This window comes from Arsenicicoccus cauae (genome assembly GCF_043162025.1).
Lineage (GTDB): Bacteria > Actinomycetota > Actinomycetes > Actinomycetales > Dermatophilaceae > Arsenicicoccus > Arsenicicoccus cauae.
In genome coordinates, this window is record NZ_CP171001.1 from 2,475,312 (window position 1) to 2,590,017 (window position 114,706).

General features: G+C 72.1%; 99 protein-coding genes, 1 tRNA gene, 3 pseudogenes and 1 riboswitch (1 of these 104 running past the window's edge). Of the genes and pseudogenes, 66 read left to right on the forward strand and 37 right to left on the reverse strand.

All coding sequences use genetic code 11. From position 1 onward, the window contains the following. From sufB to ACF3NS_RS11575, 8 genes are all read left to right on the forward strand, one after another. Positions 1–354, forward strand: the 3' portion of a protein-coding gene (sufB, locus tag ACF3NS_RS11540; RefSeq protein WP_154594183.1) for a Fe-S cluster assembly protein SufB. The gene continues 1,068 nt to the left of window position 1, outside the view; only the last 354 of its 1,422 coding nucleotides appear in the window; its start codon lies beyond the left edge, outside the window; it ends in the stop codon at positions 352–354. After that, positions 354–1,580, forward strand: a complete 1,227-nt coding sequence (gene sufD / locus ACF3NS_RS11545) for a Fe-S cluster assembly protein SufD (RefSeq protein ID WP_392466178.1) — start codon at positions 354–356, stop codon at positions 1,578–1,580. The genes sufB and sufD overlap by 1 nt, the downstream gene beginning before the upstream one ends. Further along, complete coding sequence (locus tag ACF3NS_RS11550; protein WP_288797441.1) at positions 1,577–1,936, forward strand: non-heme iron oxygenase ferredoxin subunit; 360 nt, start codon at positions 1,577–1,579, stop codon at positions 1,934–1,936. The genes sufD and ACF3NS_RS11550 overlap by 4 nt, the downstream gene beginning before the upstream one ends. A gap of 4 nt (positions 1,937–1,940) precedes the next feature. Next, positions 1,941–2,732, forward strand: a complete 792-nt coding sequence (gene sufC / locus ACF3NS_RS11555; RefSeq protein WP_154594185.1) for a Fe-S cluster assembly ATPase SufC — start codon at positions 1,941–1,943, stop codon at positions 2,730–2,732. Continuing rightward, a complete protein-coding gene (locus ACF3NS_RS11560; RefSeq protein WP_392466179.1) occupies positions 2,732–4,057 on the forward strand; it encodes a cysteine desulfurase in 1,326 nt (441 codons plus the stop codon). The genes sufC and ACF3NS_RS11560 overlap by 1 nt, the downstream gene beginning before the upstream one ends. Beyond that, entirely contained in the window at positions 4,057–4,539 is a 483-nt protein-coding gene (sufU, locus tag ACF3NS_RS11565; RefSeq protein ID WP_154594187.1) for a Fe-S cluster assembly sulfur transfer protein SufU, read from the forward strand. Before ACF3NS_RS11560 ends, sufU begins: the two co-directional genes overlap by 1 nt. A 2-nt stretch (positions 4,540–4,541) precedes the next feature. After that, positions 4,542–4,874, forward strand: coding sequence for a metal-sulfur cluster assembly factor (locus tag ACF3NS_RS11570; protein WP_154594188.1), 333 nt, complete (start codon positions 4,542–4,544; stop codon positions 4,872–4,874). Between the two features lie 171 nt (positions 4,875–5,045). Further along, positions 5,046–6,320: an acVLRF1 family peptidyl-tRNA hydrolase gene (locus tag ACF3NS_RS11575; protein ID WP_311966692.1), complete on the forward strand. Its 1,275-nt coding sequence runs from the start codon at positions 5,046–5,048 to the stop codon at positions 6,318–6,320. Between the two features lie 192 nt (positions 6,321–6,512). On the opposite strand, the gene ribH is transcribed toward ACF3NS_RS11575, so the two are convergent. From ribH to ACF3NS_RS11595, 4 genes and pseudogenes are all read right to left on the reverse strand, one after another. Further along, positions 6,513–7,004, reverse strand: a complete 492-nt coding sequence (gene ribH, locus ACF3NS_RS11580; protein ID WP_154594189.1) for a 6,7-dimethyl-8-ribityllumazine synthase — start codon at positions 7,002–7,004, stop codon at positions 6,513–6,515. A gap of 40 nt (positions 7,005–7,044) precedes the next feature. Then, a pseudogene (gene ribB, locus ACF3NS_RS11585) lies at positions 7,045–7,650 on the reverse strand (3,4-dihydroxy-2-butanone-4-phosphate synthase); the annotation flags it as partial. Further along, positions 7,650–8,783: a bifunctional diaminohydroxyphosphoribosylaminopyrimidine deaminase/5-amino-6-(5-phosphoribosylamino)uracil reductase RibD gene (gene ribD, locus ACF3NS_RS11590; protein WP_392466183.1), complete on the reverse strand. Its 1,134-nt coding sequence runs from the start codon at positions 8,781–8,783 to the stop codon at positions 7,650–7,652. The pseudogene ribB and the gene ribD, both read right to left, overlap by 1 nt. A gap of 126 nt (positions 8,784–8,909) precedes the next feature. Then, positions 8,910–9,044: riboswitch (FMN riboswitch) on the reverse strand. A gap of 269 nt (positions 9,045–9,313) precedes the next feature. Then, positions 9,314–9,931, reverse strand: a complete 618-nt coding sequence (locus ACF3NS_RS11595) for an HAD family hydrolase (RefSeq protein ID WP_289032358.1) — start codon at positions 9,929–9,931, stop codon at positions 9,314–9,316. 35 nt (positions 9,932–9,966) lie between these two features. On the opposite strand from ACF3NS_RS11595, the gene ACF3NS_RS11600 reads away from it, so the two are divergent. Then, a complete protein-coding gene (locus ACF3NS_RS11600; protein ID WP_392466185.1) occupies positions 9,967–11,664 on the forward strand; it encodes an alpha-glucosidase in 1,698 nt (565 codons plus the stop codon). 81 nt (positions 11,665–11,745) lie between these two features. On the opposite strand, the gene ACF3NS_RS11605 is transcribed toward ACF3NS_RS11600, so the two are convergent. After that, positions 11,746–12,672 (reverse strand): neutral zinc metallopeptidase, encoded by a 927-nt coding sequence (locus ACF3NS_RS11605; protein WP_392466187.1) that lies wholly within the window; start codon positions 12,670–12,672, stop codon positions 11,746–11,748. Between the two features lie 175 nt (positions 12,673–12,847). On the opposite strand from ACF3NS_RS11605, the gene ACF3NS_RS11610 reads away from it, so the two are divergent. The 4 genes from ACF3NS_RS11610 (at position 12,848) to ACF3NS_RS11625 (ending at position 18,273) form a co-directional block, all read left to right on the forward strand. Continuing rightward, complete coding sequence (locus ACF3NS_RS11610) at positions 12,848–14,446, forward strand: ABC-F family ATP-binding cassette domain-containing protein (protein WP_311966693.1); 1,599 nt, start codon at positions 12,848–12,850, stop codon at positions 14,444–14,446. Positions 14,447–14,521: 75 nt separating this feature from the next. After that, a complete protein-coding gene (locus ACF3NS_RS11615; protein WP_154594194.1) occupies positions 14,522–15,580 on the forward strand; it encodes an NYN domain-containing protein in 1,059 nt (352 codons plus the stop codon). A 26-nt stretch (positions 15,581–15,606) separates the two neighbouring features. Then, positions 15,607–16,386 (forward strand): enoyl-CoA hydratase/isomerase family protein, encoded by a 780-nt coding sequence (locus ACF3NS_RS11620; protein ID WP_154594195.1) that lies wholly within the window; start codon positions 15,607–15,609, stop codon positions 16,384–16,386. 18 nt (positions 16,387–16,404) lie between these two features. After that, positions 16,405–18,273 carry an ABC transporter ATP-binding protein gene (locus ACF3NS_RS11625; protein WP_392466191.1) on the forward strand — a complete coding sequence of 623 codons (1,869 nt, stop codon included), beginning with the start codon at positions 16,405–16,407 and terminating at the stop codon, positions 18,271–18,273. On the opposite strand, the gene ACF3NS_RS11630 is transcribed toward ACF3NS_RS11625, so the two are convergent. Both ACF3NS_RS11630 and ACF3NS_RS11635 read right to left on the reverse strand, forming a co-directional pair. Beyond that, entirely contained in the window at positions 18,249–18,395 is a 147-nt protein-coding gene (locus ACF3NS_RS11630) for a hypothetical protein (RefSeq protein ID WP_154594196.1), read from the reverse strand. The genes ACF3NS_RS11625 and ACF3NS_RS11630 overlap by 25 nt on opposite strands. After that, positions 18,392–19,264, reverse strand: coding sequence for an SURF1 family protein (locus ACF3NS_RS11635; protein WP_392466193.1), 873 nt, complete (start codon positions 19,262–19,264; stop codon positions 18,392–18,394). The genes ACF3NS_RS11630 and ACF3NS_RS11635 overlap by 4 nt, the downstream gene beginning before the upstream one ends. 56 nt (positions 19,265–19,320) lie before the next feature. Between ACF3NS_RS11635 and moaA the strand changes: the two genes are divergently transcribed. Continuing rightward, complete coding sequence (gene moaA / locus ACF3NS_RS11640) at positions 19,321–20,358, forward strand: GTP 3',8-cyclase MoaA (RefSeq protein WP_288798289.1); 1,038 nt, start codon at positions 19,321–19,323, stop codon at positions 20,356–20,358. Positions 20,359–20,376: 18 nt separating this feature from the next. Here moaA and ACF3NS_RS11645 read toward each other — a convergent pair whose 3' ends face one another. Together ACF3NS_RS11645 and ACF3NS_RS11650 are read right to left on the reverse strand one after the other, a co-directional pair. Further along, positions 20,377–20,568, reverse strand: coding sequence for an acetone carboxylase (locus ACF3NS_RS11645; RefSeq protein WP_154594199.1), 192 nt, complete (start codon positions 20,566–20,568; stop codon positions 20,377–20,379). Next, positions 20,565–20,951: a DUF3099 domain-containing protein gene (locus ACF3NS_RS11650; protein WP_288798288.1), complete on the reverse strand. Its 387-nt coding sequence runs from the start codon at positions 20,949–20,951 to the stop codon at positions 20,565–20,567. The genes ACF3NS_RS11645 and ACF3NS_RS11650 overlap by 4 nt, the downstream gene beginning before the upstream one ends. Positions 20,952–21,118: 167 nt before the next feature. On the opposite strand from ACF3NS_RS11650, the gene fabG reads away from it, so the two are divergent. The 3 genes from fabG to ACF3NS_RS11665 all read left to right on the forward strand — a co-directional run bounded on the left by fabG (position 21,119) and on the right by ACF3NS_RS11665 (position 25,041). Next, positions 21,119–21,844, forward strand: a complete 726-nt coding sequence (fabG, locus tag ACF3NS_RS11655) for a 3-oxoacyl-ACP reductase FabG (protein ID WP_288798287.1) — start codon at positions 21,119–21,121, stop codon at positions 21,842–21,844. Between the two features lie 66 nt (positions 21,845–21,910). After that, positions 21,911–22,672, forward strand: coding sequence for an enoyl-ACP reductase FabI (gene fabI, locus ACF3NS_RS11660; RefSeq protein ID WP_154594201.1), 762 nt, complete (start codon positions 21,911–21,913; stop codon positions 22,670–22,672). 137 nt (positions 22,673–22,809) lie between these two features. Next, complete coding sequence (locus ACF3NS_RS11665; protein WP_392466197.1) at positions 22,810–25,041, forward strand: tetratricopeptide repeat protein; 2,232 nt, start codon at positions 22,810–22,812, stop codon at positions 25,039–25,041. A 129-nt stretch (positions 25,042–25,170) separates the two neighbouring features. On the opposite strand, the gene cphA is transcribed toward ACF3NS_RS11665, so the two are convergent. The 4 genes from cphA to glgC all read right to left on the reverse strand — a co-directional run bounded on the left by cphA (position 25,171) and on the right by glgC (position 31,230). Then, on the reverse strand, positions 25,171–27,981 hold the full coding sequence (cphA, locus tag ACF3NS_RS11670; protein ID WP_154594202.1) for a cyanophycin synthetase: 2,811 nt from the start codon (positions 27,979–27,981) through the stop codon (positions 25,171–25,173). Positions 27,982–28,116: 135 nt separating this feature from the next. Continuing rightward, entirely contained in the window at positions 28,117–29,013 is an 897-nt protein-coding gene (locus ACF3NS_RS11675) for a cyanophycinase (RefSeq protein ID WP_392466201.1), read from the reverse strand. A 168-nt stretch (positions 29,014–29,181) separates the two neighbouring features. Continuing rightward, the gene (gene serB / locus ACF3NS_RS11680) at positions 29,182–29,901 is read right to left on the reverse strand and encodes a phosphoserine phosphatase SerB (protein WP_288800110.1); all 720 of its coding nucleotides are present in this window, start codon (positions 29,899–29,901) and stop codon (positions 29,182–29,184) included. Positions 29,902–29,976: 75 nt separating this feature from the next. Then, positions 29,977–31,230 carry a glucose-1-phosphate adenylyltransferase gene (gene glgC, locus ACF3NS_RS11685; protein ID WP_288800108.1) on the reverse strand — a complete coding sequence of 418 codons (1,254 nt, stop codon included), beginning with the start codon at positions 31,228–31,230 and terminating at the stop codon, positions 29,977–29,979. A 148-nt stretch (positions 31,231–31,378) separates the two neighbouring features. Here glgC and glgA point away from each other — a divergent pair, with 148 nt between their 5' ends. Continuing rightward, the gene (gene glgA / locus ACF3NS_RS11690) at positions 31,379–32,572 is read left to right on the forward strand and encodes a glycogen synthase (protein WP_288800107.1); all 1,194 of its coding nucleotides are present in this window, start codon (positions 31,379–31,381) and stop codon (positions 32,570–32,572) included. A gap of 133 nt (positions 32,573–32,705) precedes the next feature. Here glgA and ACF3NS_RS11695 read toward each other — a convergent pair whose 3' ends face one another. Then, positions 32,706–33,467 (reverse strand): hypothetical protein, encoded by a 762-nt coding sequence (locus tag ACF3NS_RS11695; protein WP_392466204.1) that lies wholly within the window; start codon positions 33,465–33,467, stop codon positions 32,706–32,708. A 41-nt stretch (positions 33,468–33,508) separates the two neighbouring features. Between ACF3NS_RS11695 and ACF3NS_RS11700 the strand changes: the two genes are divergently transcribed. The 6 genes from ACF3NS_RS11700 to ACF3NS_RS11725 all read left to right on the forward strand — a co-directional run bounded on the left by ACF3NS_RS11700 (position 33,509) and on the right by ACF3NS_RS11725 (position 39,309). Beyond that, positions 33,509–34,303, forward strand: a complete 795-nt coding sequence (locus tag ACF3NS_RS11700) for an ABC transporter ATP-binding protein (protein ID WP_154594207.1) — start codon at positions 33,509–33,511, stop codon at positions 34,301–34,303. A 107-nt stretch (positions 34,304–34,410) separates the two neighbouring features. Next, positions 34,411–34,875, forward strand: coding sequence for an NfeD family protein (locus tag ACF3NS_RS11705; RefSeq protein ID WP_288798403.1), 465 nt, complete (start codon positions 34,411–34,413; stop codon positions 34,873–34,875). A gap of 3 nt (positions 34,876–34,878) precedes the next feature. Further along, complete coding sequence (locus tag ACF3NS_RS11710) at positions 34,879–36,066, forward strand: SPFH domain-containing protein (protein WP_288798405.1); 1,188 nt, start codon at positions 34,879–34,881, stop codon at positions 36,064–36,066. 79 nt (positions 36,067–36,145) lie between these two features. Further along, positions 36,146–36,913, forward strand: coding sequence for a sulfite exporter TauE/SafE family protein (locus tag ACF3NS_RS11715; RefSeq protein WP_392466207.1), 768 nt, complete (start codon positions 36,146–36,148; stop codon positions 36,911–36,913). 13 nt (positions 36,914–36,926) lie between these two features. Further along, on the forward strand, positions 36,927–37,763 hold the full coding sequence (locus ACF3NS_RS11720; protein WP_392466209.1) for a TrmH family RNA methyltransferase: 837 nt from the start codon (positions 36,927–36,929) through the stop codon (positions 37,761–37,763). 136 nt (positions 37,764–37,899) lie between these two features. Then, complete coding sequence (locus tag ACF3NS_RS11725; protein ID WP_154594210.1) at positions 37,900–39,309, forward strand: sugar porter family MFS transporter; 1,410 nt, start codon at positions 37,900–37,902, stop codon at positions 39,307–39,309. Positions 39,310–39,355: 46 nt separating this feature from the next. Here the strand turns inward: ACF3NS_RS11725 and ACF3NS_RS11730 are convergent, their stop codons facing one another. Then, positions 39,356–40,795 (reverse strand): GuaB1 family IMP dehydrogenase-related protein, encoded by a 1,440-nt coding sequence (locus tag ACF3NS_RS11730; protein ID WP_288798410.1) that lies wholly within the window; start codon positions 40,793–40,795, stop codon positions 39,356–39,358. 10 nt (positions 40,796–40,805) lie between these two features. Further along, positions 40,806–41,363 (reverse strand): YbhB/YbcL family Raf kinase inhibitor-like protein, encoded by a 558-nt coding sequence (locus ACF3NS_RS11735; RefSeq protein WP_392466213.1) that lies wholly within the window; start codon positions 41,361–41,363, stop codon positions 40,806–40,808. Between ACF3NS_RS11735 and ACF3NS_RS11740 the strand changes: the two genes are divergently transcribed. After that, on the forward strand, positions 41,362–45,006 hold the full coding sequence (locus ACF3NS_RS11740; RefSeq protein ID WP_154594212.1) for an ABC transporter ATP-binding protein: 3,645 nt from the start codon (positions 41,362–41,364) through the stop codon (positions 45,004–45,006). The two genes, ACF3NS_RS11735 and ACF3NS_RS11740, sit on opposite strands and share 2 nt — an antisense overlap. A gap of 744 nt (positions 45,007–45,750) precedes the next feature. On the opposite strand, the gene ACF3NS_RS11745 is transcribed toward ACF3NS_RS11740, so the two are convergent. Beyond that, the gene (locus ACF3NS_RS11745; RefSeq protein ID WP_392466216.1) at positions 45,751–47,205 is read right to left on the reverse strand and encodes an IS1380 family transposase; all 1,455 of its coding nucleotides are present in this window, start codon (positions 47,203–47,205) and stop codon (positions 45,751–45,753) included. Between the two features lie 958 nt (positions 47,206–48,163). On the opposite strand from ACF3NS_RS11745, the gene ACF3NS_RS11750 reads away from it, so the two are divergent. The 5 genes and pseudogenes from ACF3NS_RS11750 to ACF3NS_RS11770 form a co-directional block, all read left to right on the forward strand. Further along, positions 48,164–48,370: an antitoxin MazE-like protein gene (locus ACF3NS_RS11750; protein WP_154594213.1), complete on the forward strand. Its 207-nt coding sequence runs from the start codon at positions 48,164–48,166 to the stop codon at positions 48,368–48,370. Further along, complete coding sequence (locus ACF3NS_RS11755) at positions 48,367–48,693, forward strand: type II toxin-antitoxin system PemK/MazF family toxin (protein ID WP_288798416.1); 327 nt, start codon at positions 48,367–48,369, stop codon at positions 48,691–48,693. Before ACF3NS_RS11750 ends, ACF3NS_RS11755 begins: the two co-directional genes overlap by 4 nt. Before the next feature lie 249 nt (positions 48,694–48,942). Further along, positions 48,943–49,524, forward strand: coding sequence for a nucleotidyltransferase family protein (locus ACF3NS_RS11760; protein ID WP_311966700.1), 582 nt, complete (start codon positions 48,943–48,945; stop codon positions 49,522–49,524). A gap of 205 nt (positions 49,525–49,729) precedes the next feature. Continuing rightward, entirely contained in the window at positions 49,730–50,290 is a 561-nt protein-coding gene (locus tag ACF3NS_RS11765; protein ID WP_392466220.1) for a hypothetical protein, read from the forward strand. Then, a pseudogene (locus tag ACF3NS_RS11770) lies at positions 50,259–50,426 on the forward strand (type II toxin-antitoxin system ParD family antitoxin); the annotation flags it as partial. The gene ACF3NS_RS11765 and the pseudogene ACF3NS_RS11770, both read left to right, overlap by 32 nt. A gap of 88 nt (positions 50,427–50,514) precedes the next feature. Here the strand turns inward: ACF3NS_RS11770 and ACF3NS_RS11775 are convergent. The 5 genes from ACF3NS_RS11775 to ACF3NS_RS11795 are packed head-to-tail and all read right to left on the reverse strand — an operon-like array spanning position 50,515 to position 55,612. Further along, a complete protein-coding gene (locus tag ACF3NS_RS11775; protein WP_230082960.1) occupies positions 50,515–50,943 on the reverse strand; it encodes a DUF3037 domain-containing protein in 429 nt (142 codons plus the stop codon). Further along, positions 50,940–51,815 carry a HipA family kinase gene (locus ACF3NS_RS11780; protein WP_230082961.1) on the reverse strand — a complete coding sequence of 292 codons (876 nt, stop codon included), beginning with the start codon at positions 51,813–51,815 and terminating at the stop codon, positions 50,940–50,942. Before ACF3NS_RS11780 ends, ACF3NS_RS11775 begins: the two co-directional genes overlap by 4 nt. A gap of 13 nt (positions 51,816–51,828) precedes the next feature. Continuing rightward, positions 51,829–53,031 carry an acetate/propionate family kinase gene (locus ACF3NS_RS11785; RefSeq protein WP_392466223.1) on the reverse strand — a complete coding sequence of 401 codons (1,203 nt, stop codon included), beginning with the start codon at positions 53,029–53,031 and terminating at the stop codon, positions 51,829–51,831. A gap of 23 nt (positions 53,032–53,054) precedes the next feature. Beyond that, on the reverse strand, positions 53,055–55,160 hold the full coding sequence (gene pta / locus ACF3NS_RS11790) for a phosphate acetyltransferase (protein ID WP_392466226.1): 2,106 nt from the start codon (positions 55,158–55,160) through the stop codon (positions 53,055–53,057). Positions 55,161–55,204: 44 nt separating this feature from the next. Then, positions 55,205–55,612 carry a pyridoxamine 5'-phosphate oxidase family protein gene (locus ACF3NS_RS11795; RefSeq protein ID WP_154594218.1) on the reverse strand — a complete coding sequence of 136 codons (408 nt, stop codon included), beginning with the start codon at positions 55,610–55,612 and terminating at the stop codon, positions 55,205–55,207. A 125-nt stretch (positions 55,613–55,737) separates the two neighbouring features. Here ACF3NS_RS11795 and ACF3NS_RS11800 point away from each other — a divergent pair, with 125 nt between their 5' ends. The 5 genes from ACF3NS_RS11800 (at position 55,738) to ACF3NS_RS11820 (ending at position 59,518) form a co-directional block, all read left to right on the forward strand. Then, positions 55,738–56,118: a hypothetical protein gene (locus ACF3NS_RS11800; RefSeq protein ID WP_288799711.1), complete on the forward strand. Its 381-nt coding sequence runs from the start codon at positions 55,738–55,740 to the stop codon at positions 56,116–56,118. Between the two features lie 209 nt (positions 56,119–56,327). Beyond that, positions 56,328–57,821 carry a DEAD/DEAH box helicase gene (locus ACF3NS_RS11805; protein WP_392466229.1) on the forward strand — a complete coding sequence of 498 codons (1,494 nt, stop codon included), beginning with the start codon at positions 56,328–56,330 and terminating at the stop codon, positions 57,819–57,821. 92 nt (positions 57,822–57,913) lie between these two features. Beyond that, positions 57,914–58,001 (forward strand) — tRNA-Leu (locus tag ACF3NS_RS11810). 518 nt (positions 58,002–58,519) lie between these two features. Continuing rightward, entirely contained in the window at positions 58,520–59,104 is a 585-nt protein-coding gene (locus ACF3NS_RS11815) for a hypothetical protein (protein ID WP_392466232.1), read from the forward strand. Between the two features lie 9 nt (positions 59,105–59,113). Further along, entirely contained in the window at positions 59,114–59,518 is a 405-nt protein-coding gene (locus ACF3NS_RS11820; RefSeq protein WP_392466234.1) for a hypothetical protein, read from the forward strand. Between the two features lie 347 nt (positions 59,519–59,865). Here the strand turns inward: ACF3NS_RS11820 and ACF3NS_RS11825 are convergent, their stop codons facing one another. Both ACF3NS_RS11825 and ACF3NS_RS11830 read right to left on the reverse strand, forming a co-directional pair. Next, positions 59,866–61,407 (reverse strand): restriction endonuclease, encoded by a 1,542-nt coding sequence (locus ACF3NS_RS11825; RefSeq protein WP_392466235.1) that lies wholly within the window; start codon positions 61,405–61,407, stop codon positions 59,866–59,868. 183 nt (positions 61,408–61,590) lie between these two features. Next, the gene (locus ACF3NS_RS11830) at positions 61,591–63,345 is read right to left on the reverse strand and encodes a DNA/RNA helicase domain-containing protein (protein ID WP_392466236.1); all 1,755 of its coding nucleotides are present in this window, start codon (positions 63,343–63,345) and stop codon (positions 61,591–61,593) included. A gap of 92 nt (positions 63,346–63,437) precedes the next feature. Between ACF3NS_RS11830 and ACF3NS_RS11835 the strand changes: the two genes are divergently transcribed. After that, entirely contained in the window at positions 63,438–63,776 is a 339-nt protein-coding gene (locus tag ACF3NS_RS11835; protein ID WP_392466239.1) for a nucleotide pyrophosphohydrolase, read from the forward strand. 364 nt (positions 63,777–64,140) lie between these two features. Next, positions 64,141–65,484: a M20/M25/M40 family metallo-hydrolase gene (locus ACF3NS_RS11840; protein ID WP_392466241.1), complete on the forward strand. Its 1,344-nt coding sequence runs from the start codon at positions 64,141–64,143 to the stop codon at positions 65,482–65,484. A gap of 13 nt (positions 65,485–65,497) precedes the next feature. Here ACF3NS_RS11840 and ACF3NS_RS11845 read toward each other — a convergent pair whose 3' ends face one another. Further along, positions 65,498–65,683 carry a DUF5703 family protein gene (locus ACF3NS_RS11845; RefSeq protein ID WP_392466242.1) on the reverse strand — a complete coding sequence of 62 codons (186 nt, stop codon included), beginning with the start codon at positions 65,681–65,683 and terminating at the stop codon, positions 65,498–65,500. A gap of 142 nt (positions 65,684–65,825) precedes the next feature. On the opposite strand from ACF3NS_RS11845, the gene ACF3NS_RS11850 reads away from it, so the two are divergent. Beyond that, complete coding sequence (locus ACF3NS_RS11850; protein ID WP_392466244.1) at positions 65,826–66,161, forward strand: primosomal protein; 336 nt, start codon at positions 65,826–65,828, stop codon at positions 66,159–66,161. A 180-nt stretch (positions 66,162–66,341) separates the two neighbouring features. Continuing rightward, positions 66,342–67,199, forward strand: a complete 858-nt coding sequence (locus ACF3NS_RS11855; protein ID WP_392466246.1) for an undecaprenyl-diphosphate phosphatase — start codon at positions 66,342–66,344, stop codon at positions 67,197–67,199. 316 nt (positions 67,200–67,515) lie between these two features. On the opposite strand, the gene corA is transcribed toward ACF3NS_RS11855, so the two are convergent. After that, complete coding sequence (corA, locus tag ACF3NS_RS11860) at positions 67,516–68,520, reverse strand: magnesium/cobalt transporter CorA (RefSeq protein ID WP_392466249.1); 1,005 nt, start codon at positions 68,518–68,520, stop codon at positions 67,516–67,518. Between the two features lie 83 nt (positions 68,521–68,603). On the opposite strand from corA, the gene ACF3NS_RS11865 reads away from it, so the two are divergent. The 5 genes from ACF3NS_RS11865 to ACF3NS_RS11885 all read left to right on the forward strand — a co-directional run bounded on the left by ACF3NS_RS11865 (position 68,604) and on the right by ACF3NS_RS11885 (position 72,990). Then, entirely contained in the window at positions 68,604–69,332 is a 729-nt protein-coding gene (locus ACF3NS_RS11865) for an MSMEG_4193 family putative phosphomutase (protein ID WP_392466251.1), read from the forward strand. 9 nt (positions 69,333–69,341) lie between these two features. Then, positions 69,342–69,899: a DUF3090 domain-containing protein gene (locus tag ACF3NS_RS11870; protein WP_392466253.1), complete on the forward strand. Its 558-nt coding sequence runs from the start codon at positions 69,342–69,344 to the stop codon at positions 69,897–69,899. A gap of 1 nt (position 69,900) precedes the next feature. Beyond that, on the forward strand, positions 69,901–70,830 hold the full coding sequence (locus tag ACF3NS_RS11875; RefSeq protein ID WP_392466256.1) for an SCO1664 family protein: 930 nt from the start codon (positions 69,901–69,903) through the stop codon (positions 70,828–70,830). 213 nt (positions 70,831–71,043) lie between these two features. Further along, complete coding sequence (gene mshC / locus ACF3NS_RS11880) at positions 71,044–72,303, forward strand: cysteine--1-D-myo-inosityl 2-amino-2-deoxy-alpha-D-glucopyranoside ligase (RefSeq protein WP_392466258.1); 1,260 nt, start codon at positions 71,044–71,046, stop codon at positions 72,301–72,303. Between the two features lie 207 nt (positions 72,304–72,510). After that, complete coding sequence (locus tag ACF3NS_RS11885; RefSeq protein ID WP_154592801.1) at positions 72,511–72,990, forward strand: DUF2087 domain-containing protein; 480 nt, start codon at positions 72,511–72,513, stop codon at positions 72,988–72,990. A 430-nt stretch (positions 72,991–73,420) separates the two neighbouring features. Here ACF3NS_RS11885 and ACF3NS_RS11890 read toward each other — a convergent pair whose 3' ends face one another. Continuing rightward, a complete protein-coding gene (locus ACF3NS_RS11890; protein WP_289033810.1) occupies positions 73,421–74,290 on the reverse strand; it encodes a PAC2 family protein in 870 nt (289 codons plus the stop codon). 90 nt (positions 74,291–74,380) lie between these two features. Between ACF3NS_RS11890 and metH the strand changes: the two genes are divergently transcribed. Continuing rightward, positions 74,381–78,001, forward strand: a complete 3,621-nt coding sequence (gene metH, locus ACF3NS_RS11895; RefSeq protein WP_392466262.1) for a methionine synthase — start codon at positions 74,381–74,383, stop codon at positions 77,999–78,001. Then, entirely contained in the window at positions 77,998–78,693 is a 696-nt protein-coding gene (locus ACF3NS_RS11900; protein ID WP_288799419.1) for an HAD family phosphatase, read from the forward strand. Before metH ends, ACF3NS_RS11900 begins: the two co-directional genes overlap by 4 nt. A gap of 137 nt (positions 78,694–78,830) precedes the next feature. Here the strand turns inward: ACF3NS_RS11900 and ACF3NS_RS11905 are convergent, their stop codons facing one another. Continuing rightward, positions 78,831–79,634 (reverse strand): hypothetical protein, encoded by an 804-nt coding sequence (locus ACF3NS_RS11905; RefSeq protein WP_288799418.1) that lies wholly within the window; start codon positions 79,632–79,634, stop codon positions 78,831–78,833. Positions 79,635–79,665: 31 nt separating this feature from the next. Next, complete coding sequence (locus tag ACF3NS_RS11910; RefSeq protein WP_288799417.1) at positions 79,666–80,538, reverse strand: PD-(D/E)XK nuclease family protein; 873 nt, start codon at positions 80,536–80,538, stop codon at positions 79,666–79,668. Between the two features lie 57 nt (positions 80,539–80,595). Between ACF3NS_RS11910 and ACF3NS_RS11915 the strand changes: the two genes are divergently transcribed. From ACF3NS_RS11915 to arc, 3 genes are all read left to right on the forward strand, one after another. Further along, complete coding sequence (locus ACF3NS_RS11915) at positions 80,596–81,780, forward strand: M50 family metallopeptidase (RefSeq protein WP_392466264.1); 1,185 nt, start codon at positions 80,596–80,598, stop codon at positions 81,778–81,780. Positions 81,781–81,848: 68 nt separating this feature from the next. Further along, complete coding sequence (locus tag ACF3NS_RS11920; protein ID WP_392466265.1) at positions 81,849–83,057, forward strand: tRNA (adenine-N1)-methyltransferase; 1,209 nt, start codon at positions 81,849–81,851, stop codon at positions 83,055–83,057. Beyond that, positions 83,054–84,688 (forward strand): proteasome ATPase, encoded by a 1,635-nt coding sequence (gene arc, locus ACF3NS_RS11925; RefSeq protein ID WP_392466266.1) that lies wholly within the window; start codon positions 83,054–83,056, stop codon positions 84,686–84,688. Before ACF3NS_RS11920 ends, arc begins: the two co-directional genes overlap by 4 nt. 160 nt (positions 84,689–84,848) lie before the next feature. On the opposite strand, the gene ACF3NS_RS11930 is transcribed toward arc, so the two are convergent. The 3 genes from ACF3NS_RS11930 to ACF3NS_RS11940 form a co-directional block, all read right to left on the reverse strand. Then, positions 84,849–85,223, reverse strand: coding sequence for a DUF3054 domain-containing protein (locus ACF3NS_RS11930; protein WP_288799792.1), 375 nt, complete (start codon positions 85,221–85,223; stop codon positions 84,849–84,851). A 65-nt stretch (positions 85,224–85,288) separates the two neighbouring features. Beyond that, positions 85,289–85,498, reverse strand: coding sequence for a hypothetical protein (locus tag ACF3NS_RS11935; RefSeq protein WP_288799790.1), 210 nt, complete (start codon positions 85,496–85,498; stop codon positions 85,289–85,291). Between the two features lie 96 nt (positions 85,499–85,594). Next, positions 85,595–86,947, reverse strand: a complete 1,353-nt coding sequence (locus ACF3NS_RS11940) for a M20/M25/M40 family metallo-hydrolase (RefSeq protein WP_288799789.1) — start codon at positions 86,945–86,947, stop codon at positions 85,595–85,597. 140 nt (positions 86,948–87,087) lie between these two features. Here ACF3NS_RS11940 and ACF3NS_RS11945 point away from each other — a divergent pair, with 140 nt between their 5' ends. The 4 genes from ACF3NS_RS11945 to ACF3NS_RS11960 all read left to right on the forward strand — a co-directional run bounded on the left by ACF3NS_RS11945 (position 87,088) and on the right by ACF3NS_RS11960 (position 91,486). Then, a complete protein-coding gene (locus ACF3NS_RS11945; RefSeq protein ID WP_392466270.1) occupies positions 87,088–89,154 on the forward strand; it encodes an MFS transporter in 2,067 nt (688 codons plus the stop codon). Then, the gene (locus tag ACF3NS_RS11950) at positions 89,151–89,705 is read left to right on the forward strand and encodes a TetR/AcrR family transcriptional regulator (RefSeq protein WP_154592811.1); all 555 of its coding nucleotides are present in this window, start codon (positions 89,151–89,153) and stop codon (positions 89,703–89,705) included. Before ACF3NS_RS11945 ends, ACF3NS_RS11950 begins: the two co-directional genes overlap by 4 nt. Before the next feature lie 10 nt (positions 89,706–89,715). Continuing rightward, the gene (dop, locus tag ACF3NS_RS11955) at positions 89,716–91,224 is read left to right on the forward strand and encodes a depupylase/deamidase Dop (protein WP_288799146.1); all 1,509 of its coding nucleotides are present in this window, start codon (positions 89,716–89,718) and stop codon (positions 91,222–91,224) included. Between the two features lie 67 nt (positions 91,225–91,291). Next, positions 91,292–91,486, forward strand: a complete 195-nt coding sequence (locus ACF3NS_RS11960; RefSeq protein ID WP_392466272.1) for a ubiquitin-like protein Pup — start codon at positions 91,292–91,294, stop codon at positions 91,484–91,486. Between the two features lie 11 nt (positions 91,487–91,497). On the opposite strand, the gene ACF3NS_RS11965 is transcribed toward ACF3NS_RS11960, so the two are convergent. Continuing rightward, entirely contained in the window at positions 91,498–92,550 is a 1,053-nt protein-coding gene (locus ACF3NS_RS11965; RefSeq protein ID WP_392466274.1) for an asparaginase, read from the reverse strand. Positions 92,551–92,716: 166 nt separating this feature from the next. On the opposite strand from ACF3NS_RS11965, the gene ACF3NS_RS11970 reads away from it, so the two are divergent. The 6 genes from ACF3NS_RS11970 to ACF3NS_RS11995 all read left to right on the forward strand — a co-directional run bounded on the left by ACF3NS_RS11970 (position 92,717) and on the right by ACF3NS_RS11995 (position 98,214). Then, positions 92,717–94,504, forward strand: coding sequence for a diadenylate cyclase (locus ACF3NS_RS11970; protein ID WP_154592815.1), 1,788 nt, complete (start codon positions 92,717–92,719; stop codon positions 94,502–94,504). Between the two features lie 87 nt (positions 94,505–94,591). After that, positions 94,592–94,786 carry a hypothetical protein gene (locus ACF3NS_RS11975; RefSeq protein ID WP_392466276.1) on the forward strand — a complete coding sequence of 65 codons (195 nt, stop codon included), beginning with the start codon at positions 94,592–94,594 and terminating at the stop codon, positions 94,784–94,786. Further along, positions 94,783–95,019 carry a hypothetical protein gene (locus ACF3NS_RS11980; RefSeq protein ID WP_392466279.1) on the forward strand — a complete coding sequence of 79 codons (237 nt, stop codon included), beginning with the start codon at positions 94,783–94,785 and terminating at the stop codon, positions 95,017–95,019. The genes ACF3NS_RS11975 and ACF3NS_RS11980 overlap by 4 nt, the downstream gene beginning before the upstream one ends. 209 nt (positions 95,020–95,228) lie before the next feature. Further along, positions 95,229–96,620, forward strand: a complete 1,392-nt coding sequence (pafA, locus tag ACF3NS_RS11985) for a Pup--protein ligase (RefSeq protein WP_392466282.1) — start codon at positions 95,229–95,231, stop codon at positions 96,618–96,620. A 125-nt stretch (positions 96,621–96,745) separates the two neighbouring features. Then, the gene (locus ACF3NS_RS11990; RefSeq protein ID WP_392466284.1) at positions 96,746–97,756 is read left to right on the forward strand and encodes an FKBP-type peptidyl-prolyl cis-trans isomerase; all 1,011 of its coding nucleotides are present in this window, start codon (positions 96,746–96,748) and stop codon (positions 97,754–97,756) included. A gap of 71 nt (positions 97,757–97,827) precedes the next feature. Next, complete coding sequence (locus ACF3NS_RS11995; RefSeq protein WP_289032322.1) at positions 97,828–98,214, forward strand: FKBP-type peptidyl-prolyl cis-trans isomerase; 387 nt, start codon at positions 97,828–97,830, stop codon at positions 98,212–98,214. Positions 98,215–98,326: 112 nt separating this feature from the next. Here the strand turns inward: ACF3NS_RS11995 and ACF3NS_RS12000 are convergent, their stop codons facing one another. Continuing rightward, positions 98,327–103,942 carry a carboxyl transferase domain-containing protein gene (locus ACF3NS_RS12000; protein ID WP_392466287.1) on the reverse strand — a complete coding sequence of 1,872 codons (5,616 nt, stop codon included), beginning with the start codon at positions 103,940–103,942 and terminating at the stop codon, positions 98,327–98,329. Between the two features lie 73 nt (positions 103,943–104,015). Next, entirely contained in the window at positions 104,016–105,134 is a 1,119-nt protein-coding gene (locus ACF3NS_RS12005) for a DUF3866 family protein (RefSeq protein WP_392466290.1), read from the reverse strand. Between the two features lie 55 nt (positions 105,135–105,189). Here ACF3NS_RS12005 and ACF3NS_RS12010 point away from each other — a divergent pair, with 55 nt between their 5' ends. The 6 genes from ACF3NS_RS12010 to ACF3NS_RS12035 all read left to right on the forward strand — a co-directional run bounded on the left by ACF3NS_RS12010 (position 105,190) and on the right by ACF3NS_RS12035 (position 112,576). Next, positions 105,190–106,179, forward strand: a complete 990-nt coding sequence (locus tag ACF3NS_RS12010; protein WP_392466292.1) for a helix-turn-helix transcriptional regulator — start codon at positions 105,190–105,192, stop codon at positions 106,177–106,179. Next, on the forward strand, positions 106,176–107,231 hold the full coding sequence (locus ACF3NS_RS12015; protein WP_392466294.1) for a helix-turn-helix transcriptional regulator: 1,056 nt from the start codon (positions 106,176–106,178) through the stop codon (positions 107,229–107,231). The genes ACF3NS_RS12010 and ACF3NS_RS12015 overlap by 4 nt, the downstream gene beginning before the upstream one ends. A gap of 136 nt (positions 107,232–107,367) precedes the next feature. Further along, positions 107,368–107,721 (forward strand): Sec-independent protein translocase subunit TatA, encoded by a 354-nt coding sequence (gene tatA / locus ACF3NS_RS12020; protein WP_392466295.1) that lies wholly within the window; start codon positions 107,368–107,370, stop codon positions 107,719–107,721. Between the two features lie 20 nt (positions 107,722–107,741). Continuing rightward, a complete protein-coding gene (tatC, locus tag ACF3NS_RS12025; RefSeq protein ID WP_230082732.1) occupies positions 107,742–108,572 on the forward strand; it encodes a twin-arginine translocase subunit TatC in 831 nt (276 codons plus the stop codon). 55 nt (positions 108,573–108,627) lie between these two features. Further along, positions 108,628–111,516 carry a DEAD/DEAH box helicase gene (locus ACF3NS_RS12030; protein WP_392466297.1) on the forward strand — a complete coding sequence of 963 codons (2,889 nt, stop codon included), beginning with the start codon at positions 108,628–108,630 and terminating at the stop codon, positions 111,514–111,516. A 184-nt stretch (positions 111,517–111,700) separates the two neighbouring features. Beyond that, the gene (locus ACF3NS_RS12035; protein ID WP_154592823.1) at positions 111,701–112,576 is read left to right on the forward strand and encodes a DUF3152 domain-containing protein; all 876 of its coding nucleotides are present in this window, start codon (positions 111,701–111,703) and stop codon (positions 112,574–112,576) included. Between the two features lie 12 nt (positions 112,577–112,588). On the opposite strand, the gene ACF3NS_RS12040 is transcribed toward ACF3NS_RS12035, so the two are convergent. Then, positions 112,589–113,545 carry a 5'-3' exonuclease gene (locus ACF3NS_RS12040; protein ID WP_230082733.1) on the reverse strand — a complete coding sequence of 319 codons (957 nt, stop codon included), beginning with the start codon at positions 113,543–113,545 and terminating at the stop codon, positions 112,589–112,591. A gap of 80 nt (positions 113,546–113,625) precedes the next feature. Here ACF3NS_RS12040 and ACF3NS_RS12045 point away from each other — a divergent pair. Next, positions 113,626–114,051 (forward strand): annotated as a pseudogene (locus ACF3NS_RS12045) (Lrp/AsnC family transcriptional regulator); the annotation flags it as partial. A gap of 97 nt (positions 114,052–114,148) precedes the next feature. Here ACF3NS_RS12045 and ybaK read toward each other — a convergent pair. Continuing rightward, a complete protein-coding gene (gene ybaK / locus ACF3NS_RS12050; protein ID WP_154592825.1) occupies positions 114,149–114,637 on the reverse strand; it encodes a Cys-tRNA(Pro) deacylase in 489 nt (162 codons plus the stop codon). Between the last annotated feature and the right edge of the window lie 69 nt (positions 114,638–114,706).

Genomic DNA, 114,706 nt, shown 5'->3' on the forward strand with positions numbered 1-114,706 from the left:
CGTGGCGGCGGGCGGACGTCATACCGCGGTCTGGTCCAGGTCGCGGAGGGTGCGCACGGCTCCCGGAGCAACGTGCGCTGCGACGCCCTCCTCGTCGACGACATCTCCCGCTCGGACACCTACCCGTACGTCGACGTCCGCGAGGACGACGTGCAGATGGGCCACGAGGCGACGGTGTCCAAGGTGAGCGACGACCAGCTGTTCTACCTCATGTCCCGCGGGATGTCCGAGGAGGAGGCCATGGCCATGATCGTGCGCGGGTTCGTCGAGCCCATCGCGCGCGAGCTGCCCATGGAGTACGCCCTCGAGCTGAACCGCCTGATCGAGCTGCAGATGGAAGGAGCCGTCGGCTGATGCCGGTCGAGCTGAAGTCACCCCCCACCGCCCCGACCGTGGCCGGCGTGCCCGAGGCCTATGTCCCGGACCAGTCCCGCGGTGAGCGACGCACGTCCTTCGACCTGGCGGACTTCCCGGTCCCCCACGGCCGCGAGGAGGAGTGGCGCTTCACCCCCGTCGACCGCCTGCAGGAGCTGTTCGAGCAGGCGCCGTCCGACGTCGCCGGGATCAAGACCGACATCCAGGTGCCGGCGGGCATCAAGGTGTCCGAGGTCCCGGCCGGCGACCCCCGGCTCGGCACGGTCCTCACGCCTGCCGACCGCGCCTCGGCCGCCGCCTGGACCTCCTTCGCGGACGGCCACGTGGTGCAGATCCCCCAGGGTCGTGAGTTCGGCGAGGCCGCCCGCCTCACCGTCCGCGGGTCCGACCAGGCGCGCATCAACGGTCACCTGGTCATCGACGCCGGAGCGCACTCCAGCGCCACCGTGTTGCTGTCGCACCAGGGCTCGGCGCGGTGCACCGCCAACGTCGAGATCCGCGTCGGCGACGGCGCGCACCTCACGGTCGTCACGGTGCAGGAGTGGGACGACGACGCGATCCACCTGGCTCAGCACGACGTGCTCGTCGGTCGGGACGCGACCCTCAAGCACATCGCGGTCACTCTCGGCGGCGAGATCGTGCGGGTGTCCACCAACGTGCGGTATGCCGGCCCCGGCGGCAGCGCCGAGTGCCTCGGCGTCTACTTCACCGACGAGGCGCAGCACCAGGAGCACCGGCTGTTCGTCGACCACGAGGCGCCGCACTGCACCTCGAACGTCGAGTACCGCGGTGCCCTGCGCGGCGACACCGCCCACTCCGTGTGGGTCGGCGACGTCCTCATCCGCGCGGCGGCCGAGGGCACCGACACCTACGAGCTCAACCGCAACCTCGTGCTGTCCGAAGGCGCCCGCGCGGACTCGGTCCCCAACCTCGAGATCGAGACCGGCAACATCGTCGGCGCCGGTCACGCGGCCGCGACGGGCCGGTTCGACGACGAGCAGCTGTTCTACCTCCAGGCGCGCGGCATCCCCGAGCGCGAGGCGCGCCGCCTGGTGGTGCACGGCTTCTTCGCCGACATCATCAACCGGATCGGCGTGACCGACACCCAGGCCCGCCTGATGGAGGTCATCGACCGCGAGCTCGCGGACTCCGTGGACGCGGCCTTCGAGAGCGCCCCGCGCGCGGCCGAGGGGGTCGGCGCGTGAGCTACGAGGTCGTCTGCCAGGTCGAGGACATCCAGGTGGGCCGCGTGGCGGCCGCCGTGGTGGACGGCGTGACCATCGCGCTCGCCCGCACGGGCGACCGTGAGTTCCACGCCGTCAACGACACCTGCACGCACGCCAACGTGTCGCTCTCGGAGGGCGAGCTCGACGGCTGCCAGCTGGAGTGCTGGCTGCACGGCAGCTCATTCGACCTGCGTACCGGCGAGCCCAACACCCTGCCCGCGACCGTGCCGGTCGCGGTTTACCCCGTCACGCTCGACGGCGACGACGTCCTCGTGGACGTCCACGGATCCGTCGAGCAGCGCGTCAGCGCCCAGCCCGCCAGCAAGGAGAACTGAACCCATGGCCACTCTGCAGATCACCGACCTGCACGTCTCGGTCGACACCGAGCAGGGCTCCAAGGAGATCCTCAAGGGCGTCGACCTCACGGTCCGCTCGGGGGAGACGCACGCGATCATGGGACCCAACGGGTCCGGCAAGTCCACCCTCGCCTACGCGATCGCCGGCCACCCCAAGTACACCGTCACGAGCGGCTCGGTCACCCTGGACGGCGAGGACGTCCTCGCGATGAGCGTCGACGAGCGGGCCCGCGCCGGCCTCTTCCTCGCGATGCAGTACCCCGTCGAGGTGCCCGGCGTCACGGTCTCCAACTTCCTGCGCACCGCCAAGACCGCGGTCGCCGGCGAGGCCCCCAAGCTGCGCACCTGGATCAAGGACGTCAAGAACGCCATGGCCGACCTCAAGATGGACCCGGCGTTCGCCGAGCGCAACGTCAACGAGGGCTTCTCCGGCGGAGAGAAGAAGCGCCACGAGATCCTCCAGATGGAGCTGCTCAAGCCGTCCTTCGCGGTCCTCGACGAGACCGACTCCGGCCTCGACGTCGACGCGCTCAAGATCGTCTCGGAGGGCGTCAACCGGGTGCGCTCCGGCGGTGACATGGGCGTCCTGCTCATCACGCACTACACGCGCATCCTGCGCTACATCCAGCCCGACTTCGTCCACGTCTTCGTCGACGGCAAGGTCGTCGAGGAGGGTGGCCCCGAGCTCGCCGACCGGCTCGAGGACGAGGGCTACGACCGTTTCGTCAACGCCCCGGCACCGGCGGTCGCGCCCGCCGGGGCCGCGCAGGTCTGATGAGCACGCCCTTCACCCCGCAGGAGTCGGCCCGCATCCGGGCCGACTTCCCGATCCTCGCGCGCACCGTGCGCGGCGGCAACCCGCTCGTCTACCTCGACAGCGGAGCCACCTCGCACAAGCCGTCGCCGGTGATCGAGGCGGAGCGGCGCTACTACGAGACGGTCAACGCCGGCGCCCACCGCGGCGCGCACCTGCTCTCGGAGGAGGCGACCGACGCCTACGAGGGCGCCCGCGCCACGGTCGCGCGATTCGTCGGGGCGCCGACGCCGGACGAGATCGTCTTCACCAAGAACGCCACCGAGTCGCTCAACCTGGTGGCCTACGCCTTCAGCAACGCCGGCTTCGACGGCGCCATGGACGGCGTGGATCCCGCTGTGGCGCAGCGGTTCTCGATAGGTCCCGGTGACGAGATCTGCATCACCGAGATGGAGCACCACGCCAACCTGGTGCCCTGGCAGGAGCTCGCCCGCCGCACCGGAGCCACCCTGCGCTGGCTCGGCGTGACCGACGACGGGCGGCTGGACCTCGGCGACCTCGACGAGGTCGTCAACGAGCGCACCAAGGTCCTGGCGTTCACCCACGTGTCCAACGTGCTCGGCACCATCAACCCGGTGCAGACCCTCGTCGCCCGCGCCCGGGAGGTCGGCGCCCTCACCGTCCTGGACGCGTGCCAGAGCGTCCCGCACCTCGGGGTCGACGTCCAGGAGCTCGGGGTCGACTTCGCGGCCTTCAGCGGACACAAGATGCTCGGCCCCACCGGGGTCGGGGTTCTGTGGGGGCGCAGGGAGCTGCTCGCCGCGATGCCGCCGTTCATCACCGGAGGCTCGATGATCGCCGTGGTGCGCATGGAGCAGACCACGTACGCCGCTCCGCCGCTGCGGTTCGAGGCCGGCTCGATGAACGTCGCGCAGGCGGTCGGTCTCGCCGCGGCGTGCGACTACCTCGACCAGCTCGGCCTGGACCGCGTCCACGCCCACGAGTCGATGCTGGCCGAGCGGCTCCTCGCCGGTCTGGCGCGGCGTCCGTGGGTGCGGGTCGTCGGCCCGACCACCATGGAGGACCGCGGCTCGTCGGTGGCCTTCGTCGTCGAGGGGGCGCACGCCCACGACGTCGGGCAGGTCCTGGACGACCAGGGCGTCGAGGTGCGCGTCGGGCACCACTGCGCGTGGCCGCTGCACCGGCGGATGCGCGTGGCGGCGACCACGCGGGCGAGCTTCGCGCCGTACAACACCCCGGAGGAGGTCGACGCCCTGCTCGCGGCGCTCGACAAGGTCCCCGCGATCTTCGGGCTGGACGTCGCGCAGGAGCAGGAGGCGAGCTGATGGACCTCTATCAGGAGCTCATCCTCGACCACTCCAAGCGACCCCGGCACCCCGGGCTGCGCGAGCCCTACGAGGCCGAGGTGCACCACGTCAACCCGACGTGCGGCGACGAGGTGACGCTGCGCGTCCACGTCGACCACGCCGACGGCGCGCCGGCCCAGATCACCCTCCAGGACGTGTCCTACGACGCGCTCGGGTGCTCGATCTCGATGGCCAGCACCTCGGTGCTCGCCGAGGAGTGCATCGGTCGCCCGCTGTCGGAGGTGTTCGAGACCTACGGCGCCATGCGGCACATGCTGACCAGCAAGGGCGCCGACCCGGGCGACGAGGAGGTCCTCGGCGACGGGGTGGCCTTCGCCGGCGTCGCGCAGTACCCCGCCCGCGTGAAGTGCGCCCTCCTCGGATGGACCGCCATGGTCGACGCCCTCGCCCAGGCCGGCGTCGACATCTCCAGCACCAGCCAGACCAGCAAGGAGTCCTAAACATGAGCGACCAGACCAGCACCATGCCCCCCAACGTCGCGGACGTCGAGGAGGCCATGCGCGACGTCGTCGACCCCGAGCTCGGCATCAACGTCGTCGACCTCGGCCTCGTCTACGGCATCACCGTCGACCAGCAGGCGGGCGCGATCATCGACATGACGCTGACCTCCGCGGCATGCCCGCTGACCGACGTCATCGAGGACCAGACGGCCCAGGCCCTCGAGGGCCTGGTCGCCGACCACCGCATCAACTGGGTGTGGATGCCGCCGTGGGGCCCCGACAAGATCACCCCGGACGGTCGCGAGCAGCTGCGCGCGCTCGGCTTCAACGTCTGAGACCACCCGCGAGGCCCCCTCGCCCCACGCCGAGCGTGGGGCGAGGGGGCCTCGTGCGCTTCAATGGGCCCTATGACGACGCCCCCCGCCGACCGCGAGGTCCTCACCGACGCCTGGATCGACTTCCCCTGGTCGGTCGAGCCCTCCGTCACCAGGGCCTGAGCCGGGCTCGTGGCCCCCGGCTGCGCCCCCGGGCGTGTCCTCGACGTCGACCCCGACCGACTGACGGCCTGGGTCGGGGGCTTCCTCGACCGCCACGGCCCGGCGCGGTGGAGCCACGACGGCGCGACGGTCATCGTGCGGGCCGGCGACGGGGCGGTGGCCCGCCTGGACGCCCTCGACCCGGCGGGCAGCGAGCGCGTCTCGTCCCTGCGCACCCTGGTCGGGTGGCCGGGTCCGCCACCGCGGCTCGCCCTGGTCCTCGTGCGCCGGGGCCGGTATGCCGTGGGGCTCGCCGACGGCGAGGGCCTGCTGGCGCACACGGCGGGGAGCCGCTACGTGCAGTCCCGCACGGCGGCGGGCGGGTGGTCGCAGCAGCGCTACCAGCGGCGGCGCGGCAACCAGGCGGACGCGCTGGTGCGCCACGTGGCGGACGAGATCGTGCGCCTCGCGGAGCCCCTCGGACCCGGCTGGGCCCGCGCGGTCGTCCTCGGCGGAGACCGCGGGCTGGCCGAGCAGGTGCTGCACGACCCGCGCCTCGCCACCTGGCGGGGACTGCCGAGGCAGGGGGCGTTCGGCATACCGGACCCGACGCACGCGATCCTGCGCGCGGAGCTGAGGCGGGCGCGCGGGGTGCGCGTCACCGTCGTGGAGCCGAGCGGCAGGGCCCCGTCCGGCGGTGGCATGGTGGAGGGCATGACCGGAGAGACGATGTCCCATGCCCGTGAGCTGATCCCCGCCGCCGCGGCCGCGGTGACCGACCTCGTGGAGCGGATTCCCGCCGACGCGTGGGACCGCCAGAGCCCCTGCGAGGACTGGACCGTCCGCGACGTCCTGGGCCACCTGACCAGCGAGCACCTGTGGGCGCCACGGCTGCTCGGGGGCGAGACGGTGGAGCAGGTCGGCGACGCCTACGACGGCGACCTGCTCGGCGACGACCCTGCGGAGGCCTGGCGGACGGCGCAGACGCGCTCGGTGCTGGCCTTCGGCGCGGTCGAGGACGACGACCAGGAGGTGTCGGTGAGCTCGGGCTCGATCCCCGTGCAGGAGTATGCCTCCCAGATGCTCGTCGACCTCACGGTGCACGCCTGGGACCTCGCCCGCGGCGCCGGGGTCGACGTCACGCTGGTGCCCGCGGCCGTGGACGAGTGCCTCGCCTACGCCAACCGCACGACCTCGGGCGGGGGCGTCGAGGGGACCTTCGACGCGCCGGTGTCCACGAGCTCGCGCGACCGCACCGACCAGCTCGTGGCGCTGCTCGGGCGCGACCCCGGCTGGCGCGGCTGAGGACGGCGGCGTCCTGGCCGAGATCGTCTGGGTGACCGCGTTCGTCGACGTGCCGGCGAGCCGGATGACCATGGCGGCCGACTCCTGGTGCGCCGTGACGGGCACGAGTCGTGGCACGTGATGCGGGACCCCGCGGGCCTGACCTGCTGCCTCACCCGCCGGGACCCCGTCACGGGCCGGGGCCAGGGGCGGCTAGGTGAGCGGGCGGCGACCCCGCGGAGAGAGCTCGCGCAGCGTGGAGGCGGTCGCGACGGCCGCGGTCGCCGCCTCGTGGCCCTTGTCCTCGCGCGACCCGGGCAGCCCCGCGCGGTCGATCGCCTGGGCGTCGTCGTCGCAGGTCAGCAGCCCGAACCCGATGGGGATGCCGCTCGTCACGGCGACCCGCGTGAGGCCATCGGTCGCCGCGCTGCACACGTAGTCGAAGTGTGGCGTGCCCCCGCGGACCACGACGCCGAGGGCGACCAGGGCGTCATACGAGGGTGCCAGGCGCGCGCAGGCCACCGGCAGCTCGAAGGAGCCCGGGACCCGGACGAGATCCACGTCGGTGACGCCGGCCTCCTCCAGGGCTCGGCGGGCGCCGTCGAGCAGACCGTCCATGACCGTGTCGTGCCAGGACGACGCGACGATCGCGACGCGCAGCCCGGCGCCGTCGACGGTGAGCGAGGGGGAGCCGTGGCCGGCCATGTCATGCCTCCTGGGCGAGCTGGTGGGTGGGGGAGGTCGCTCGGCGCAGGTGCCGGACCAGCGCGGCGATGGTGACGACCGGCAGGTCGTGCGCGGCACCGAGGGCGACGACGTCGGGGGTCCGCATCATCTCGCCGGTGTCGTGGACGAGCTCGGCGATGGCACCGACGGGGGACAGACCGGCGAGCCGGCACAGGTCGACGGCGGCCTCGGTGTGCCCCGGTCGCGCGAGGACGCCACCGTCACGCGCGCGCAGCGGCACGACGTGGCCGGGCCGGATCAGGTCGGTGGGCAGCGAGCCGGGGTCGGCCAGCGTGCGCACGGTGGCGGCGCGGTCGGCGGCGCTGATGCCGGTGGTGACCCCCGCCGCGGCGTCGACCGTCACGGTGTAGGCCGTCCGCAGGCTGTCCTCGTTGCGCTCCACCATGAGCGGCAGCTCGAGCCGGTCGGCCCAGTCGTCGGGCATCGGCGCGCAGACGTAGCCGGACGTGTGCCGGATCGTCCACGCCAGCCACTCGATGGTCAGGGTCTGCGCGGCGAGGACGACGTCGCCCTCGTTCTCCCGGTCGACGTCGTCGAGGACCAGGACCGGACGTCCCCCGCGCAGCGCCCGCAGGGCGTCCTGGATGGGTGACTCGACGAACATCACTGTCCTCCTGGGTGATCGAGGTGATCGAGGTGATCGAGGTGATCACGGTGGTCGAGGTGATCGACGGGCTCGAGGGTGATGCGGACGTCTCCGTCGAGGACGGCCACGTCGGTGGTCGCGAGCCGGTGGGCGTCCGCGATGGTGGCGACCCCGAGGTCACCCACGGCGGCCGCGCCCGAGCCGAGCAGCGCGGGTGCGACATACGCCACCACGCGGTCGACCACACCGGCGCGCAGCCAGGCCGCCGCCGTGGTGGGTCCGCCCTCGAGCCACACGTGACGCACGTCGAGCTCGTGCAGGGTCGCGAGGACCAGGTGCGGGTCGCGCTCGCGGACGAGCAGGCTCGAGGCGCCGTCGTCGAGCACGCGGGCGGTGGGCGGTATGTCGCGCCGGCCCACCACCACGCGCAGGGGCTGACGCTCGTGGTGGGACCCGTCGGCGTCGCGCACCGTCAGGCGCGGGTCGTCGGCGAGGACGGTGCCGGTGCCGACCACGATCGCCCCGGCGGTGGCGCGCAGCCGGTGCACGTCGGCGCGGGCCGCGGGGCCGGTGATCCACTGGCTGCTGCCGTCGCGCGCCGCCGAACGGCCGTCGATGGTGGCGGCGAGCTTCCAGGTCACGAAGGGCCGCCCGTGGGTCATCGCGTGCGCGAACGCCTCGACCAGCGCGTCCGCCCCCTCGACCGGCACCAGGTCGCACCGGATGCCGGCCGACCGCAGCGTCTGCGCGCCCCCGACGGCCACGGGGTTGGGGTCCGGCAGGGCGTAGGCGACGCGCCGGATCCCCGCCCCGACCAGGGCCTCGGCGCACGGACCGGTCCTGCCGGTGTGGTTGCACGGCTCCAGCGACACGTAGGCCGTGCCCCCGCGCGTGTCGTGCCCCGCCGCACGCGCCTCGGCGAGAGCGACGAGCTCGGCGTGCGGGGTGCCGGCGCCGCGGTGCCAGCCCTCGCCGATCACCTCGCCGTCACCGCCCAGCAGGACGCAGCCCACCCGCGGGTTGGGGTCGGCTGCGGGGCCGTTGGCGGCCAGCGCCACGGCTCGGCGCATCAGCACGAGGTCCCGCTCGGCGTCGTCGTGGTGACGCCTATGCGCATCGCCCCGGTCGTCGGCGGCGGTCTGGCCGCTCATCTCGTCCCTCTCGCTCGCTGCTGGTGCGCGCGCTCCGGGGGATGACGCTGACGGGCGACCACGGCGGCCCGCCGGCATACGGCCTGCCGCAGGATGCCCTGCGTCGAGGCACCCTCGCGGGGCACCTCTCGTGCTGCCTCCCATCCGGACTTTCACCGTCGGTCCTGGAGTTCCACCAGGTCAACCGCCCACCTCTGGGAGGTGGTCGGGTCGCGGACTGTCACCGCCGGCTCGGAATTGCACCGACCCCGGAGCACGTGCCCCAAGTCTGCCACAGGCACCCATGAGGACCTGGGTCACCGCAGGTGCGAGGGTGTCGGTGCCGGTGCCGCGGAGGTCCTCGGTGCGCCCGGCGGGCAGCACCTCATGGCGGGCTGGCACCGCGCTGACCTGTCGCCGGTCTCGTCCGGCGGCGTCGCCGCGGGAGTTCCTGGGGGCCGAGCTGAGCGCGCTGACCAGTCGGTCGAGTCGGTCCAGACGGTCGGACTGACCGGGCAGACCGGTCAGAGCGGTCAGACCGTCCAGACCGGTCAGTCCAGCAGCCGCCCGATCGTGGTCGGCAGGTCGGCGAGCGAGGCGATCACTGCGCCGGCCCCGGCCTCTCGCAGCGCCCGCGTGTCGTGCGCTCCCGACACGACGGCGATGCCGGTCGCGCCGGCGAGGGACGCGGCGTGCATGTCAGCCACGTGGTCACCGACGTAGAACGCCGCGTCCTCCTCGCGCAGCGGGATCGCCTTCTGCTCACCGAAGTGGTCTCCGTAGTACGCGTCCACGAGGTCACCCAGGCCGGCGTCGACCAGGGCCACGTCGACGACGGGGTGGTGCTTCGCGGACACGACGACGACCCGGAAGGCGTTGTCGCGCAGCCACTCCAGCGCCTCGCGTGCGCCGGGCATGGGCCCCGCCTCGCCCGGCCGCTCCTCGTCGTACGCGCGCCGGTAGAACGGCACGAACTCGGCGGGGTCGGTCCCGGGTGCCACGCGCTGCAGGATCTCCTCCAGCGGGTAGCCGAACCACGGCGTGAACGCAGCGGCCTGGACGTCGGGGATCCGCATGGCGCGGAAGGCCGATCGGAAGGACTCCACGATGCGTTCGGTGGAGTCCACAAGGGTCTGGTCGAGGTCGAAGCCGACGGTGCGGGTCGTCATACGCTGATCCTCTCTCACCGGCCGACGGAGGACGCATGCTGCAGACCGACCTGCCCCGTGACTGGTGGAAGTCCGTCGTCGTCTACCAGATCTATCCGCGGTCCTTCCAGGACAGCGACGGCGACGGCGTCGGTGACCTGCGCGGGATCATCGGTCGCCTGGACCATCTGCAGCACCTCGGCGTCGACGTGCTCTGGCTCAGCCCCGTCTACCGATCGCCGATGGACGACAACGGCTATGACATCAGCGACTACCAGGACGTCGACCCGGTGTTCGGGACGCTCGCGGACCTGGACGAGCTCATCGCGGCGGCGCACGAGCGCGGCATACGGCTGGTGATGGACCTGGTGGTCAACCACACGAGCGACGAGCACGCGTGGTTCGTCGAGAGTCGCGCATCCCTCGACAGCGACAAGCGCGACTGGTACCTCTGGCGCGACGAGCCCAACAACTGGGAGTCCTTCTTCTCCGGGTCGGCCTGGGAGCTGGACGAGGCGACGGGGCAGTACTACCTGCACCTGTTCAGCCGCAAGCAGCCCGACCTCAACTGGGAGAACCCGCAGGTCCGCCAGGCGGTGCACGCGATGATGCGCTGGTGGCTGGACCGCGGGGTCGACGGCTTCCGGATGGACGTGATCAACCTCATCAGCAAGACCCCCGGCCTCCCCGACGGCGAGCAGGCACCTGGCGCGGCCTTCGGCAACGGCTTCCCCCTCGTCGCGTGCGGCCCTCGCCTGGAGGAGTTCCTGCAGGAGATGCACCGTGAGGTGTTCGCCGACCATCCCCACGCCTATCTGACCGTGGGGGAGATGCCGGGCGTGACGGTGGAGCAGGCCCGGCGCTACACCGACCCCGCCAACGGGGAGGTCGACATGGTCTTCCAGTTCGAGCACGTGGACCTCGACGGCGGGCCGGGCGGCAAGTTCGACGTGCAGCCCCTCGACATGCCGCGCCTGCGGGAGTCGCTCATGCGCTGGCAGGTCGGCCTCGCGGAGACCGGCTGGAACTCGCTCTACTGGGACAACCACGATCAGCCGCGCGCCGTGTCCCGCTTCGGGGACGACGACCCCGTCTGGCGGGAGCGGTCCGCCAAGACGCTGGCCACCGTCCTGCACCTGCTGCGGGGCACCCCCTACGTCTACCAGGGCGAGGAGCTCGGCATGACCAACAGCCACTTCGCCACGATCGCGGACTTCCGCGACATCGAGTCGCTCAACTACTTCGAGGCGCGCCAGCACGGCCACGCGGACCCCGAGGCGCTGCTCGAGGGGCTTCGCGACAAGGGGCGCCACAACGCCCGCACCCCCATGCAGTGGGACGACTCGCCGCGCGCCGGCTTCACGACCGGCACGCCGTGGATCGAGGCCAACCCCGACCACACCGAGATCAACGCGGCGGCCCAGGTCGAGGACCCCACCTCGGTCTTCACGCACTACCAGCGCCTGATCGCCCTGCGCCACGCCGACCCGGTGGTCGCGCACGGGTCGATCCAGCCGCTGACCATGGACCACCCCGACCTGTGGGCCTACTCGCGGTCGTACGACGGCGCGCAGCTGCTCGTCCTGGCCTCCTTCACGCGCGCGCCGCTCCCGGTGCCGGACGAGCTGCTCGAGGGCTGGGGCGACGCCGAGGCCGTCCTGACGACCAGCGACCAGGCCCTCGTCCGAAGTCCCGACGGAGCCGCCACCCTGGCCGGGTGGGAGTCCGTGGTCCTGCGCCGCGTGGTGCGCTGAGGACGCCCCGAAGGCCCCTACCCCCGGGAGGGGGCGGGGCCTTCGGCATACGGCGTGGCGACCCTGGGAGGGTCGGCCGGGTCACTCCACCCGGTCGACCGCGAAGGTGTTGCAGGCCTGCAGGCTGCCCTTGGTGTAGCCGGTCATGAACCAGCGCTGACGGGCCTCGGAGGACCCGTGGGTCCAGGACTCGGGGTTGACCTGGCCGGAGCCCATCTTGGACTGGATGTTGTCGTCACCGACGGACTTGGCCGCGGACAGAGCCGAGTCGATGTCCTGCTGGGTCAGCGGCTCGAGGAAGGGCTGGCCGGACTTGTCGGGGACGGTCGAGGCGTCCTTGGCCCACATGCCGGCGAGGCAGTCGGCCATGAGCTCGACCCGGACGCCGCCGGACTGCGGGCCCTGCGGGTCCTGCTGGGCGCGCTGGAGCAGGCCGAGCTGGTTCTGGATGTGGTGGCCGTACTCGTGGGCCACGACGTACTCCTGCGCCAGGGCGCCGCTGTCGGCGCCGAAGTCGCGGGTGAGGGTGTTGAAGAACGAGGCATCGATGTAGACCTTGCGGTCCGACGGGCAGTAGAAGGGCCCGACCTGGTTGGAGGCCGTGCCGCAGGCGGACTGGGTGCGACCGGTGTAGAGACTCATGTGGGCGGTCGTGTAGTTGTGGCCGGCCTGCTCGGGGAGGGTCTTCTTCCAGTACGCCTCGACGGAGTTCTTGGTGCCGATCACGCGGCACTGCACGTCGTTGTTGGCGTCGGCGCCGGTCTTGCACTTGGCGAAGGCGTCCTCGCTGCCCGACCGCTGGGTCTGCTGCGGGCCGGGCTGCATACCCATCGAGCCGGGGTCGATGTTGCCGCCACCGCACATGTTGAGCAGCAGCACGACGACCAGGCCGAGCAGGCCGAGGCCTCCGCCACCGCCGATGATCATGCCACCCGGGCTCATGCCCCCGCCGCCGCTGCCCGAGTCGACGCCGGAGGTGTCGAGCTGGGATCCCTCGTTGAAGCTCATCCTTGCTCCTGACTCGTGATCGTCCGCCGCCCTGACGTGGGGGATCGCGTGGGGGGCGGGCCGAAACCTGCCCGTAGACTAACCCGGTTGCCCCGCCGAGACGGGGCGATCCGGGGCGGCCCACCGCCGACCGGATACCCGCCGCCGCACCATCTATCCCGAGGGGCCCTGCCACGTGATCGCCGCGACCGACATCGAGCTGCGGGCCGGGGCTCGCATCCTCATCGAGAGCGCCTCGTTCCGCGTGGGTGCCGGCGACCGGATCGGTCTGGTCGGGCGCAACGGCGCCGGCAAGACCACGCTCACCAAGGTGCTGGCGGGGGAGGGGCAGCCCGCCGGTGGCTCGGTGACCCGGTCCGGCACGGTCGGCTACCTGCCGCAGGACCCCCGCACCGGCGACCTCACCGTGCTGGCCCGCGACCGCATCCTGTCCGCGCGCGGTCTCGACGTGATCGTGCGCAAGCTGCGCGAGACCGAGGGGGCGATGGCCAGCGCAGACGTCGAGACCCACGAGGCGGCGATGGAGCGCTACCCCAAGCTGCAGGCCCGCTTCGAGGCTGCCGGGGGGTATGCCGCGGAGTCCGAGGCCGCCACCATCGCCTCGGCCCTGGGTCTGGACCAGCGCATCCTCGGCCAGCCCCTGTCGACCCTGTCCGGTGGTCAGCGACGCCGCGTGGAGCTGTCGCGGATCCTGTTCTCCGGCAACGAGACCCTGCTCCTCGACGAGCCGACCAACCACCTCGACGCCGACTCCATCGTCTGGCTGCGCGACTACCTCAAGGCCTACAAGGGCGGGCTGATCGTCATCAGCCACGACGTCGACCTGCTCGACCAGGTGGTCAACAAGGTCTTTCACCTCGACGCCAACCGCGCGGCCATCGACCAGTACTCCCTGGGCTGGAAGGCTTATCTCGCCCAGCGCGAGACCGACGAGAAGCGTCGCAAGCGCGAGCGCGCCAACGCGGAGAAGAAGGCCTCCACCCTGCTCGCCCAGGCGGCCAAGATGGGCGCCAAGGCCACCAAGGCCACCGCCGCGCACAACATGGCCCGCCGCGCCGAGCGGATGCTGAGCGGCCTGGAGGGGGAGCGGCAGCAGGACAAGGTGGCGCACCTGCGCTTCCCGGACCCGGCGCCGTGCGGCAAGACCCCTCTCATGGCCCGCGGCCTGTCGCGCAGCTATGGCTCGCTCGAGGTCTTCACCGACGTGGATCTGGCCGTCGACCGCGGCTCCAAGGTCGTCGTCCTCGGTCTCAACGGCGCCGGCAAGACAACCCTGCTGCGCATGCTCGCGGGCGTCGACGAGCCCGACACCGGCGAGGTCCTTCCCGGTCACGGGCTCAAGATCGGCTACTACGCCCAGGAGCACGAGAACCTCGACACCGCCCGCACCGTGCTGGACAACATGAAGTCCGCCGCCCCCGACCTCGGCGAGACGGACGTCCGCAAGGTCCTCGGGTCCTTCCTGTTCAGCGGCGAGGACGTGGACAAGCCCGCGGGCGTCCTCTCCGGTGGGGAGAAGACGCGCTTGTCGCTAGCGCTGCTCGTCGTGTCCAGCGCCAACGTGCTGCTGCTCGACGAGCCCACCAACAACCTCGACCCCGCCTCGCGCGAGGAGATCCTCGGTGCGCTGCGGACCTTCACGGGCGCGGTCGTCCTGGTCTCCCACGACGAGGGTGCCGTCGAGGCCCTCGAGCCGGAGCGGGTCCTCGTCCTGCCCGACGGGGTCGAGGACCTGTGGGGCCCGGAGTACCTCGAGCTCATCTCCCTGGCCTGACCTTAAGGCGGGCGGCGGCTCGCGCGGCCGGGCCGGGTCCGTGCGCTAGACAGCCCTGGCTGGGACCATCGACGTATGCGTTCCTACTGCGCCCTGTACGTCGACGTCGGCTATCTCCTGTGCTCCAGCGCCACGCGCGTCACCGGCACCTCGCTGCGGGGAGGCGTCCGGGTCGACCACCAGGCGCTCATCCAGCGGCTCCTCGCGCAGGTCGAGGCGGACAGCGGGCTGCCGCTGCTCCGCGTGAACTGGTACGACTCCGGCGGCAACGTCAACGGGGCGCCCAACACCTCGCAGCTGGCCATCGGGATGCTGCCGCGGGTCAAGCTGCGGCTCGGCCGCCTGTCCCCGGCCGGCGAGCAGAAGGGCGTCGACCTGCGGCTCGGACTGGACCTGGTGAGGCACGCCCGCAACCGCATCGTCGACGTCCTGTACCTCCTGTGCGGGGACGACGACCTGACCGAGGCCGTCGAGGAGGCCCAAGGACACGGCGCGCAGGTCATCCTCGTCGGCGTCCCGGACGCCGAGGGGCGCCCCCACGCGGTGGCCCGGCACCTGCAGCGGGAGGCCGACGGGCTGATCCTGGTCGACGCCGCAGCGATCGACGAGACCGTCCACCGGGCGCCCATGTCCGAGCCCCGCACCGCCTCCGCGACCGTCCCAGCTGCCGGACCGGCCACCGGACCTGCCTCCGGACCTGCCACCGGCCCGGTCCCCTCGCCCGCGGACCTCGCCTCGCGCCCCCGACCCGCCATACCGGCCGGCCACCCAGCGCCCGCCGCTCCCACCGCCCGTGTCCCACCCGCCGCCTTCGATCGGCCCTCGCTGGTCTACTCCTCGACCACGGGGCGCCCCTCGGAGCTGCATGGCCCCGCGCCCCTGGTCGCGACGCCGGAGCAGATCGACGAGGTGTGCCGCAGCGTCATCAGCACCTGGAGCGCGTCCGCCGACGAGGCCCAGCAGCAGGCGTTGTTCGCGGGGCGACCCACGATCCCCTCCGAGGTCGACCGTGCGCTGCTCATGGACCTGTCCGCCCGGCTGGGCGTCTACGAGATCAGCGAGTCCGACCGGCTCACGCTGCGTCACCGCTTCTGGGACGTGGCCGAGGAGCTGGTCGGCAGGCCGACGTCGTGACACCGACCCAGCGCTAGGGTCTGGGCATGACCGATCACCCCCACCTGCGCGTCACCGTCGACGACGAGCGGCAGGTCCTCACCGTCACCCTCGCCAACCCCGAGGAGCGCAACGCCCAGACGCCGTCGCTGTGGTACGCCCTGGCGGCGGTGGGGGAGGCCGTGGGCGACGACATACGGGTCGTCGTGCTGCGGGCCGAGGGGGCGAGCTTCTCCGCGGGGCTGCACCGCGGGATGCTCTCGCCGGGCGGTATGCCGGGCGAGCCGCACCTCGTGGCCCAGGCCACGAGCGCTGCCGCCGACACGGCGGAGCTGATCGCCGGGTTCCAGCGGGCGTTCCGGGTGTGGCAGGAGATGCCTCAGGTCGTCGTCGCCGCCGTGCAGGGACACGCCATCGGGGCGGGCTTCCAGCTCGCGCTGGCCGCCGACCTGCGCGTGTGCGCCGACGACGTGCAGCTCGCCATGCGCGAGACCAGCCTCGGCCTGGTGCCGGACCTCGCGGGCACGCGACCGCTGGTGGCCTGCGTCGGCTACGCTCGGGCGCTGGAGATCTGCGCCACCGGGCGGTTCGTGGGGGCGGCGGAGGCGACCGCGATCGGCCTGGCCACCGTGGCCGTGCCGCGCGCCGAGCTCGACGCCACGACCGACGACCTCGTCCAGGCCCTGCTCGACGCACCGGCCGGGGCGCTGCGCGAGCTCAAACCGCTGCTGCGCTCGGCGACCGACACCTCGGCGGACGAGCAGCTGCGGCGCGAGCGCGAGGCGCAGGTCCGGCGGCTGGCGGCGCTGGCCCGAGGCGATGGCTGACGCGACGAGGAGCATCACATGAGCGGACCCGGCATGGGCAACTGGCAGATGATGCGGTCCCTCACCAAGGACTCCTCGGTCAAGGACCGTCGCCTGGCGCCCGGCACGGCCCGCCGCGTCCTCGGCTACGCCGACCGCTACCGCGGCCAGATCGCCGTCTTCCTCGTCCTCATCCTGGTCGACGCCGCGCTGGTGGTCGCGACCCCGCTGCTGCTGGGCAAGGTCGTCGACGACGGCGTCATCCCGGGCAACCGGTCGGTCGTCGTCACGATCGCGGTGGTCCTGGCCGGTCTCGCCCTGGTCGACGCCGCGCTCGCGCTGGTGCAGCGGTGGTATTCCGCCCGCATCGGCGAGGGCCTGATCTACGACCTGCGCACCCAGGTCTTCTCGCACGTCCTGGACCAGCCGATCGCGTTCTTCACCCGGGCCCAGACCGGCGCCCTCGTGACCCGTCTCAACTCCGACGTCATCGGCGCCCAGTCGGCGTTCACCTCGATCCTGTCGACCACCGTGAGCAACCTCGTGTCGGTCGTCTTCATCGTCGCCGCCATGGCCTCGAAGTCCTGGGTCCTCACCCTCGCCTCCCTCGCTCTGCTGCCGGTCTTCATGCTGCCCGCCCGGGTGATGGGGCGTCGGCTGGCGGGGCTGCAGCACGAGTCGATGGGGCTCAACGCCGAGCTCGGGACCCGCATGACCGAGCGGTTCAACGTCGCGGGGGCCTTGCTGGTCAAGCTGTTCGGTCGCCCACGGGACGAGTCGCAGCAGTATGCCGACCGCGCCGCCAAGGTCCGCGACATCGGCATCCGAATCGCCCTCAACCGGACGTTCTTCTTCACCGGGCTGACCTTCGTGGCGGCGCTCGCTACGGCCGTGGTCTATGGCGTCGGCGGGCTGATGGCCATCGACGGGTCGCTGTCCGTCGGCGCCCTGCTCGCACTGGCGGCGCTGCTGAGCCGGCTCTACGGGCCGCTCACCGCCCTGTCCAACGTGCGGGTCGACGTGATGACGGCGCTGGTCAGCTTCGAGCGCGTCTTCGAGGTGCTGGACCTGCGGCCGCTGGTGCGCGAGGTCGAGCACCCGCGTGCGATCCCGGCCGAGGCCGTCTCGGTGGAGCTCGAGGACGTCGTCTTCGCCTACCCCTCCGCCGACGAGATCTCGCTGGAGTCCCTCGAGCAGGGCAGCGCGACGGGGGACCGCGCGGGCGGTGGTCCGGTGCTGCGAGGCGTCTCGTTCCGGGTCGAGCCGGGCCAGCTCGTCGCCCTCGTCGGGCCGAGCGGCGCAGGCAAGACCACCATCACCTCCCTGGTGGCCCGCCTCTACGACCCCACCTCGGGGAGGGTGCGCGTCGGCGGCGTCGACCTGCGGGAGGCGTCCTTCGACTCCCTGCACGAGGTCGTCGGCATGGTCACCCAGGAGGCGCACCTCTTCCACGACACCATCCGCGCCAACCTCGACTACGCCCGCCCCGGCGTCACCGACGAGGCCGTATGGCAGGCCCTGCGTGCCGCCCAGGTCGCCTCGCTCGTGGAGTCCCTGCCGGAGGGTCTGGACACCGTGGTCGGCGACCGGGGCCACCGTCTCTCCGGCGGCGAGAAGCAGCGCCTCGCCATCGCCCGGCTGCTGCTCAAGGGCCCCGGCCTGGTGATCCTCGACGAGGCGACGGCACACCTGGACAGCGAGTCCGAGGCCGCCGTCCAGAGGGCCCTCGACTCGGCCCTGCACGGCCGGACGGCGATGGTGATCGCCCACCGCCTGTCTACGGTGCGCGGCGCTGACCTGATCCTCGTCGTCGACGGGGGTCGGGTCGTGCAGCAGGGCACCCACGCCGAGCTCCTCGAGCGGGGCGGCCTCTACGCCGAGCTCTACCGCACGCAGTTCACCGACTGACGCCCGCCCTCGCGGAAGGTCGCGCCGAGCCGCCCCCGCACCGCGCCGACGTAGTCCCGTCCGACGTGGTCACGTTCGGCACCGCCCTCGGCGCCGCGCCGCTCGATGGCCTCGTCGCTCACTCGTCCTCCTCGTCCCAGATCCGGACCTTCTTGGGCCTCGGTGGTCTGGTCGCCGTGGCGCGACCGCGCCGAGCGGACGCGCCGGGCGTCCCTCCCGCCGCGACCCCCGGGCCCGCTGCCGCCGAGCCGGTCTCCTCCAGGTGCTCGCGGCGGGCGGCATACAGCACCATCGCGATCGCCACGAGGCCGAAGAGCCACCACTGCCCGAAGTAGGACACGTTGTTCCAGCCCTCGTCGCGGTCCGGGCCGCCCGGCGCGGCGAGCCCGGTGGACGGGTCGCCGGCCTTGACCGAGCCCTCGGAGCCGAGCACCAGGTAGGCGTGGTTGACCGTCCCGCCGATCTCCCGCTGCGCGACGGTGTAGTTGATGGAGGCGAGCTGCCCCTTGGCCGGTGGCCGGTCGAGGTCCTGCTCGCCCCAGCGCAGCCACCCGGTCACCGTCACCTCGCCCTTGGGCGCCGGGGGGACCGTGGGCAGGTCGGCCGCCGCGCCGCTGCCGGCCGAGATCCAGCCACGGTCCACGAGCAGCGTCGAGCCGTCCGGCAGGCGCAGCGGCCAGACGACCTCGTAGCCGCGGTCCCCGTCGCGGGGGCGGTTCCGCACGAGGAGGGGGGACGCGCCGTCATACGTGCCGGTCGTCGTCACCGACCGCCACAGGGTGGCCTCGGTGACACCGCTCGTGGGGGTCGGCAGGATGGTCCGCAGCGGCACCGGCTCCGCGGCGTAGTTGCGGTCGATCGCCCGCACCGTCGCCTGCTTGTGCTCGTAGCGACCGAGCTGCCACTGCCCGAGCCAGACGCAGGCGAGCATGAACGCGAAGGCTCCGGCCAGGGCCCTGAGCCAGCGCGGCTTGCGCAGGGTCTGGATCACTGAATACTTCCCGTGGAAATTCCGTGGCGGCACGTCGGACGCATAGTGTTGAGCCTATGACGACTCTCCCGGATCCCCGCGTGCGCCCGGCGCTCGTCGACGGATTCGGCCGGGTGGCACGGGATCTGCGCGTCTCGGTCACCGACCGGTGCAACCTGCGCTGCACCTACTGCATGCCCGCCGAGGGGCTGCCGTGGATGCCGAGGCCCGAGATGCTCACCGACGACGAGCTGGTCCGGCTGGTGCGGGTGTTCGTGGAGCTGGGGGTCACCAAGGTCCGGCTGACCGGGGGCGAGCCGCTGCTGCGCCGCTCGATCGTGGACGTGGTGCGCCGCATCGCCACCCTCGAGCCGCGCCCGCAGATCGCCATGACCACCAACGGGGTCGGCCTCGCGCGCGTCGCCAAGGACCTCGCCGAGGCCGGCCTGGACCGGGTCAACGTCAGCCTCGACACGATCGACGAGCAGGTCTTTCGCGACCTCACCCGGCGCGACCGGCTGGCCGACGTCGAGGCCGGTATGACGGCCGCTGCCGCGGCGGGCCTCACGCCCGTCAAGGTCAACGCCGTCGCCATGCGGGGCATCAACGACGAGGGCGTCGCGGACGTGCTGGGCTGGTGCCTGGACCGGGGCTACGCGCTGCGGTTCATCGAGCAGATGCCGCTGGACGCCCAGCACGGCTGGGAGCGGGCGCAGATGGTGACGGCCGACGAGTTGCTGGCCCGGCTGTCCGAGCGGTTCGAGCTGCGGGCCCGACCCGAGTCGGCGCGGGGGAGCGCGCCCGCCGAGCTCTACGACGTCGTCGGCCACCAGGACCTCGAGGGCCGGCAGGCCACCGTCGGGATCATCGCCAGCGTCACGCGGCCGTTCTGCGGCGACTGCGACCGCACCCGGCTCACCGCCGACGGCCAGGTCCGCAACTGCCTCTTCTCCCGCACCGAGACCGACCTGCGGACACCGCTGCGCGACGGTGCCACCGACGACGAGCTCACGGCCCTGATCACGGGGGAGATGCGGGTCAAGCGGCGCGGCCACGGCATCGGCGACCCCGACTTCGAGCAGCCCGACCGCCCGATGTCCGCGATCGGCGGCTGACCCACCTGCGCCGACTGGTCACTTCCCGTGCGGCTCGACCTCGCGCAGGAACCCCCGCATCGACAGGAACTGCGACAACGACGCCTTGTGCTCCTCGCAGGCCAGCCACACCTTGCGGCGGTCAGGGGTGTGCAGGGACGGGTTGTTCCAGCGCAGCTGCCAGGTCCCGTCGGCGCGGCAGCCCTTCGCCGAGCACCGGTCTCCCGTCACCCGGCACCGTCCTGCGACCGGTCCTCAGACCGGTCCTCAGACCGCACCTGCGGCCGGTCCTCGACCGAGCCCTCGATGGCGTCCTGCGACCAGGTGCCGGGCGGCAGGGCGCGCTGCTGGTGGTCCACGGCCTGGATCTGGCCCTCACCGCTGCGGTCGACGGCGTTGGCCAGGACCACCGCGACATACGGCAGGAAGACCGCGCCCACGACGAACGCCCACCGCAAGGGGTGGTCGACCACGACGAACAGCACGAAGCACACGGTGCGGATCGACATCGAGATGAGGTAGCGGCGGGTGCGCTCGGCCCGGTCCTGCGCGGGGGACTTCCGCGCCGAGGTGACGGTGTGCACCGTCGAGTGGGAGGGGGAGGAGCTGGCCACCGATCAAGCCTACGCTCGTTCGCCGGACAGGCCGTCCGTGCGCCTCGACGAGCATCCCGACCGACCGCACCGACCGCCCCGACCCAGCCCCCCTTTCGATGAGCGCTACCGCGCGGTAGTCCGCTAGCGTCGGCGGGAACCCGCAGGCCCCACTGGTGAGGAGCACCATGACCACCGACCGTCCCGAGCCACGCACCGTCCTGGTCACCGGAGGCAACCGCGGCATCGGCCTCGCGATCGCGCGGGCCTTCGTGGCGCAGGGCGACAAGGTGGTCGTCACGAGCCGGTCCGGCGAGGCCCCCGACGGGCTGCAGGCCGTGCAGGGCGACGTCACCCGCACCGAGTCGGTCGACGCAGCGTTCACGGCGGCCGAGGAGCTGCTGGGCGGACCGATCGAGGTCGTCGTCGCCAACGCCGGCGTCACCAAGGACACGCTGCTCATGCGCATGAGCGACGAGGACTTCGACCAGGTCGTCGACACCAACCTCGCCGGCGCCTTCCGGTGCGCCCGTCGCGCCTCCAAGGGCATGATCAGGCTCCGCCGAGGTCGCCTGATCTTCGTCTCCAGCGTGGTCGGGCTCTACGGCAGCCCGGGGCAGGCCAACTACGCCGCCTCCAAGTCCGGGCTCGTCGGCCTCGCGCGGTCCATCACGCGCGAGCTCGGCGGCCGAGGCATCACCGCCAACGTCGTCGCCCCCGGCTTCGTCGAGACCGACATGACGGCCGTGCTCCCCGAGGACACGGTCGCGGGCTACAAGAAGGCCATCCCCGCCGGCCGCCTCGGCTCCGCCGACGAGATCGCCTCCGCCGTCACCTTCCTCGCCTCGCCGGGCGCGTCCTACATCTCCGGCGCCGTGATCCCGGTCGACGGTGGCCTCGGCATGGGCCACTGAGCACCCCCGCGAGACCCGACCCCGCGAGACCCGACCCCGCATCCGTCATACGAAAGGACCTGTCCCATGGGCATGCTCGACGGCAAGAAGTTTCTCGTCACCGGCGTCCTGATGGACTCCTCCATCGCCTTCCACGTGGCGCGCATCGCGCAGCAGGAGGGCGCGGAGGTCATCCTCACCAGCTTCGGCCGCACGATGAAGATCACCCAGACGATCGCCAAGCGCCTCCCGCAGACCCCGCCGGTCATCGAGCTCGACGTGGCCGACCAGGAGCATCTCGACACGCTCGCGGAGCGGTTGGGCGAGCACACCGACCGGCTCGATGGCGTGCTGCACTCCATCGGCTTCGCGCCCCAGGGTGCCTTCAGCTTCCTCGACGCGACGTGGGAGGACGTGTCGACGGCGCTGCAGATCTCGGCCTACTCCCTCAAGTCCCTGGCCGTCGCGTGCGAGCCGCTCATGACCGACGGCGGCTCGATCGTCGGGCTCACCTTCGACGCGAAGTTCGCCTGGCCGGTCTACGACTGGATGGGCGTCGCCAAGGCTGCCTTCGAGTCGACCAACCGCTACCTCGCGCGTGACCTGGGCCCCAAGGGGATCCGCTGCAACCTGGTGGCCGCCGGCCCGATCCGCACGACCGCGGCCAAGTCGATCCCGGGCTTCGAGCAGTTCGAGCGCGTGTGGGACGACCGCGCGCCCCTCGGCTGGGACGTGAAGGACCCCGAGCCTGCGGCCAAGGCCTGCGCCGTGCTGCTGTCCGACTGGTTCCCCGCGACGACGGGCGAGATCGTCCACGTCGACGGCGGCGTCCACGCGATGGGTCAGTGACTCAGGCCGTATGACGCAGCGCCTGCCGCCTCGCGGGGAGCCCCCTCGATACGGGCGGGTGACCGTGCGTTCTACCGGTCTGCGGGCGGTCCCGGACCGTGCGGCGAGGGCCCTGGTCAGCCCCTAGGATCGGGCGCATGACTGACGCGGACGTGGCGCCCATCACGGTGACCGAGGTGCGAGTGCTGGAGGGACCCAACCTCTACTTCACGCGTCCGGCCATGAAGGTCGTGCTCGAGGTGCCCGGGATCCTCGAGCTGCGTCGCCCCCAGGCGCGCCGCCTCGCGGCACGTCTCGGCCTGCGGCAGGCCGACCCCGGCGGCGCCCACACCCTGGAGCGCCAGGCCATGGCGCTGCGCCTCGCGCGTCGCCTGGTCCGGCGGCTCGCGGCGGGCGCCGGCATACGAGGCCTGTCGACCAAGACACGGGCAGGCAACCGTCCCGAGGAGATCGTCGTCGCGTTCCCGTGGAGCCGGCGTGGCCGCGGGGTCGCGATGGCCGAGGCGCTGGGGCCGGTGCTGTCGGCCCTGCTCACCGGCGACGACGACGAGGCCCGGCAGGCCATGGACGACGCGACCCGGCAGATCGCCACCGCCCCCGCCGGCGCCCGCCCGACCACGATCACCCCCAAGATCCCCGTCGCCTCCATCACCGGCACCAACGGCAAGACCACCACCACCCGCCTCGTCGCCCACATCGCCATGACGGCGGGGCTGCAGACCGCGTGGTCGAGCACGTCGGGCGTCTACGCCCAGGGCGAGGAGGTCGAGGAGGGGGACTACTCGGGTCCCGCGGGCGCGGCCGCCGTGCTGCACCACCCCGGCGTGCAGGTCGGCATCCTCGAGACCGCGCGCGGAGGCATGCTGCTCAAGGGCATGGGCGTGACCCACAACGACGTCTCCGTGGTCACCAACGTCACAGCCGACCACCTCGGCATGCAGGGCGTCGACACGGTCGACCAGCTCTCCGAGGTCAAGGCCATCGTGACCAAGGTCACCCGGCCCGACGGGTGGGCCGTGCTCAACGGTGACGACCCCCGCGTCTGGGCGATGCGGTCGAGCACCGAGGCGCGCCCGTGGGCGTTCAGCACCGACCCGTCCTCGCCCGCGCTGCGCGAGGCCGTCGACGACGGTGGTCGGGGCATCACCGTGCTCGACGACGCCATCGCCGTCCTGGAGCGCGACGGCGAGGTGGACCGGCTGCTCCCCCTGGCCGAGGTGCCGATGACCATGGCCGGGCTGTCGCGGCACAACACCGCCAACGCGCTCGCGGCCGCCGCCACGTCCCTCGGACTCGGCCTGCCGCGCGACGCCGTCGTCGAGGGGCTGCGGACCTTCGCCCCCGACGGGGAGCACAACCCCGGCCGGCTCAACACCTACACCGTGCGGGTGGACTCCGGTGGCACCGCGACCGTCATCCTCGACATGGCGCACAACGAGGACGGCCTCCAGGCGCTGATCGAGGTCGCCCGGGGGCTCACCAGGCCCGGCGCACGCTTCCACCTCGGCGTGGGCACCGGCGGCGACCGCACCGACGAGATCCTGGAGTCCATGGGCGCGATGGCCGGGTCCAGCGCCGACGTCGTGCACGTCGTGCACAAGGACCGCTACCTGCGAGGCCGCACCCGCGAGGACCTCGAGGCGCACCTGCGGATCGGGCTGTCCCGCGTCGGCGTCGCCGAGGTCGACTCCTATCCCACCGAGCTCGACGGCCTGCAGGGCATCCTGCGGCAGACCGGCAACGGCGACGTCGTCGCCGTCATGGTGCACGCCGACTGGCCGCAGCTCAACGCCTGGCTGCTCGAGCAGGGCGCCCGCCCCGACTCCGCCACCTCCATCCGGGCCAAGGTCAAGCGCGCCCGCGGCGAGCACGAGCACGAGGAGACCCTGCGCGCCCTGCGCGCCGACGCAACGGTCTCCCTGGCCGACCGCGTGGCCACCATCGAGCAACTCCTCGCCGAGTCCCCGTCGGACGGCCGGCTGCTCTTCGAGCTCGCGGCCTATCGCAACCGCGGCGACGAGGAGGAGGCCGCCATCGAGCTGTTCCAGCGAGCGCGCGAGGCCGGGCTGGACGAGCCCTGGCGCACCCGCTCCCTGATCAGCGAGGCCTCGGCCGTGCGCCGCCAGGGGCGACCCGCCGAGGCGCTCGCGCTGCTCGAGTCCGTGGACGCGCGGCGCCAGGACAGCGGCGCGTATGTCGCCTTCCGCGCGCTCGCGCAGATCGACGCGGGGCACGCGCAGGAGGCCGTGGCCTCGTTGATCGACGCGCTGCTCCGCCGTGCGGCGACGACCGACGACGACTACTACCGCGACGGCCTGCACCGCCGCGTCGAGCTCATGCGCGGGACGTCCCCCGCCGACACGGACTGAGCTCCTAGCTCACCAACGCACGCCCCCAGCCCCTCCAGACGACCCAACCTGAGCTCCCAGCTGACACAACGCAGCGAGCGCGCCGCCCCGCGATCGGGGTGGCGCGCTCGCCGCGCACCGCGTGGCGACTCAGGCGGTCTCGGCCTGCGCGGCCTGGTCCATCACGAAGTCCGGGTCGTACGCCCGGCCGTCCTGCTCGTTGTCGCCGCGCGGGGTCGCGACCTTGGTCCGCTGCTCGAGGCGTTCCATGACCTGCGCGTGCTTGTCCACGCACAGCACCACCAGGTCGCCGGGCTCGGCGATCTCCAGCGCGCGGTCGGTCGCCTGGAGCTCGTCGAGCACGATCTCGACGTCGGTGCACCGGGCTCGCCCGGCCTCCTGCGCCTGCCGTATGCCGCGCGCCACGTGCTCGGCCTGCTCGCCCGGGGCGCGCCCGCGCAGGTGGGCGTCGTCGCGAACGACGATGGTGTCGAAGTACTCCGCGGCCACGGCGCCGAGCTCGGCCATGTCGTCGTCCCGGCGGTCGCCCGCGGTCGCGACCAGTCCGATGCGCCGCACCGTGCCGCCGGCCCCGCGTTCCTCCTGACGGTCGGCATACCGCTGGGCGAAGTCACCCAGCATGCGCATCCCGGCCGCGTTGTGGCAGTAGTCGACGATGATTTGCCGGCCGGCGACGGTGAGCAGGTTCATGCGGCCGGGGGAGAGGTAGTAGCTGGTGGTGAAGGTGCGCAGTCCCTGGCGGATGTCCTGCAGCGGCGCCCCCAGCGCGAACGCGGCGCCGGCGGCGGCGAGGGCGTTGGCGACGTTCATGCGCGCGGTGCCCTCGAAGGTCGACGGCAGCAGGTGGGTGAACGCCAGCTGCATCGAGCGGCGGCCCTGGCGGATCACGATCATCTCGCCTCGCTCGGTCTCCTCGAGCACGACGGCGCGGCCGCCGCGGCGGCAGTGCTCGTCGATCATGGCGCGCTCCTCGGAGCCGGGCGCCTTGAGGGAGAACCACACGACCGAGCCGGAGCAGCGGCGGCGCATCGCCCGCACGTGCTCGTCGTCGGCGTTGAGCACGGCATACCCGGAGCGGGGGACCGCCTCGACCACGACGCGCTTGACCGCGGCGAGCTGCTCGAGCGTGTCGATCCCCTTGAGCCCCAGGTGATCTGCGGCGACGTTGGTGACGACGGCGACGTCGTTGCGGTCGTAGCCGAGGCCCTCGCGGATGATGCCGCCGCGGGCGACCTCCATCACGGCGAGGTCGACGCGGGGGTTCTGCAGGACCATGCGCGCCGAGCGCGGGCCGGACGCGTCGGCCTTGATGACGAGGCGCTCGTCGATGACGACGCCGTCAGTGGAGGTCATGCCGACCTTGCGCCCGAGACCCTTGAAGATGTGGGAGATCATCCGGCTGGTGGTGGTCTTGCCGTTGGTGCCGGTCACGGCGATGATCGGCACGCGCGACGGCGCCCCGGGGGGAAACAGCAGGTCGACGACGGGCTTGGCGATGAACTGCGGCTCGCCCTCGGTGGGGTGCGTGTGCATCCGGAAGCCGGGGGCCGCGTTGACCTCGCAGATCGCGCCGCCGGTCTCGCGGACCGGCTCGGTGATGTCGGGGCAGATGAAGTCGATGCCCGCGACGTCAAGCCCGATGAGCCGCGCCGCCTCCTCGGCCACGTCGACGTTGTCGGGGTGGGCGTCCCAGGTGCGGTCGATGGAGATGCCGCCGGTGGACATGTTGGCGGTGAGGGCCAGCTTGACCATCTCGCCGCGCGGGACGACCGCGTCCATGGCGTGGCCCTGCGACCGGACGAGCTCCACCGCGGCCTCGTCGACCTTGATCTTGGTGAGGACCTTCTCGTGGCCGACGCCGCGGCGGGGGTCGGCGTTGGTGATGTCGACGAGCTCGGCCACCGTGTGGGTGCCGTCCCCCACGACGTGCGCGGGGACGCGCTCGGCGATGGCCTGCATGCGGCCGCCGATGATCAGGCAGCGGTAGTCCTTGCCGGTGACGAAGGACTCGACCATCACCGACCCGCGCCGGGACTGCTCCTGCGCGATCGGGAAGGACTCGCGGACGGCCTGCTCGTCGCGCAGGTCGAGGCAGACGCCGCGGCCGTGGTTGCCGTCGAGCGGCTTGACGACGACGGGGTAGCCGATCCGGCGGGCCGCGGCGGCGGCACCCTCGACGTCGCGCACGAGCTCGCTGCGCGGGACGGGCAGGCCGGCCGAGGCGAGCAGCTGCGTGGTGAGGTCCTTGTCGGAGGCGATGTCGACGGCCAGCGCCCCGGTCAGCGAGGTCATGGTGGCGCGGAAGCGCTTGGCGTGGACGCCCTGCCCGAGCTGGACCAGCGAGCCGCGGTTGAGGCGCTGCCAGGGGATGTCGCGGCTGACGGCCTCCTCGAGGATCGCCATCGTGGACGGTCCGAAGGCCTGACGCTGCGCGAACCGCAGGAAGGTGGCCAGCTCCGCCTCGAAGTCGAAGGCCTCGTCGTGCTCCACCAGGTCGTTGACGAGGCGGACGGCGAGCTCGCACGCGGCCAGCGCGACGGCCTCGTCCAGGTAGCCGACGATGACGTTGTACTGCCCGACCTTGCCGCGCACCGAGCGGGTCTTGCCGCGGCGCAGGTCGTGCCCCGCCTCCTGCTGCAGCTGCAGCGCGACGTGCTCGGCGACGTGACCTAGCCACGTGCCGTCCTGCATCCGCTGGATGAAGCCGCCCGCCGTCCCGACCGAGCAGGTGTGACGCTCCAGGCCCGGCAGCAGCTCGACCAGGCGCTCGGTGAAGCCCGGGAGCAGGTCGGTCGGGTACTCCTCCAGGATCCCGAGGTCCACGACGAGGTGGACGGCCTGGTCGTAGGACCAGACGTTCGGCCCGCGGTAGACCCGCTGGGACAGGACCCGCAGGTCGGGTCGGGCCGGCCCGCAGGGGCGGGGGCGTGGGGTGTCCATGGAGACCTCCTGGCTGGGGGACGCGGGCCCCAGGCTAGCGGCCCCGGACGGTGCTGTCCCTCTGGTCCGTCGGGGGGCGGGGCGGGGACCGATGCCGTATGCCGGGACCGCCGCCACCGGGGGTCACCGGCTCGCTCAGACGACGGGCGAGGACCCGTCCGGGTGCTCGCGCTCGGAGCGGCGCACGTCGACGTCGGGGTGCATCTCGGAGAAGCTCATGAGCGTGGCGGTCTGCAGGTCGAAGGTCGACCCGGCGGGCAGCGTGTGGACGACCGCCCCGCTCACGAGCAGCGGCGCGTCCTCGGCCGCCTCGTAGGCGTCGGTCACCGCGCGGCGGGCGTCCGCGATGAACACGCCGCCGTCGCCGATGACCGTGAGCACACGCCCGTCGGTGATCTCGGCGGCCGTGTCCTCGTCGACGCCCATACCGAGCAGGGCGGGGGAGCCGGCCACGAGGGACAGCAGCCGTCCGTAGCGCGTGCGCTGCGCGAAGTGCTGGTCGACGATCACGTCCGGGAGCAGGTCCAGACCCGCCGTCAGCTGGCTGGACCGCTGGCGCGGGGTGATGCCCTCGTCGCCCATCGAGATCATGAACCGGCTCATGATCGAGGCCCCCGCCGAGGTGCCGGCGATGACGGCGCCGCGCTCGTAGGCCCGGTGGATGGCGCGCCCGACCTCGGTGCCGCCGATGAGCTGGGCGAGCTTGAGCTGGTTGCCCCCGGTCATGAAGACACCGGTGGCCTCGTCGATGGCAGCGGCGCCGCACCCCGCGTCGGTGCGGTCGGCCTCGGCGCGGCTCTGGATGTCGACCGTGACCGTCCGGTCCGCCCCGAGCCGGGCGAAGACATCGGCATAGACCTCCGCCGCCTCGTCCGCGAACGCCGACGCGGACGGGATGACCACCACGCGGGCCCGCTCGCCGCCGGCCAGCCGCACGAAGCGTCGCAGCACCGTCGCCCGCCCCATCTTGTCCTCGGCGCCGCCGATGATGAGCAGCGAACGATGGATGGTCGGCTCCGGCTGGGCGGACATGTGCGGATCAACTCCCGGTGTCATGGCAGCGCACGGACCGCGGTGCGCTGCCCGTTACCCTAGGCCGCTGCCCGCGGCCCCCCGGGTCGCCGCGCCGCAGAGCGAGACGAACCCGCCCACGCCCGCACCCGCCCGTCCCGCCCCCGCCCGCGACCGCCCCGCCGCGCCTCACCGGGCAGCGCGGGGGAGCCCCAGCAGCTCGACCAGGTCGTCGAGCCGGGGGCCGGGCAGGCACACGTCGGCGCGGTCGGCCAGCGCGGGCTTGGCGGCGAAGGCCACCCCGAGCCCGGCCGCCTGCAGCATGTCGAGGTCGTTGGCGCCGTCGCCCACGGCGATCGTGCGCTCCGGCGGTATGCCGTGCCGCTCGGCCAGCTCGCGCAGGACGCGGGCCTTGACGGCGCGGTCCACGACCTCGCCGGACACGCGCCCGGTGAGCCGACCGTCGGTGACCTCCAGGGCGTTGGCGACCGCGTGGTGGATCCGCAGGGTCTGCGCGAGCGGGCCCACCACCTCCACGAACCCGCCCGACACCACGCCCACGACGCCGCCCGCCGCGGTGACCGCGTCGACGAGCTCCTGCGCCCCGGGGGTCACCCTCACCGCGGCCCGCACCGCGTCGATCACCGTCACAGGCAGCCCCTCGAGCACGGCGACCCGCGCGTGCAGGCTCTGCGCGAAGTCGAGCTCGCCCCGCATGGCCGCCTCGGTCACCGCCCGCACCTCGTCCTCCTTGCCGGCGTGCGCGGCGAGCAGCTCGATGACCTCGTCCTCGATGAGCGTGGAGTCGACGTCGGTGAGCAGCAGGGGTGGCCCCTCGGCCAGCGCGGCACGGGTGCGCTCGAGCACCTCGGGGCGGCGGACCAGGGGAGCGGCGGGGGTGTCGGGCACGGGCCCCAGCCTAGAGACGGCGACGTCGTATGCCGGTGGGCTGTCCGGCATACGACGTCGTGGTCATCGAGCCGGTCAGTGCACGATCTGGACTCCCTTGCCCACCACCGTGATCCCGGAGTCGGTCACGTAGTAGCCGCGGGCCCGGTCGTGCTCCTTGTCGACGCCGACCATCGCGCCCTCGGGGACGTCGACCCCCTTGTCGAGGACGGCCTTGTGCACGGTCGCGTTGCGGTGGACGACCACGTCGTCAAAGAGCACGGAGCCCTCGACGGTGGAGTAGGAGTTGAGCTTGACGCGCGGGGACAGCACCGACGTGGTGACCTCGGCGCCGGACACGACGACGCCCGGGCAGACGGTGGAGTTGGTGACCTTGGCGGCGCGCGAGGCCATGCCCGTGACGAACTTGGCCGGCGGCAGCGACTCCATCTGCGTGAAGATCGGCCACTCCATGTTGTAGAGGTTGAACACCGGGTTGAGGGACACGAGCTCCATGTGCGCGTCGTAGTAGGAGTCCATCGTGCCGACGTCGCGCCAGTAGCCGTGGTCGCGCTCGGTCTCGCCGGGCACCACGTTGTCCTTGAAGTCGTAGACGTAGGCGTCGCCAGCGTCGACGAAGGCCGGCACGATGTCGCCGCCCATGTCGTGCTTGGTGTCGTCGCGGGCATTGTCGCTCTCGAGCGCCGCGACCAGGGCGTCCTTGGTGAAGACGTAGTTGCCCATGGACGCGAGGATCTCCTCGGGGGAGTCCGGCAGGCCCTCGGGGTCGGTGGGCTTCTCGAGGAACTCGCGGATCTTGGCCGGGTTGCTCGGCTCGACGTCGATCACGCCGAACTGGTCGGCCATGGACCGCGGCTGACGGATCGCGGCGACGGTGCACGCGGCCCCGGTGTCGACGTGCTGGGCGACCATCTGCGAGAAGTCCATGCGGTAGACGTGGTCTGCGCCCACGACGACGACGATGTCCGGGTCCTCGTCGCGGATGAGGTTCATGGACTGGTAGATCGCGTCGGCGGACCCGCGGTACCACTCCTTGCCGATGCGCTGCTGCGCCGGCACGTTGGTGACGTAGTTGCCGAGCATCTGCGACATGCGCCAGGTGCGCGACACGTGCCGGTCGAGGCTGTGCGACTTGTACTGCGTCAGCACGACGACCTTGAGGAAGCCGCTGTTGACGACGTTGGACAGGGCGAAGTCGATCAGCCGGTAGTTGCCGCCGAACGGGACGGCCGGCTTGGCGCGGTCAGCGGTGAGGGGCATGAGTCGTTTGCCCTCCCCGCCTGCGAGGACGATGGCGAGGACCTTCTTGTGGCCGCGGCGGTTGTACATGCCCTCACCCTAAGGTCGCGGCGATCCGCCTGCCACGGGAGGGGATCCGCCGTGAGCGGCGAATCGTGGCGGGCCCGGATCCGCCGCCGCCGACCGTCTCGTCGGGGCTGGGCGGGCGGGCGGGCCCGACCCCGGATAGGTTGCTCCCGTGCGAGTCGACATCGTGAGCAAGGAGTACCCGCCCCAGGTCTACGGCGGCGCGGGTGTGCACGTCACCGAGCTCGTCCGGGCCCTGCGGGCCCGCGGCGACATCGACGTCCGGGTCCGCTGCTTCGGCGGCCCCCGGGACGAGGAGGGCACGACCGGGTATGCCGACCTGCCCGAGCTCGAGGGGTCCAACGCGGCGCTGGTGACGATGGGCACCGACCTGCGCATCGCGGCCGACGTGGGAGGCGCCGACCTGGTGCACTCGCACACGTGGTACGCCAACTTCGGCGGTCACGTGGCGTCGCTGCTCAACGGCATCCCGCACGTGATCTCGGCCCACTCGCTCGAGCCGCTGCGGCCCTGGAAGGCCGAGCAGCTCGGCGGCGGCTACGCGCTCTCGTCGTTCGTGGAGCGGTCGGCCTACGAGGCCGCGGCCGGGATCATCGCGGTCTCGGCGGGGATGCGCGAGGACATCCTGCGCTGCTACCCCACGCTCGACCCGGCGCGGGTCCACGTGGTGCACAACGGGATCGACTCCGAGGACTGGAGGCCCGGCCCCGACCCGGAGGTGCTCGACAAGTACGGCATCGACCCCGACCGGCCGTTCGTGTGCTTCGTCGGGCGGATCACCCGGCAGAAGGGGCTGCCCTATCTCATCAAGGCCGCCGCCCGGCTGCCCGAGGGCGTGCAGCTCGTGCTGGCCGCCGGCGCGCCCGACACTCCCGAGATCAAGGCCGAGGTCAAGGCGCTGATCGACGACCTCAAGTCCCGCCGCGACGGCGTCGCCTGGATCGCCGAGCACCTGCCCCGCCACGAGATCGTGGCGCTCGAGTCGGCGTGCACGGTGTTCGCGTGCCCCTCGATCTACGAGCCGCTCGGGATCGTCAACCTCGAGGCGATGGCCTGCGAGGCGGCCGTGGTCGCCACGGCGACCGGCGGCATCCCGGAGGTCGTGGTGCACGGCGAGACGGGGTGGCTGGTCCCGATCGAGCAGGTGCAGGACGGGTCGGGCACGCCGCTGGACGAGGAGCGGTTCGTCGCCGACCTGGCGGCGGCGCTGACGGATGCCGTGTCGGACGTCGAGCGCGCGCGGGCCATGGGGCGAGCGGGACGGCAGCGCGCCGTCGAGCACTTCTCGTGGGCGGCGATCGGCGACAAGACCCTCGAGGTCTATCGCACCGTCCTCGACGCCTGACCCCGCATCCCGCGTCCCGCGTCCCGCGTCCCGCGTCCCGCAGGATCGTGAGCGTCTCGTCCAAGAACGTTGGGCACGACCCTGACGATCTCCGGAAGGGAGACGGGGTAAGGGGGAAGGGACGGTCTCGCGATCAGGGGAGGCGGTCGGCGGGGAGGTAGCCCGCGATCGCCAGCGCCGCCACGTTGGTGGCCGTCTCCAGCGCCTCGTCCGCCGCCCGCTGCAGCCGTTGCAGCGTCGCCGACCGGCGCCCCGCCTCGCCCGCCACCAGCGACGGGTCGGCGGCCTCGAGCCCCAGGTCGGCGATGCGCCCGACCGTCGCGGCCAGGGTGATCACGGACACCGCGCGGGCGGGCAGGTCGGGTGGCAGCCCCCAGCGCCCTGAGCCCAGCGCGGCGTCGGCGGCGTCGCGCGCGGCCGCGCCCCAGACCGCGCCCAGCGACGTGAGCTCCTCGGTGGCCGAGGCGATCTCGGCCCGCAGGACCCGCTCCGCCTCGCGTACCGACAGCATCTCCAGGCGGTGGCTCGGCACCGGGTCGCAGTCGTATGCCGTCAACCGCGCCGCCCACCCGACGTCGCCCGCCGGCCCGAACTCCGCCACGGCCGGGACCACCGCCACGCCCAGCGCGGGGGAGTAGCAGCACTCGCCCGCCTCGGCCGCCGCCCCGACGAGGTCGGGGTTGCCGCGCGGCACCGAGACGGTGGCTCCGGCGCGGGGCAGCGCCACCGCCACGACGCGTTCGCCCAGCGAGCCCCAGTCCTGCACCCGCTCGACCCCAGAGACGTGGTCCAGCTCGGCCGCCGCCGCGACCAGCGCCCGCTCCAGGGGCAGGCGGCCGGCATACGCGCTGGTCACCCACAGGGCCAGGCGACACGACAGGGGCAGCTCGGACATCCCGGCCATCCTAGGCGCGCGGGGTGCCATAGGGTCGGAGCATGAGCGACGTCCTCGAGTTCGACGATGTCACGGTGCGCCGTGGCGCCACCACGCTGGTCGAGGGGATCGACTGGGAGGTCGAGGAGGGTCAGCGCTGGGTCGTGCTGGGCCCCAACGGAGCCGGCAAGTCGACGCTGCTGCAGCTGGCCGCCGCGCGGATGCACCCGACGAGCGGGACCGCCAGCGTCCTCGGCGAGACCCTCGGGGCGGTCGACGTGTTCGAGCTGCGGCCTCGCATCGGGATCGCCAGCGCCGCCACCGCCGAGCGCGTCCCCCTGTCGGAGCGGGTGCGCGATGTCGTGCTGACCGCGTCCTACGCCGTGATCGGGCGATGGCGCGAGAGCTATGACGAGCTCGACGAGCAGCGGGCCGACGAGCTGCTCGGCACCCTCGGCGTCGCGCACCTCGCCGAGCGGACCTTCGGGACGCTGAGCGAGGGGGAGCGCAAGCGCGTCCAGATCGCCCGGGCCCTGATGGCCGACCCCGAGCTGATGCTGCTCGACGAGCCCGCCGCCGGCCTGGACCTCGGTGGTCGCGAGGACCTCGTGCGTCGCCTCGGCGAGCTCGCGCAGGACGTCATGTCGCCCGCCCTGGTCCTGGTGACCCACCACGTCGAGGAGATCCCGCCGGGCTTCACCGACGTGCTGCTCCTGCGCGACGGGATGGTCGTGGCCGCCGGTCCGCTCGAGCTCACCCTCACCGAGGACAACCTGTCCGAGACCTTCGGCCTGCCGCTGGTCCTGGAGCAGCACGGCGAGCGGTATGCCGCCCGCGCCCGCCCCGACGCGGGCTGAGGCCTCGTGGGGAACCCGCACGGCCCGGGACACGTCACACAGGTGTCCGCGCCGCAGGCGCACCCCCCAGGTGCCCGACGTGCTGGAGACGAGGAGAGTGGGACGTCATGGAGTGGTTCGCTGACAACGGCTGGCTGGCCTGGGTGGGCCTGGCCCTGATCCTGGGGGCGATCGAGGCGGCCAGCGTCGACTTCTTCTGGCTGATGCTCGCGGGAGGCTCCCTGGCGGGGGCGATCGCGGCGACCCTGGGTGCCGGCTTCGCCGCGCAGGTGGTCGTCGCCGTGGTCGTGGCGCTGCTGCTCGTCCTGCTGGTGCGGCCCATGGTCAAGCGGCGGTTCACCGTCGCGCCGGACACCAGCATCGGCGCCGGCGCCAACATCGGGCGCGCAGCCCTGGTCACCGAGACGGTGACCACCACGAGCGGGCTGATCAAGCTCGCGGGGGAGACGTGGACCGCGCGCACCCAGGCGGGGCAACCCGCCATACCCCCGGGCCAGGAGGTCCGGGTGGTGTCCATCGAGGGGGCTACCGCCGTCGTCGCCGACGCCGCGGACAGCCGGGAAGGCATCTGATCCATGGAGACCCTGATCGTCCTCGGCATCCTGGTGCTCTTCGCGGTCATCGTGATCGCCAAGACCATCAAGATCGTGCCGCAGCAGACGGCGCTCATCATCGAGCGGCTCGGCAGCTACTCACGGACCCTGACGGCGGGCCTGCACCTGCTGGTCCCGTTCTTCGACAAGGTCCGCGCCAACATCGACCTGCGCGAGCAGGTGGTGTCCTTCCCGCCCCAGCCGGTGATCACGAGCGACAACCTGGTCGTCTCCATCGACACGGTCATCTACTACTCGGTGATCGACGCCAAGTCGGCCGTCTACGAGATCGCCAACTTCATCCAGGGCATCGAGCAGCTCACCGTCACCACCCTGCGCAACGTCATCGGATCCCTTGACCTCGAGCAGACGTTGACCTCGCGCGACCAGATCAACGCCCAGCTGCGCGGCGTCCTCGACGAGGCCACCGGCAAGTGGGGCATCCGTGTCAACCGCGTCGAGCTCAAGGCCATCGACCCGCCGCACTCCGTGCAGGACTCGATGGAGAAGCAGATGCGCGCCGAGCGTGACCGTCGCGCCGCGATCCTGACCGCCGAGGGCGTCAAGCAGTCCCAGATCCTCACCGCCGAGGGCGAGAAGCAGTCGCAGATCCTGCGCGCCGAGGGCTCCGCCCAGGCCCGCATCCTCGAGGCGCAGGGTCAGTCCCGCGCCATCACCCAGGTCTTCGACGCGATCCACCGCGGCAAGCCCGACCAGAAGCTCCTCGCCTACCAGTACCTCCAGGTGCTCCCCCAGCTCGCCCGAGGCGACGCCAACAAGCTGTGGGTCATCCCGTCCGAGCTCACCGAGGCGCTCAAGGGCATCGGCTCCGCGCTCGGAGGCAACGCCGGCAACGACGGCAAGGGCGGCTGGGGCAGCGACCCGTCCGACCCCTACACCCCCGAGGACTCCGAGCTGTCCCGCGCGGCATTCGACGACGTGCAGCTGCAGGACCCCGCCGAGGCGCTCCGTGAGGCCCGCAGCCAGGCCCAGGCCACCGAGCGCGAGGCCGAGGACCACGCCCAGGAGCGACGCCCCTCCGGTATGCCGACTGCGCCGACCCAGGCGATGCCCGCCGCAGAGCCGCCGGCCGCGCCTCCGACGGCGCCCGTCGCCGAGCCACCCGCCGGGTCGACGGCGACGCCGCCGCCTGGCGTCGACCCCCGCTGAGGGCGGGCGGACGGCATACGTCCCGACCACCATCCGCCCCTCTGGGCACGGACACCCGGTCACCACCTATGGTGGCCGGGTGTCGCTGTGGGAAGCCCTGGTCATCGTCCTCGCCGGTCTCGGCGCCGGGACCATCAACACCGTCGTCGGGTCGGGGACGCTGATCACGTTCCCGACGCTGCTGCTGCTCGGGATCCCGCCGGTCTCGGCCAACATCTCCAACAGCCTCGGGCTGTGCGCGGCGGCCGTCACGAGCATCCCGGGCTTCCGGTCGCTCATGGTGGGCATGGGCGACCTGGTGCGCCGGTTCGTGCCCGCCGCGTTGGTCGGCGCGGTCGCGGGCGCCGTCCTGCTGCTGGTCCTGCCCGCGGAGGCCTTCCGCGTGATCGTGCCGGTCCTGATCGCGCTGGCCCTGGTCCTCGTCGTCCTGGGCCCGCGGATCAGCCGGTGGACCAGGACCCACCACCAGGAGGCGATCAGCCCGACCCGGATGCGCCTCGCCATCGCCTCCGTGGGGCTCACCGCCGTCTACGGCGGCTACTTCGGGGCGGCGCAGGGGATCATCCTCGTGTCCCTGCTGGGCCTGCTCCTGCCGCACCCCCTCCCGCAGATCAACGCCATCAAGAACATCACCGCCAGCCTCACGAACTTCGTGGCGGCGCTCGTCTTCATCGTGGTGGCGCGCGACCAGATGCGTTGGGACGTGGCCGCGCTCATCGGCTTTGGCGCCCTCGGCGGCGGCTGGGTCGGTGCCCGGATCGGGACGCGCATCTCGGCGTCCGCGCTGCGCGTCATCATCGTGGTGGTGGGCGTGGCGGCGATCGTCAAGCTGGTCGCCTTCCCGTGACTAGGCTTGCGCGGTGCCCATCTGGATCGATGACCCCGCCGACCCCGCGCTGCTCGACTACGTCGGCCTGACCGACGTCGCGCTGCGGCGGCGCACCGAGCCGGAGCGCGGGCTCTACATCGCCGAGAGCGACAAGGTCATCCGCCGCGCGCTGGCGGCCGGCCACCGGCCGCGGTCCTTCCTGATGGCGGAGCGCTGGCTGACGGACCTCGCCGACCTGGTCTCCTGGGCCGAGTCGTCCGGCATACCGGTATATGTCGGGACCCACCGCATCATCGAGGACCTCACGGGCTTCCACCTGCACCGTGGGGCGCTGGCGTCGATGCAGCGGCCCGAGCTGCCTGCGGTGGGGTCGGTGCTGGCGGCTGCGCGCCGGGTCGTCGTGCTCGAGGACATCGTCGATCACACCAACGTGGGGGCCATCTTTCGCTCGGCCGCGGCGCTCGGGGTGGACGCGGTCCTGGTCACCCCACGCTGCGCGGACCCCCTCTACCGCCGGTCGATCCGGGTGTCGATGGGCACGGTGTTCCAGGTCCCGTGGACCCGCATCGACCCCTGGCCGGGCGGAGTCGAGCTGTTGCGGGACAACGGTTTCCACGTCGCCGCGATGGCGCTGAGCGACGACTCCGTGTCGCTCGACGAGCTCGCCGCCGCGCCGCCGGAGCGTCTCGCGGTGGTCATGGGCACCGAGGGCGACGGCCTGTCCACCCGCACCGTCGCGTCGGCGGACTCGGTGGTGCGCATCCCGATGGCCGGGGGAGTGGACTCGCTCAACGTCGCCGCGGCCTCGGCAGTCGCGATGTGGGCGCTGCGGGGCGCGCCTCAGGGGCTGGCTGACGGGGCTGGCTGACGGGGCGGGCTGACGGGGCTGGCTGACGCGACGCCGCCGGTCGGTTGGTCTCGCTCGGGTCACGATCGCCGAAACCGCGCCCCTGCACCATTTTTCGGGGCGCGATGCGCGGGTCTCGGGGGCAGGATCGTGCGCCATGAAGCCACTCGTCCTGCGCAGCGCCCTCGTCGCGTCGCTCGGTGGTCTGATCTTCGGATTCGACACCGCCGTCATCTCCGGCACCACCGAGGCCCTCAAGGCCCAGTTCTCGTTGTCGGACTCCGCGCTGGGCTGGGCCGTCGGGGTCGCCCTGCTCGGCACCATCCTCGGCGCGCTGACGGCGGGTCAGCCCGCGGACCGGTTCGGCCGCAAGAAGGTCCTGTTCGTCATCGGCATCCTCTACGTCCTCGGCGCCCTCGGCACGGCCTTCGCACCCAACATCCTGGTCCTGTCGATCTTCCGCTTCCTCGGCGGCATCGGCGTCGGCGCGGCCTCGGTGTGCGCCCCGATCTACACCGCCGAGATCGCCCCGGCCAAGGTCCGCGGTCGCCTCGTCGGGCTGGTGCAGTTCAACATCGTGCTCGGCATCCTGCTGGCCTACCTGTCCAACTACCTCATCCGGATCATCATCAACGACGAGGCCACCGACTGGCGCTGGATGTTCGGCGTGATGGCGGTGCCCGCCGCGATCTTCCTCGCCATGCTGATGACCGTCCCCGAGACTCCCCGCTGGCTCATGGCCAACGGCCGCGACGAGGAGGGCCGGGAGGTCATCGGCCGGCTGACCCAGACGCGGGAGGAGGCCGACCTGCAGATCCAGGAGATCGACGCCTCGCTGGCGTCCGCGGCCAACGCGCCGTCCGTGCCGTTCTTCGTCAAGGAGCACCGCAAGGTCATCCTGCTCGCGTTCACCATCGCGATGTTCAACCAGATGTCCGGCATCAACGCGATCCTCTACTACGCCCCCGAGGTGATGAAGAAGGCCGGCGCCTCCACCGACGCGGCCTTCCTGATGTCGGTGGCCGTCGGCTTCATGAACCTCGTCGCCACCATGACCGCCCTCACCGTCATCGACAAGATCGGGCGCAAGCGGCTGATGACCATCGGCTCCATCGGCTACCTGATCAGCCTCGGCTTCCTGTCGGGCCTGATGTTCTACTACGAGAAGGGCAAGGGTGGGGCCTTCGACTCCACCTCCAGCATCCTCGTGCTGATCGGGCTGCTGGTCTTCATCGCCGCCCACGCCTTCGGCCAGGGCGCCGTCATCTGGGTGTTCATCTCCGAGATCTTCCCCAACCGCATCCGCGGCCGCGGCCAGTCCCTCGGCTCGCTCACCCACTGGGTGTTCGCGTGGCTCACGTCGACCTTCTTCCCGCCGATCATCGGTGCGCTCGGCGGCGGGGTGGCCTTCGCGATCTTCTTCGTCTTCATGATCGGCCAGCTCTTCTGGGTGCTGCGCGTCATGCCGGAGACCAAGGGCGTGCCGCTGGAGGAGATGGAGGCCAAGCTCGGCCTCACCCACGACCCGCGGGACACCGGCGGTGGCCCCACCCCGGTGATGCACTGACGGTCGTATGCCGGACCGCCCGCCATCCACACCCGCCGCCTCGGGCTCAGGACCAGGACTGGTGCAGGGGCCGCCCCTCGGCGTAGCCGGACGAGCTCTGGATGCCGACCACCGCGCGGTCGTGGAACTCCGCGATCGAGCGGGCGCCGGCATACGTGCAGGAGGAGCGCACCCCCGAGATGATCTCGTCGATCAGGTCCTCGACCGAGGGGCGGGCCGGGTCGACGTACATGCGCGCGGCCGAGATGCCCTCCTCGAACAGCGCCTTGCGGGCCCGGTCATAGCTGGACTCGCCGGCCGTGCGGTTGGCCACGGCGCGCTTGGACGCCATCCCGAAGGACTCCTTGTAGGCACGGCCGTCGCTGTCGCGCTGCAGGTCTCCTGGCGACTCCAAGGTCCCCGCGAACCACGACCCGATCATGACGTTGGACGCCCCGGCGGCCAGCGCCAGCGCGACGTCGCGGGGGTGGCGCACCCCGCCGTCGGCCCAGACGTGCTTGCCGAGCTCGCGGGCCGCGGCGGCGCACTCCAGCACGGCGCCGAGCTGCGGGCGCCCCACGCCGGTCTGCATGCGCGTGGTGCACATGGCGCCGGGCCCGACGCCGACCTTGATGATGTCGGCGCCCGCCTCGACCAGGTCGCGCACGCCGTCGGCGGAGACGACGTTGCCGGCCACCACGGGCACGTCGACGCCGGCGGAGCGCACCGCGCGCAGCGCGTCGATCATCTTGTCCTGGTGGCCGTGGGCCGTGTCGACCACGAGCAGGTCGGCGCCGGCGTCGACGAGGGCGCGTGCCTTGGCGGCGACGTCGCCGTTGATGCCGACGGCGGCGGCGATGCGCAGACGACCCTGGGCGTCGGTGGCGGGGGTGTAGAGCGAGGCGCGCAGCGCCCCCTGCCGCGTGACCAGGCCCACCAGGTGGCCGTCGGCGTCCACGACGGGCGCGAGCTTGCGGTGGCGGTCGTGCAGCAGCGCGAACGCGTCGCGCGGGCTAGTGCCCTCGGGGATGGTGAGCAGCTCGGTGCTCATCACCTCCGACAGCTGGGTGAACCGGTCGACGCCGACCAGATCCGCCTCGGTGACGATGCCGACGGGCCGGTCGTCGACCTGCACGATCGCGGCGCCGTGCGCGCGCTTGGGCAGCAGGCCGAGCGCATAGCCGCAGGTGTGGTGCGGCTTGACCGAGATGGGGGTGTCGTAGACCAGGTGGCGCGACTTCACATCGGCGATCACCTCGGCGACGATGTCGACGGGGATGTCCTGCGGTATGACGACCAGCCCGCCTCGACGCGCCACCGTCTCGGCCATGCGACGCCCGGCGATGGCGGTCATGTTGGCGACCACCAGGGGGATGGTCGTGCCGCTGCCGTCGGTCGTGGACAGGTCCACGTCGAGGCGGGAGGTGACGGACGACCGCGACGGGACCATGAAGACGTCGTCGTAGGTCAGGTCGAAGCTCGGCTCCAGGCCGTTGAGGAAGCGCACTCGTCCGAGCCTACTGCTCGGGCACCTCACACATCCCCGTGATGACGGCGCGGGCGAGGGTGTGCGCCCCGATCGTGAAGCCGGTCGCCGCGCCGCTCGCGGTGTCGTCGAGCCCCAGGTCGTCGGTGTCGAGCGCGTGCACGGCGAAGATGAAGCGGTGCGGACGGTCGCCCGCGGGCGGCGCCGCTCCACCGAAGGCCTTGAGGCCGTAGTCGTTCGCCATCATGAACGCGCCCTTGGGCAGGTGCTTGCCCCGCTCGGCGCCCGCGCCCTCGGGCAGCGAGGTGCAGTCGGCGGGCAGACCGACGAGCAGCCAGTGCCAGAAGCCGCTGGGGGTGGGTGCGTCCGGGTCGAAGCAGGTGACGGCATAGCCGCGCGTCTCGGTGGGCGCACCGCTCCAGGAGAGCTGCGGGGAGCGGTTGTCGCCGGTCATGCCCCACGAGTCGAAGAGCTGGGCGTCCGGTAGGTCCGCGCCGTCGTCGAAGGACTCGCTGGTGACGGTGAAGGAGCCCACCTGGGGGAGCAGCTCGTAGGGGTCCGGGGCCGTGGGTCGGTCGAGGGTGCTCATGCTCCGACCCTATGCCGCAGGATCTGCGCCCGCACCCCTGTGGCGCCGTATATCCGTAGTGGCCGGGCCGCACGCTCGCGTAGCATCCATCGCCGTGACTGTGTCCGGCCGCCCCGCTCATCCCGCCGACCACCCGACCGCTGACCACCGGACCGTGACCTGGCGGCGCCTCGCGACCCCGACGGCCGCGGCCGCGCTGGTGGCGCTCACGATCGGCGCCGTGGGGACGGCGCTCGGGACGGTGGTGGCGGGTCGACTCGCCGACCAGGTGTCCTGGCGGCTGGTCGGGGTCCTCGCCCTGTGCGTGGTCGGCGGCGCGGCGGTCGACACCGTCGGTCGGTGGTTGTGGGCCGGCGTCTCCGACCGAGCGGAGGGCCGGCTGCGGGACGACCTGCTCGACGCCGCACTGAGCCAGCCGCTCCCCGCCCTGTCGGAGCAGCCCGTGGGGGAGATCCTCGACCGGGTCGACGACGACACCCGCGAGGTCGGGTCGCTCGTGCGGATGCAGCTGTGGATGATGCTGCGCGCCGTCGTCTCGATCGTGCCGATGCTCGTCGTCGCGGGATTCACGTGGTGGCCGTCGGTGCTGCTGTTCCCGGTGTTCGCCGTCGCGGCCGTCCTGTCGGTGCGCGGCCTGCTCGGCGAGATCGCCCGCCGCAAGGTCGTCGAGGAGGCCGCGTGGACCGACCACGCCGCCGCGCTCGAGGAGGGCATCGCCGCCCAGGACGACCTGCGCACGAGCCTCGGTCAGGCCTTCGCGATCCGCCGCGTGGCGGCGTTGTCCGCCGAGGTGCACCGGCGATTCCACGAGGTGCTGCGGCTCGAGGGGGCCGTCACCCTGCGCACCGGGGTCATCCTGCACGCGCTCCTGGCGGCCGTCGCCGTCGCCGGGGTCCTGCTCGCCACGGCGGACCGGCTGTCCGTGCCCCAGCTCGTCACGCTGTTCCTCATCACCGCGACCTTCGTGGGCTACATCGGGCGGGTCGCCGACCAGCTCCCCGACCTGCAGGCCGGCCTCGGCGCGGTGATGCGCCTGCGCCAGCTGATGGCGGTCGAGCCGGAGCCCGAGGGCGGCCGGGAGCTGCCGCCCGGGCCCGTGAGCCTGGAGTTCCGGCACGCCTGCTTCGCGTATGCCGAGGGGGCGTTCGCCCTGCGCGACGTCGACCTGACGGTGCCGGCGGGCCAGACGCTGGCCCTCGTCGGGCGCACGGGGTCGGGCAAGTCGACGCTCGCCTCGCTCGTCTCGCGGGCCGTCGACCCCCGCCCCGGCGAGGTCCTCCTCGAGGGGATCGACGTCCTCGACCTCGACCTGCGCGCGCTGCGCCAGACCGTCGGCGTGGTCACGCAGCGCACCGAGATCCTGGCGGGCACCCTCGGCGACAACATCTCGTTGTTCACCGACGCGCCGCGCGAGCGCATCGAGGCCGTCCTGGCCGAGCTCGGTCTCTCGGACTGGGTCAGCGGCCTCGACGACGGGATCGACACCCTGCTCGGTCCCGGCGGCACGGTCCTGTCCGCCGGGGAGGAGCAGCTGCTCGCCTTCGCCCGGCTGCTGATGCGCGACGTCCAGGTCGTCGTCCTCGACGAGGCCACAGCGCGGATGGACCCGCTCACCGAGGCCCGCGTCGTCGCCGCCTCCGAACGGCTCCTGCGTGGCCGCACCGGCATCCTCATCGCGCACCGGCTGTCGACGATCGCCCGCGCGGACCTCGTCGCCGTCCTGGCCGGTGGCCAGGTCGTGCAGGCGGGGGAGCGGGCGCGCCTGGCTGCCGAGCCCGGCGCCTTCCGGACGCTGCTGGAGGCCGCCCGAGAGACCGGCGGTGACCACGGGGCGGCCGGGACGTCATACCCTCGTCCCTCGGACCGTCCGGACGCGGCCGCCCCCTCGGGCAGCACCGCCGTCACCGCCCTGGGGACCGTCCGTCGCCGCGGCGAGCCCCCGGCGTCCCGCGACCCGGGCGACGGGTCCTCGCTCGCCCGCGGCATCCTCAACGTCCTTGCCGTGCGCCCGGCCTGGGGCCTGCTGGCGGTGGCGCTCTTTCTCGCTCACTCCCTCGGCGGGGCCGTCGGCGCTCTCACGGGCTACGCGTGGGGGCACGCCGTCCAGGCACTGCAAGGCGGCACCTCACCGTGGTGGTGGCTCGCGCTCGTGGTGGCGGTGTCGCTGCTCGGCCCGGTGGCTCTGGCGGCCGCGGTGGTGCGCTATCCCCGCTGGTGGGTCGAGGTCCTGCTCCGCGTGCGCCTGTCCGTGCTCGTCGGCCAGACCGCGCAGCGGCGCCTCGAGCGGGTCCCGGCCGGCGAGGTGGTGGCCCGGGCGATGGACTCCGACCGCTACGCGCGCTACGCCGACCGCTGGGTCGACTTCGTCAACGGCCTGCTGATCTGCCTGGTCACCGCGCTCGTCGCGGGCACCTGGCTCGCCGGTCTCGTGCTGCTCGTCGTCATGGCCGCCTCGGCCGTCGCCTCGGCGGTGGGCCGTCCCGTCGCCGGGCGGTCCGCGGCCCAGGCCTCGGCGACCCGGGCGCGCTTCGGCCGGGTCCTCGTGTCAGTCCTCGAGTCGGCTCGCACGGTCAAGCTCGCAGGCCGCATGCCGGAGGTGCGCCGCCACCTGCGCCAGGTCGACGCCGGCCGGGTCCAGGCGGCCGTCCGCGAGCACCGGGTCCAGGCCTTCCTCGACGGCGTCCCCACCGTGATGGTGCAGGCCGGCGCCGTGGCGGCCTGGGTGGGCGTGCTCACGGGGCGGTGGGGTCTGGCCACCGCCCTGCTGGTGGTCAACGCGGTCAACGGCTTCGACTGGTTCGGCCGGGTCGCCGGGGCGGTCGTCACCGAGGCTCCCGGCACGCGCGCCTGGCAGGTGGCGACCAGCCGGATGGCGGGTGGCGCGGACCTGGTCGCCCTGCCCGCCGACGTCGACCTCGTCACCGGGGACGCCCCCGAGCCGGCGGCCACCCCGCGCGTGCCCCTGGAGCGCCTGTCGCTGCGTCGCCTGTCCGCCGTGCACGAGGACGGCACGGTCGGCGTCGAGGACGTCGACCTGGACATCGAACGGGGCGAGCTCGTGCTGCTGCTCGGCCAGGTCGGGGCCGGCAAGTCCAGCCTGCTGCGGGCCGTCGCGGGCCTCGCCGACCACCGGGGCTCGCTGCGGTGGAACGGTCAGGAGGTCACCGACCCCGAGGTCTTCCTGCGCCCCGGTCAGGTGGCCTACGTCGGCCAGGTGCCCCGGGTCCTGTCGGGCACCTTCGACGAGAACGTCCGTCTCGGCTTCGACCGCGCCTTCGACAGCCCGATCGGGGTGGCGCGGCTCGAGCCCGACGTCGAGCAGGCGGGCGGCGCGCACTCGCTCGTCGGGCACCGCGGCGTCCGCCTGTCCGGCGGGCAGGTCCAGCGCCTCGCCCTGGCCCGCGCGGTCGCCGCCGACGCCGAGCTGCTGCTGGCCGACGACGTGTCGTCCGCGCTGGACGCCCGCACGGAGATCGAGCTGTGGCAGGCGCTGCGCTCTCGGTCGATGACGGTGGTCGGGGCGACGTCCAAGCGGGCGGCCCTGGCGCAGGCGGACCGCGTCGTCGTCGTCGTGGACGGCCGCGTCGCCGAGGTCGGCCCCTGGTCCGACCTCGCCGGACGCTGGGGACACCTCGCCGGGTGAGCCAGGCCAGGTTGCGGGGTATGCAGACCACGGTGCTCACCACTGACCGAGTCCGACTGACCACCTCGTGTCCCATGACTAGGTCTCGTCGTCGCCTCGCCACCGCTCTTGGCACCGTCGCCGCGACGCTTTTGCTCTCAGCGCGCGAGACGGGCTCGTGGAGCAGCCGGTGCGACAGCAGCGGCAGCTGCCGCCTCGAGATCTCAGGCACCGAGTTCCACGACCTGCCGCGCTCGCTGAACTCGCAGGGCCGATTCAGGAGGGTGCGGGAGAAGATCAGGCTGGCCGAGGCCACCCAGGGCGGCACCACCTCGATCCCTGTCTGCCGGTTCGAGGCTGGCGGTCCAGCAGGGTGGTCAGCTCGCCCCCGCGGCGGCCCCGCCACGGCATACGGCCCGCAGTGTCCCGAACCCGTCGCCCAGCGCGTCGACGTGCATGGCGTCGAAGAAGCCCGCGTCCTGGTTGTGGGGCACGACCCCGCCGTGTGTCTATTGGACGAGCTCGTGAGCCCAACGAGCACTGACGGGAACGTGATCGACATGGCGAAGACGCTCGACGACTTCCTCGTATCTGACAGTCCGACTGGACCTAAGCCTCGATCCACCGATGGGCGGATGCGTGGCGTTGATCGTCGTCTCGGGCGGAGGAGGCGAGGAGGGGCGCGGGTGATCGCCCGACCTCGCTGTCGGGGTGTTCCACGTCGGTGTTTCTCGGGTCGCGCCGCCTGCGGCTGGGTGGTCAGGACTAGGCGATGGCGGGCGGGTCGGCGACGCGGTCGAACAGTCGGGTCCACGGCTGCTGCCAGGGCCACGCTTGGGGCAGGTGCAGGGTGATCCGGCGGGCGGAGGACGCGACTCGTGCCGGGACGTGGATCAGCTTGCGACGGACGGTCGCGGTGGTCGCCTTGGCCAGGTCCGAGCATCCGGTCGGGCCGGTGGCGGCGATGACGGCGGCGGCGCGGGTGAGGTTGAACGCGATGACGGCGAGCACGAGCCAGGCGCTGTTGGCGGTGAACTTCCCGGAGGGCAGGTGCGCCAGCGCGGAGGCCTTCAGGTCGGCGTGGACCTGTTCGATGATGGCGTGCCCGCGGTGGGCCTGGTCCGCGGCGACGGTGTCGAGCTGCTGGGCGGGGGCGGTGGTGAAGAAGGCGTGGAAGCGCCACACGTCGAACAGGGTGCCCTGCCCGTTCCTCTTCTTCTTGTCGGTGTGCACGTCCGGGATCCGGCGCACGACCAGCCGGCCGGGGACCCGGTCGGCCGTCTTCTTGGAGGTGAACGCCGTGTACGGGACCTCGGCGACCTCCGCTTTCGAGATCCACGTGCCGGTGGTCTCGTCGAAGATCGCGTCCGGGTACTTGATCGTCGTCCACGCGCCCTGGTCGATGCCGGCGATCGCGGCCTTGACCGCCGGGTCCATCCGGACGGTGACCGACACGTGGGCGCCGCCGGTGATCGCCGCGTGGACGGCGTCGCGGCCGTAGTAGGCCGAGTCCATCCGGACCAGGACCGGCGCCTTCGCGCCGAGCAGGCGGCGGGCCTGTTTGACGGCGTCGCCGACCAGGCGTTTCGCGCCGCGGGGCGAGCCGCAGGCGCCCTTGCGCAGCCGCTGCGCGAGGACCAGCGGCGCACAGCGGTCCGTGGTGAGGGTGGCGATCAACGCGTTCAGGCCGCGGACCCGGGTGTAGCCGAACCCGGCGCCCTGCTTGGCGTGGCCGTGGACCTCGATGATCGTGTCGTCCACGTCGACGAAGGCGTACCCGCCGCCGGCTCCCGCCTCGTCGCCAGCGGGCAATGGTGCCGGGACCGGTGGGGTCAGCCCGGCGAGCCGGGCCAGCGAGAGCAGGAACCGTGCGGCGACCGCGTCGAGCTGGCGGACGTGCCCGAAGGTGAACGTCCGCAGGAACGAGCCCAGCGTCGACGGCGCGTACACCCGGGCGAAGACCCGGCCCATCCCGCCGTGGCGCAGCAGCGCCATGTCATCGATGCTGTCGGCGCCGGCGAGCATCCCCGCCACGAGCGAGGCCACCTTCAGGCCGGCGTTCGCGCCCTTGTCCGTCGGCACGCTCATATGCTCATCGGCCAGCTTCCGCAGGCCCGCCCGGTCCGCCAGCGCCAGCAGCGGGACCAGGCCGGCCGGCGACACGAGATTCGGGTCGTCGAACACCGCCGACGTGCGGGTCAGGGTGTGAGAGAGTTTCACCTACGAGATGCCCCTCGTGCGAGACGGAGATGAAGCCTGAAGAACTCCAACTCTGTTTCAGCACAGGGGCATTCTCATGCTACGACGCGCCGGATCAGCTCACCGCGCCAAGTCTATCGGTGGATCGAGCTAAGTGCGTCATGGGATGCTGAGTCAACTCTCTGAGATGGCGATTCGCTCAGCAGAACGACTTGTCTCACCCGAGCACCGCAGGCTGAGGTAGGCAATAGCTCGCTCGACCGATGTGTCGATAGTGTCGTCATCCAGCAGCCGCACGTGAGGTGACCAATTAGCTACCTCACACAGGACCCCCTCGTCCCCCCAAGACACTTCCACCAAATACGCGCCAGCGGGCGCGGCACTCGGCGCTACGGCGTCAACCCTAGTTTGTACCGAGGATTCACCCCCAAAGTGTCCCAGCACCAAGTCGGAGAATGCGCGGCCAGCATTAATCCTCCACTTCTGATCCATTCGAACGCGCTCCCACTCTTTGTGTTCAGGCACCAACACCAGACACCTGCTCATCGCCAGGGCCCATGCCACAGATCGAAATGATACCCAAAGAGCTTCAGCCGGAATACTGTACGGGCCCGCCGCTTGCCGTTGACGAGCGCAGCTCGCTTCCCGCTCCAACCTAGCGCAAAGTTCTTTTTTCTCATGAAAAGACCAGCACTACCAGCACCTGAATGCGTGTCGCCAAAGAGGCGACTAGTTGCCCCGAATCGCTTCGACCGGTACATCCATGAACCAAATCGCGAGGCTCCCAGTACGGCGCGGTCTGTGCGTAGTGCCCATCCAGCGTATCGAAGGGCGCGGACACGGACGTTGGTCGTCGAGCCATTCCGGTGGTCAGGCGTCAGGGTCGGAGCGTGCGTCGGGCTTGGGACGTCCGCTCATGCCGATGGCAGCGCGCTTCACCTATCGGTCCTGAACGCTTGTTACATGTAACGTGGTGGGCATGAAGGTGAAGCATCGAGTCAGTGAGTACCGGCGCAGGATGCGTGCACGCGGCCTTCGGCCGGTGCAGATCTGGGTCCCTGACGTGCGCAGCGAGCGATTTGCGCGGGAGGCGCACCGTCAGGCAGGGATCGTCGCAGGCTCGGACGAGCTGGCCGATGACCAGCCGTTCGTCGAGGCGATCACCGCTTCCTGGGACGAGGAGTGAGGCGCGGCGAGCTGTGGACAGTGGCTGGGGGCGTGTACGCGTCCAAGCCCAGGCCTGCGCTGATCGTGCAGGACGACCTGTTCGCCGGTACCGCCTCGGTGACGGTCATGCCGCTGACGACGACCTTGGTCGATGCTCCTCTGCTGCGCGTTCGCGTCGTCGCGGACGACTTCACCGGCCTGCAGCACGAGAGCCACGTCATGATCGACAAGATCACCACCGTTCGCCGCGAGAACGTCGGTTCTCGTGTGGGTCGGCTGACTCCCGAAGGCCTCGTAGAGGTCGAACGGGCCCTGATGGCGTTCCTCGGTCTGGCCAGATAGTCCACCCAGCAGACCCGACGTCATCCGCTCTTGCCGCGCGTCGGACGTCAGAGGTTCCAGGCGGAGCGGGACAGCTCGTGCTCGACGGCTCGGCGGATCCACGCCGAGACCGAGCGGTCGTCGGCCTCCGCCGCTCGCTTGACGTCCTCGAGCAGCCCCCCCATGCAAGCCAGGTGCCCATGGGCCCCAGTCTCGCGCCCGACGACCAGACGACCAAGCGCGAGGCCGAACCTGTGAGACGCTGACGCGGTGGGCCACTCCTCGGACGTGCACGATGAGATCGTGCTGGCGGCGGTGCTCGCCGACCCTGTGTGTGCCGCGGTCCTGGACCGCCTCCCATCATTGGGCCTGACGGAATGGTGGCTGACGGCGGGTGCGGTCTTTCAGAACGTCTGGAACTCCGTCGAGGGCAAGCCCGCCGGGTACGGCATCAAGGACTACGACGTCTTCTACCACGACGACTCCGACCTGAGCTGGGAGGCCGAGGACGTCGTCACCCGCGCCGCCGACGAGCTCATGGCGGACGTCCCAGCACCGCTCGAGGTCCGGAACCAGGCACGCGTCCACCTCTGGTACGAAAAGAAGTTCGGGAAGCCCTGCCCTCCCTTCAGCAGCGCCACCGACGCCATCCGGGCCTTCGCCTCAACGGCCTGCTGCGTCGGCGTCACCAGGGGCGAGTCCGGGCTACGGCTCTATGCACCGTTCGGCCTCGACGATGTCCTCGGCATGCACCTCCGCCCGCACCGTCGCCTCGCGCCCAAGCAGGTCTATGACGCCAAAGCGTGCGACTATGCCGCTCGGTGGCCCAGCCTCACCGTCGAGCCCTGGTAGCGACCAGAGTTCATGACAGCCCCTCGCACGGACGTCGGTCCGACCAGGGGGCGCCCCGCGGGTCTCGCTCGCTCCACAGCTCGCGGAGGACCGGCGACTCGCTCGGTCGCCACGGCCGCAGCACCAGCCGAGGGGTTCCCAGCCTCGGCTCCCGAGGAGTGTGGTCTGCGTTGCCATCCCTGCCCGGGCTCGGGACACTGACGGCATGAGCCGATCCTCCCGCGCCATCTCGCTGGCCTCGGCAGCCGCGTTCGGCGTCGCCGGTGTCCTCTTCCTGGTCGACTCCGACCCCTCGGCCTACCTCGCCATGGCGGTGGGCTTCATCCTCCTTGGGCTGAGCCGAGGCCGCTGGTGGACGGCGATCGTCGGGCTCGTTCCCGCACTCGGGTGCCTGTTCGTCTGGGACCTCGCGGTGCAGTACCCCTACTCCACCGTCTACAACCTGAACGACGGTCTGGGTACGATCGCTGACCTGGTCTGGCCCTTTATGGGTTTCGCGTGGGTGACCGCGCTGATGGCGCCCGACCTCGCCCAGGACACCGCGACACCCATAGATCACGTGATGTCGACTGTCGCCTGGAGCGCACTCCTCATCGGTCCGTGGCACCTGGCCTCGTTCAACGTCTCGATCGGCGAGACTGGCGGCCCCTACGGGCCGGCGCAGTATGTCGTCGCGGGCACCCTCTTGGTGGCGGCCGCGGCCATGACAGCTCGAGACTTCCACGCCCGGCGCAATTCTCGGCGGGCGCGCCCCGCCGCGACCTGATCCTGGTCGGAGGACCGCAGCGGGACGAGGCGTCACACGCACCGCGTCCTCTGGCCACTTCACGGATCTCCTCTCTCGGGAGGCGGCGTCGGGCCGCTACGGCTCCGCCAGCGCGGTCATCCGCACCGCCCTGCAGCTCCTGCGGAAGGCCACCCATGACGGTGGAGGAATCCACCCGTTGGCCACGACCGAGCGCCGGCAGGGCCCCGCGCCCTTGCTCGTAGCTAGCGGACGAGGCGGTCGAGCAGGCTCGTCAGCTCGGCCGCGGGGTCGCGCGTCAGCCCGCCGTGCGGCCGTGACGGCTGGATCACCGTGCTGCGCGGCGCCTCGAGCCACCCGAACCTCCGCCACGCCCGCGCGTCGGCGGGCAGCCCGGCCGCAGCCTCGCCGCGGCATACGGCACGCACCGTCTCGAGCCCGCCACCCAGCGCGTCGAGGTCCACGTCCGCGCACAGAGCCCGCAGCCGCGCCGGGTCGACGTGCACGGCCGCGTCGAGATAGCCCGCGTCCTGGCTGTAGAGCACGACACCGACGTTGACGAACTCCTCGCGCTCGACGCGGGGGACGGCGCGCAGCACGAGGTACTGGTAGGCGAACCACGGGGAGCGCTCGGCGTCGGAGCTCGGGACGTAGCGCCGGGTCGGCTCGCTCATCGGGTCCACCGCCGGCGGGCCTCCTGGGACCGCGCGAGGTCCTCCGGTCCTTCGCTGGGCGGCCCCGCGGGCGGGCCTGGCAACCAGGCCGAGCGGTCGGCCAGCCGGGCGAGCAGGCAGTCGACGTATGCCGCACGCACGGCCTCGGGGGAGTCCAGGCCGGCCAGCCCCTCGACGGGGTGCAGCCACTCGGCGGGCACCGACTCCACGGCCGCCCGCACCACGTCCGGCGTCAGCAGCGCCGCGCACGCCTCGTCGAGGTCGCCCTCCGCCGCCGAGCCTGCGAGCGAGCCCGCCACGCCGCGCAGGATGTGCCGCTCCGCGTCGTACGGCTGCGCCGCGAACCGCGCCGGGTCGACGCCGCGCGACGGCCACGCGTGGTGGAAGTACAGCGCGGCGCCGTGGTCGATCGCCCACGTCCGCCCGTGCCAGACCAGCAGGTTGGGGTTGCTCCACGTGCGGTCCACGTTGGCGGTGAGGGCGTCCAGCCACAGGATCCGCCCGGCGAGACCCGCCGAGGGCGGCCGCGACCCGTCATACCCGAACGCGCCGGGCAGGTAGTCGACCCCGAGGTTGGGCCCGAGGCTGGCGGACAGGACGTCCTGCACCTCCTCGTCGGGCTCGAACCGCGCGATCGGCTCCTGCAGGTCCAGCACGACGAGCTCGGGCGTCGGGATCTCCAGCGCCCGCGCCAGCCCGGCGACGATGACCTCGGCCACGAGCACGCGCGGCCCCTGGCCGGCGCCGGTCAGCTTCATGACATAGGTGCCGTCGTCGGACGCCTCCACCAGGCCGGGCAGCGAGCCGCCCTCACGCAGCGGCAGGACGTAGCGTGTCGCCGTCACCCGCGCGAGGGCGGTGGGCAGGGTCATCGGCGGGCGACCGTCATACGCGCCCGGCCTCCTTGGCGACCGCGTAGGTCTGGCGGGCGATCTCGCCCTCCTCGTCGGTCGGGATGACGAAGACGCGCACCCGCGAGTCGGCGGTGGCGATGTCGTGGGCCTGCTTGGAGCGGGCGGCGTTGAGCTCGGGGTCGACCTCGATGCCGAGGATGCCGAGGCCCTCGGTCGCCATGCGCCGCACGACGACGGAGTTCTCACCGATGCCGCCGGTGAAGGCGATGGCGTCGAGCGACCCCATGGCGGCGGCGTAGGCGCCGATGTACTTCTTGAGCCGGTAGGTCGACACCTCCTGCGCGAGGCGGGCGCGGTCGTCGCCGGAGGCGCGCAGGTCCTCGACGTCGCGGCTGTCGCTGTGCCCGGTCAGGCCCTTGAGCCCCGACTCCTTGTAGAGCGCGTGGTCGACCTCCTCCATGGTCAGGCCGGCGGCGCGGACCATGTGCATCGGGATCGCGGGGTCGATGTCGCCGCTGCGGGTGCCCATGACCAGGCCCTCGAGCGGGGTGAGGCCCATCGACGTGTCGATGCTGACGCCGCCCTTGACGGCGGTGACGGAGGCACCGTTGCCGAGGTGCAGGACGATGACGCTGACCTCGCTCGGGTCCTTGCCGAGCATCCGCGCGGCCTCCTGCGAGACGTAGAGGTGCGAGGTGCCGTGGAAGCCGTAGCGCCGCACGCCGTGCTGCTCGCGCCACGCGTGCGGGACGGCGTAGGTGTAGGCGTAGTCCGGCATCGTCTGGTGGAAGGCGGTGTCGAAGACGCCCACCTGCGGCAGGTCGGGAAAGAGCTCGAGCGCGGCGCGCAGCCCGACGAGGTTGGCGGGGTTGTGCAGCGGCGCCAGCGGCGTCAGGTCGTCGAGCGTGTCCAGCAGCTCGTCGGTGACGAGGACGGCGTCGCTGAACTTCTCGCCGCCGTGGACGACGCGGTGGCCGACGGCGACGAGCTCGGCGTCGGCGAGCCGCGGCCCGACCCGGTCGAACATCTTGATCGCGGCGGCGATGGCGGCCTTGTGGTCGGGGCAGTCGATGGTCTTGGCGACCTTGTCGCCGCCGCCGGTGTGGGTGATCTTGGCGCTCGGCAGCCCGATCGCCTCGACCAGCCCGACAGCGAGCACGTCACGCGTGCCGACCTGGACGAGCTGGTACTTCAGCGAGGAGGACCCGGCGTTGAGGACGAGGACGGACGGCATGGGAGGCTCTCTGGCTCGGCGGGTCAGTCGGCCGACTGGGCGGCCGGCGCGGGCAGGGTGGACTGGATGGCGGTGATCGCCACCGTGTTGACGATGTCGCGCAGGGTGGCGCCGCGGGACAGGTCGTTGACCGGCTTGCGCAGGCCCTGCAGCACCGGGCCGATCGCCACGGCGCCTGCGGTCCGCTGGACGGCCTTGTAGGTGTTGTTGCCGGTGTTGAGGTCGGGGAAGATCAGCACGGTCGCCTGCCCGGCGACGGCGGAGCCGGGCGCCTTGCTCGACCCGACCGCAGGGTCCACGGCGGCGTCGAACTGGATCGGTCCCTCGACGAGCAGCTCCGGCGCGCGGCGGCGCACGATCTCGGTCGCCGCGCGGACCTTGTCGACGTCAGCGCCGGACCCGGACGTGCCGGTGGAGTAGGACAGCATCGCCACGCGCGGCTCGATCCCGAACGCCGTGGCGGTCTGCGCCGAGGAGATGGCGATGTCGGCGAGCTGCTCGGCGTCGGGGTCGGGGTTGACGGCGCAGTCGCCATACACCGTCACGTGGTCCTTGAGGCACATGAGGAAGCTCGAGCTGACCACGGAGACACCGGGATTGGTCTTGACGACCTCCAGCGCCGGGCGGATCGTGTGGGCGGTGGTGTTGACCGCGCCGGAGACCATGCCGTCGGCCTCGCCCATCAGCACCATCATGGTGCCGAAGTAGGACGGGTCGACGACGACCTCGCGCGCCTGCTCGACGGTCATGCCCTTGTGGGCCCGCAGCTCGGCGTAGCGCGCCGCGAACCGCTCGACGTGGTCGGGGTCGTGCGGGTCGATGATCTGCGCGCCGGTCAGGTCGACGCCGATCTCGCGGGCGCGCGCCTGCAGCTCGTCGGCGACGCCGAGCAGGGTGATCCGCACGGTCCTGCGGCTGAGCAGGATCTCGGTGGCGCGCAGGATGCGGTCGTCCTGGCCCTCCGGGAGCACGATGTGGCGGTCGGCGGCGCGCGCCTGCTCGAGCAGCCGGTGCTCGAACATCAGGGGCGTGACGATCGAGGGATGCGGCTCGCGCAGGTGACCGAGGAGCGCGTCGGTGTCGACGTGCTTGGCGAACAGCTCGACGGCGGTGGCGACCTTGCGGGTGGAGGCGGGCGTCATCCGGCCGCGGACGCCGCTCAGCGCCATGACGGTGTCGTGGGTGCCACCCTGGGTGGTCATGATCGGCAGGCTGCTGCCGAGGCCGTCGATGAGCCGGCGCACCTGCGGGGGCAGCTCGAAGCCGCCGTTGAGCATCACGCCAGCGATGCTCGGGAAGGTGCTGGACTGGTGCGCGAGCAGGACGCTCAGCAGCACGTCGGCGCGGTCGCCGGGGGTGAGCACGAGGGACTCCTCGAGCAGCCGGTCGAGGACGTTGGGCATGGTCATCGCGGCGGTCACGAAGTCGAGCACCTCGCGGTCGAGCAGCGACGCGTCCCCGGAGATCAGCTGGCCGTCGGTGGCCTTGAGCAGGTCGCGGACGGTGGGCGCCGACAGGACCCGGGAGGCCGGGATGACGTATGTCGGGAGGCCGGCGTCTCCCGCGAGGCCCGCCGTCACGCCCCGGACCGTCCGCTCGAGGTCGTCCGCACCCGCGTCGGCGCGGTTGACGACGACGGCCAGGGGGGTGGCGGAGTTGGTGCGCAGCTCGGTGAGGGCCATCTCGACGACGGTGGCGACGTCCTCGGTCTCGCGGTCGTGCGCGCCGATGACGAGCAGCACCGGGGCGCCGAGGTTGGCGGCGATGCGGGCGTTGTAGGAGAACTCGGTGGGGCTTGTGACGTCGGTGAAGTCGGAGCCGAGCACGACCACCACGTCGGCGTCGTGCTGGATCTCGTGGTAGCGCTCGACGATGCGGGACAAGGCGCCGTCGGGGTCCTGGTGGACGTCGTCATAGGACACACCCACCGCCTCGGCGGGCGACAGTGGCACCGAGCTGCGCGACAGGACCGTCGCGAGGACCGTGTCGTCCTCGGGCACCCCCTCGGTCACGGGTCGATAGACCGCCACCCGGGCGTAGCGCCGGGTCAGGGACTCGAGCAGCCCGAGGGCCACGGCGGACTTGCCGCTGTGGCCCTCGGCGGACGCGACATACACGCTGGTCTCCACAGGCACGAGGATAACCGGCGGCGTGGTCGAGCCGTCGGGTGGGATCAGCGGGCGAGGGCGAAGACGCGTCCGGAGACCTCGTCGAGGTCCACGAGCACGAAGACCTCCTTGCGGGTGTCCACCCACGGGTGCAGGCCCAGCTCCTCGAGCCGGTCGGCCTCGTCCATGTTGTGCACGACGTGCGCGTCGCCCTTGCCGATGACGCTCCACGCGGTGTCGGCGGTGACGTCGTCGATCTCGATGGCGACGCGCGAGGCCACGACCAGGGAGGCGAGCTTGCTGCCCTCTGCGGTGCGGAACACGAGGCGTCCCTCGTGGACGACGTAGTTGATGGGGGTGATCTGCACGTCGCCGACGGCGGCGGTGGCGAGTCTGCCGAAGGTGGTGGACCTCAGCCGCTCCCAGCACTGCTCCTCGGTCATCTGCTGCACGGGTTCGTTGACGTCGCTCATGGGTCAATCCAAGACCCGCCCCCGGGGGCTGTCGACCGGAGGGTCGTGTCTGCTTGCTCACGCGCCGGGACCCGGCGTGCGCGCGCGGGGTTGAGGCCCCGGGGGAGCGGGGTATCCCACCTGCCATGAGCTACCCCCCGCAGCCCGGTCCCGGCCCCTACGACCCCCGGCCCGGCGACGCCTACGACCCGCGCCCCGGTGACGCCTACGCCAGCCGCCCGACCGACGCCTACGGTAACCCGACGGACGCCTACGGCCAGCAGGGTGGTCAGCTCGGCGACCAGACCGGGTCGTATGGCGACCGCCCCGGCGAGTACCAGGCGCAGGGATCCGGCGGGTCCGGCCCCCGGCTCTTCCCCTTTCCGCACTGGTCGACCCGCACGCGCAACGGCACCTCGGTGACGGTCGGTGGCTGCTGTCTGCCGCTGCCCATCGGCTGCCTCGCGACGACGCTGACGGTGGGCGCGATCGCGGCGACGCGCGTCTATCGGCACGTGCGCGGCTGACGACGCTGCGCCGGCTGACCAGACCTGCTCCACCGATGGCGTAGGCTGAGGGCAGCGGTCCGCCCCGTCTTGCCTCGGGCTGCTGGTGTCACGACCGGTGTCCTCACCCCGGTCACGCTCGTCGGCTCGTGCCGACGCGTCAGGTGCACTACGTCGACGCGACGCGTCGCTCGTGCCCGGCGAGACGCTCAGCGTCATACGGAGATCCTTTGACCACCAATGCTTTTGCGCGCCTCGGCGTGCCCACGTCCCTGTCCTCCGTCCTGGAGGGCCAGGGCATCACCGAGCCGACGCCCATCCAGGCCGTCACCCTGCCGGACTCGCTCGCCGGCCGAGACGTGCTCGGCCGGGGTCGCACCGGCTCCGGCAAGACGTACGCGTTCCTGCTGCCGCTGGTGACCCGCCTCGCGGCGTCGCGCACCCGCCGCACGCCGAGCCGCCCCCGTGCGCTGATCCTCGCGCCGACCCGCGAGCTCGCCACGCAGATCGAGGCGTCCGCGGCGCCGCTCGTGGCAGCCGAGGGGCTGCGCACGCTCACCGTCTTTGGCGGGGTCGGGCAGGGCCCGCAGGTGTCGGCGCTCAAGCGGGGCATCGACATCCTCATCGCCTGCCCCGGCCGGCTGCAGGACCTCGTCCAGCAGGGGCTGTGCGACCTCGGGGGGATCGAGATCACGATCCTCGACGAGGCCGACCACATGGCCGACCTGGGCTTCCTGCCCACCGTCAAGCGTCTGCTGGACCGCACGCCCGAGCGCGGGCAGCGCATGCTCTTCTCCGCGACGCTGGACGCCGGGGTCGACGTGCTCGCCAAGCGCTACCTGCACGACCCGGTCACCCACCACGCCGACTCGGCGCAGTCGCCGGTGTCCGCGATGGAGCACCACGTGCTGCACGTCCACACCGACGACCGCCTGCCGGTGCTGGTCGACCTGACCGCGGGCCCCGGCCGCACGGTCGTGTTCACCCGCACCAAGTACGGCGCCAAGAAGCTCACCAAGCAGCTCAACCGCTCCGGCGTGCCGGCCGTCGAGCTGCACGGCAACCTCGGGCAGGGGGCGCGCACCCGCAACCTCGACGCGTTCCACTCCGGCACGGTCCAGACGCTCGTCGCCACCGACATCGCCGCCCGCGGCATCCACGTCGACGACGTCGCGCTGGTCATCCACGCCGACCCGCCGGTCGAGCACAAGGCCTATCTGCACCGCTCGGGCCGCACCGCGCGCGCCGGCGCCGCCGGCACCGTCGTCACGATGATGCTCGACGAGCAGGTCAAGGACGTCCGCGACCTGACCCGCGCCGCCGGCATCAAGCCGACCACCACGCGCGTCGGCCCGGACCACGCGCTCCTGCGCCGTCTCGTCCCGGGGGAGCGGACGTATGCCGCCCCCACCGACGCCACGGTCGTGTCCCCGGACGCCCAGCAGGGCCAGGGCCGTCGTGGCGGTCGCTCGGGCGGTGGCGCTCGTCAGGGTGGCGGCAACCGCTCCGGCCAGTCGCAGGGTCGCCGTCAGGGCTCCGGCTCAGGCGCGTCTCAGGGCAGTGGCTCCGGCGCCCGCCAGGGCGGCCAGCAGCGCCAGCAGGGCACCGGCCAGCCCCGCCAGGGCGCGGCCGGGGGAGCGGCCCGCGGCGGCTCCCGTCCGGCCCGCACCGGCGGCGCCGCGGCCTTCTCGGCCGGCTCGTCGGCAGGCCGTCGCAGCCGCTGACCGACCGCTCCTCGCGATTCGGTGATCGGTGCTGCGTCTGCTAGAGTTTCACGTCGTTGCCCCGGTGGTTCCCACCAGGCGCAGCACCACCTGTCCGGGTGGCGGAATGGCAGACGCGCTAGCTTGAGGTGCTAGTGTCCTTTATCGGACGTGGGGGTTCAAGTCCCCCCTCGGACACCACGAAAGTAGTTCCCATAGCTACACTTTCGCTTTGCTGAAGCTCCCGGCCGGATCCCATCTGGCCGGGAGCTTCGTCGTTGTGAGGCCGACACCCGCATGGTGGGTGTGCCCAGCGCGGCTGGCCTCCCAGGCGTCGGTGGCTCTGCGTCGGCCTCTGGTCCCTGTGGCCTGCGCATAGGCCATCATCGACGCGTGCATCGTGGTGTACCTGCCACGGTTCGGGACGGCCACGGATGGTTTGCCGGACGAGCCTGCGGCCGTGAGGGGCGACGGCGTCCGATGATGCGGAAGAAGCCCCCGGTCGACGTCGGGTTCTGGGATCGGTTGTCGTCGAGGATTCCCTCGACGACGCCGCGGTGGTCCACCTTGGAGGTGCACCGGGGACCTGGCTGGCCCCGCATCCCCACCTCTGCACGAGAAGCAATCCTGCCAATTGCTTGACACGGGAGAGGATGCTTAGATGAATCGTGTCCGAGCGGCCTTTGACAGGAAGGGCCAGCGAGGATCCGGGGGAAAGCGTGAAGACAACGAAGTGCGCGGCGGCAGTAGCGGTGTGCGTGATTGGTATCACGACCACCGGAACGGGGGTCGCTGCCTCTGCCTCACCAATTGCCGGCTCCGACCTCGATGCCATCAACGCTGCGAGCTCGCCGAGAACGTCTCGGTACATCGAGGCGAGTTCTCCGGAAGAGGCCGATCAGAAGCTGGCTTCGCTGGAGAGGGGAGGAGCGATGGCGCAGGCTGCCAATGTCCAATACGGCCCTTGCACCCTCTACCCGACGCCGACCTACCTGCGTACGTCGTCCGACAGGAAGAACGTCGGCGCCAAGCCGAGGACCGTGTGCAGCGTCCCGGTCACGTCCATCAACCATGCGAGCGACCTCCGATACAAATCGTTCATCTGGTGGAGGAAGGCCGGTCCCACCCATACCGGTGGCAACCGGGGCGTCGCAAAGTACGAGCAGAAGAACGTCGAGTACCGATGCGTCAGCAGTGAGCAGACGGGGTGGACTGGCACCACTGCTGGCACCATTGTTTACGCTGGTAAGACCTACTATGCGCGCGTGTACTTCGATGAACGGTCACTTGCGTGCGGTGGTTAAGGGGGGACCTTGAGGCGCGGTAGCTTTGCTCGGCGGCACACCACCGTTGACGATGTCCACGTCGTCTACGGCCGCGTCGCTCCTGGTCGTGACGAGCCAGTCATCGCCGTGGTGCGTCGCGAGGAGGACGCTCGCGCCCTTGAAGCGAAGGTGCTGGGGGAGTACCCCGAGGCGCGCGTGATGTGGGAGACCCTTCCGATGAGTCAGGTCTGCGACACCGTGCACATTGTGTTTCAGACCAGCGGCGAGCGCGACGCTCTCGACGTGGCGAATCCCGTCGGCGTTGGCGCCTTCGCAGATCGCACGACCGCCGAACGGGAGCGTGAGGCTCTCGCTTCCGACGGTCGGCACTACATCGTCGGGTCGTTCCCGCTCGGGTGGCGTCGTGCAGGCTGGCCCCGTGCCGCCGATTGACTGAGCCGGCGCCCACGATAGGGCCGTGGGGTCGAGGGTGAGCTCGGAGATGAGGTCATCGGAGGCGGCGCCCGACCCAACCGACTGGGGGTCTGTCGGTGGTGGCCACTAAAGTCTCGACCTGTCACGATGGACGTACGAGGAGGCCGCCGTGGGATCCTGAAGGCGGTCCGTGCGGGGACCGCCTCACCAAGCTCGCGGCGTTCTGACCCCCGTCCACGGCACGAGTCCACTCAGTCAGCCGCGGTGGAGCTCGTCAACGATGGCCAGTCGGCGCGGCTCTGGTCCCGGGGCCGGGGTCACGTCCCTTGCGGCTCGCGGAGATCACCAGTGTTCGTCGGTGCGGGTTATTCGTCCTGTGCGGAAGTCCGGGTCGCGGGCGAGGTCTGCCAGTGGGGAGGGATGCGTTCGTGTCGGATGGTCACGGGCCGACCCAGGTGCTGCTCGACGAGGTGGCACAGCTCGGGGCCTTCGATGGCCTGAAGGCGGGGATTGGCATCGATAATCCGCCGACCGGCCGGAGCGACCCAGGCAGTCGTGACCAGGATGGCTCGGGTGGCATGCTTCTCTCCCATCACGCCGAGGAGCTCGTGGACGGTGGCACGCTCGACCGCCTTGCTATACCGCTTTGCCTGCACGATGACTTCGCCACCGGTCCACTCGCCGGGGTCGACGACCACCGCATCGACGCCGGCGTCGTTGGAGCTGGTCGTGTGCCACCCACGAAGCCCCATCGCGAGGAAGAGGTCGCGCACGAGGTACTCGAAGTCTGTGGGACGCATCTCCAGCAGGTCGGTCCGGGAGTCGAAGGCGAATGACTCTTCCTGGTCCCCTGGGATGTTGAACATGCAGAGCTCATGACTGGTGAAGGGGGCCACCGGCTCGACCTCGTACGCGTTGCGACTCGCATGCGACCGCAGGACAGTCTCGACGCAGGCCGCCGGATCAAGTTCGGGGGCGTCGAGGTTGATCGAGTCCATGAGCGCCCGGTCAACCTTGGAGGTCACCATCGGGCGTCGTCCGCGCTGACCGGTGGCGGGGTCGACGGCATTGACGTCGACGCTGATCCACACCTGGTCCAGCAGGCCGGGCTCGACGGCGTCGAAAGTCTCGCGGAGGGCGCGCAGGGCGAGACGGGCGAGGTAGTTGCGATACAGCTGGCGGCGTTCACGGTCAGGACGATTCACGGGAGCGATGCCCCCGGCTCGGCGGACCTTGTAGGTCGAGTGCTCAGGGACCACGTCAGTCGGGCCGGGTGCCAAGACCACAACCAGAAGGCGGCGATTGGCGTCATCAGCCAGCACTTCGTATGACGTGCCCGGCTCCGCGGCCGTGTCCATCAGGGCCATGAGCCCAGGGAGGGAGTCCGATAGCGACATCGCAGAAATTGCTCCCACGACTCGGCGCTGAAGCACCCCCTCCAGCCGGTACACCCGGTCCTGGACGTGCTCGGTCATCATCTCCGCGTGTCGTCGGTCCTGCTCCTTCCTCGCGGCCTCGTGGTCAGCTGCGGCGCGTCTAGCCTCTTGCTGTGCTTCCCGCACGGCGCGCAGCCTTTCTCGTTCGGCCGAAGCTTCAGCGCGCTCCCTCTGTCGGGTCCTCGCCTGCACCTCACGCTCGATACGTCGCGCCTCGACCTCGGCCGCGCGAGTCTTCGCCTCTATGGCCTTCTGGACAGCCCTGGCTTCGCGTTCCTGTGCCCGCCGTCGACGCTCTGCCTCAGCGTCATCGACCGCACGCTGTCTGTTCCGCCGCTGCTGCTCGCGCTCGAGCTCCTTCTCCGCCGCGGCACGCGCTCGTGCGTTGGCGACCTCTCGGCGGTCGCGTTCCCGCGACGCCTCGCGATGGACTGCGGCTATCTGTTGAAGAAAGCCCTTGCGCCTCGCCATGGGAGAGCCTCCACGGATCAGGGGCCTTACCGCGACTCGGTCGCCGCAGCAGGAACAGCCCATTTCGGTGGCAGGGTACTGCCGTCAAAGCCGGCCAGCAGGTCGAGACGCCTTGTTGAGCAGCGCGCACACGTCGGTGCCGAGGCGGATGGCTGCCAGAATCAGCACGTGCAACGTCACACGTCAGGGGCGTTGGGCGGCGAGGAGCGCGTCGCGTAGCTCGCGGTCGACGGCATACAGGTAGAGCCCCCGGACACCGCGGGTGAGCAGGACGTTGAGCTCGTTGCGCAGCAAATCCTCGGCCACGGTTGCTTTACAGCCGTTGGCGAGGGTTCGCCGCTGCGTGGCGTTGCGGTTGGCGCTGGCCAATTGGTCAAAGACGATCCGCCCGTCGCGATAGGTCACGGACGGCCCGATGATGACGCCGGCGTAGTCCAGGTCGAAGCCTTGGACGGTGAAGGTCGACCCGATCTCGTCGATCGACCGTGGCCGCTCGGCCCACGATCGTCCCCGGAGGTCGCGGCGTTCAGCCGCGCTGTAGTCCAGCTGGAGGTTCCAGGGCACGCGGAAGGTGTCGATCTCGACATCCCACGTCTTCCCGTTGTTCCGCCGCTTCTCGACGAACTCCCAGTCGAAGGTCGCCGTCAGGCGAGACAGCCCGTGGCCCTCGTCCTCGGCCTTCTCCCGGATCGCGGCGTACAGCGCGTGGGGATCGTCGAAGACCTTGACCTCGTAGTTGGGGTCCTGGGGGATGTCGGACACCTGCCGCAGGTCCACGAGGTCCCGCACCCAGCGATAGGTCGCCTCAGACGACGTCATACGCATCTGCTCGTCGAGCTCGATGACCTGGGAAGCGCTGGCGCGGAGCTTACGGAGCTCGTCGGGCTCCCAGTACTGGTTGGTGGCCACCATCTGCTGCTGGTCGAAGATCGCCACGACCACCCGGGCGCGGCTGCGTAGGTCAGCGAGCTGGTTGGACCCGCGGTAGGACTGCTTGCCCTGCGTCCACAGGAGGTGGGCCTCGTCGACCAGAACCACGTCGACCGGATCCCGACCCTCGTCCCGGCTGTTGATGAACCTCGTCGGCTTGCTCACCCGGTCACCCGCGCGGCGCGACAAGCCGAGCTTGAGCGCGATCTGCTCGTAGACGGTGAGCTGCTGGTCGTGGTTGACCAGCAACCAGGCGTCGAGGTTCTCCAAGCCCGCCATCACGTCGCGGGCCACGTCCTCCATGAACAGGTCGTAGAACAGACTGCTGAGCAGGACCGTCTTGCCGGTGCCCGCAGACCCCTCGACGAGGATCAGCTGACCCGTGGCATTCGAGACGCGGGCATCCACGATCGCGTCGTGAATTCGGGCCTTCGCCGCAAGCTGCTGCTGGGTGAGCTTGTGGAAGGGCGATGCCTTGAACAGCGCCGACTCGCGCACGATCTTCTCGGTGGGGAACAGGACGTCGTCGTGCCGGCGCAGCTGGTTCCAGGTGTCACGGAACGCCGCATCGAGCAGGTCCCGGGAGTAGTAGTCGTTCTGGGGATTGTGCTTCCGGTTGTGCAGCCGCGCGACGGCGTCGGAGCCGTTGAGCCAGTGCATGAGACGGTTCTCCACGTCGAGCGTCATCGACTTGGTGAAGTGCTGGTGGCCGATCACGTACATCTGAGCGTCCGTGGCCTTGGCAAGATCCGCCCAGTCCTCCCGGACAAGGATGTCGGCGCGCAGGTGCTGCACGGTCCGGCTGCGGATGTCCGAGGTCTCCCCGACGTACACCTCGTAACGTCCGGCGCCATCGCCCTTGTGCACGACGTAGACGGTCGGGAAGTCCAGCAGGTGTCGCGCCAGACGACGCTCGTCGTCGGTGCCCGCCCGCTGCAGCTCCTCGACCAGGTCGGTGAGGGCGCTCTCGTGGAAGTGGATGCGCCTCACGAACGCCTTACCTGCCACGGGGCCTCCGGATCCTCTGCGACGTCGGGAGCGCCAGCCTACGAGGTGGCCCCACGTGCTGTGGGGCGCAGCGCCGTGACAGGCTCAGCCGTATGACGTCCAACGCCCCCCTCTCGGACCTCGCCGCCCGCGCCGCCGCCTTCACCGCGGAGCGCGACTGGGCGCAGTTCCACGACCCCAAGTCGCTGATCCTGGCGCTGACGGGGGAGGTGGGCGAGCTGGCAGAGCTGTTCCAGTGGGCCGCGCCCTCGGGTGAAGGCGTCTCGACCACCCGCGCCGGGGAGGAGATGGCTGACGTGCTGATCTATCTGCTGCACCTGGCGAACGCCCTCGACCTCGACCTCGGCGCTGCCGTCACGGCCAAGATGGACGCCAACGACGCGCGCTTCGCGGTGACGGACGTCAGGAGCACCGCACCTCGCAAGGCCTGACGCGGCGGCCTCGCAAGAGCCGAGCGGTCTGTCGGTGGTAGCGGCTAGCGTCGACCACGTAGCGAGAAGAACCACGGGAGGCCGCCATGGGAGACGCGATCGTTGAGAAACTCACGCGCGAACAGGCCGGGCAACAGTTGCACGCCATCGAGGCGCAGATCGGGCCTATCAGCGCCGCCCGTGCGCGATCCAGGGCGGGTCTCCTCACCAATACATAAGAAGACCTCCTGCTTTGGGCTGACTCGCTGCGTTGGCTCCTCGCCGACCAGTGAAGACCGTGGACGGGAGGTGAGCGCCGGGCCTGAGGCCGTTGGTCGTGGCGGTGGCCGGGGGTGCGTCATACGGAAGGGATAGGGTCGGGGGCATGACCGACTCGAGCGCCCAGACGACCGTGACGGACCCGACGCACGAGGTCGCGCGCATCTGCCGCGACCTCATCCGGATCGACTCCAGCAACTACGGCGACGGGTCGGGGCCGGGGGAGCGGGCCTGCGCGGAGTACGTCATGGAGCAGCTCACCGAGGTGGGGTTGGACCCCTTCTACGCCGAGTCCGAGGACAAGCGGGCCAACGTGTCGGTGCGCGTCGAGGGCAGCGACCGCGAGCGGCCCGCGTTGGTCGTGCACGGCCACCTCGATGTCGTGCCCGCCGACGGGGGGGACTGGTCGGTGGACCCGTTCAGCGCCGAGGTCAAGGACGGCTGCATCTGGGGACGCGGCGCCGTGGACATGAAGGACATGGACGCCATGATCCTGGCCAACCTGCGCCACCTCGCCCGCACCGGCACCAAGCCGCCGCGCGACGTGGTCTTCACCTTCTTCGCCGACGAGGAGGCGGGCGGCGTCAAGGGGTCCAGCTGGATGGTCGACCACCACCCCGAGCTGTTCGAGGGCGCCAGCGAGGCGATCAGCGAGGTCGGCGGCTACTCCGTCACCATCCCGCGCAAGGACACCGGCGATCAGGTGCGCGCCTATCTCCTGCAGACCGCTGAGAAGGGCATCGCCTGGCTGCGCCTGACCGCCCACGGTCGCGCCGGCCACGGCTCGGTCCCCAACGACGACAACGCGATCGTGCACCTCGCCCAGGCGATCGAGCGCATCAACGCCCACAAGTGGCCGCGCACCTACATCGCCAGCGTCCGCGAGCTGCTCGACGGGCTGTCGTCCGTGACGGGCACGGGCTACACCGACGAGGACGCGAGCGAGCTCCTCGAGCACATCGGCGGCGCACGGGGATTCGTGCTCGGCACGCTGCAGGACACGAGCAGCTTCACGATGCTCGACAGCGGCTACAAGCACAACGTCATCCCGCAGACCGCCTCCGCGACCCTGGACTGCCGCTTCCTGCCTGGCCACGAGGACGAGCTCATGGACACCGTCCGAGCCCTCGCCGGCGACCGGGTCGAGGTCTCGGTCCACCACCGCGACACCGCGCTCGAGGCCCCCTTTGGCAGCGACCTCGTGGATCGTATGGCGGACGCCCTGCAGGCCGAGGACCCCGGATCGCTGCTGCTCCCGTACTGCCTGTCCGGCGGCACCGACAACAAGGCGCTGTCGCGGCTGGGGATCACGGGCTACGGCTTCGCCCCGCTGCGCCTGCCCGCCGACCTGGACTTCGTGGGGATGTTCCACGGCATCGACGAGCGGATCCCCGTGGATTCCCTGGAGTTCGGGACGCGCGTGCTGCAGCGGCTGCTCGCCACCTGCTGAGCCGTAGGCCGACTCAGGCGGTGCGGGTCACCCGGATGACGCGCCGCCGGATCTCGGCCCGTCGCACGCCTCCCCAGTAGAGCGACATCTTGGTCAGCTCCCAGTGGCCGTACTCCGCCTCGTCGGTCAGCGCCTGCCGGATCTCGCCGCGGCTGGCGTCCCGGCGGAACGTCACGGTGCGGTACTCGTACTCCGGCATACGGCTCGGCTCCCTCCATGTCCCACGGTCCCACGGTCCCGACACGCCAGATCCCGGCTCCGGCCCGTCCCTCGGCACCACCATGCCATGAACCCCCAGGTCCCATGGCTGTCGTCCGCGCCGACGGGGTAACGTCTGTCCCATGAGCACCGAGCCGCGCGCCGCCCTCGCCACCTTCATCTCCGCGATCGAGCGTCACTTCGAGGCTGCGGCCTCGCGCCGTGGCGACGACGACCCCGCCGTGGTCAACGCCTACCAGGAGCTCGCCGACGCGTTCGAGGCCTACGACGAGGCCCTCGACGACGCGTTCGGCGAGGTCACGCCGCTCGGCATCTACACCGACGACGACGATGACGACGAGGACGGCCCCTACGTCGGCCTCGACGACGAGGGCTACGACGACGACGACGACGACGAGGACGACGACGAGGACGAGGACGACGAGGAGGACGGCGACGACCGCCGCCCCGGCCGCTGATGGCTTCTCGCCATACCGGCTGGTCGTCCACCACCGCACCGGCCGCCCCGCGCGCCTGACAACGCCGAGATCCACCCGGATCTCGGCGTTGTCAGCGTTCATGGAGCCGACAGGGGCCACAATGGTTGGCGGCCCACCAAGCGCGGGCCGCCCCCACTCACCGACGCGAAAGCGAAGCACGTGTCTGCCCTGAGCTATCTGGACTCGATCATCCTCGGCATCGTCGAGGGCGTCACCGAGTACCTCCCCGTCTCCTCGACCGGCCACCTCACCATCGCCGAGAAGATGCTCGGCTTGCCGATCGACGACCCGGCCATCACGTCGTTCACCGCCGTCATCCAGCTCGGGGCGATCCTCGCGACGCTCATCTACTTCTGGGGCAAGATCAAGGCGATGTTCCTCGCCTGGGTCGCCGGGCTCCGCGACCCGGCGGCTCGTGACCGGCAGGACTACTCGCTCGCGTGGGCCGTCATCGTCGGCTCGATCCCCGTCGTCGTCGCCGCCCTGCTCTTCAAGGACCTGATCAAGGGGCCGCTGCGCAGCCTGTGGGTCGTCGCCGGCGCGCTGGTCCTGTGGAGCATCGTGATCTGGGCGGGGGAGCGCTACCACGCGCGGCTCGTCGCCGCCGGCCAGGACCGCCCCGAGGGCAGCCGCGTCACCGTCAAGGACGGGGTGATCATCGGCCTCATGCAGTGCTTCTCGCTGGTCCCCGGAGTGTCGCGCTCCGGCACCACGATCACCGCCGGCCTGTTCCGCGGCCTCGACCGGGTCACCGCGACCGAGCTGTCCTTCTTCATGGCGATCCCCGCACTGGTCGGCGCCGGCCTCTACGAGCTCAAGGACGTCAACACCTCCGTCGTCGGCCTCGGCCAGCTGGCGGTCGGCACGATCGTGTCCTTCGTCGTGGCCTACGCCTCGATCGCCTGGCTGCTGAAGTTCGTGAAGAACAACAGCCTGATGTTCTTCGTCTCGTGGCGCGTGCTGGTCGGCGCGGCCGTGCTGGTCGCCCTGGCCGCCGGGTGGATGTCCGCAACCTGATCGCCGGGCCTCACGCCGTATGCCGGAACCGGTCGCCTCACGACGAGGCGGCCGGTTCTCGGCATACGGCCCTTGAGCACGGTGGGGGCCACGGCCAACGCGCGTCGGGGACGAGGTGCGTCGCACCAGCAGTTTGGTCACGTCAGGCGCCCCGAGGCGTGGCGAAAGTGCGTCGCACCAGCAGTTTGGCCACGTCAGGCACCCCGAGGCGTGGCGAAAGTGCCTCGCACCAGCAGTTTGGCCACGTCAGGCGTCACGTGTGGCAAGTCCGCCCGTCGGCGGTCACCTCAGCCCGGCCGTCGGGCGGATCGAGGTCTCAGAGCCACCCGGAGCGCTTGAACAGGCGGTAGAGGAACGTGCAGCCCGTCACCATCAGCGCCATCACCACGAAGTAGCCGTAGTAGAACTCGTGCCCGCCCACGTCGACGCTGGCCTTGAGCTCGGGCATGTATTCGAAGTTCTGGCCGTAGATCCCGGCGATCATCGTGGGGAGGACGCCGATCGCGGCCCACGCGGAGATCTTGCGCATGTCCTCGTTCTGCTTGACGCCGATCTGCGCGAGGTGGGCGTTGAGCACGTCGGTGAGCAGCCGGTCGTAGGACTCGACGTGGTCGTTGACCTTGAGCAGGTGGTCGAGCACGTCGGCGAAGAACGGGCGAGCAGCCTTGTGCACCACCGGGACCGAGCGGTCCTTGGCGAGGCGGCGCACCGGCTCGGCCAGCGGCACCGAGGCCCGCTTGAACTCCAGCACCTCACGCTTGAGCTCATAGATCTCGGACGCGTGGTCGCCCTTGGCGCCGCCGAAGATGTCGCGCTCGATCCGGTCGAGGTCGTCGTCCAGCTCCGCGTCGATCACCAGGTAGTTGTCGACGATGGAGTCGAGCACGGAGTAGAGCACCGCCGCGGGGCCGTGGGCCAGGTGCTCCGGCGCCAGCTCGAGGCGCGCGCGGACGCCGGCCAGGGGGTTGGCCTCGCCGCTGCGGACCGTGAGGGCGAACTTGTCGCCGACGAACAGCATGACCTCGCCGGTCTCGACGTCGCTCGTGCGCTCCACGTAGCGCAGCGTCTTGACCACCATGAAGATCGTGTCGTCGTAGATGTCGAGCTTGGCGCGCTGCTCGCCGGTGAGCGCGTCCTCCACGGCCAGGGGGTGCAGCCCGAGCTCGTCGTTGACGAGGGCGAACTCCTCGTCGGTCGGGTCCTTGAGCCCGATCCACAAGAACCCGTCGTCGGCGCGGTCCCGCAGCGCGGCGAGCTCCTCGCTCAGGTCCCCGCAGGGCATCCGGCGGCCGTGGCGGTAGAGAGCTTGGTCGACGATCACAACCAGCAAGGGTACGGCCTGCAGGGTCGCGAGGCTGCGGGACCGTCGAGCCGAGGGGCGGTGGCGCGTGGCACAGTGGTGCGGTGCCCACGCTGCTGCTCGTCCGTCACGGACGCACCGACGCCAACGCGACCGGACTGCTCGCCGGCTGGACCGAGGGGGTCGGCCTCGACGACCAGGGACGAGCCCAGGCGCGCGACCTCGCGACCCGCCTCGCCGGGCTGCCCATCCGGCTTGCCGCCGTCTCCCCGCTGCAGCGCTGCCAGGAGACCGCCGACGAGCTGTATGCCGCTGCGCGGGCGCACAACGGCGGCTGGGGCGAGGCGCGCCGGGTGACGGTGGACGCGATCGGGGAGTGCCACTACGGCGCGTGGACCGGGCGTCCGCTCGCCGAGCTCGCCCAGGAGGACCTGTGGCGCACCGTGCAGGACCACCCGTCGCGGGCGCGCTTCCCGGCGTCGCAGGAGCACGCGAGCGAGTCCATCGCCGACCTGCAGCACCGCGCCGTCGCCGCCGTCCGCGATCTGGACCGTCTCGTCGAGGCCGAGCACGGGCCCGACGCCGTGTGGCTGCTCGTCAGCCACGGAGACGTGATCAAGGCGATCCTGGCCGACGCCGCCGGGTCGCACCTCGACCTGTTCCAACGGTTCGTCGTGGGCCCTGCGTCCCTGTCAGTGATCCGCTACACGGCGACGCGGCCTTTCGTCATACGCCTCAACGACGGAGGCCATGACCTCTCCGGGCTGGCCCCCACCCACCCGAAGGACGAGACTGCGCGCGGTGATGCCGCCGTGGGCGGTGGGACGGCTTAGGGTCGGGACATGCCGCAGCAGATCTTCGACCCGCCCGAGAGGTTCGTCTCCGGGACCGTCGGGCCGCCCGGGCAGCGCACGTTCTTTCTCCAGGCCGCGGGCCGCGGCCGGCTGACGAGCATGTCCTTGGAGAAGCAGCAGGTCCAGATCCTCGCCGACCGCTGCAACGACCTGCTCGACCTGCACGCCCCCCTCACCGGCTCCGACGCCGCCGCCGCGCGACTCGTCGACAACGAGCCGCTCGGCACCCCCATCGAGGACGAGTTCCGCGTGCAGAGCATCGGGCTCGCGTACGACGACCACCGCGACGTCGTGATCATCGACTGCTCCGACGGCGACCTCGAGGAGCAGCCCGACCCCGAGGACCTGGCCGCCCTCGGGCTGGACGACGCCGTGCCCAGCGACCCGCAGGTCGTGCGCGTCGTGCTGACGCCGGCCGCGGCGCGAGCCTTTGCCCGCCGATCGCTGGCGCTGGTGGCGGCGGGGCGCGCGCCCTGCCCCTTCTGCGGTGAGCCGCTCGATCCCGAGGGGCACATCTGTCCGCGCGCCAACGGCTACAAGCGGTGACGTGAGTCCTGACGAGACGCCGGGCGAGGAGGCGCGCGAGGAGGCGCGCCAGGCGTCGGGTGAGATCCCGCCCGAGCTGATGCTGCCCAACCCGGTGGTCGACCCGACGGACCGGGCCGCCGTCGAGGCCATGCTCGGACGCCTGGCGGGAGAGGAGCTGCGCCTGGTGGGGCAGCTGGTGGAGGCGTCCAACGGCGTGTTCCTCGGGCTGGTGGGGGACGGCGAGGACGAGAGCGGGCGGGCGCCGATCCGCGTGATCTACAAGCCGACGCGCGGCGAACGCCCGCTGCACGACTTCCCGCCGGGGACGCTGGCGCAGCGCGAGACGGCGGCGTTCCTGGTGTCGCACGAGGGCGGGTATGCCGTCGTGCCGCCGACCGTCCTGCGCGAGGGGCCCCTCGGCCCCGGGTCGGTGCAGCTGTGGATCGACCACGACGCGGACGCAAGCCCGATGGTCGACCTGGTCGCACCCGACGCGATCGGGGAGGGCGTGATCCCGGTGTTCACGGGGGAGACCCCGGCCGGCGAGCAGGTCGTGGTCGTGCACCGGGACGACGAGGCGGCGGCGCGGTTCGCGGCATACGACTGCGTGGTCAACAACGCCGACCGCAAGGGCTCGCACGTCCTGGTCGACCCGACCGGTCGCGCGTGGGGGATCGACCACGGGATCACGCTGCACGCCGAGCCCAAGCTGCGGACCGTGCTGTGGGGCTGGGTCGGTGACCCGCTGCCCGCGGCCGAGGTGGAGCGCCTGTCGCTGCTGGAGTCGCTGCTCGGCGAACCCGGGTCCGCGCTGGTGCAGGGGCTGGTGGGGCTGCTGAGCGAGGACGAGATCGCGTCGCTGGCGGCGCGCGTGTCGGCGCTGCTGGCGGCCGGCACCTATCCCGAGCCGAACCCCGGGCACTACCCGATCCCCTGGCCCCCACTCTGACCTACCGGGGGTAGGGGCATCGACCGGGCTTCGTTCGCCAGGCTCATGATCCCGCCGGGGGTGGGGGCATCGACCGGGCTTCGTTCGCCAGGCTCATGATCCCGCCGGGGGTGGGGGCATCGACCGGGCTTCGTTCGCCAGGCTGATGATCCCGCCCCCGGTAGGTCTGGACGCGGGCAGGGGGTTGTCCGCGGGCGCCGCTAGGCTCTGCGCGTGAAGTCCTGGCCCGCACCCGCCGTCCCGCCCGTCCCCGGCAGCCCGCTGCCCGTACGCCTCCACGACACAGCGCGAGGCGAGGTGGTCGAGCTGTCACCCGGCCCAACGGCCCGGATCTACTGCTGCGGGATCACGCCCTACGACGCGACCCACATGGGCCACGCGGCGACCTACGTCACCTTCGACCTGCTCGGGCGCGCGCTGCGCCAGGCGGGGCACGAGGTGCACTACACGCAAAACATCACCGACGTCGACGACCCCCTGCTCGAGCGGGCCGCCCGCGACGGTGTCGACTGGACCGCGTTGGCCACCAAGGAGATCCAGCTCTTTCGCGATGACATGACCGCGTTGCGGGTGCTGCCGCCCGACCACTACGTCGGCGTCGTCGAGTCGGTCGAGGCCATCGCCGACCAGGTGGCCCAGCTCGTCGAGACGGGGGCGGCATACCCCGTGCCGGTGCCCGAGGGCGAGCATGACCTGGTGCGCGAGGGCGCGGCCGACTACTACCTCGACCTGGCGCAGCAGGAGAGCTTCGGCGAGGTGTCGGGGTGGAGCCGCGACCAGATGATGAGCGTGTATGCCGACCGCGGCGGCGACCCCGACCGGGCCGGCAAGCGCGACCCCCTCGACCCGCTGCTGTGGCGCGCGGAGCGGCGCGGCGAACCCGCCTGGGCCGGAGGGCTGCTGGGCTGCGGCCGACCGGGCTGGCACATCGAGTGCACCACCATCGCGCTGGACACGCTCGGCATGGGCTTCGACGTGCAGGGCGGCGGCACCGACCTGATCTTTCCCCACCACGAGATGTCCGCTGTCCAGGCCGCCGGGCTGACAGGGGAGCGTGGGTTCGCGCAGGCCTACCTCCACCAGGCGATGGTCGGCCTCGACGGCGCCAAGATGAGCAAGTCCAAGGGCAACCTCGTGCTTGTGTCCCGGCTCCGCGAGACGGGCGTCGACCCTATGGCGGTGCGGCTGGTGCTGCTCGACCAGCACTACCGCACCGACTGGGACTGGACCGAAGACCTGCTCGCGCGGGCCCAGGACCGCCTCGACCGCTGGCGCGTCGCCGTCGCGCGTGAGGCGGCACCGGATGCGGATGAAGTCGTGGCCCAAGTCCGCGCCGCCCTGTGCCAGGACCTCGACACCCCGGCCGCGCTGGCCGCCGTCGACGCGTGGGCCGCCGCGAGCGGGACGGATGCGCGAGCGGGCACCCAGGTCGCGGCTGCGCTGGACGCGCTGCTCGGCGTCGACGTGCGCTGACCCCGCACAAACGGGTTGACGGTCGGCATACGGCCTTGGCAGGCTGACCCGCAGTGGCGCCGTCCGACGCCCAGCCCGCGCACCGGTCCCCAGCCCGTGCCGCACCGGGCCAAGGGGATCAGATCCTCGGACGAGCAACCACCACATCGTCGGCGACCCGCTGCGCGCGTGGGCTGGGGCACGCAGGCGCAGCGTCGAGGACCCACGATGACCCAGGACGCAGACCTCAAGACCGTCATCCGCGCGCGCATGGAGCGCACCGGTGAGACCTACACCGCGGCGCAGGCGGCCGTGCTCGCCCTCCCGCCCCCCGAGGTGACCCGCGCCGTCGACGAGATCGCCCGGCTGGTGCGGCCGTTCGTCGACGGGGAGCGGATCGTGTCGATCCCCGTCAAGAGGCGCCGGCGGGTGGCCGTGCTGCTGCACCTGCTCAGCCGGTTCGAGATCGGGCGGTCGTATGCCGAGAGCGAGGTCACCGCGATCCTCGGCGCGGCGCACGAGGACCACGCCTGGCTGCGGCGCGAGCTGGTGAACTACCGCTACCTGCACCGGGACTCGGGGATCTATCGGGTCACGACGAGCGTGCCCGAGCGCGACGCCACCGAGGCGCAGGAGATCCCGGTGGACGAGGCGGCGTTCCTGCGCAGCCTGCGCACCCACCGCGGGCAGGTCCAGGCGCCGGGGTAGCAGGGGCGGCGAAGCTGCGTCGAGCCAGCACCTTCAGCACGCCATGCGGGCCTGCACATGACAAAGCTGCGTCGAGCCAGCACCTTTAGCACGCCACGCGGGCCTGCACGTGACAACGCTGTGTCGAGCCAGCGCCTTCGTCACGTGAGGGCGGCCTCGTGGCCCGGACACTCGGCGCGGCGACGGCGACCACGAGTGCCGCGGGCCGCCTCCGGCATACGGCCACGCTCACCCCGCGCCATTGGTCACCAATGACGTTTTGGATCGTTCCAAAGGGGTGCGATCCGATCATTGGTGACCAATGGCGCCAGTAGGGCGAGCGGGGGCGGGATCATCCGCCTGGGGCACGGAGGCCGGCTGATGCCCTTACCGGGGGCGGGATCATCCGCCTGGGGGACGGAGGCCGGTCGATGCCCTTACCCCCGGTAGGTCAGTGCTTGCCGGGCGGGGTGCCGGGGCCGTCGGTGTCGCGGCGACGCAGGAACTTCTCGAACTCGCGCGCGATCGCCTCGCCGCTCGCCTCGGGCAGGTCCGCCGTGTCCTGCGCCTCCTCCAACGACGAGATGTACTCCGCCACGTCCTCGTCGCCCGACGCCAGCTCGTCGACGCCGTGCTGCCAGGCCACCGCGTCGTCGGGGAAGTCGCCCCGCGGGATCGTGATGTCCAGCAGCTCCTCCAGGCGTCCGAGCAGCGCCAGCGAGGCCTTGGGGGAGGGCGCCGACCCGGCATAGTGCGGGATCGCGGCCCAGGCGCTGACCGCCGGCATACCGATCTGCTCGGCCGCCAGGTTGAGCACCCCCACGATCCCGGACGGTCCCTCGTAGCCGGACGGCGAGATGTCGAACCGGTGCGCGAGCTCGGAGCTCTCGGAGGTGACGTCCGTGCCGATGGGGCGGGTGTGCGGGATGGGCGCCAGGTAGGCGCCGAGCGTGATGAGCAGCTCCACGCCGGCCTGCTCGGCGAGGTCCAGCAGCTCCTCGGTGAACGCACGCCACCGCACGGACGGCTCGATGCCCTCGACGAGCAGGACGTCGCGGTCCTCGCCGTGCAGCGTCGCGTGCAGGATCCGCGTCGTCGGCCAGGTCACGAGCCGCTCGCCGTCCTGGCTGACGATGCGCGGACGCGTCACCTGGAAGTCGTAGTACTCCTCCGGGTCGATCGCGGCGACGGGCTCGGCGTCCCACGCCTGCGACAGATGCGACACGAGGTCGGTGGCGGCCTCGCCGGCGTCGTTCCACCCCTCGAAGGCGGCGATCATGACGGGTCGCCGCAGCGGCGGTAGGTCATCGAACTGGATCACGCGCACTCCTGGTGGACCGACTGGTGGACTGACTGCGGACTGACTAGCGGGCTGACGGCGGGATGGCGCAACACGGACGCGTCCACGCCAATGCTTCGACCCAGCCTAGACTTCGCCAGGTCCCCGACTGCAAAGGCAGGCCCAGCCGTGAGCGCACGCTCGGACGAGCTCCGCACCGCACTGACCCGACGAGTCCTGGTCGCCGACGGCGCCATGGGCACGATGCTCCAGGCGGCCGACCCGAGCATGGACGACTTCCAGGGCCACGAGGGCTGCAACGAGATCCTCAACGTGACGCGCCCGGACGTCGTCCGCTCGGTGCACGACGCCTACTTCGAGGCCGGCTCGGACCTCGTGGAGACCAACACCTTCGGCGCCAACTACGCCAACCTCGGCGAGTACGACATCGTCGACCGCATCTACGAGCTGGCGCGCGCGGGCGCCGAGATCGCCCGCCAGTCCGCCGACCACTGGTCGACGCCGGACAAGCTGCGCTATGTCATCGGGTCGATGGGCCCGGGCACCAAGCTGCCCTCCCTCGGGCACATCGACTACGCCACCCTGCGGGACGCGTATGCCGAGAACGCCCGCGGTCTGATCGACGGCGGTGCCGATGCGCTCCTCGTCGAGACCGTCCAGGACCTGCTGCAGGCCAAGGCCGCGGTGGTCGGCGCCAAGCGCGCGCTGGCCGCGGCCGACGAGACGCTGCCGGTCATCGTCCAGGTCACTGTCGAGACCACGGGCACGATGCTGCTCGGGTCGGAGATCGGCGCGGCGCTGACCGCCCTGGAGGCGCTCGGCATCGACGCCATCGGGCTCAACTGCGCGACCGGCCCGGCCGAGATGAGCGAGCACCTGCGGGTCCTGTCGCAGCAGGCGCGCATCCCGGTGACCTGCATGCCCAACGCCGGCCTGCCCGAGCTGACCAAGGACGGCGCGCGCTACCCGCTGCAGCCGGACGAGCTGGCGGCGGCGCACCGCACCTTCACCCAGGACTACGGCGTCGCCCTGGTCGGCGGCTGCTGCGGCACGACGCCCGAGCACCTGCGCGCCGTCGCCGCGGCGGTCGGCGGCCGACCCCTCGGCGAGCGCACCCCGCGGCCCGAGCCCGGCGTCGCCTCGCTCTATGCCCCCGTGCCGTTCCGCCAGGACGCGTCCTTCCTGTCGATCGGGGAGCGGACCAACGCCAACGGCTCCAAGGCCTTCCGCGAGGCGATGCTCGCCGAGAAGTGGGACGACTGCGTCGAGATCGCCCGCGCCCAGACCCGCGACGGCGCCCACCTGCTCGACGTGTGCGTGGACTACGTCGGACGTGACGGGGCCGCCGACATGAGCGAGGTCGTGTCCCGCTTCGCCACCGCCAGCACCCTGCCGCTGGTGCTCGACTCGACCGAGCCCGCCGTGATCCAGGCCGGGCTGGAGCGCCTCGGCGGCCGCGCCGTCATCAACTCCGTCAACTTCGAGGACGGCGACGGCCCCGAGTCCCGCTACGCCAAGATGATGCGCCTGGTCGCCGAGCACGGTGCCGCCGTCGTCGCCCTCACCATCGACGAGCAGGGCCAGGCCCGCACCCGCGAGCACAAGGTCGCCGTCGGGTCACGCCTGATCGAGGCCCTCACGACCGAGCACGGCATGCACGTCGAGGACATCGTCGTCGACTGCCTGACCTTCCCGATCGCCACCGGCCAGGAGGAGACGCGCCGCGACGCCATCGAGACCATCGAGGCGATCCGTGAGCTCACCACCCGCTACCCGGGGGTGCAGACCACCCTCGGCGTGTCCAACGTGTCCTTCGGCCTCAAGCCGGCGGCGCGCCAGGTCCTCAACTCGGTCTTTCTCGACGAGTGCGTCAAGGCCGGCCTGACCAGCGCCATCGTCAACTCCGCCAAGATCGTGCCGATCTCGCGCATCCCCGAGGACCAGCTCCAGGTCGCCCTCGACCTCGTGCACGACCGGCGCGAGTGGGCCGGCGAGCCTGGGGAGTCCGAGTGCACCTACGACCCGCTGGCCCGGATGCTCGAGCTCTTCGAGGGTGTCGACTCGACCTCCCTCAAGCAGGAGCGCGCCGACGCCCTCGCCGCCCTGCCGCTCGAGGAGCGCCTCGGCCAGCGCATCATCGACGGCGAGCGCAACGGACTCGAGGCCGACCTCGACGAGGCCATGGCCGCCGGGCACGACCCCCTCGCCATCATCAACGACATGCTCCTGGCGGGCATGAAGACCGTGGGCGAGCTGTTCGGCTCCGGCAAGATGCAGCTGCCCTTCGTCCTGCAGTCGGCCGAGACGATGAAGGCCGCCGTCGCCCACCTCGAGCCGCACATCGAGGCCGCGGCGGGCGGCGGCAAGCGCGAGGCCAAGGCCAAGGTCCTGCTCGCCACCGTCAAGGGCGACGTCCACGACATCGGCAAGAACCTCGTCGACATCATCTTGTCCAACAACGGCTTCGAGGTCGTCAACATCGGCATCAAGGTGCCGGTCAACGAGATCATCGACAAGGCCGAGGAGCACGCGGTCGACGCCATCGGCATGTCCGGGCTCCTGGTCAAGAGCACCGTGATCATGAAGGACAACCTCCTCGAGCTGAACTCCCGCTCCCTCGCCCACCGCTGGCCGGTCCTGCTCGGGGGCGCGGCCCTCACCCGGTCCTACGTCGAGCAGGACCTCGCCGAGTTGTATGACGGGCACGTGCGCTACGCGCGGGACGCCTTCGAGGGGCTGCGGCTCATGGACGCGGTGGCCAAGGCCAAGGCGGACCCCACCGTGCAGCTGTCCGACGCCCTGCCCCCGCTCCGCGAGCGGCGGGTCGCAGCACGGCATACGGAAGCCGCCGAACCCGTCGAGGTCGACACCCGGCGCTCCGACGTCGCCGCCGACGTGCCCATCCCGACCCCGCCGTTCTGGGGCACGCGCGTCGTCAAGGGCATCTCGACCAGCGACATCGCGGGCTACCTCGACGAGCGGGCCACTTTCCTCGGCCAGTGGGGGCTCAAGCCGTCGCGCGCCGACGACGGCCCGTCCTACGACGAGCTCGTCGAGCGCGAGGGCCGGCCGCGGCTGCGCATGTGGCTCGACCGGATCAAGACCGAGGACCTCGTGCAGCCCGCCGTCGTCTACGGCTACTTCCCGTGCTACAGCGAGGGCAACGACCTCGTGGTGCTCGAGCACACCGAGCGCCCCGACGGAACGATCGAGCTCGGCGGCGAGCGGGCCCGCTTCACCTTCCCGCGCCAGGGCCGCGACCGGCGGTTGTGCCTGGCCGACTTCTGGCGTCCCAAGGAGGCCGTCGAGGCCGACGGTCAGCCCGACGTCGTCACCTTCCAGCTCGTGACGATGGGTGACCGGGTCGCCGGCGCGACGGCGGAGCTGTTCGCGGCCAACGCCTACCGCGACTACCTCGAGCTCCACGGCCTGTCCGTGCAGCTCACCGAGGCCCTCGCGGAGTACTGGCACGCCCGCGTCCGCTCCGAGCTGGGCGTGTCGGGCGCCGATGCCACCGCGCTGGGCGACATCCTGCGCCAGAAGTACACCGGCGAGCGGTACTCCTTCGGCTACCCCGCGTGCCCGGAGCTAGAGGACCGCGCGACGCTGGTGGCGCTGCTCGAGCCCGAGCGGATCGGTGTGACCCTGTCCGAGGAGCTGCAGCTGCACCCCGAGCAGTCCACCGACGCGCTCGTCGCGCATCACCCCGAGGCGAGCTACTTCAAGGCATGAGCGACGCGCACCCGAGGAGCACGAGCCCGATGACCGAGCGCGCCGCGCTGCCCGCCGCCGTCCTGTGGGACATGGACGGCACCCTGGTCGACTCCGAGCCCTACTGGATCGCCGAGGAGTACGCCCTCGTCGAGGCCTACGGCGGGCAGTGGTCCGACGAGCACGCGCACCAGCTCGTGGGCCAGGCACTGCTGTGGTCCGCCGACTACATCCGCGCGCACACGCCCGTGACGATGTCGCGCGAGGACGTCGTGCAGACCCTGCTCGCCGGCGTCATCCGACGGTTCCGCGAGCACATCCCGTGGCGACCTGGCGCCCAGGCGCTGCTCGCCTCGACCCGGTCGCTCGGGGTGCCGTGCGCGCTGGTGACGATGTCGTATGCCGCCTTCGCCGACGTCATGGTCCAGGCGCTGCCCGCGGGGACCTTCGACGCGGTCGTGACCGGCGACGTCGTCACGCGGGGCAAGCCGCACCCCGAGCCGTACCTCACCGCGGCGAGCCTGCTCGGCGTGGCGCCCCGCGACTGCCTCGCGATCGAGGACTCCAACACGGGGCTGGCGTCCGCGCTGGCGGCGGGCGTGCCCACCGTGGGGATCCCGCACATGGTGGAGATCCCCGAGCAGGAAGGCCTGCGCATCGTCCCCACCATGACGGGCGCGTCGATCCCCGAGCTGTGGCGGCTGTTCGCCTGACGGCGGGTGCCGCGACCCCACACCCACCCCGAACCACCGCAACTCACGGCCCGCGACTGGTCACCAATGGCGTATTGAATCGTTCAAACAAGTGGGGGAAACGTCATTGGTGACCAATGGCGGGCGGGGGTGGTCCGTCAGCGGGAGGGGGGTCCGCCGATGAAGTCGACGACGGCGTTCCACCGGGATTCGTGGCGACGCTGGCGCGCCTGCGCCAGCCGCTCGCGCTCGCTGCCGGCCGCATAACGTCGCCGCGCCCAGGGTGACCGCGGGCGGGCGAGACGGACCGCGCCGACCCAGGCGATGCCAGGCACGAACATGCCGACCACCGCCAGCCACGGCTTGCCCTTGAGGAGGCAGACGACGGCGGCGAGGACGTTGACGAACAGGACACCCGACACCGCCCAGCGCACCGCTCCGGACCCGCGCGGCGTCGACGCGAGCCCGAGCGGGTCGGTGCCGAGCAGGAGGGCGAGGGCGATGATGGCGGTAGTGATCAGGGCGGTGACGGAGGTGCGGCCCCGCGGCGCCCAGTAGACGTCCTCGAGGTGCAGCCACATCGCGAACTGGTCCAGCGTCAGCGCCGCCCCCACGCCGAACGCCGCCGCCGCGAGGTCCGCCGCCACCCCGGTCGGGCGGTAGGCCACCTGGAGGAGGCCGACGACCAGGATCAGCAGGATCCCCCACACCTGGTGGTGGATGTGGACGCCGTTGATGAGGATGTCGCGGATCGGCCCGCGTGGTCGGGCGCCGGCCGGGGCGCGGTCGGCCCGATGCCGGATGTAGCGCGTCGCCGCCCGCGTCAGCACCGTCGTCACCACGAAGGCGACCAGCAGCCACATCAGCGACACCCGCTCCGGGGTCACCCCCAGCCGGGGCAGCACCTGGGCGACGGCGCCCCCTGCGACGGCGGGCGTGGCGATCGTGTGGGCGACAGTCATGACGCCCCGATCATGTCAGGCCACGGTCGCGTCAGGCCTCGAGCGGGTCGTCCTCGTCCTCGACGTCGCGGTCGACCGGGGCCGAGGCGGCCGGGTCGAGAGCGCGCGCGACCGCCCCCTCGGGGATGGGCGGGGGAGTGCCGCCCCACGCCGGGCACAGGTCGCGGTGGGCGCACCAGTCGCACAACCGGGACCGGTTGGGCCGCCAGTCGCCGGTCTCGGCGGCCCGGACGATGGCCTGCCACAGCGCCTTGAGCTTGCGCTCGGTGGCACGCAGGTCGGCCTCGTCGGGCTGGTAGCGCAGGATCTCGGCGTTGCCGAGGTAGACGAGCTGCAGCATCGACGGCACCACGCCGCGGAGCCGCCACAGCACGAGGGCGTAGAACTTCATCTGGAAGAGCGCCTTGCCCTCGAAGAGCACCGACGGGGAGCGCCCGGTCTTGTAGTCGACCACGCGGATCATGCCGTTGGGCGCGACGTCCAGGCGGTCGACATACCCCCGGAGCAGCAGGCCGTCGAGGTCGCACTCGACATAGAGCTCACGCTCGGCGGGCTCGAGGTCGGTGGGGTCCTCCAGCCCGAACCACCGCTCGACCAGCGCCGTCGCCGAGGTCAGCCAGGTCGCGAGCTCGGTGGCCTCGTCGCCGTCCCCGATCAGCTCGGCCAGCTCGGGCCGCTCCGCCAGCAGGGCCTCCCACTGCGGCCCCACGAGGGACGCCGCGTGCTCGAGCGTGCGCTCCGGCGCCGGCACGTCGAACAGCCGCTCCAGCACCGAGTGCACCAGCGTGCCCCGCGCCGCGGCGGACGACGGCGGCTCGGGCAGCCGGTCGATCACGCGGAAGCGGTAGAGGAGCGGGCACTGCATGAAGTCGGCGGCTCGGCTCGGGGACAGGGCGGCAACCATGGGACCGACGATAGGACCTGGCACCGACATACCCCCTGCGCCACGTAGGCTCGCGCCATGTCCGACCCGCGTGGACCCCAGCCGACGCCGCCCGACCGCCCCCTCGAGCCGGCCGTGGACGCCGAGGCGCAGACCCACCCGGGCTGGCGGATCGGGTCGCTGCGCGGCACGCCGATCTATCTCGGGCGCACCTGGCCGATCCTCGTCCTGGTCATCCTCGCGACCTTCGGCCCGTCGCTGTCCCGGTCGCGGCCCGATCTCGGGGCCGGGGCGTACGCCGTGGCGTTCGCCTACGCGCTGCTGCTGCTCGTGTCGGTCCTCGCGCACGAGGCGGCCCATGCCCTGACCGCGCAGGCCTTCGGGCACCGGGTGCACCGGATCGTCGCCGACCTGATGGGCGGGCACACGTCATACCAGTCCGAGACCAACACCCCCGGCCGCAGCGCCATGGTGGCCCTCGCGGGGCCGGTCGCCAACGCGATCCTCGCCGTCGCCTCGTGGCAGCTCCTCGCCGTGACGCCCGAGGGGGTGCCGCGGCTGCTCATGGGCGCCATGGCCTACTCCAACGCGTTCGTGACGGTCTTCAACCTGCTGCCGGGCCTGCCCCTGGACGGCGGCTTCGTGCTGGATGCTCTCGTATGGCGGATCACGGGTCGCCGCACGGCGGGCCTGCTGGTCGCGGGGTGGAGCGGACGCGTCCTCGCGGCGCTGGTGGCCCTGTGGTTCATCGGGAGGCCGCTGCTCGCCGGCCGGGCACCCGACTTCTTCTCGATCGCCTGGGGCGCGGTCATCGGCAGCTTCCTGTGGGCGGGGGCCGGCGGCGCGATCCGCTCGGCCCGGGCCCGCGCGCTGCTCGACCGGGTCCGCCTCGGCGACCTGCTGCACCCCACGGCCCTGGTGCCGACGGGCTCCTCCGTGGCCGACGCGGTGCGGCTCTACGGCGTCCAGGGGGCGCAGGTCGTCGCCGTGACGGACGCGCAGGGGGTGCCGACGGCGGTGGTCGACCCGCGCGCGGTCCAGTCGGTGCCCGTGGACCAGCAGGCCGCCACCCCCGTCCTCGCGGTGGCCCACCAGCAGCCGTCCGGCTGGGTCGTCGACCTGCCGCCCGACGCCCCCGTCACCGACGCGGTCGAGCGGATGGCCCAGCTCGGGGCCGGCGTGGTGCTGGTGCGGTTGCCGAGCGGCGGCCACGGGCTGCTCGACGCCGGGGAGGTCGAGGACGCGGCGACGCGTCGCGCCTGACCCGCAGGAGGGCCCGGCGCCGAACGCGGTCGGGGTCTGTCGGTGCGGCTCACTACAGTGGGAGGACCATGACGACACAGCCCGACGCCACCGCGCCCCTCGCCCCGCCGCAGCCCACCGGCGCGGCCGGACGCCGAGGCCCCTTCCAGCCCGGCGAGCGGGTGCAGCTGACCGACGCGCGCGGGCGGATGCACACGATCACCCTCGCGGCGGGCGGCGAGTTCCACACCCACCGCGGCCGCATCCTGCACGACGGCGTCATCGGGCTGCCCGACGGGTCCACGCTCACCAACACCGCCGGCGAGGAGTTCCTCGCGCTGCGCCCGCTGCTGTCGGACTACGTCATGTCCATGCCGCGCGGCGCCGCCGTCGTCTATCCCAAGGACGCGGGCCAGATCGTGCAGTATGCCGACATCTTCCCCGGCGCCACCGTCGTCGAGGCCGGAGTCGGGTCCGGCGCCCTGTCCATGTCGCTGCTGCGCGCCATCGGCGACCAGGGGCGCCTGCACTCCTTCGAGCGGCGCGCGGACTTCGCCGAGATCGCCCGCGGCAACGCCCGCACCTTCTTCGGCGCCGACCACCCCGCCTGGACGGTAACGGTCGGTGACCTGGCCGAGACCCTGCCCGAGGTCTGCGCCCCCGGGTCGGTGGACCGCGTCGTCCTCGACATGCTCGCGCCCTGGGGGTGCCTCGACGCCGTCGCCGACGCGCTCGTGCCGGGCGGCCTGCTGATCTGCTACGTCGCGACCGCCACCCAGCTGTCCCGCGTCGCCGAGGGGGCCAAGGAGCACGGCGGCTTCACCGAGCCCCACGCCTGGGAGACGATCGAGCGCGACTGGCACCTGGAGGGCCTCGCCGTGCGTCCCGTGCACCGCATGCACGGCCACACCGGCTTCCTGATCACCACGCGCCGTCTGGCGCCCGGGGTCACCCCGCCGCTGCGCAAGCGCCGCCCGGCCAAGGGCCCCGAGGACCCCGAGGAGCAGCCCTTCGGCGTGGAGGTCGACCGCGAGTGGACGCCCGAGGACGTGGGCGAGCGCGTGGTCTCCGACAAGCGGCTGCGCAAGATCCGCCGCACGGTCACCGGCGAGGCACCCCCGCCCGACATGGCGCCCCGGCGACGTGACGGCGAGGTCGGCGACGGCGACCCCGGCAGAGACGGCGACCACGGCCGAGACGGCGACCACGGCCAGACGCCGGCGGACCGGCATACGGCCCGGACCGACGAGGACGCAACGGGCGAGGACCGCCCCGACGAGCAGGAGGTGGACCGGTGAGCTATGACCCGACCAGCGAGGCGCACGCCGCCCGCATCCGCGACCTGACGACCCAGCTGTCGGCGCTGCGGACCGCCAACGGCGCCCTCGGGCAGGCCAACGAGCGGCTCACCACGACGCTCAAGGCGGCCCGCGACCAGATCACGAGCCTGCGCGAGGAGATCGACCGGATCGCCGCACCGCCGTCGACCTACGGGGTCGTGCAGCGGACATATGACGACGGCACCGCCGACATCACCAGCGCCGGGCGCAAGCTGCGGGTCGCCGTGTCCAAGGACCTGCCGATGGCCGAGATCCGCCCGGGGCGCGAGGTGCGGCTCAACGAGGCGCTGGTCGTCGTGGGGCTCGCCGACTACGAGCAGGCCGGTGAGATCGTCATCGTCAAGGAGCGGCTCGACGACCACCGCGTGATCGTGCTGCTGCGCAACGACGAGGAGCGCGTGGTCCGGGTGGCGGGGTCCTTGGAGGGCGTGCGGCTGCGCCCGGGCGACGCCGTGCTGCTGGACGCCCGCAGCAGCTTCGTGCTCGAGACCGTGCCGCACGCCGAGGTGTCCGAGCTGCTGCTCGAGGAGGTGCCGGACATCTCCTACGCCGACATCGGCGGGCTGTCCCCGCAGATCGACCAGATCCGCGACGCGGTCGAGATGCCCTTCCTGCACCCCGAGCTCTACCGCGAGCACCACCTGCGCCCGCCCAAGGGGGTCCTGCTCTACGGCCCGCCCGGGTGCGGCAAGACGCTCATCGCCAAGGCCGTCGCCGCGTCGCTCGCCCGCCAGGTCGCCGAGCGCAACGGGCAGACCGGCGAGGAGGCGCCCAAGAGCTATTTCCTCAACATCAAGGGCCCCGAGCTGCTCAACAAGTACGTCGGCGAGACCGAGCGGCACATCCGCCTGATCTTCGAGCGGGCGCGGGAGAAGTCCGACGAGGGGACGCCCGTCGTGGTGTTCTTCGACGAGATGGACTCGCTCTTTCGCACCCGTGGGTCCGGGGTGTCCTCGGACGTCGAGACCACGATCGTGCCGCAGCTGCTCGCCGAGATCGACGGCGTCGAGCGCCTCGACAACGTCATCGTCATCGGCGCCTCCAACCGCGAGGACATGATCGACCCGGCGATCCTGCGGCCGGGCCGCCTCGACGTCAAGATCAAGATCGAGCGCCCGGACGAGCAGGGCGCGCGCGAGATCTTTGCGAAGTACCTCACCACGGAGGTCCCGCTGCACGCCGACGAGCTCGACGACCACGACGGCGACCCGGCCGCGACGGTCGAGGACCTCATCGACGCCGTGATGGAGCGGATGTTCGCCGCCAGCGAGGACAACCGTTTCCTCGAGGTGACCTACCTGTCGGGCGCCAAGGAGGTGCTCTACTTCCGGGACTTCGCGTCCGGGGCGATGATCCAGAACATCGTCGACCGGGCCAAGACCGCCGCGATCAAGGCGCTGATCACCACCGGCGAGCGCGGGCTGCGGCTCGAGCACCTGATGGACGCCTACGTCGCCGAGTTCCGCGAGAACGAGGACCTCCCCAACACGACGAACCCCGACGACTGGGCGCGCATCTCCGGCAAGCGCGGCGAGCGGATCGTCAACCTCCACACGCTGGTCGGCGGCAAGGACCTCAAGGTCGACTGACCGCGCCCGCCTCGCCGGCGCACCCGGGACCGGCCCAGCCAGAACCCGGCCGACCCACGTGGCCGCGCCCGTCGCACCCTGCACAGCGAGACACCCTCGCCCCCGGCGCGGGGTGGCGGGCGCGCGAGGTGACGGGCGCTGGGGGTGAGGGGCGTGCGGGTCAGGCGCCGGCGCGGCGCTGCGAGCGCTCCACGACGACCCGGGGCAGGAGCAGGAGGATGGCCAGCGCCGTGGTCGCGACCAGGACGAAGCTGAACGCGGTGCCGGCCCCCGTGACGGCCCGCAGCAGCATTCCGACCGCCACGGTGCACAGCCAGACCGGGACGCCGCCGCGCACGGTGGTCGGCACGAGCCGCGCCGCGAGCGCGACGCCCCACCCGACCAGCGAGCCGACCAGGAACGGCCACGCGGTGCTCAGGACCCCCACCAGCGCGCCGGTCTCGGCGTGCGAGCGTCGTCCGATCGCCGCGAAGGCGACGACGAGGAGCAGGTCCAGGAGCAGGAAGGCCGAGAGACGGGGGGCCGAGACACGCATGTCCTCGACCCTACCCGTGCGGTATGCCGCCCCCTGTCTCGGCATACCGCACGGGAACCGTGAGGTCAGGAGGCGGGTCGCTCAGCCGTCGGGGCCGCGGTGGCGTCCTGGCGGCGATGCTGCGGGAGCCAGCCGCCGGCGACGGCGAGGACCGCGATGGCGATGCCGGTGGGGCCGTACTCGAGGCCGCGGTGCTCGTGCAGCCAGTACCCGAGGTAACCGAGCACCAGGCACAGGATGGGGAAGACGACGCAGTAGTACCGGTTTCGTGTCATGCCTCAACCCTGCCGGGCGGCGGGCGGACGGCATACGCACAGCAGTCAGGGGTGGGGCATGACACCTGTCATGCCCCACCCCTGGTGCGCGGGCGGTCAGCCGGAGGAGCGTGCCCCCAGCTCGGTCAGGAAGCGGATCTGCGCGAGCATGATCCGCTCGATCTCGGCGGGGTCGACGGACTCGTCGGGGCCGTGGATCTTGGCCTTCTCCTCGTCCTCGGGGCCCCACAGGATCGCCTCGGCGCCGGGGGAGGCGTGCAGCAGCTCGGTGACCAGCGGGATCGAGCCGCCGGAGCCGACCTGGGCGGGCGTGCTGCCGTAGACCTCCTCGAGCGCGGCCAGCGCGGTGGCCGTGATCGGCCCGGACGTGTCGCCGAGGAAGGGGGAGCCGGCCTTGTCGTCGGAGAACTCCAGCGTCGCGCCGTAGGGGGCGTGGCGGCGCAGGTGCTCCATGACCGTCTCGAGCTCCTGGGCCATGTCGGCCCCGGGGGCGATGCGCACGGAGATCCGGGCCCGCACCGACGGGACGAGCGCGTTGGAGCACTGGTCGACCGGGACCATGTCGAGCCCGATGACCGTGGCCGAGGGGCGCGACCACAGCCGCGACGCCAGCGGTCCGGTGCCCTGCAGGCCCACGCCGTCCTTGACCCCGGCGGACGCCGCGAACTCCGCCTCGTCCACGTCCGCGCCCTCCCACTCGAAGGAGTGCAGCCCCTCGATGACGGTGTTGCCGTCCTGGTCGTGCATCGTCGACAGCAGCTGGATCATGCCGACCAGGGCGTCCGGCGCGGCGCCGCCGAAGAGGCCCGAGTGCACCGCGTTGTCCAGCGTGGTGAGCGTGACGGTGAACGCCACGTCACCGCGCAGGCCGGAGGTGATGGACGGGACGCCGACCTTGGACGGGCCGGAGTCGCAGATGATGAACGCGTCGCTGCGCACCATCTCGGGGTTGGCGGCGACCCAGTCCTCGATGTGGCTGAAGGTCTCCTCCTCGCCCTCCAGCAGCAGCCGGACGGTGCACGGCGGTGTGCCGTCGAAGGCGCCCATGGTGCCGAGGATCGCGATGACGCCGGCCTTGCAGTCGGCGGTGCCGCGGCCGTAGATGCGGCCGTCGTCCTTGCGCGTGGCGACCCACGGGTCGGAGTGCCACTGCTGGGAGGACGGGCACGGCTGCACGTCGTAGTGCGCGTACATCGTGACGGTGGGCGAGCCCTCGGGGCCGGGGACCACGGCGTGGATCGCGGGGTAGCCGCCCGGGATGTCGAGCAGCTCGACGTCCGCCACGCCGTTGCGGCGGAACATCTCGAGCAGGTCCTGGGCGATGGCGTCCATGGGCTCCCGGGGGTAGCCGGGGAAGGCGACGGACGGGTGGCCCACCAGGGTGGCGTGGTCCTCGAGCAGTCGGGGCATGGCCTCGCGGGCGTAGTCGCGGGCAGCGGACAGATCCATCTGAGCTCCTCGATGAGTGGGGATGACGCCAGCCTAGCCACCGCCGCGCCTGCGCTAACCTGGACCCGGGTGAACACTCGTTCACCCTCATCCAGCGCCCTACCCCGACGACCCGAGCACCAACGACCTGAGAGGCACGCGTGACGGCCACCCCCACCACGACCCGGGCCGCCCTGCACCGCAGGCGCCCCGACCCCACCCTCGTCACCACCGTGCTGGCGCTCACCGGCACGATCGTGGCGCTGCAGCAGACCCTGATGGTGCCGCTGCTGCCGGAGTTCCCGGCGCTGCTGGGCACCACCGCCGAGGACGCGTCCTGGCTCGTGACGGCGACCCTGCTGACCAGCGCGGTCGCGACCCCCATCGTCAGCCGCCTGGCCGACATGCACGGCAAGCGCCGGATGATGATGGTCTGCCTGGTCCTGCAGATCCTCGGGTCGGTGCTCGGTGCCCTGGGCGAGACGCTCGCCGTGGTGGTGGCGGGGCGGGCGCTGCAGGGCTTCGCGGCCGCGCTGATCCCCGTGGGCATCTCGATCATGCGCGACGAGCTGCCCCGCGAGCGTGTCGGCGGGGCCGTGGCCCTCATGTCGGCCACCCTGGGCATCGGCTCCGCCGCGGGCCTGCCGCTCGCGGGGCTGATCTCGGCGCACACGAGCTGGCACGCGTTGTTCTGGGTCTCCGCGCTGATGGCGGCGGCCATGCTGGTCGCCATACCGCTCGTCGTCCCGGAGTCCACCCTGAGGACCCCGGGGTCCTTCGACGGGGTCGGGGCCGTCCTGCTGTCGCTGGCGCTGGTCGCCTTCCTCCTCCCGGTCACCAAGGGGAGCCACTGGGGCTGGACCAGCGAGACCACCCTGGTCCTCGCCGTCGTCTCGGTCGTGCTCCTCGCGATGTGGGTGCCGTGGGAGCTGCGGACCGGGACCCCGATGGTCGACCTGCGCACCGCGGCGCGCCGCCCGGTCCTGCTGACCAACGTCGCGTCGGTGCTGGTCGGGTTCTCGATGTACGGCAACATGCTCTCCACCACCCAGCTCCTCCAGCTGCCCCAGCGGACGGGCTTCGGCTTCGGACTCGACGTGCTGCAGGCGGGCCTCGCCATGGTCCCCGGCGGTCTGATGATGGTGGTCCTGTCGCCGGCGTCCGCGGCCATCACCCGTCGCTGGGGCGGCCGCACGACCCTGATCACCGGCGCGCTCGTGCTGGCCGGGGGCTACGTGCTGCGGGTCTTCCTCGTCGACCAGCTGTGGCAGATCGTGGTCGGGGCGATGCTGGTCTCGGCCGGCACCGCGATCGCGTATGCCGCCATGCCCACCCTCATCATGGCCTCCGTGCCGATCTCGGAGACCGCCTCCGCCAACGGCCTCAACTCGTTGCTGCGAGCCGTCGGGACGTCCTCGGCCAGCGCCGTCGTCGCGATGATCCTCACGAGCACCGTCACCCGCCTCGGGGACGTCTCGCTGCCGACCCTGGACGCGTTCAAGGACATCTTCTGGGTCTGCGCGCTCGCCGCGCTGGTGTCGGCGCTGGTGGCGGCGTTCCTCCCGAGCGCCGGATCGGCGCAGTTCCCGGCCCGCGAGCAGGTCGACCGGCAGGGCGAGGAGCCCGAGGAGATCGTCGTGGCGGGCCGGGTGACCGCCGCCGGCGCGCGCCCGGTGCGGTCCGCGGTCGTGACCGTCGTCGACCTCGCGGGCGACCAGGTGGACTGGGCGCGCGTCGAGCCCGACGGCAGCTACGCGATCGTGCTCCCCGGGCCCGGCGACTACCTCACGGTGACGGCCGCCGACGGCTGGGCGCCGCACAGCGAGGTCGTCCGCGTGCAGGGGGCGCACGTCCAGGACATCGACCTGGGGGACCGGTTGCAGCTGGCGGGGCGGGTGACGGCGGACGGGCGGCCCGTCGAGGGCGCGCTGGTCACGATGACGGCGCTCGCCGGCCAGGTCACGGGGACGACCACGACGGGCCCGGACGGCCGCTACGTCCTGCCGCTGTCGACGCACGGGCGCCACGTGGTCACCGGCGTCGACGCGGGCAGCGGTCGCACCTCGTCGGTGGGCGTCACGCTCACGGGCGTGCCGCGCGACGTCGACCTCGACCTGGGCCCGGCGGTTGGCCCGGCGGTTGGCCCGGTGGCCGGTGAGGCGCAGCCGGCGCGGCCCCGCGGTGTCGCGGGCGAGGGCACGCGGACACCTGAGAGGATCGGTCGGTGAGCGAGAGCAGAGAGCTGATCGTCCGGGCTGCCCGGCGCCTTTTCGCCGAGCGCGGCTACTCCTCGGTGTCGGTGCGCGACGTCGCGGCCGAGGCCGGCGTCTCGCCGTCCCTGGTCATGAAGCTCGTGGGCAGCAAGGCGCAGCTCTTCAGCTCCTCCGTGCAGTTCGCGCCGGACGAGCAGGACCTGTCGCACCCCGTCGACCGCCTGGGCCACGAACTCGTCCGCAGCGTCGTCGGACGGCTCGGATCCGACGGGCCCGAGCCGCTCGCCCGTGCCGTCGTCCTCGCCCTGCCGGCCCCGGACATCGAGGAGGTCCGGGCACGATTCCGGCAGGCGTATGCCGTCCCGCTCGCCGCCCGCCTCGGGGGTGGGGCCACGGCCGAGCAGACCGCCGAGATGGTGGTGGCCACGCTCGTCGGGCTCGCGGTGTCGGCGAGGGTGCTGGGCCTGCTGTCGGACCGGACGCGGGACGAGGAGCTGGTCGATCGCTACGGCGACGCGGTCCAGCGGATCCTCGACCGAGGGGGGTCTGTCACGGGCTCGCACTAGGGTGGGCGGCATGACCGTTCGCCGAGTGATGGGCATCGAGACGGAGTACGGCATCTCCGTGCCGGGGGAGCCGCACGCCAACCCGATCGTGCTGTCGGGACAGATCGTCAACGCCTACGCCACGCGGCCCGAGATCACGGTCTCGCGCACCCGGTGGGACTACGAGACCGAGTCGCCACTGACCGACCAGTTCGGGCACGAGATGCCGCGCCTGGTCGCCGACTCCAGCCAGCTGACCGACGAGGACGACGAGATCGCGGCCAACGTCGTGCTCACCAACGGTGCCCGGCTCTACGTCGACCACGCCCACCCGGAGTACTCCTCGCCCGAGGTCACCTCGCCCCACGACGCCGTCGTGTGGGACCGCGCCGGCGAGCTGGTGATGGCCGAGGCCGTGCAGCGCCAGGCGGAGCAGTCGGGGCGGCAGATCAACCTCTACAAGAACAACACCGACGGCAAGGGCAGCTCCTACGGCACCCACGAGAACTACCTGCTGGCCCGGGACGTCGAGTTCGCCACGGTGGCGCGGCAGCTCATGCCCTTCTTCGTGGCGCGCCAGGTGATCTGCGGGGCCGGCCGCGTCGGCATCGGCCCCGAGTCGCACCAGGCGGGCTTCCAGATCAGCCAACGCGCCGACTTCTTCGAGCGGCAGGTGGGGCTCGAGACCACCATCCGCCGCCCGATCGTCAACACCCGCGACGAGCCGCACGCCGACCCGACCCGCTACCGCCGGCTGCACGTCATCATCGGCGACGCCAACCAGGCCGAGACGGCGACCCTGCTCAAGCTGGGCACCACGAGCCTGGTGCTGCGCCTCATCGAGCACGACGACGTGCCGCGCACCCTCACCCTGGCCGACCCGGTGGCGGCGCTGCGACAGATCTCGCACGACCCCACGCTGACGACGACGGTGGAGCTCGCCGACGGTCGCCGCATGACGGGGCTCGACCTCCTGTGGGCCCACTACGAGATGATCGACGACCACCTGTCGCGTCACTACGGCCAGGACCTGGACGAGGAGACGCAGGAGATCATGACCCGCTGGGACCACCTCATGGTCATGCTGGGCGACGACGTCCTGTCGGCCGCGCACAGCGTGGACTGGGTCGCCAAGCTCGCGCTCTTCGAGCAGTACCGCGCGCGCGACGGCCTGGCCTGGGACGACGCCCGGCTGCGCGCCATGGACATCCAGTGGAGCGACGTGCGCCCCGACAAGGGGCTGCACCACAGGCTGGAGGCAGCCGGCCGGATCGACCGGTTCACCTCCCCGGAGCAGGTGCAGGCGGCCGTCACCGCGCCGCCGGAGGACACGCGGGCCTGGCTGCGCGGCACGATGGTGGAGCGCTACCCCCACGAGCTGCTCGCCGCGTCCTGGGACTCCGTCATCGTCCGGCGCACGCCGGGGGAGCCGCCCAGTCGGCTGGCCCTGCCGGAGCCGGAGCGCTGCACCCGCGCCCACCTGCAGGGCATCGTCGAGGCCAGCCCCACCATGGCCGACCTGCTCGAGCGCATCGCCTGACCCAGCCAGCACCGCCCGCACGACCACCGCCCGCACCAGCACGTCACCGCCCGCACAGGAGGCACCCATGTCCCAGGAGCAGATCCAGCCCCAGCGCCGCGAGCCCGACCCGGCCGACGTGCCGGCGCCCGTCCCCACGGCGCCGGTGAGCACCAGCGTCGACGACGCAGGCCTGGACTCGGTTCTCGACGAGATCGACCTCGTGCTGGAGTCCGACGCCGAGGAGTTCGTCAAGGGCTTCGTGCAAAAGGGCGGTCAGTGACCCGCTGACCCTCAGTGGGTGTCGAAGGCCTCCTGGATCCGGGCCGTGTCGTCGGTGACGGCCAGGGCGAGCGCCAGCAGCACCCGCGCCTTGTAGGGACCCAGGTCGCCCGCCGCCACGAAGTCGTGACCGGCGTCGTCGACGGCGCCACCGCGCGCGACGGTCCCCCACGCGACGCGGGTCGACCGGACGACCACCACTCCGGCCGCGCGCGCCCGGTCGAGCGCCCGCGCCACCCCTTCGGGGATGTTGCCTGCGCCAGGGCCGAGGTGCACGAGACCGCGCGCGCCCGTGGCCACCACCGCGTCCACCATCGACCCCGGCAGCCCGGCCCGGGTGACCAGCACCTCCACCGGTGGCAGGTCGTCGAGGCCCGCGAGCGCCTCCAGGTCGAATGCCGACGCCCGGCCGTGCAGCCGACTGGGCCCATGCGCGTAGCGCGGCACACCCCCGGCGACCTCCCCGAGGGGACCGTTGAGCGAGCCGAAGGCGTCCACGCGGGAGGTGTGCTCCTTGCGGACGTCACGCGCGGAGTGGATCTCCTCGCCCGCGACGACCAGGGTGCCGAGGCCGCGCGACGACGGGTGCGCGGCCACCCGGACGGCGTTCAGCAGGTTGCTCGGCCCGTCGGCGCCGGGCGCGTCGGCCGGCCGCATCGCCCCGACGACCACGACGGGCTTGTCCGACGGCACGAGCAGGTGGAGCAGGTAGGCCGACTCCTCCAGGGTGTCCGTGCCGTGGGTGACCAGCACCGCGTCGACGTCCTCCCGGTCCGTCAGCTCCGCCACGCGGCGGACGAGGCGCAGCTGCAGCGGCAGGTCCATCTCGACCGAGTCGATCTGGCACAGCTGCTCGCACGTGACGGCAGCGAGCTGGCCGACCTGCGGGACGGCCGCGAGCAGGTCCTCGACCGTCACCACCCCGGCCTGGTAGTGCTTGGCGGTGGTCGCGGCGGACGACCCCGCGATCGTCCCGCCCGTGCCGACCACCACGACGTGGGGGAGGGACCCGCCAGGGCCGACGACGGGCACGACGACAGGGGCGGCAGCAGTTGCATCGGCCATGCGGACATCATGCCCGCTCCGGTGCCTGCGTCCGGGTGCGGATCCGAGGGAATGGTCCGAACCGGACGAGGACGGACATATCCTTGCGGGGGTCGGCCCGCGTCCACGCCGGTGGGGTACGGGCCGGGGCCCGTCATACCACCGCAGGCACCCCCGAAGGCAGCACGTGACCGTCAACCCCACCCCCCACCACCTCATGTGGGAGCTCCAGGAGCAGTTCCGCCTCTCCCTGGACCGTGCCACGGACCGTGCGACCGACCAGATCGGCGCCATCGTGTCGGCCGACGCGCTGCTCGTCGGCTTCCTCGCCGACGACGTCGACCAACCGGGGGCGCCGGACGTGTGCATCGCGCCCGCGGACCGCGGCTTCAGCATCCAGGACCTCGAGGGGATCCGCGCCGACGCGCAGCGGCGCTTCGAGGCGCACCCGGCGCACGACGAGACCTACGAGTCGGTCGAGGTGCAGCAGGCCCGGCTCGACCACTTCCTCGACGAGACCCGGCGCGAGGCCGTCGCCGCGGCCCTCGACAGCGGCCGGGCCGGTCGCGGACGCACCTTCTTCATCGGCAGCGGGGCACGGGTCGGCGACTACGTCGTGCACCCCGCCATCAGCGTCGACAGCAGCGCGTATGCCGAGCTCAACGCCCTCCCGTACGACGAGATCGACGGGGTGCCGCTCACGACCTCGCTGGCCCACGGCATCGTCGTGGAGCTGCTGCGCATCGCCACCCACGCCCTCCTCGCCGCCCGGCCGCCCCGGTCGATCTCGCCCATCGACGACGACGTCCCCAACGACGCGATCCGCCGGTCGGCCAACCACCTCGTCTACTCCGCCGCCCTGATCGCGGGGGAGCGGCTCGGGCAGGGGCTGTTCGACGCGTTCGAGGGCCTGTCGTCGACGCCCTACGAGGGGCGGGTCGGCTCCGGCACCGTCGTCATGGCCCGCGAGGGCCACCCGCGGATCTCGGTCGACGTGCAGCTGCGCTCGGCGGTGTCGGTGCGCGAGCGACGGCAGTTCCGCAAGCTCCTGGAGATGACGCGGCCGGGCCTTCACCTGCTCATCGACGGCCAGCGCATCTACGGCCTCGGGTCGGTCCAGCCGCTCGCCCACGACGAGCCGGACGACTCCGACAACGACATCTTCCGGTTCACGCTGCTCGAGCAGGGGTCCTGGCAGATGGCCTACAACCGCAACCCGCTGCTGCGGGTCTCCAGCGGACACCCGCAGCTGCCCCGCCCGCGGATGTCCACGAACCTGTTCATCGACGCCATGCGGCGCGTCTTCGACGAGGTGTCCGACCACGACATACGAGGCATCTGGATGCTCGCCCAGAGCGCGGCGCAGCAGGCCCGCGGCGCCCTGCTGGTCGTCACGACCGCGGCGGCCGAGGAGGCGCGGCGGCTCGCGCCCCAGGCCCTGTCGATCCGCCCCCAGCAGCTCAGCCCGGAGGTCCTGGACGCGGTCACCCGCATCGACGGCGCCGTCCTGCTCACCCCCGACGGGGTCTGCCACGCCGTCGGCGTCATCCTCGACGGCGTCGCGACCGGCGCCGGCGACCCGAGCCGCGGGTCGCGCTACAACTCGGCCGTTCGCTACACCGAGGCGTCCACCGCGCCGTGCCTGACGGTGATCGTGTCCGAGGACGGGATGATCGACGTCTATCCCGAGCTCGCTCCGCGGGTGCGTCCCGAGGACGTCGAGCAGGCCCTCGCCGACCTCGAGGCCGCCGGCAGCCTGGACGTCGAGGGCGCCCGCGACGTGGACCTCGAGGCCTTCTACGCCCTGCACAAGCGGCTGCGGCGGTTCGCCTTCTACCTGTCCGACAGCCAGTGCGAGCGCGCCAACGCGGTCTGCCTCGCCATCGAGGACCTGCGCTGGGAGCGCTCGCGGACGCGGGTGCGCACGGTGCCCTTCCGCACCGATCCCCGGATGAACGCCTCCTTCTTCGCCTGAGGTTCACCCGAGCTCCTGACACCTGTCACGGGTGCCCCCGGCGTGCCGCTGTCTAGCGTCGAGGCAACCGCGACCGAGGGGGAGCCGATGGACCTGCGCACCGGGGCGAGCATCGTGGGGGTGCTCGCCGTCATCTACGGCCTGACCGCGGCGTTCGGGCCGCGCGCCCACCAGGACGCCGGGTTCTGGCGCCGCTTCACGACGGCGGGGGCGATCGTGCTGCTCGTGGCCATCGTCCTGCTGGTCGCGATCCCGTTCTACCGCGAGGGAGGGCTGTCATGAGCGAGGCACCCGTGGCCCGCTACGGCCGCAACCCCGGCTGGGCGCTGACGGCGATCGTCGCGATGGTCTACGGCCTGCTCGTGGCGTTCGGCGACACGATGCACCGGGATGAGGGGTTCTGGCACGCCTTCACGATCTGGGCGGGGCTGGTCGTCCTGGCCATCTTCGTCTGGTGCATGGTGATCCCCTTCGTCCGCTGGCTGGGGTCCACGTCGCGGACCCGCCGGGGGTAGGTCCATCAGCCTGGGGGACGGAGGCCGGCTGATGCCCCTACCCGGGGCGGGATCATCAGCCTGGGGGACGGAGACCGGCTGATGCCCCTACCCGGGGCGGGACCATCAGCCCGGGGGACGGAGGCCGGCTGATGCCCCTACCGGGGGCGGGATCATCAGCCTGGGGGACGGAGGCCGGTCGATGCCCTTACCCCCGGTAGGGTCGGCGCATGGAGCGACGCATCTTCGGGATCGAGACCGAGTATGGCGTGACCGCGACCTCCGAGGGGCAGCGGCGCCTGACCCCCGACGAGGTGTCGCGCTACATGTTCCGCTCCGTCGTCGCCTGGAGCCGCAGCTCCAACGCCTTCCTCGCCAACGGGTCCCGGCTCTACCTCGACGTCGGGTCCCACCCGGAGTACGCCACCGCCGAGTGCGACTCCCTGCTCGACCTCGTCGCCCAGGACAAGGCCGGCGAGCGCATCGTCCAGGGCCTCGCCGACGACGCCCAGCTGCGCATGGCCCAGGACGAGATCGTCGGGGACGTCTACGTCTTCAAGAACAACGTCGACTCCTCCGGGAGCTCCTACGGCTGCCACGAGAACTTCCTCGTGCACCGCGCCACCGACCTGCGCACCGTCACCGACACGCTCGTGCCCTTCCTCGTCAGCCGCCAGATCACTTGCGGCGCAGGCAAGCTCGTCGTCGACCCGCAGGGCCGCCCGACCTACTGCGTCAGCCAGCGCGCCGACCACATGTGGGAGGGCGTGTCCTCCGCCACGACGCGCTCGCGACCGATCATCAACTCCCGTGACGAGCCGCACGCCGACGCCGAGAAGTTCCGCCGCCTGCACGTCATCGTCGGGGACTCGACGATGTCGGAGACGACGATGCTGCTCAAGGTCGGGTCCGCCGACCTCGTGCTGCGGATGATCGAGGAGGGCGTCCCGCTGCCCGACCTCACCCTCGCGAGCACCACGGCCGCCATACGCACCATGAGCACCGACCCGACCGGCCGCGCCGAGGTCGACCTCGCCGCCGGGGGCACCACCAGCGCCCTCGCGGCGCAGAGCGCCTACCTCGGGGCCGCCCGACGCTTCGTCGACGAGGGCGGCAGCGACGACCCGGTGCACCAGCGCGTCCTCGACCTGTGGGAGCGGGTGCTGTCCGCCGTCGACTCGGGCCGCCTGGACGAGGTCGGCACCGAGATCGACTGGGTCATCAAGCGGCGACTGATCGAGCAGTACTCCACCCGCGACGGTCTGCCGCTCGAGCACCCGCGCCTGCAGCAGATCGATCTCGCCTACCACGACCTGCACCCGCGGCGCGGGCTGTTCAACCTGCTGCAGGCCCGGGGGCTCGCCGCGCGAGTCACCACCGACGAGCAGATCCAGCAGGCGGTCACGACGCCCCCGCAGACGACCCGGGCCAAGCTGCGCGGCGACTTCATCGCGGCGGCACGGGAGGCGCGGCGCGACTACTCGGTCGACTGGGTGCACCTCAAGCTCAACGACGGCAACCAGCGCACCATCTTGTGCAAGGACCCGCTCGCCTACGAGGACCCGCGCGTCGAGCGGCTGGTCGCGAGCCTCGGGGAGCACCCGGCCCCGGCCGGGCCCTGACCCGAGGACCCGACGACGCGACGACCCACCGAGCCGACGAGCCGGGCCCGACAGCGCTGCCACAGGATCGCCCGTTAGGGTGGCACGAGCTCACACGACCCACCCCCGAGCGAAAGACCCCTCTCTTGCGCCTGCGTACCAGCTCTGCCCTCGCCCTCGCCGCCGTCCCGGCCATCGCGCTCAGCGCGTGCGGGAGCGGCGGGGCCACCACCACCTCGTCGACGACGACCACCGCGAGCCCGAGCGCCTCGGCGTCGGCGAGCACGGCGTCCGCGCCGATCACCCCGGCGGCCAAGGGCGAGCTGGCGGGCATCACCGTCGGCGGCACTCCCGCCAAGCCGACGGTCAAGGTCGACAAGGCGCCGTTCACGACCAAGGAGACCACCGCCAAGGTCGTCACCCAGGGCATGGGGCAGGTCGTCAACAAGACCGACATGGTCGTGGCCAACGCGTTGTTCGTGTCGGGCAAGACGGGCAAGACCCTCGAGGACACCTTCGCCGCCAACCAGCCGCAGCAGATCCCGGTCAACCAGTGGATCCCTGGCGTGGCCAAGGGCATGCTCGGTCAGAAGGTCGGCAGCCGCATGCTCGTGGCCATGGCCCCCGCCGACGCCGCGGCGCTCATCGCCCAGGGCAACCCGCAGTCCGGCATCACCGCGGACGAGACGCTGGTCGCCTACGTCGAGATCCAGAAGGTCGGCTTCAAGGGCGAGCCCTGCAAGGTCGTCACGAGCAAGGAGGGGCTGCCCGAGATCACGGCCGCCGACGGCAAGGCCGCCACGATGAAGCCCACCACCGCCGCCGCCCCCAAGCAGGCCACGGCCTACGTCCTCAAGGAGGGCACCGGCCCCGTCGTCAACGCCGGTCAGACGCTGTCCTCGCACTACACCGGCATGCTGTGGACCAACGGCACGAAGTTCGACTCGAGCTATGACCACGGCAAGGAGCCCACGCCCTTCCCGATCGGCGTCGGCCAGGTCATCCCCGCCTGGGACAAGTGCCTGACCGGCCAGAAGGTCGGCAGCCGTGTCCTGGTCGTCGCCCCGCCCGCCGAGGCGTACGGCGCCAAGGCGCAGGACAAGATCCCGGCCAACTCGACGCTCGTCTTCGTCGTCGACCTCGTCAAGGCTCAGTAGCCCCACCGTGGGGTCGCCGCCCGTGCGGCGGCCCCACGCTCGTCATACGACCCCACCCCCAGGAGGACACCGTGCCCTTTGACCCGACCACCACCAAGCCCGAGATCGACTTCCCCGGCGACCAGCCGCCCGCCGACCTCGTGATCGAGGACGTCTGGGAGGGTGACGGTGCCGAGGCCAAGCCCGGCAACGTCGTCAGCACCCACTACGTCGGCGTCGCCTACTCCACCGGCGAGGAGTTCGACGCCTCGTGGAACCGCGGCGCGCCCCTGGACTTCCAGGTCGGCGTCGGCCAGGTCATCCAGGGATGGGACCAGGGGCTGCTCGGGATGCGTGAGGGTGGCCGGCGCAAGCTGACCATCCCGTCGCACCTCGCGTATGGCGATCGCGGCGCCGGCGGCGTCATCAAGCCCGGCGAGGCCCTGATCTTCGTCGTGGACCTGGTCGCGGTCCGCTAGCTCGCCGCGCCCCCAGCGCCACCCGAGATCGGGAGGGCTTGGTCCAAGGATGGTGGACCAAGCCCTCCCGATCTTTGGGGTTGTGGGTGGGGGCGGCGCAGCCGTGAGCGGCTCAGGACCGGGAGGCCCAGCCCTGCAGCGCGGCGATGATCCGCGGGCGCAGGTCGGCCGGGGCCACGACCTCGTCCACCGAGCCGACCTCGACGGCGCGGTGGATGCTGTGCACCCGGTCGAACTCCGCGGCGACCTCGCCGAGCTTCTCGGCGCGGACGTCACGGCGCGTCTCGAGCAGCTGGGCGGCCAGGTCGGCGTGCTCCTCGCCGGTCGCCGTGGCCAGGCGCTGCTCGAGCTCGGCCACGCGCGGGTCCTTGGCGGCGCGGGCGTCCACGTCACGGCTGAACACCACGGCCGCGGCCGGAGCACCACCGAGCACCGACGCGTAGGACCCCTCGACGGCCAGGACCCGCATCTGCGGGTTGAGCGCCTTGGAGAACACGACGAACGCGCCGCCGTGGTAGCGGGAGATCACGCAGAAGACGATCGGGCCGTCGAAGTTGACGATGGCGCGACCGATCTCGGCGCCGTACTCGAGCTGCAGGTTGCGCAGGGACTCCGGCGAGCCGTCGAAGCCCGAGAGGTTGGCCAGGACGACCACGGGTCGGTTGCCGCTGGCGCCGTTGATGGCCCGGGCGACCTTCTTGGAGGACCGTGGGAACAACGTGCCGGCGGTGTAGGTGTCGGGGCCGTCGGTGGGAGGGAAGCCGCGGCGCGGCACCGACTTGGACTCGATCCCCACGAGGCAGACCGGGATCCCGCCAAGACGGGCGTCGTAGACCACGGAGGTCTCCGCGTCCGCCATACCGGCCCACCGCTCGAGCGTCGCGTGGTCCTGGTCGGCGACGGCCGCCATCACCGTGCGGATGTCGAAGGGCTTCTTGCGGTCCGGGTTGGTCGCGGCGGAGAAGATGTCGCCGACCGTGGTGAAGCCCGAGTCGACGGGGTCGTGCGGGTGGGTCGTGATGTCGCGGTCGACCGGGTCGGTGGTGGCGGCGACGCGCGGGCCGCTCTCGCCCGGCGCGACGTAGGCGTGGTCGTAGTGCGTCATGAGGATGCGGAGCGCACCCGCGAGGTCGGGCGCCCAGTACTGCGCCTGCCCGTTGGGGCCCATGATCCGGTCGTAGCCGCCGATGCCGTAGTTGTCCTCGGCCGAGACGCCGCCGGAGAAGTCCAGGGACTGCTTGCCGGTCAGCACCATCGCGCTGTCCGGGGTCATGACGAGGATGCCCTTGGTGTGCATCAGCATGGTCGCCTCGGCGTTCCAGTACGGCTGTGCCCCGACGTTGATGCCGGCCACGACGACGTTGATCTCCCCGCCGGCCTGCGTGAACTCGACGATCCGCTTGAGCGCGCGGGCGACCCAGTCCATGTTTTCCGTGCCGGAGTCCATCGAGATGCGGGCGCCCGCGGACAGGGCGAACCACTCGACGGGCACCCCCATCGACTCGGCCAGGTCGAGCGCGGCGATGATGCGCGTGCACTCGGCCTCGGAGACCGCACCGAGTGCTCGCAGCGGGTCGCCGCACAGCAGGACCCGCTTGACCCCCTCGGGGTGGCGCGTGGTGGGTGTCGAGATGACGCCGACGATGATGCCCGCGCGGTTGAGGCCGTAGGGACGGTCGACGGGCACGAGCGCACCGGACTCGTCGAGGTCGTGCTCGGTCGCCGTCCCGCCGGGGCCGGCGATGAGTGACTGCAGCTCGTAGGGGTAGGCCATGCCCCGGCGGCGGGCGGTGACCACCTTGCGCGCGTAGTCGTCGAGCGGGCGGAGCCGCTCCTGCGGCGGCCCCTCGATGGAGGTGACGACCCCCGAACCGGGCTGGTAGGAGAACCGCGCCGCTATGGGCACGGTCTCGCCGTCACCTCCGGGCACGGCCACCGATCCCTCGAGCAGCACCTCCTCCACACCGGCGCCGGCAGTCATCGGCGCGATGGTGCGCTTGAGGGTGGTGAGCTCCTCGACGTCGCCCTCGATCGTCGGCCAGACGTGGACCCACACGTGGTTCATGTCCAGCCGCGCGCCGGCCGCGCCGCCGCTGGTGCGGGCCCGGCGGATGGCGTCGAGGCAGCCGGCGATAGCCCGCTCGACGTGCGGGAGCCCGACGACCCGGCCCTGCTCGTCGCGGACCACGGCCAGCTGACGCACCTGCGCCATGGCCACGAGACGCACGTCCGTCTCGTTGCCCCGCGCGACGCAGCGATAGAGCAGTACGTCCTCGGGGGCCTCGAGCCGGGTCACGTCGAAGTCGGTGAGGCGCCACAGGTTGAGCCGTCGACCGACCATGGGGTGCACGCCACGGACCAGCTCGTCCTCGACGACCCGGTCGCCGGCGGCCCCCGGGCGGAAGGTCAGGTAGCGCACCGGCTCGGGCCCGTCGCTGCACACGCCCACCGCGACCCGGCGGACGCCGCCGCCGAGGTCGAGCTGCGACAGCCGCTGCACCAGCTCGGACGACAGCTGGTCGAGCGAGGCCGGCGCGTCGTCCCAGCGCAGGTAGAGGTCCACGACGCTCAGCCGCCCGGCGCCGGCCTCGGCGACCTCGGCGACCTCGGCGACCTCGGCGACGATGTCCTGCACGAGGTCCGACCCGGGTCGCAGGTCGTCGACCCGCCCGATCGTGGAGACCAGGTGGGTCGGCCGGTCGTCGATGGTGTAGTCGGCGACGACGAGCGGTCGCCCGTCGATGCGGATCTCGCGGAAGTCGCGCATGTCGTGGCCGCGGTAGTGCCGCTGCGCCAGCACGGTCAGCATGGGCTCGGAGGTCGGCAGCTCGGGACCGGCGAGGCGCCGGGCGAGGAACGAGGCGATCCGCTCGGGGATGCGCACCAGCGCGTCGATGTGCTCGTCGCGCTCCGGCCCCTCGGGCAGCTCGGCGATGCGGGCGATCTCGTCGCCGACGCCCCCGAGCACGCCCTGCCGCTCGGCGTCCACCAGCGGCTGGTCGAACCACCGGAACCGCACGCTGCGCGCCAGGTCGCCGACGACGGGGATGCGCAGCTGGGTGGCGCGCACGAGGTGGTCCAGGGCGGCGCGGGCGCGGGTGTCGTCAGGCGCCTCCGGCGCGGGGTCGGCGAGCCAGCGGCGCAGCAGCGAGGTCACGACCTGCAGGTCGGGGGCCGAGCGCTGCTGCGCGACGAAGACCCGGAAGACCGCCTGCTCGAGCTCGTCGTCGTGCTCCAGGTCGGCGACGCCGTAGCGACGCAGCACGGCCCCCAGCCGCTCCTGGAAGTCGTCCGGCAGGGCGGCGCGGACGGGGTCGAGGCTCTGGAGGTAGGTGTGGAAGTGCTCGCGGGGGCTGTGGATGCGGTTCTCGAGGTGGAGGTCGTCGCCCGCGGGGCGGTTGCGGGACAGCTCCGCGAGGTCGGCGAAGGCCTCGAGCAGCTCCACCTCCGCGGCGACGGCGCTCTCCCCACGGCTCTCCCCGGGGGTCCGCCCGGGGGTCTGCCCGGGGCTCGCCTCTTCGTCGCGGACCGCGAGGTATGACGCCAGCACCCGCCCCTCGTCGCGGGCGTCCACGTCGTAGCCGAGGACCAGCGCGAGCAGGTCGGCGCGCAGCCGCGCCGCGCGGCGGTGCGGATCGGTGCCGCTGCCGGTGCCCTCGCCTGCGCCGTCGTCGTCGTCGGGCAGGTCGAGGGCGAGATCGAGACCCGGCTGCTGCTCGGCGGCGGCGTCCTCGCCGTCACCCACGGGCTCGAGCCGCACGAGCGGGGTGCCGGTCTCGACCTGGCTGCCGGCGGAGACGAGCAGCTCCTTGACGCGCGCGGCGAAGGGCGCGGGCAGGACGGTCTCCATCTTCATCGACTCGAGGACCAGCACGGGCGCCCCCGCGGCGACCTCGTCGCCCACGGCGAGCGGGGTGGCGACGACCAGCGCCGGGGTGGGGGAGCGCAGCACGCCGCCCTCGTCGAGGCTGATCCGGTGGGTGACGCCGTCGACCTCGACGAGCTGGATGGTGCCGTGGGAGGCGGTGATCAGCCGGTGCTCGCGGTCCCCGATGCGGAGGCGTCCGGCATACGCGTCGATCCGGTCCAGCGTCGCGTCGACGGTGCGCTCGTCCGTGGGGGAGGCCACGGTGACCCGGAAGCGGTGCGGGGCCACGCGGGAGACGGTCAGCGTGTAGGCGGTGCCGCGCAGGGTGAGCTCGACCTTGCGGCCAGGGGCGTGCTGCAGCTGCGGGCGGCCGCCGCGCGCCGTCTCGAGCAGCCGGGCCCGGGCGATGGCCTCGTCGGCCTCGTAGGCCTGGATCCCGGCCGCCACCAGGGCCACGCCGGCGTGGCGGTGGCTGCTGAGCCGGCCCTCGGCACGGACCCGGTCGATCCAGCCGGTGTCGGCGGTGCCGTCGATGACCTCGGGGGCATCGAGCAGCTCGAGCACGAAGCTCTTGTTGGTCGCGCCGCCCTCGATGACGACGGTCGTCTCCTGCATGGCGCGGCGCAGACGGGCGAGGGCCTCGTCGCGGTCGCGCCCGGAGGCGATGATCTTGGCGATCATCGAGTCGAAGTCGGCCGGGATCGTGTCGCCCTCGGCGACCCCCGTGTCGACCCGTATGCCGGGGCCCGCCGGCAGCTCGAGCAGCGCGATGCGGCCCGGTGACGGCGCGAAGTCGCGGTCGGGGTCCTCGGCGTTGAGCCGGGCCTCGACGGCGTGGCCGCTCTCGACGGGCCGCTCGCCCTCGAGCCGGCCGCCGGACGCGACGTGGATCTGCAGGCGCACGAGGTCGGTCGCGGTGGTGATCTCGGTGATCGAGTGCTCGACCTGCAGGCGGGTGTTGACCTCGAGGAAGGCGAAGAAGCGCTCGGTGGGGTGGTAGAGGAACTCGACGGTCCCGGCGCCGCAGTAGCCGACGGCGACGGCGAGGCGCTCGGCGCTGGCCTTGAGCTCGGCGACCTCGTCGGGGGAGAGGACGGGGGAGGCGGACTCCTCGATGACCTTCTGGTTGCGGCGCTGCACCGAGCAGTCGCGGACGCCGAGCGCCCACGCGGTGCCGTGGGCGTCGGCGATGACCTGCACCTCGACGTGGCGGGCGCCGGTGACGAGGCGCTCGAGGAAGACGACGCCGGAGCCGAAGGCCCGCGCCGCCTCGTCGCGGGTGCGCTCGTAGGCGTCGGCGAGCTCGGCGTCGGAGGACACCTTGCGGATGCCGCGACCGCCGCCGCCGGCCGTGGCCTTGAGCATGAGGGGGTAGCCGATCTCCCGCGCGGCCGCCGTCGCGTCCTCGAGGGTGTCGACGCCGCCGCGGCTCCAGGCCGCGACCGGCACACCGACCTCCTCGGCGATGAGCTTGGACCCGATCTTGTCGCCCAGCTTGCGCATCGCCTCGGGGCTCGGCCCGATGAAGGTCACGCCGATGCGGGCGCACAGGTCCGCGAACGCCGGGTCCTCGGCCACGAAGCCCCACCCGACCCAGGCCGCGTCCGCGCCCGTCTCGCGCAGGGCGCGCTCGAGCACCGCGTGGTCGAGGTAGGGCCGGTCGGCGGCGGGCCCGAGGTCGTAGGCCCGGTCCGCCTCGCGCACGAACATCGCCCGCCGCTCGCCCGTGGTGTGCAGCGCCACCGTCTCGACCCTCGGCTCGGCGGACCCGGGCCCGCGGGACGCGTTGAAGTCGCGGACCGCATGGATGAGGCGCATGGCGGCCTCGCCACGGTTGACGATGGCGATGCGGGTGAACATCAGACGGCTACCTCCGAGCGGCACGGTGTGGCCGAGGCCACGCGTTCTCCCGGAGGCTAGTCACTGCGGGGGGTTACTCGCGCGTCGGGATGCGCGCGGCGGCGTGGCGACCGGCTGCCGCGGCGGCCACGAAGGACGCCCGGTCTTCCTCGACGCCGCGCCCCATCGTGCTGAGCCGGACGGGTGATGTGGCCAGGGCCGCGTCGAGCCCGTCGGTCGGGACGTCCACCGGCGCGAGCCGGCCGCCCGAGCCCGCGCACAGCTCGTGCGCCTGGCGGCGCACCTCGCGTCCGATCCCGCTGTCCTCCAGCGGGATCGGCACCTGCGCGGGGACGAGCGCGACCCGGCCGTATGCCGTGAGGCTGTGATGACTGACCCCGCGATGACGGGGGCGGGGGTCAGCCTCGGACACGCGCAGCGAGGCCACCGCGAGCCCGCCGAGCGTGTGCGCGGCGTTGACGGCCTCGCCCGCGCTGGTGCCCGAGAAGCCCCACCGCGTGCCGGTCCCGAGGTTGCCCGGGCCCTGCGCGACGACGGCGACGTCGGCCCCGACGACGAGCCGCGCGGCGAGCAGCCCCGTGTGGACGGTGACGGCCTCCAGGTCCCCGCCGTAGGCCTGCCCGACCGTGATGCAGGACGCCAGCCACCCGGCCTCGCGCAGCCCCGCCACGGTGCGGCTGAACCGCGCGGGCAGGGCGCCGCCATCGGTCATCACGTAGGCGACCACCGCGTCGGGGCGGGCCGCGCGCAGCCCGGCGACGACCGCCGGCAGCGCCGAGTGCAGGTCGGCCGTCACCACGGGCATCCCGTCGATCGAGTCCGCCTCCGCGAGGACCGCGTGGTGCGGCGACTCCTGCTCGTCGACGCCCAGCACCATCGCCTGCAGCGGGGTGTAGCGCGCCTTGACGACGTGCCCGGGCCCCGCGGGCGGGTCTGCCGGTACACGGTCCGGGTCGGCGACCACCAGCGCGAGCCCGCCGGTGCCGAGGCCGCGCTCGAGCGCTGAGACGTTGACCAGGACCGTGTCGCCGACCTGGGGACGGCCCACGAGGTCGACGTAGGCGAGCGCCCGACACGCGGTGCCAGGCCCGGCACCACGAGCCGCCTCCTCGAACACAGTTACGGCATACTCGACTGCGCCGGGCCACTCGGCCCGGACGGCGTCGACTCGGGCGCTGCGCCAGCGGATCACGGCGCCACCCTAGTGGCCGGGCCGGTGGCCGGACGATCGAAGGGAGGGGCACGACGTGGCTCCTGCGCGCACCCCCGTCAGCGCGGCCAAGACCGAGCGGCTGCTCAACCTCGTCATCTGCCTGCTCTACACGCGGCGCCCGCTGCCCAAGTCCAAGATCCGCGAGGCCGTCCCGCAGTACGGCTCGGCGCTGTCCGAGGACGCCTTCAACCGGATGTTCGAGCGCGACAAGGACGAGCTGCGCGAGCTGGGGATCCCGCTCGTGACCGAGGACATCGACCCGCTCTTCGACGACGAGGAGGGCTACCGCATCGACCGGCGCGAGTACGCCCTGCCCGAGGTCGCCTTCGAGCCCGACGAGATCGCGGTGCTCGGGCTCGCGAGCCGCACGTGGGCGCAGGCCTCGCTGGCGGGGCCCGCCGCCCGGGCGCTGCGCAAGCTCGAGGCCGCGGGCGTCGAGCGTGACGACTCCTCGGTGATCGGGCTCGAGCCGCGCGTCCGCACCGCCGAGCCGGCCTTCGCCCGCGCCAAGGACGCCGTGCTGCACCGCCGCCCGATCCGGTTCGACTACCGCCGCTCCGGCACCGGGGCGCTGACCACCCGCCACGTGCAGCCGTGGGGGATCGCGGCGTGGCACGGCCGGTGGTACCTCACGGGCTACGACACCGACCGGGAGGCCCCCCGCGTCTTTCGCCTCGGCCGGGTCGAGGGGCCCATCGCCTGGGCCGGCCGCGCCGGGTCGTATGCCGTGCCCGCCGACCACGACCCCCTCGCGTCCATCCGGGCCCAGGCCTCCGAGCGCCCCGCGGTCACGGCCACGCTGCGCGTGCGCGCGGGCGCGGGTCACTCGCTGCGCCGCCGCGCCGGGGCGACCCGCACCGGGGTGGCCGACGGGTGGGACGAGGTCGACCTGCCCTGCGGCGACACCGAGCGCCTCGCCGACGAGCTCGCGGGCTATGCGGCGGACGTCGAGGCGGTGGCGCCCGCCGAGCTGCGCGAGGCCGTCATACGTCGACTAACCGGAGCGCTGGAGGCGAGCCGATGAGCCCGAGGAAGTCCGGTCGGTCCGGCGCCGACCCCCGCGACGGCCGTGACAGCGTGGACATGAACGAGTCCGCCACGGTCCGGCTCGACCGCCTGCTGACGATGGTGCCCTGGCTGCTGACCCACCAGGGCGTCGAGATCGACGTCGCGGCAGCGGAGTTCGGCGTGTCCAGGGCCCAGATCGAGGCCGACCTCGCGCTGCTGTTCCTGTGCGGCACGCCCGGCGGTTACCACGACGACCTCATCGACGCGCAGTGGGAGGGCGGGCAGGTCTACGTCTCCAACGCCGACACGATCGCCCGCCCGTTGCGGCTCGGGGTCGACGAGGCGCTGTCCCTGATGGTGGGGCTGCGGGCCCTGGCGGCCGTGCCGGGGCTGGGGGAGCGCGACGCCGTCGACCGGGCCCTCGCCAAGCTCGAGGCGGCCACCAGCGAGGTGTCCGGCGTCAGCGCGCAGGCCGACCGGATCAGTGTGGACATGGGCGTCGAGGCCGAGGGCGGCGGCGCGGACGGCGAGCGCCTCGAGGGGCAGCTCGCGGCGTTGCGCCGGGCCCTCGCCTCGCACCGCCGGGTGCACCTCAGCTACGTCGTGCCGAGCCGCGACGAGACCACCGAGCGCGACGTCGACCCCATGCGCCTGGTCAACGTCGACGGGCCGTGGTACCTCGAGGCCTGGTGCCACCGCGCCCAGGACGTCCGACTCTTTCGCCTCGACCGGATCGCCGACCTGCAGGTCCTCGACGTCGACGGCACCCCGCCCGCCGACGCCCGCCCCCGCGACCTCGACAACGGGATCTTCCGCCCCGACGAGCTCTCGCTGCGCGTCGTGCTGGACCTCGAGCAGCAGGCCCGCTGGGTGCGCGACTACTACCCGTGCGAGTCGATGGAGGAGCGCGACGGCGGCGGGCTGCGCGTGACCATCGCGACCAGCGACACCGCGTGGCTGCGACGGCTCCTGCTGCGCCTCGGGGGTGCCGCGCGCGTGGTCTCGCCGCAGGGGCTGCGGGCCGAGGTGCGGTCGGCGGCCGAGCTGGCCCTCGCGCACTACCGCTGACCGGACGGCGCTCGTCGCCCCGCCGTCACCTGGCGTTCACCGGCATACCGTGCCTTCCGGGTCGACGGCCGTAGGATGACGCACCAGGACCCCTCGTCCCTCGTAGGCAGACCCACTGGAAGGCTGGTCGACCCCGATGCCCCGCAACCTGTTCGAGCCCTGGCACCTGATCATCCTCATCCTGGTCATCGTCATCGTCTTCGGGTGGAAGCGCCTGCCGGACGCCGCGCGGAGCCTGGGGCGGTCGATGCGGATCTTCAAGTCCGAGGTGTCGGAGATGAAGCACGACGGCGAGCGTCAGGACGGCGCGGCGGGCCTGTCCGACCTCGACGAGCCGCACCGCACCACCACGACGACCCGCACCACGCAGACGACCCAGCCGGTCCCGCCCGCGCAGGGTGCCTCGTCCGCCACCTCCGGCGACGAGTACGTCGTGATCGACGGCGTGCGCTACCGGCGCGAGCCCGGCGACTCCGCCCCCCGCGCCTGAGCCGGGCGGTCGCCCACCGCATGGCCCGCCAGCAGTCGACGCGTCCCGGCCTGCGCCGCCGGGCACGCAACCCCGAGGGGAGGATGTCCCTCGGGGACCACCTGCGCGAGTTCCGCAACCGCGTCCTGATCGCGGCGGCAGCGGTCGTGCTCGCCTCGATCATCGGCTGGATCTACTACGACCCGCTGGTGTTCCGCCTGCAGGAGCCGCTGCGGCTCAGTGCCGCCGCGCGCCGCGCCAACGTCATCCTGTCCTTCCCCGACATCACCGGCGCCTTCTCCCTCAAGCTCAAGGTCGCGGTCTTCGTCGGCACCATCGTGGCGAGCCCGGTGTGGCTGTGGCAGATCTGGGCCTTCATCGTCCCGGGGCTGCACAAGCGCGAGAAGCGCACGGCCCTGGCCTTCATCACCGCCGCCGTCCCGCTCTTCCTGCTCGGCTGCTGGGGCGCGCTCTACGCCCTCCCCAAGGCCATCGAGGTCCTGCTCGACTTCACCCCCGTCGGCGCGTCCAACATCCTGCAGGCGGACTACTATCTCACCTGGGTGACCCGGTTCATCCTCAGCTTCGGCCTGGCCTTCCTGCTGCCGGTGCTGCTGGTCGCGCTCAACGTCATCCACGTCCTGCCCGCGCACATCATGCTCAAGGGCTGGCGGATCGCAGTGGTGCTGATCTTCACCTTCTCGGCGATGATGACGCCGACCCCGGACCCGTGGACGATGTTCGCCCTGGCCCTGCCGCTGTGCGGGCTGTACTTCGCGGCCTACGGGGTGGCGCGGGTCCTGGACTCCCGGCGCGCCCGGCGCGAGCCCGACTACAGCCACCTCGCCGACGACGAGGCCAGCCCGCTCTGACGTCGGGCGCCCGGCATACCAGGGTGTGTCCGTCCCGTCGCGTAGCCTGCAGGGCATGGCGCAGCACCCACATCTGGACACCTTCACCGCGAGCTTTCCGTTCGAGCTCGACGCGTTCCAGCTCGAGGCCTGCGCCGCCGTCGAGGACGGTCACGGGGTGCTCGTGGCCGCGCCCACCGGCGCCGGCAAGACGATCGTGGGAGAGTTCGGCGTCCACCTGGCGCTGGCCACGGGACGCAAGGCCTTCTACACCACTCCCATCAAGGCGCTGTCCAACCAGAAGTACCACGACCTCGTCGCCCGTCACGGCGCCGACCGGGTCGGCCTGCTCACGGGCGACTCGTCCGTCAACGGCGAGGCCCCCGTGGTCGTCATGACCACCGAGGTCCTGCGCAACATGCTGTATGCCGGGAGCACCTCGCTGCACGACCTCGGCGTCGTCGTCATGGACGAGGTCCACTACCTCGCCGACCGGTTCCGCGGCGCCGTGTGGGAGGAGGTCATCATCCACCTGCCCCAGCCGGTGCAGGTGATCTCGCTGTCGGCGACCGTGTCCAACGCCGAGGAGTTCGGTGCCTGGCTGGGGACCGTCCGCGGCGACACCGCCGTCGTCGTGTCCGAGCACCGACCGGTGCCGCTGTGGCAGCACATGATGGTCGGACGCGAGCTGTTCGACCTGTTCGTCGACGACGGCGGCGCCATCCTCGGCAAGGACCGCGACTCCCACAACCGGATCACCGACGAGATCGTCAAGGTCAACCCCGACCTCGTGCAGCGGTTGCAGTCCCTGGAGCGCGCGTCCTACGCCGCCGGGCGAGGGATGCGCAGCACCAGCCGGGCCAACGACCCCTGGGGCTCGCGCGGTCGCGGGCGCGGTCGCGGGGGCGCCGACTCGGGCCGACCCCGCGGGGGTGGGCCGCACGGCCCGTCGGGTGGCGGCGGCGGGGGGACGGGTGGCGGCGCGGGCGCGGGTGGGCGGGGCAGCCGTCCCGGCGGCGCGGCCTCGCGGGCCGAGGTCATCGCGCGGCTCGACCGCGACGGGCTGCTGCCCGCGATCACCTTCATCTTCAGCCGAGCCGGGTGCGAGGGCGCGGTGGCCCAGCTGCTCGCGCAGGACGTCCGGCTCGTGCCGCCCGAGGAGGGACGGCGCATCCGCCGCACCGTCGAGGAGCGCATCGCCGGGGTCGCCGACGAGGACCTCGGGATCTTGGGCTACCACGACTTCGTGGAGGCGCTCGGCCGGGGGTACGCCGCGCACCACGCGGGGATGCTCCCGACCTTCCGCGAGATCGTGGAGGAGCTGTTCACCGCCGGGCGGATCCGTGCCGTCTTTGCCACCGAGACGCTCGCGCTCGGCATCAACATGCCCGCCCGCACCGTGGTGCTCGAGAAGCTCGTGAAGTTCAACGGCGACGCGCACGTCGAGCTCTCCCCGGCGGAGTACACCCAGCTCACGGGGCGCGCCGGACGCCGCGGCATCGACGTCGAGGGGCACGCGGTGGTCGTCTGGTCGCGCGGCATCGACCCGCTGGCCGTGGGCGGCCTGGCGTCGACCCGCACGTACCCGCTCAACTCGTCCTTCCGCCCGACGTACAATATGGCGGTCAACCTGGTGGAGCGGGTCGGGCGCGCCGAGGCCCGCGACATCCTCGAGACGTCGTTCGCGCAGTTCCAGGCCGACCGCGCCGTCGTCGGACTCGCCACCCAGGTGCGCCGCAACGAGGAGGCCCTCGACGGCTACCGCGAGGCCATGACCTGCCACCTCGGGGACTTCGAGGAGTACTCCGCGCTGCGCGAGCAGATCCGCCAGCTCGAGAGGTCCATGGCCCGCGAGCGGTCCTCGTCGCGGCGCGCCGAGATCGAGCAGTCGCTGGCGGACCTGCAGCCCGGCGACGTCATCTCGCTGCGCGAGGGCCGTCACACCGGCATGGCGATCGTCGTCAACGCCAACACCGCGGGCCGCAACAACCCGCCGACGCCGCTCGTGATCAACGCCGACGGGCGGGCGCGACGACTGACGGTCCACGACGTCGACGCGCCCGTGCGTCCCGTCACGACCCTGCAGCTGCCCCGCAACTTCAACGCCCGCAACACCAAGATGCGCAAGGACCTCGCCTCGACGGTGCGGGCCAAGGTGCCCTACGAGCCGCCGCCGCGCGGCCGGGGGAAGCGGTCGGCAGGCGACGAGAGCGGCTCGGCATCCGCAGGGGAGCAGGCGGTCGCCTCGCTGCGGCAGCGGATGAAGGCCCACCCCTGCCACCAGTGCCCCGAGCGCGAGGACCACGCCCGCTGGGCCGAGCGCTACCACCGGCTCGAGCGTGAGACGCACGGGCTGCGGCGCAAGGTCTCCGGCCGCACCAACTCCGTGGCCCGGCAGTTCGACCAGATCTGCGACCTGCTGTCCGAGCTCGGCTATCTCGACGCCGCCGGGGAGGCGGTCACCCCGAGCGGTCAGATGCTGCGACGCCTCTACTCCGAGAAGGACCTCCTGGCCGCCGAGTGCCTCGCCCACGGTGTCTGGCAGCGGCTCGACGGGCCCTCGCTGGCCGCGGTCGTCTCCGCGCTGGTCTACGAGCCGCGGCGCGACGAGAGCGACCCCAACCCGCGCACCCCGGGCGCCGACGTCGCCGAGGCCTACCAGCAGATGGTGCGGCTGTGGGCCACGATCGCCGACCGAGAGGCCGCCGCGCACCTGCCCGAGACCGGCCAGCCGGACGGCGGCATGCTCTGGTCCGTCCACCGCTGGGCCTCGGGCCAGGCACTCGAGGTGTGCCTGCGCGACTCCGACATGGCGGCGGGCGACTTCGTGCGGCGGTGCAAGCAGGTGGTGGACCTGCTCGGCCAGGTCGCGACGTGCGCCCCCCAACCCGCCCTGGCCGCCACGGCCCGAGCGGCGATCGACCTGGTGATGCGCGGCGTCGTCGCCGCCGACCGCCTCGACTGACCTACCGGGGGTAAGGGCATCGACCGGCCTTCGTCCCCCAGGTCGATGAGCCCGCCGGGGGTAGGAGCATCGACCGGGCTTCGTCCGCCAGGTCGATGATCCCGCCGGGGGTAGGAGCATCGACCGGGCTTCGTCCGCGGCGTGGCACAGACCCGGGCCCACCGGACCTGCCTAGCCTGAGCACGTGACAGCCCCGAAGACGCCCGCGCCCCGCCGGCCGGCGCTCCGCCTCACCCCGCGTGGCAGGGTCGTCCTCGCGGTTCTCGGCCTCGTGGTCGTGCTCGCGCTCAGCCTGCTCATCCGCAGCTGCACCGCCAAGCCCGCCGGATCCGCCGCGCCCAGCATCACCACCCCGAGCGCCGGCACCCCGGGCACGCCGGCCACCACCACCGCCGCGTCCACGTCCGGCGCAACGAGCACACCTGCCGCCACCCGATCCTCACCGACCACCGCCTCGCCGAGCGGCGCCACCAGGTCGGGACCCCGGCAGGCCGAGGGCGGCGGCATACGACGCTCGGGAACCACGGGCGACGGCACCTGGACGGCGGCCCCGACCGCGGTCAAGCCCGCGCGGCAGACCCCCACCGTCCACCGGTATGCCGTCAAGGTCGAGCGGGGCACCGGCATCGACGCGGCGGCGGCGTCACGCGAGATCGCCGGAGTCCTCAACGACCCTCGCGGGTGGATCGGCTACCGGGGGGCATCGTTCGAGCTCGTGCCGGACGCCCATCAGGCCGAGTTCACGATCCATGTCGCGTCGCCCCCGACGACCAACCGCATGTGTCTGCCCCTGCAGACGTTGGGCCTGTGGAGCTGCCGTCACGGCGACGACGTGATCCTCAACTCCGACCGCTGGACCCTGCAGACGCCGTCCTTCACGGACGTCGCGGCCTACCGCGCGTATCTCGTCAACCACGAGGTGGGGCACTTCCTCGGCCACGGTCACCGGCAGTGCGGCGGCAAGGGGCAGGTCGCACCGGTCATGATGCAGCAGAGCAAGGGCCTGGCTGGCTGCACCCCGAACCCGTGGCCCACCGCTGGCGAGCTCAGCGCACCCTGACGGATCGCGGGGTCAGATGATGTGCAGGGCCGACAGCACCCGGGTGAAGCTCGACGCCACGCCCAGCTCGTCCGCCACCGCCGACATCAGCCGCACGTCCGCCACCTCGGTCGGCAGCCGCAACGAGTCCAGCGTGACCCCCGGCAGTGGCGCGTCGTGGGCGACCCGCACGACGCGCGGCGCCACGTCGAGGTAGGCCGACGCCTCCTCGAGCCGGGCCCGGCGGGCTCCCCTGATGGCGGGGTCGCCACCGTCGACGGCGGCTCGGAGTGCGGGCAGGTCGCCATACTGCTGGATCAGGGCCGCGGCCGTCTTGTCGCCGATGCCCTGCACGCCCGGGAGACCGTCGCTGGTGTCGCCGCGCAGCACCGCCATGTCGGCATAGGCGGCGCCGGTCGCCACCCCGTGCTTGGCGGCGAGATAGGCCTGGTCGATCACGTCGGCGTCCCGCACGCCGCCACGCGCGGTGTAGACCACGCGCACCCCCGACTCGTCGTCGACGAGCTGGAAGAGGTCTCGGTCGCCGGTGACGACGTCGATGGGAAGCTGGCGACGGTGCCGGTGGACCAGTGTCCCGATGACGTCATCCGCCTCGTAGCCCGCCGCGCCGACTCGCGAGATCCCTATCGCCGCCAGGGAATCAATGATGACAGGCACCTGCGGGACCAAGGCCTCGGGGGTGGCCTCGGAGTCCGCGGACCCGGCAGCGAGGCGGTGGGTCTTGTAGGTCGGGATCGCCGCCACGCGGAAGGCCGGACGCCAGTCCTCGTCCCAGCACGCGGCGAGGTGAGTGGGGGCATGGGTCGTGACCAGCGTCGCCACCATGTCCAGGAAGCCCCGCACGGCGTTGGACGGCGGCGAGTCCGGGGTCTTGCGGCGATCCGGGACGCCGTAGAAGGCCCGGTAGTACAGCGACGCCGCGTCGAGCAGCATGAGACGAGAGCTCGCAGAGTAGGGAGGCGGCGTCATGGGCCCAGTCTGCCGGATGGCGGCGGACTCGGTGGCGCTCCCCTCCGGCCGGGACCGTGTGCGGCAGCTAGTGTTGCGGGATGGAGACTGTCGACCAGCAGATCGTCGCGCACCTGTCGCGGGACGGCCGCATGTCCTACACCGACCTCGGCAAGGCGACCGGCCTGTCCACGTCGGCCATCCACCAGCGGGTGCGGCGGCTGGAGGAACGCGGGGTCATCACCGGCTACCGCGCGACGATCGACCCGGACGCGGCGGGGCTGCCGCTCGCGGCCTACATCTCCATCGCGCCGCTCGACCCGACCGAGCCGGACGACATCCCCGACCGTCTGCGCGACGTCCCGGCCATCGAGGCGTGCCACTCGGTGGCGGGCGACATGTCCTACCTGCTCAAGGTGCGCGTCGCGACGCCGCACGAGCTGGAGGAGCTGATCGCGCTCGTGCGCTCCCGCGGCAACGTGTCGACGCGCACCACGGTGGTCCTGTCGACCTCCTGGGAGGGGCGGTCGGCGAGTGCAGGCCGTATGCCGGTCCGCGCTGCGGCCGATCCCGCGGCGGCTGCTCCCGCGGGAGCGGGGGCAGGCTCGGTCGAGGCCGACGGCGTCAGCGAGCGATCGGCGCCGTGACGGCAGCGGTCACCGCCACGAGGTCGGACGGCGCCAGCTCGAGGTCGACGCCGCGCCGTCCACCGCTGACCAGCACCGTCGCGTGCGCGGCGGCGGAGTCGTCGAGCACCGTGGGCAGTGCCCGCCTCTGACCGATGGGGCTGATCCCACCCACCACGTAGCCCGAGCTGCGTTCTGCTGCAGCCGGATCCGCCATCGTCGCGCGCTTGACGCCGAGCGCGTGGGCGATGGCCTTGAGGTCGAGCCGTCGGTCGACGGGGACGATGCCCACGGCGAGACCGGAGCCCGTGTCGACGAGTAGGGTCTTGAGGACGCGGGCCGGGTCGACGCCCAGGGCCTCGGCCGCCTCCAGCCCGAACGACGGCGCCGCCGGGTCGTGCTGGTAGGCCCGCACCTCATAGGGCACATCCGCCCGGTCCAGCGCGATGGTCGCGGGGGTGCCGGATGAGGCGTGCTTGCTGGCCATGGCCTCACTGTATGCCGCAGCCGCCCGCTGCCTCACGGGGCGGCAGGCGACGGGCGGGCGGCATACGGC

Coding starts and splice junctions, on each gene's coding strand:
- ACF3NS_RS11825 (WP_392466235.1), bottom strand. CDS start 61,407: ATGGCGAGGCGCAAGGGCTTTCTTCAACAGATAGCCGCAGTCCATCGC.
- pafA (WP_392466282.1), top strand. CDS start 95,229: ATGGAGCGACGCATCTTCGGGATCGAGACCGAGTATGGCGTGACCGCG.
- ACF3NS_RS11695 (WP_392466204.1), bottom strand. CDS start 33,467: ATGTCCGAGCTGCCCCTGTCGTGTCGCCTGGCCCTGTGGGTGACCAGC.
- ACF3NS_RS11570 (WP_154594188.1), top strand. CDS start 4,542: ATGAGCGACCAGACCAGCACCATGCCCCCCAACGTCGCGGACGTCGAG.
- ACF3NS_RS11705 (WP_288798403.1), top strand. CDS start 34,411: ATGGAGTGGTTCGCTGACAACGGCTGGCTGGCCTGGGTGGGCCTGGCC.
- ACF3NS_RS12040 (WP_230082733.1), bottom strand. CDS start 113,545: ATGACGCCGCCTCCCTACTCTGCGAGCTCTCGTCTCATGCTGCTCGAC.
- cphA (WP_154594202.1), bottom strand. CDS start 27,981: ATGGACACCCCACGCCCCCGCCCCTGCGGGCCGGCCCGACCCGACCTG.
- ACF3NS_RS11885 (WP_154592801.1), top strand. CDS start 72,511: ATGACCCAGGACGCAGACCTCAAGACCGTCATCCGCGCGCGCATGGAG.
- ACF3NS_RS11940 (WP_288799789.1), bottom strand. CDS start 86,947: ATGGATCTGTCCGCTGCCCGCGACTACGCCCGCGAGGCCATGCCCCGA.
- ACF3NS_RS11595 (WP_289032358.1), bottom strand. CDS start 9,931: ATGACGACCCGCACCGTCGGCTTCGACCTCGACCAGACCCTTGTGGAC.
- sufD (WP_392466178.1), top strand. CDS start 354: ATGCCGGTCGAGCTGAAGTCACCCCCCACCGCCCCGACCGTGGCCGGC.
- ACF3NS_RS11915 (WP_392466264.1), top strand. CDS start 80,596: ATGTCCGACCCGCGTGGACCCCAGCCGACGCCGCCCGACCGCCCCCTC.
- ACF3NS_RS11965 (WP_392466274.1), bottom strand. CDS start 92,550: ATGGCCGATGCAACTGCTGCCGCCCCTGTCGTCGTGCCCGTCGTCGGC.
- ACF3NS_RS11980 (WP_392466279.1), top strand. CDS start 94,783: ATGAGCGAGGCACCCGTGGCCCGCTACGGCCGCAACCCCGGCTGGGCG.
- ACF3NS_RS11735 (WP_392466213.1), bottom strand. CDS start 41,363: ATGAGCACCCTCGACCGACCCACGGCCCCGGACCCCTACGAGCTGCTC.
- ACF3NS_RS11800 (WP_288799711.1), top strand. CDS start 55,738: ATGAGCTACCCCCCGCAGCCCGGTCCCGGCCCCTACGACCCCCGGCCC.
- ACF3NS_RS12015 (WP_392466294.1), top strand. CDS start 106,176: ATGAGCCCGAGGAAGTCCGGTCGGTCCGGCGCCGACCCCCGCGACGGC.
- ACF3NS_RS12030 (WP_392466297.1), top strand. CDS start 108,628: ATGGCGCAGCACCCACATCTGGACACCTTCACCGCGAGCTTTCCGTTC.
- ACF3NS_RS12000 (WP_392466287.1), bottom strand. CDS start 103,942: ATGTTCACCCGCATCGCCATCGTCAACCGTGGCGAGGCCGCCATGCGC.
- ACF3NS_RS11840 (WP_392466241.1), top strand. CDS start 64,141: ATGACCGACTCGAGCGCCCAGACGACCGTGACGGACCCGACGCACGAG.
- ACF3NS_RS11775 (WP_230082960.1), bottom strand. CDS start 50,943: ATGAGCGAGCCGACCCGGCGCTACGTCCCGAGCTCCGACGCCGAGCGC.
- ACF3NS_RS11835 (WP_392466239.1), top strand. CDS start 63,438: ATGACGTCCAACGCCCCCCTCTCGGACCTCGCCGCCCGCGCCGCCGCC.
- tatC (WP_230082732.1), top strand. CDS start 107,742: ATGGCCCGCCAGCAGTCGACGCGTCCCGGCCTGCGCCGCCGGGCACGC.
- dop (WP_288799146.1), top strand. CDS start 89,716: ATGACCGTTCGCCGAGTGATGGGCATCGAGACGGAGTACGGCATCTCC.
- fabG (WP_288798287.1), top strand. CDS start 21,119: ATGACCACCGACCGTCCCGAGCCACGCACCGTCCTGGTCACCGGAGGC.
- ACF3NS_RS11700 (WP_154594207.1), top strand. CDS start 33,509: ATGAGCGACGTCCTCGAGTTCGACGATGTCACGGTGCGCCGTGGCGCC.
- ACF3NS_RS11560 (WP_392466179.1), top strand. CDS start 2,732: ATGAGCACGCCCTTCACCCCGCAGGAGTCGGCCCGCATCCGGGCCGAC.
- sufC (WP_154594185.1), top strand. CDS start 1,941: ATGGCCACTCTGCAGATCACCGACCTGCACGTCTCGGTCGACACCGAG.
- tatA (WP_392466295.1), top strand. CDS start 107,368: ATGCCCCGCAACCTGTTCGAGCCCTGGCACCTGATCATCCTCATCCTG.
- sufU (WP_154594187.1), top strand. CDS start 4,057: ATGGACCTCTATCAGGAGCTCATCCTCGACCACTCCAAGCGACCCCGG.
- ACF3NS_RS11750 (WP_154594213.1), top strand. CDS start 48,164: ATGAAGGTGAAGCATCGAGTCAGTGAGTACCGGCGCAGGATGCGTGCA.
- ACF3NS_RS11795 (WP_154594218.1), bottom strand. CDS start 55,612: ATGAGCGACGTCAACGAACCCGTGCAGCAGATGACCGAGGAGCAGTGC.
- ACF3NS_RS11605 (WP_392466187.1), bottom strand. CDS start 12,672: ATGAGCTTCAACGAGGGATCCCAGCTCGACACCTCCGGCGTCGACTCG.
- ACF3NS_RS11740 (WP_154594212.1), top strand. CDS start 41,362: ATGCTCCGACCCTATGCCGCAGGATCTGCGCCCGCACCCCTGTGGCGC.
- ACF3NS_RS11785 (WP_392466223.1), bottom strand. CDS start 53,031: ATGCCGTCCGTCCTCGTCCTCAACGCCGGGTCCTCCTCGCTGAAGTAC.
- ACF3NS_RS11900 (WP_288799419.1), top strand. CDS start 77,998: ATGAGCGACGCGCACCCGAGGAGCACGAGCCCGATGACCGAGCGCGCC.
- glgC (WP_288800108.1), bottom strand. CDS start 31,230: ATGTACAACCGCCGCGGCCACAAGAAGGTCCTCGCCATCGTCCTCGCA.
- fabI (WP_154594201.1), top strand. CDS start 21,911: ATGGGCATGCTCGACGGCAAGAAGTTTCTCGTCACCGGCGTCCTGATG.
- ACF3NS_RS11620 (WP_154594195.1), top strand. CDS start 15,607: ATGACCGATCACCCCCACCTGCGCGTCACCGTCGACGACGAGCGGCAG.
- ACF3NS_RS11725 (WP_154594210.1), top strand. CDS start 37,900: ATGAAGCCACTCGTCCTGCGCAGCGCCCTCGTCGCGTCGCTCGGTGGT.
- ACF3NS_RS11935 (WP_288799790.1), bottom strand. CDS start 85,498: ATGACACGAAACCGGTACTACTGCGTCGTCTTCCCCATCCTGTGCCTG.
- ACF3NS_RS11930 (WP_288799792.1), bottom strand. CDS start 85,223: ATGCGTGTCTCGGCCCCCCGTCTCTCGGCCTTCCTGCTCCTGGACCTG.
- ACF3NS_RS11850 (WP_392466244.1), top strand. CDS start 65,826: ATGAGCACCGAGCCGCGCGCCGCCCTCGCCACCTTCATCTCCGCGATC.
- ACF3NS_RS11845 (WP_392466242.1), bottom strand. CDS start 65,683: ATGCCGGAGTACGAGTACCGCACCGTGACGTTCCGCCGGGACGCCAGC.
- ACF3NS_RS11600 (WP_392466185.1), top strand. CDS start 9,967: ATGCTGCAGACCGACCTGCCCCGTGACTGGTGGAAGTCCGTCGTCGTC.
- ACF3NS_RS11870 (WP_392466253.1), top strand. CDS start 69,342: ATGCCGCAGCAGATCTTCGACCCGCCCGAGAGGTTCGTCTCCGGGACC.
- ACF3NS_RS11665 (WP_392466197.1), top strand. CDS start 22,810: ATGACTGACGCGGACGTGGCGCCCATCACGGTGACCGAGGTGCGAGTG.
- ACF3NS_RS11765 (WP_392466220.1), top strand. CDS start 49,730: ATGAGCCGATCCTCCCGCGCCATCTCGCTGGCCTCGGCAGCCGCGTTC.
- ACF3NS_RS11615 (WP_154594194.1), top strand. CDS start 14,522: ATGCGTTCCTACTGCGCCCTGTACGTCGACGTCGGCTATCTCCTGTGC.
- ACF3NS_RS11975 (WP_392466276.1), top strand. CDS start 94,592: ATGGACCTGCGCACCGGGGCGAGCATCGTGGGGGTGCTCGCCGTCATC.
- ACF3NS_RS11675 (WP_392466201.1), bottom strand. CDS start 29,013: ATGTCCGCCCAGCCGGAGCCGACCATCCATCGTTCGCTGCTCATCATC.
- moaA (WP_288798289.1), top strand. CDS start 19,321: ATGACGACTCTCCCGGATCCCCGCGTGCGCCCGGCGCTCGTCGACGGA.
- ACF3NS_RS11625 (WP_392466191.1), top strand. CDS start 16,405: ATGAGCGGACCCGGCATGGGCAACTGGCAGATGATGCGGTCCCTCACC.
- ACF3NS_RS11920 (WP_392466265.1), top strand. CDS start 81,849: ATGACGACACAGCCCGACGCCACCGCGCCCCTCGCCCCGCCGCAGCCC.
- ACF3NS_RS11780 (WP_230082961.1), bottom strand. CDS start 51,815: ATGACCCTGCCCACCGCCCTCGCGCGGGTGACGGCGACACGCTACGTC.
- ribD (WP_392466183.1), bottom strand. CDS start 8,783: ATGAGCGGCCAGACCGCCGCCGACGACCGGGGCGATGCGCATAGGCGT.
- ybaK (WP_154592825.1), bottom strand. CDS start 114,637: ATGGCCAGCAAGCACGCCTCATCCGGCACCCCCGCGACCATCGCGCTG.
- ribH (WP_154594189.1), bottom strand. CDS start 7,004: ATGGCCGGCCACGGCTCCCCCTCGCTCACCGTCGACGGCGCCGGGCTG.
- ACF3NS_RS11710 (WP_288798405.1), top strand. CDS start 34,879: ATGGAGACCCTGATCGTCCTCGGCATCCTGGTGCTCTTCGCGGTCATC.
- ACF3NS_RS11960 (WP_392466272.1), top strand. CDS start 91,292: ATGTCCCAGGAGCAGATCCAGCCCCAGCGCCGCGAGCCCGACCCGGCC.
- ACF3NS_RS11905 (WP_288799418.1), bottom strand. CDS start 79,634: ATGACTGTCGCCCACACGATCGCCACGCCCGCCGTCGCAGGGGGCGCC.
- ACF3NS_RS11910 (WP_288799417.1), bottom strand. CDS start 80,538: ATGGTTGCCGCCCTGTCCCCGAGCCGAGCCGCCGACTTCATGCAGTGC.
- metH (WP_392466262.1), top strand. CDS start 74,381: ATGCTTCGACCCAGCCTAGACTTCGCCAGGTCCCCGACTGCAAAGGCA.